The organism is Pseudomonas ogarae (assembly GCF_014268695.2).
Classification (GTDB): Bacteria; Pseudomonadota; Gammaproteobacteria; order Pseudomonadales; family Pseudomonadaceae; genus Aquipseudomonas; species Aquipseudomonas kilonensis.
On sequence record NZ_CP077086.1, the window covers coordinates 5247480 to 5361262 of the forward strand.

The following is a 113783-nucleotide window of genomic DNA, read 5'->3' on the forward strand; positions in this document are numbered from 1 at the left end:
TCAACGGCTACAACGGCGTGCAGTCGGGCATCGGTGGCTTCCTGCTCAAGCCCTGGAACGAACGCAGCCGCACCCAGATGGAAATCCTGCCAGAGGTCCAGGCCAAGCTGGAAAGCGTGCCTGGCTTGCAGATCTTCGGTTTCAACCTGCCCTCACTGCCGGGCACCGGCGAAGGCTTGCCATTTGCGTTCGTCATCAACTCGCCGAAGGATTATGCGACGCTGCTGGAGGTTGCCGACCGGGTCAAAAAGCGCGCATTGGAATCCGGCAAGTTCGCCTTCATGGACATTGACCTGGCGTTCGACAAGCCCGAAGTCGTGGTGGATATCGATCGCGCCAAGGCCGCCCAGATGGGCGTTTCGATGCAGGACCTGGGCGGCACCCTGGCGACACTGCTGGGTGAAGCCGAGATCAACCGGTTCACCCTCGAGGGACGCAGCTACAAGGTCATTGCCCAGGTCGAACGGCCCTTCCGGGACAACCCGGACTGGTTGAACAACTACTACGTGAAAAATGCCAAGGGTGAATCGCTACCGCTGTCGACCCTGATCAAGGTGAGCGACCGGGCGCGACCACGACAACTGAACCAGTTCCAGCAGCTCAATGCGGTAACCATTTCAGGCTTTCCCGTCGTGAGCATGGGCGAGGCCATCGAGACCGTCCGCCAGATCGCCCGGGAGGAAGCGCCAGTGGGGTTCGCCTTCGATTACGCCGGGGCTTCGCGCCAGTTCGTACAGGAAGGCAGCGCGTTGTGGGTGACCTTTGCCCTGGCTCTGGCAATCATCTTCCTGGTGTTGGCCGCACAGTTCGAAAGCTTCCGGGACCCGCTGGTGATCCTGGTGACCGTGCCGCTGTCCATTTGCGGAGCCTTGATCCCGCTGTTCCTCGGCTGGTCGAGCATGAACATCTATACCCAGGTGGGCCTGGTGACGCTGATTGGCCTGATCAGCAAGCACGGGATCCTGATTGTCGAGTTCGCCAACCAGTTGCGCAGGGAACAGAACCTGACACCGCGCGAAGCGGTGGAACAAGCCGCATCGATTCGTCTGCGGCCAGTGCTGATGACCACTGCTGCGATGGTGTTCGGCATGGTGCCACTCATCTTCGCCACAGGCGCCGGGGCGGTGAGCCGCTTCGACATCGGCATGGTGATCGCAACCGGGATGTCGATTGGCACCTTGTTCACGTTGTTCGTGCTGCCTTGCGTCTACACGCTGCTGGCCAAGCCGGACAAATCCTGAAGTGGACACCTGTGGCGAGGGGTACTGTGGGAGCAAGGCTTGCCCGCGATGAAGGCGATGCGGTCTTCCAGGAATCGAGGCGGCTGTTTCGCGAGCAAGCTTTGCTCCCACAATCCAACGAAGATAAATCCCCTCGCCACAATGGTTTTCTACAGTCAAAAAAATAAAGGCCTCATACAGGAGGCCTTTATTTTGGCTTCATGTCTCTCAACTTTGCGGCCTCATCCCCTGGGACAGGCTGAACATGAACAGCAACAGATCATCGTTCGGCTGGATAGCCTCGCTGGCCTTTGCCACGCGCGGTAAAGGACAATGCGCATCAGCATTCGAAGCACTGAGGATCTGCGAGCGCGGCTGTTCCCACACAGCCACCGCCATCGATGCAACTGCCAGGGCTCCTACTAAAAACAAACCTCTAGCAATTTCTAGTTTCATCGCTATAAACCTTTGATAGCGCTGCCAAACGCCGCCCCATAAAAGTAGACGAGTTTTTCCCAATCAACATCGCTGAACGACGAATGGCGCCGCAGCTGTTTCATGTCATGGGAGGCCGCACGCCGGGCAGTCAGGCGTTGACGACACTTTTCCAGGTCCAGCAGGGCCACTTCGACCTTGGCCGCTTCGCCCTCCCCCATCACACGTACAAAGACATGCTTGATGTAGAGGCAGCCATGCTGCCAACGACCTGTGTGCATGCGGGCCAGGTTCTGCGCCAATGCCTGGAGGATTCGATCATGCACCGCTTCGCCATGGCGCTCACGTCCGCCTTCGGCATACCAGTGCTCGATCTCCTCAAAGCCTTCCAGCGCATGGGTCACCAACAGTGCACGCCATTTGTGGACCGGGTCCCACTGAGCGCCACAAAAAAAGAGCTGGGGAACGCGGACACCCAGTCGGGTCAACGCCAACAGTGCGTCTTGTTCACGCAACACGGTCGGTCGACCGAATGGATGCAGCCAACTGCGATAAATGTGGCCGGTCTGACGCTTGGCATAAAGCAGCTCGCCGTCGGTGTTGTTGATCCGCTGCACACCGCTTTCACCGCCACGCCGCACGTTGGGTGCTTCTACCCACTCACCTTGCTGGTTCCAGAAATGTTCGAAGCTGCTATGGGAAATGCCAGCTGTCTCTAATGCCTGCACAGCCATGCCGTTACCTCTTGCGTAACACATAAACTCGCCACATGGCATAGAACGGTAGGAAATCCAGTCGTTCTTGAATGCGAAACCCAGCCTGTCGAAACTCCTCCTCTACTGTATCTGTCGGTAACACAAATCGATTCTGGTAGTCTTTCTGCCCACGGGCGCGTTCCAGACGCTTGCGTTTCCAGGCCTTGAAATTGCCATCGACCCACAACGAAACGATCACGCTATCGCGGCTGACACGCTCGAATTCCTTCAGAATCGCCAGTCGATACGCGGGTTCGCCGATGTGGTGCAGCAAGCGCATGCAGAAAATGCTGTCGACGGCGTTATCAGGCAAGGCGATGTCGAACGCAGAGGTGTGCAAGGGTCGTACCCGTTTTACGACCTCACTCGGCTGGGCCTCCAATGCGGTCTTGAGCATGGCCTCGGAGTTGTCCGCGCCGATGATGACCCTGTTCGGTTTTTCGGCCAACAAGGGCCAGAAGCGTCCGGCACCGCACGGTAGGTCCAACACCAGGCCAGGGTCACCGACTAGCGTCAATGCACGCCGGGCCAGTTGTCGGTCTCGCTGGTTGGAAAGACGGCGACTCAAGCCACTGCGATGCTTAAGAAAATATTGCTTGGCGTGCTGCTCGTCGTATTTTTCGGAAAAATCCAGCTTGATGGGCTTGGACATAAAGGGGGGCTCCATGACTGATCGGCCCCACCTTATGGAACGGAATGTCATGTCTTTGTGAAAATAAAGTCACGTAAATGCCCTATTGTTTACAAGACTTTTCCAAACATTCGCTTAGCCCTTTGGGTTCAATTCAACTTCGAAATGGCAACCGTTAGGCTCCATCGTACTGAGGCTCACCGTCCAGCCCTGGTTCTCGCAAATGCGCTGCACCAGGGACAACCCCAACCCCAATCCCTCGCCGCGTTTTTCGTTACCGCGCACGAACGGCTCGAACATCGCCTCGCGCTTCTCCTCGGGAATGCCTACGCCACTGTCCTCGACCACAAAGCCGGTGGCGGTCAGCGAAAGGCGGATGAACCCCTGATCGGTGTAGTGCAGGGCGTTGCGTAGCAAATTGCCCATCACGGCAGTCAGGAACGTGGCGTTATACAGGGTGTCGACGGTTTGCCCGGGTTCGAAGATCAGCGTCAGGCCTTTGGATTCGATGGGCACGCGCCACACGCCGAGGAGGTTCTCGGCCACCAGCCCCAGGGTCAGCCGAGGCGACATGCCGTTGTCTTCGCGTTCGGCCCTGGCGAGCATCAGGAAGGTCTGCACCAACTCGCGCATCTCTTCACTGGCTCGATTGATGCGCTCGACCTGGGTACGTCCGCGCGGGTCCAGTGCCGGATTTTCCAGCAACAACTCACAGGAGGTCGCCAGGACCATCAACGGTGTGCGCAACTCGTGGCTCACGTCGCTGGTAAACAAACGCTCGCGGGTCAAGGCCTGGCGCAAGCGCCCCAATGTGGCGTCGAATGCCACGGCCAGTTCACCCACTTCATCGGCCGCATAATCCGGGGCCAGCGGAGGAGCCAGACCCAGAAGCTGGTCGCGATGGCGCACTTGCCGGGCCAGGCGGACCACTGGCGCCATCACCCGGCGTGCCAGGACCCAGCCCAAAAATACCGCCAGTGCCAGGCTGAGCACAAAGCCCACCAACACTACGGCGAACAGTACCCGCTCACGCTCCTCGAAGTCACTCTGGTCCTGCAGCAACACGTAGTGCCGGCCATCAACGATCTCGACCATGGCGTGATAGGACAACTGCCCGCGAAACACCTCGTGGAAACCACGCTCCAGATGGCGCAGGTCCTTGGGCAACTCGAAGTCACCTGGGCCGCCGCTGAAATAAAACAATTGGTCGGGTTCCGGCCGGTGGTTCCAGTCCGAGACACTGTCCATCAACAGCAAGCGTTGCAGATCGCCGCCAAGCCCGGCGGAAATCAGTTTCTCTTCCACCAGATGGACCGTCGCCACGATGCCCATGGCGAATGCGCCAGCCACCAATGCGCTCATCAGCGCAAAGGCGATGATGATCCGTTGGGCAAGGCTTTGCTTAAACTCCATCACGGCCCTCGGCCAGGCGATAGCCGACGCCGTGTACGGTGTGCAGCAACGGTTTGTCGAACGGTTTGTCGATCACCTGGCGCAATTGATGGACGTGACTGCGCAGGCTGTCGCTGTCCGGGCAATCATCGCCCCACAACGCTTCTTCGAGGATTTCGCGGCGCAACACGTGAGGGCTTTTCTGCATCAATACCGCCAGCAGCTTGAGGCCTACGGGGTTGAGCTTGAGCAGTTTGCCTTCACGCGTCACTTCCAGGGTATCGAGGTCGTAGCTCAGATCGCCGACCTGCAAGGCTCGGCGGCCACCGCCCTGGGCCCGACGCATCACGGCTTCGATCCGCGCTGCCAGTTCTGACAGGGCAAACGGTTTGATCAGGTAGTCATCGGCCCCGGACTTGAAGCCCTGCAGACGATCGTCCAACTGATCCCGGGCGGTGAGCATGATCACCGGCGTATCGCGCCGGGCGTCTTCGCGCAGGCGCTGGCACAAGGTATAGCCGTCGATGCCCGGCAGCATGATGTCGAGTACGATCAGGTCGTAGTGTTCGGTCGCGGCCAGGTGCAATCCTGACAAACCGTCCTGGGCACAATCGACGGTATAGCCCTTGAGCTCCAGGTAATCGGCCAGGTTGGCCAGGATGTCGCGGTTGTCTTCGACCAATAGAATTCGCATGGGCACCTCTGCGTACACAGTTAACGGCCATCTTGGCCCGCGCAGCTTACGGCCAAGTTTGGCTGACGGCTAGGATTGTATCGGCTGTGGGAGCGGGCTTGCTCGCGATAGCGGTGGATCAGCCGCCATCAATGTTAGGTCTGCCGACGCTATCGCGAGCAAGCTCGCTCCCACAAAACTCCAATGAGCTCAGGAACAGGACTGTGTAGGCATTGACGAGTTTTTCACCCAACCTTCACACCGCCCCGACGCAGCGCAGACCAGACTGTGCGACACCGCTTCATGCCCTCCCCCCATCAAAGGTAATGCCATGGTCCCCGCCGCCATCCGCGCCGTTTCCAGGCCCCTGAATTTCTGGGTTGCCCTGGGCCTACCTGCCGTTGTCGCAGCCATTTTGGTGTTGCTGGAATTGACCACGCTGGACATGGACGTGGCCAAGCTGTTTTACGACCCGATGGCGGGTGAATTCATCGGCCGGCACAGCTTTTTCCTGGAAGACATCCTGCACGATCGAGCCAAAGAGGTGGTTATCGTGTTCTCCGTGCTGGCGGTCCTGGGATTCATCAGCTCGTTCTTCATCACCCGGCTCAAACCGTTCAAACGGGAATTGGGTTGCCTGGTGCTGTCCCTGGCACTGGCGACGTCCTTCGTCACACCGATGAAAGCGGTGACAGCGGTGCAATGCCCCTGGAGCGTGAAGGAGTTCGGCGGCAAGGAAACCTACAGTGAACTGCTCAGCCCGCGCCCGGCCACGGACAAACCCGGTCGATGCTGGCCCGGCGGTCACGCCGCCACCGGGTTCACGTTGTTTGCGCTGTTCTTCGTCCTGCGCGACCGCCGCCCGCGCCTGGCCCGCCAGGCCTTGGCACTCGCCTTCACGCTGGGCACGGTGTTTTCCCTGGGGCGGATGATGCAAGGGGCGCACTTTTTTTCCCACAATGTGTGGACAGCAGTGTTCTGTTGGCTGATTTGTCTGGGATGTTACTACTACATTCTGTACCGACCGGCCGCCATGACTGAGGGTATCGCTGTAACCAGTCCCGCCAATGCCTGAACTGCACCACATCCCAATGTGGGAGCAAGCTCGCTCCCACAGGGGGATTGGCGTCGTTCATAAATACAAGGCAATAAAAAACCCCGCTTGCTTTCGCAGGCGGGGTTTTTCGCTACAGGGGTAAGGCTGGCTTACATCATGCCGCCCATGCCACCCATGCCGCCCATGTCTGGCATACCGCCGCCAGCTGGAGCGTCTTCCTTGATTTCAGCGATCATCGCCTCGGTGGTGATCATCAGGCTGGCAATCGACGAAGCCGCTTGCAGAGCCGAACGAGTCACTTTGGCCGGGTCCAGGATACCCATTTCGATCATGTCGCCGTATTCGCCGGTAGCAGCGTTGTAACCGTAGTTACCCGAACCCTGCTTGACCTTATCGACCACAACGCTTGGCTCGTCGCCGGAGTTGGCAACGATCTGGCGCAGCGGTGCTTCTACAGCGCGACGCAGCAACTGGATGCCCACGTTCTGGTCATCGTTGTCGCCTTTGAGCTCGGAGATAGCCTGCAGAGCGCGAACCAGTGCCACGCCGCCGCCAGGTACCACGCCTTCTTCGACGGCTGCGCGGGTCGCGTGCAGGGCGTCTTCAACGCGGGCTTTCTTCTCTTTCATTTCAACTTCGGAACCGGCACCAACCTTGATCACTGCAACGCCGCCGGACAGCTTGGCCAGGCGCTCTTGCAGTTTTTCACGGTCGTAGTCGGACGAAGTGTCGGCCACTTGCTGACGGATCTGCAGAACGCGAGCCTGGATGTCAGTCTCAACGCCGGCACCGTCGATCACGGTGGTGTTTTCCTTGGACAGGATCACGCGCTTGGCGTTACCCAGGTGCTCCAGGGTGGTGCTTTCCAGGCTCAGGCCGATCTCTTCGGAGATAACGGTACCGCCGGTCAGTACGGCGATGTCCTGCAGCATGGCCTTGCGACGGTCGCCAAAGCCTGGAGCCTTGACGGCTGCGACTTTAACGATGCCACGCATGTTGTTCACGACCAGGGTCGCCAGGGCTTCGCCTTCAACGTCCTCAGCCACGATCAGCAGTGGGCGGCCGGCTTTGGCAACGGCTTCCAGCACTGGCAGCATTTCGCGGATGTTCGAGATCTTCTTGTCGACCAGCAGGATCAGCGGACCATCCAGCTCGGCAGTCATGGTCTCTGGCTTGTTGACGAAGTACGGGGACAGGTAGCCACGGTCGAACTGCATGCCTTCTACAACCGACAGTTCGTTTTCCAGGCCCGAGCCTTCTTCAACGGTGATCACGCCTTCTTTACCGACTTTTTCCATGGCTTCGGCAATGATGTCGCCGATGGAGTTGTCGGAGTTGGCGGAGATGGTGCCGACCTGAGCGATTGCCTTGGTGTCAGCGCATGGCTTGGACAGGGCTTTGAGCTCTTTGACAATGGCGATGGTCGCCTTGTCGATGCCGCGCTTGAGGTCCATCGGGTTCATGCCGGCAGCGACGGCTTTCAGGCCTTCGTTGACGATCGATTGAGCCAGGACGGTAGCGGTGGTGGTGCCATCGCCGGCGTCATCGTTGGCACGGGAGGCAACGTCTTTGACCAGTTGCGCGCCCATGTTTTCGAAGCGGTCTTTCAGCTCGATTTCTTTGGCTACGGAAACGCCGTCCTTGGTGATGGTCGGAGCGCCGAAGCTCTTCTCGATGATCACGTTACGGCCTTTCGGGCCCAGGGTCGCTTTTACTGCGTCAGCCAGGACGTTGACACCGGCGAGCATTTTCTTGCGGGCGGAATCGCCGAATTTAACTTCTTTAGCAGCCATGATCGATATTCCTTAAATACTTTGTAGTAACGGGAAAATGGGCGGGGGAATCAGCCTTCGAGAACAGCGAGGATTTCGTTCTCGCTCATTACCAGCAGGTCTTCGCCGTCGACTTTCACTGTGTTGCTGCCGGAGTAAGGGCCGAACACAACCTTGTCACCCACTTTCACGGCCAGCGCACGTACTTCACCGTTTTCCAGTGCCTTGCCTGGGCCTACAGCGAGAACTTCACCGTGGTTGGCTTTTTCAGCAGCCGAACCTGGCAGGACGATACCGCCAGCGGTTTTCTTCTCTTCTTCGCTGCGACGGATGACGACGCGGTCATGCAGAGGACGAAGCTTCATTGTCGATCTCTCCTAATTTTTGGTTTTCATCGGCCGGTGTAGTCCCGGCGGGTTTAACAAAGCCGGCGGAGCCGGGTGCGGTTCGTCAGTCGAACCGCGGAAGTCTGTCCGGTGTCACCACCGGAAACCTTGCGGTGACCGTTACATAAGGGCGCACAAGTGGATTACAAGGGTGGGAGCAGAATTTTTTTTACTTTGCGCAGCCAAAACGAACACGGCGCCCGAAGGCGCCGTGGAGCGGGTTTTACTTGGAATCCCGGTGTTCGAATTCACCTTCGATCACGTTGGGCTCGCGGCCCACAGGCTCGCGTGGCACCGGACCGCCACGGGGCTGGAGGTCATCGGCGAAGGCGCGCTGACGCATCGCCTGCTCTTCGGCGCGCTGGCGCATTTTATTGGCCAGCAACCGACGGGTGAACGGCAACAGCATGACCAGGCCCAGCACGTCGCTGATAAAGCCGGGCAGGATCAACAGGCCGCCACCCAGGGCCAGCATCAGGCCCTCGAGCATGGTCTGGGCGGGCAGTTCGCCACGGTTCAGGCTTTCACGGGCCCGCAACGCCGTGGCGAGGCCGGCAATGCGCAGCACGAACACGCCGAGCATCGAGCCGAGAATGACCAGCAGCAGCGCCGGGAAAAACCCGATCGCACCGCTGACCTTGACGAATACGAACAGCTCCAACACCGGGAACAGCAGAAAGAGCAACAAAAAAGGGCGCATCAAATGGTTCCTCAACGCAAGAATGCCTTGCTATGAAAACCTAAATGACGTCGCCCTTTCGTGAATTCAAGCGTCGACTTCCGCATTTTTTGGCCATTGCTCGGCGTGAGCCAGATAAACCAAGGCTTCGCGCACTTGTGTCGGCGTGTTGCAAGGCGTCGGAAACGCCAGCCAGTGCAGGCCCTGGCCAATGCGCAAGTGCATGCCCTCGCTGTCGATGCCCGCCAGTTGTGCCGGTTCGCTTTTCGGCAGGCCGGTCAATTCCACGTAATGGGCGATGGCCTTGGCGTGATCGGCATTCATGTGCTCGACCATGCTGGCTTCGGCTTTGCCGGCGAAGGGATTGGCCAGGGTGAGCTGGTCGATCCAGTGGATGGCGCCAAAGCCGCCGATGTAGCGATGGCGTACCGGCTCGAGCACCCAGAAATCGAAATCATGGGCCTTGTGGTAGTTCTGCGAGTCAGGGAAATAGCGGTAGTAACGCTCGGCGGCAGCCTCGATGGCGCCACTGTCTTCGAGTTTGCGGGCCTCGGCCAGGTAGGTCAGGCGCCCCACGGCCTGCACATCCTCGGCACCGCGCTCGCCCACCAGCATCGAACACTTGGGGTCTTTTTGCAGATTATGAGTGTGCTGGGCGATACGGCTGATCAGGATCAGTGGCCGGCCTTGTTCGTCCAGGCAATAAGGCACCACGGAGCCGAACGGAAAGCCGGGCATGGATTTGGAATGAGTGGCGAGCACTCCACGGTATTCCTTGAGCAGCAGTTCCCGGGCATGCTTGGCAGCTTCAACGCTCAATTTATGACTCCTTTTATGAAAACCGTCTAGAAAACGGTCAGGTGACTGGAGTAATGTTCCGGTACGCCTATAGGGCAGTTCTCGTGTGCAGCCGGGCTACACCGTCGCAAATCGAGAGACCTCCCAAAAGGTCCCCTCCACCGCTGCGCCATCTGGACATGAGCATGCAACTCACTGACAAAGTAATCATTATCACCGGCGGTTGCCAGGGCCTGGGCCGCTCCATGGCCGAGTATCTCGCGGGCAAAGGCGCGAAGCTCGCCCTGGTGGACCTCAACCAGGAAAAACTCGACCAGGCGGTTGCCGCGTGTGTAGCCAAGGGCGTCGAAGCCCGGGCGTACCTGTGCAACGTTGCCAATGAGGAGCAGGTCAGCGACATGGTCGCCCGGGTGGCCGAGGACTTCGGCGCGATCCACGGCCTGATCAACAACGCCGGGATCCTGCGTGACGGCCTGCTGCTCAAGGTCAAGGACGGCGAAATGACCAAGATGAGCCTGGCCCAGTGGCAGGCCGTGATCGACGTCAACCTCACCGGTGTATTCCTGTGCACCCGTGAAGTGGCAGCGAAAATGGTCGAGCTGAAGAACAGCGGCGCCATCATCAATATCTCGTCGATCTCCCGCGCCGGCAACGTCGGCCAGACCAACTACTCGGCCGCCAAGGCCGGTGTGGCTGCCGCCACTGTGACCTGGGCCAAGGAACTGGCGCGCTACGGCATACGTGTCGCCGGCATCGCACCGGGTTTCATCGAAACCGAGATGACCCTGGGCATGAAGCCCGAGGCCCTGGAAAAAATGACCTCGGGGATCCCGCTCAAGCGCATGGGCAAGCCTGAGGAGATTGCGCATTCGGCGGCGTATATCTTCGAGAACGACTATTACACCGGTCGGATCCTGGAGATGGATGGCGGGTTGCGGATCTAAACCCACCGCCTAACAAAATGTGGGAGCAAGCTATGCTCCTACAGGCTATGCTCCTACAGGCTATGCTCCTACAGGCTTGCTCCCCACATTAGATTGCATTTCAGCTGATCAATCGTCGCTGACAGTGATGTTCGGCATCGCCGGCATGGCCGCTTCCTGCAACACGATCCGCGCGCCCACATGGCGGGCCAGTTCCTGATAGACCATGGCGATCTGGCTGTCCGGTTCGGCGATGACCGTCGGCTTGCCGCCGTCGGCCTGTTCGCGGATCACCATCGACAGCGGCAGCGAAGCCAGCAATTCGACGCCGTACTGGGTCGCCAGTTTTTCCCCGCCACCTTCGCCGAACAGGTGCTCGGCATGTCCGCAATTGGAGCAGATGTGCACGGCCATGTTCTCCACCACACCCAGCACCGGGATGTTCACCTTGCGGAACATTTCCACACCCTTGCGTGCATCCAGCAGGGCCAGGTCTTGAGGCGTGGTGACGATCACCGCACCGGCCACCGGGACTTTCTGCGCCAGGGTCAGCTGGATATCGCCAGTGCCCGGTGGCATGTCGATCACCAGATAATCCAGGTCGCCCCAGGCGGTTTGCGTGACCAGTTGCAGCAAGGCACCGGAAACCATCGGCCCGCGCCAGACCATCGGTGTGTTGTCATCGGTCAGGAAGGCCATGGACATGACTTCCACGCCATGGGACTGGATCGGCACGAACCACTTCTGGTCCTTGACCTGCGGTCGGGTGCCCTCGGCAACACCGAACATGATGCCCTGGCTCGGACCGTAGATGTCTGCATCGAGGATCCCGACCTTCGCCCCTTCACGGGCCAGGGCCAGGGCCAGGTTGGCCGCGGTGGTGGACTTGCCCACGCCGCCCTTGCCCGAGGCCACGGCGATCACATTCTTGACGTTCGCCAGCCCCGGGACCTGCGCCTGGGCCTTGTGGGCGGCGATCACGCTGGTGATGTCGACTTTGGCGGCGCTCACCCCGTCCAGGGCCTCGATCGCCATTTGCAGCATCTGCGCCCAACCGTTTTTGAACAGGTCGGCGGCGTAGCCGATTTCCAGCTGGACGCTGACGCGATCGCCCTGGATGTCGATGGCGCGCACGCATCCGGCGCTGACCGGGTCCTGGTTCAGGTAGGGGTCGGTGTACTGGCGAAGGACGGCTTCCACCGCTGCGCGATTGACGGCGCTCATGGGCAACTCCGATAGCAAGACTTGAAAACAGGCCGCTATCCTACGCCGCGCATGCTTTTGTGGCGACCCGATTAAGGGCGACGAATGCTCTTGTGGCTAGGGAGCTTGCTCCCGCTGTGTGGGAGCAAGGCTTGCCCGCGATGCAGGCGATGCGGTCTTTCAGAAATCGAGGCGCCGGTTTCGCGAGCAAGCTTTGCTCCCACAATCCCCTCGCCGCAAGTTGTGCCAGGCTTAATCCTTGCGTCGCTCCCGGCAATGCATCCCGAAACAGCCCCGAAGGGTGAAAAAAAGCCGCTGGCGCTTTATAGTGGCCGACCTCCGTTTCATCAAGTAGCCGAGCCCCATGTCCGAGCCACGCAAGATCCTCGTCACCAGCGCCCTGCCCTATGCCAATGGTTCGATTCACCTCGGCCATATGCTGGAGTACATCCAGACCGATATGTGGGTGCGCTTCCAGAAGCATCGCGGCAACCAATGCATTTATGTCTGCGCCGACGACGCCCACGGTTCGGCCATCATGCTGCGCGCGGAAAAGGAAGGCATCACCCCGGAACAACTGATCGCCAACGTCCAGGCCGAACACAGCGCCGACTTTGCCGAGTTCCTGGTGGACTTCGACAACTTCCACTCCACTCACGCCGAAGAAAACCGTGAGCTGTCGAGCCAGATCTACCTGAAGCTGCGTGACGCCGGGCACATCGCCACCCGTTCGATCACCCAGTATTTCGACCCGGAAAAGAAAATGTTCCTGGCCGACCGCTTCATCAAGGGCACCTGCCCGAAATGTGGCACTGAAGACCAGTACGGCGATAACTGCGAAAAATGCGGCGCCACCTACGCACCGACCGACCTGAAAGACCCGAAATCGGCGATTTCCGGGGCGACGCCGGTGCTCAAGGACTCCCAGCATTTCTTCTTCAAGCTGCCGGACTTCCAGCAGATGCTGCAAGCCTGGACCCGCAGCGGCACCCTGCAGGACGCCGTCGCCAACAAGATCGCCGAATGGCTCGATGCCGGCCTGCAGCAGTGGGACATTTCCCGCGATGCGCCGTACTTCGGCTTCGAGATCCCCGACGAGCCCGGCAAGTATTTCTACGTGTGGCTGGACGCACCGATCGGCTACATGGCGAGTTTCAAGAACCTCTGCAACCGCACGCCGGAGCTGGACTTCGACGCGTTCTGGGGCAAGGACTCCACCGCCGAGCTGTATCACTTCATCGGCAAGGACATCGTCAACTTCCACGCGCTGTTCTGGCCGGCAATGCTTGAAGGCGCCGGTTTCCGCAAGCCGACGGGCATCAATGTCCACGGCTACCTGACCGTCAACGGCCAGAAAATGTCCAAGTCCCGCGGCACCTTCATCAAGGCCCGGACCTACCTGGACCACCTGTCCCCGGAATACCTGCGTTACTACTACGCGGCCAAGCTCGGCCGCGGCGTCGACGATCTGGACCTGAACCTCGAAGACTTCGTGCAGAAGGTCAACTCCGACCTGGTGGGCAAGGTCGTCAACATTGCCAGCCGTTGCGCCGGGTTCATCCACAAGGGCAACGCCGGGGTCCTGGTCGCCGGCAATGCCGCGCCGGAACTGACCGACGCCTTCCTGGCGGCCGCGCCAAGCATCGCCGAAGCCTACGAGTCCCGCGATTTTGCCCGTGCCATGCGCGAAATCATGGCCCTGGCCGACCGCGCCAATGCCTGGATCGCCGACAAGGCGCCCTGGTCGCTGGCCAAGCAGGAGGGCAAACAGGACGAAGTCCAGGCGATCTGCGCCCTGGGCATCAACCTGTTCCGCCAACTGGTGATTTTCCTCAAGCCGGTATTGCCGCTGCTGGCCGCCGATGCCGAGGCATTCCTCAACGTCGCGCCACTGACCTGGAACGATCACCAGACGCTACTGAGCAACCATCAGTTGAACGCGTTCAAGCCATTGATGACTCGTATCGACGCGACCAAGGTGCAAGCCATGACCGACGCCTCCAAGGAAGACCTGGCCGCCAGCCAGACCGACACCGGTGCGCCTGCCGGGAACGGCGAACTGGCCAAGGACCCACTGTCGCCGGAAATCGAATTCGACGCCTTTGCCGCCGTTGACCTGCGCGTGGCGCTGATCGTCAAGGCCGAGGCCGTCGAAGGCGCCGACAAGCTGCTGCGCCTGACCCTGGACATCGGCGACGAGCAACGCAACGTGTTCTCCGGCATCAAGAGTGCCTACCCGGACCCGGCCAAGCTTGAAGGCCGCTTGACGATGATGATCGCCAACCTCAAGCCGCGCAAAATGCGCTTTGGCATCTCCGAGGGCATGGTGATGGCGGCAGGCCCTGGCGGCGAGGAAATCTACCTGTTGAGCCCTGACAGCGGCGCCAAGCCGGGCCAGCGGATCAAGTAACGCGACCGCTTGCTGCACCGATCCCACAGTCGCCTTGCAGGTGGCTGTGGGATTTTCATATCTGGCCCACGCCCCCGGCGTGCCGGATAATGCCTAATCTTGTAACAGGCCCTTTGTCGCCAATACACCCATGACCGAAATCGTCCTCACGCTGTTCAGCGCTGCCCTGATCAACAACCTGGTGTTGCACTGGCCGCTGGGCGTCGATCCACTGCTGGCGGCCAACGGTAGAAGACAGGTACACGCCTTGGGCCTGGCGACGGCATGCCTGATGCTGATCGTCGGCACCCTGGGCCATCTGATCGATCATGGCCTGCTGTTGCCGACGAATCTGGTCTCGCTGCGCCTGTTGGTCTGGTTGTCCTTGAGCGTATTGCTGATCAAGCCCTTGCTGCGCCTGCTGGCACGCTGGCTGCCGGCAATGCCGTTCGAAGGGTTGTGGCCGCTGTTGCTGGGTAATGCCGGCATACTCGGGGTCACGCTGCTCAACGGCCAGGATGACCGAGGCCTGGGCCACGCCATCGCCCTGAGCATGGGTGCCGGGCTGGGGTTCTGGCTGGTGCTGAGCCTGTTCGATGATCTGCGCCAGCGCACCTTCAATAATGATATTCCCCTGCCCTTTCGGGGCCTGCCGATTCAGTTGATCAGCGCCGGACTGATGGCGGTGGCCTTTCTCGGATTGCGTGGGCTGGTCAAAACATGAGCCTGATTCAACGTATCGACGCCCTGCTGCCGCAGACCCAATGCGGCAAGTGCGGCCATCCCGGGTGCAAGCCCTACGCCGAAGGCATCGCCCAGGGCGAGCCGATCAACAAATGCCCGCCCGGGGGGCGCGAAACCATCGCTGCCCTGGCCGAGCTGATGAAAATACCGGTGCTGGAATTGGACACCAGCCGCGGCGTGGCCCCGGCACAAATCGCCTTTATCCGTGAAGCCGAATGCATCGGTTGCACCAAGTGCATCCAGGCCTGTCCGGTGGACGCGATTGTCGGCGCCGCCAAGCTGATGCACACCGTCCTCATCGACGAATGCACAGGCTGTGATCTGTGCGTGGCGCCCTGCCCGGTCGATTGCATCGAAATGCGTCCTCTGCCGACGGCGACCGTGCTGCCGATCGTCGGCGGCCTGGCCTTCAGCACCGAAGAACAACAGGCGCGAACCGCCAAGCGCAATCATGCCCGACGCCGCTTCGAACAACGCAATGCGCGCCTACGCCGCGAAGAAGAGCAGCGCCAGGCCGAACGCCTGGCTCGCACCCAACGGGCGGCCCAGGCTAAGACCCAGGAGCAGAGCCAGGACCCGGCACTCGATCCCGTACAAGCCGCACTGGAGCGCGTACGCGCGCAAAAAGCCGCCACCGCCGATGCCGCCTTGAAAAAAGCCAAGGTCGACCTGGCCATGAGCCGGGCGCAGTTGAACAAATCCTTGAAGGCGTTCGGCCACCCGCCAACCTTCGAGCAACAGTCGCAACTGATCGTGCTGCAACGTCAGTTCGAAGCGGCCGAACAGGCCCTGGCGCAACTGGAAAACACTGCACCACCGACCGCCCCAGCCCCGGCACCGGCACCGGCACAAAGCGCCGAGCTGAAGCGAGCCAAGATCCAATTGGCGATGCGCCGCGCCGAACTCAGCAAAGCCCGGGCAGCTAAGGCATCGGATGAACAACTGCAGGCATTGGAACAAGCCGTGAAGGATGCCGAACGCCAGGTGGACGCCCATGCCGCTTCCTGAGCCAGTGGACGAACGGCTGCGCCAAGCAATGACGCGGGTGTTGCTGGCGACACTGCCCGGCATGCTGGCGCTGCTGTGGTTCCAGGGCTGGGGCGTGGCGCTCAACCTGCTGTTGTCCGGCCTCGCTGCGCTGGCAGTCGAAGCGTTGGTGTTGCGTTTACGGCGCCGGCCACTCAAGCCCGAGCTCAACGATGGCAGCGCGCTGGTCAGCGCCACGCTGCTGGCCCTGGCCTTGCCAGCCTATTGCCCCTGGTGGCTGACCGTCACGGCGGTCGCCTGCGCCTTGCTGTTGGGCAAGCACCTGTGGGGCGGCGTCGGCAGCAACCCGTTCAACCCGGCGATGCTCGGATACGCCTTGGTACTGGTGGCGTTTCCGTCCCAGATGAGTCAATGGCCGGCGCTCCACGGCGTGGGGTTGTCCGAAGGCTTGCAACAGGTGTTCGGCACTCATCCGGCACCCGATGCCTGGGCCGGGGCGACCGCACTGGACAGCCTGCGAATCAACACGAGCCTGACCGTCGATGAACTGTTCGCCAACGATCCGGCGTTCGGGCGTTTCGGTGGCCGGGGTGCCGAATGGGTCAACCTGGCCTTCCTCGCGGGCGGTCTGTTTCTGCTGCAGCAACGGGTGTTCAGTTGGCATGCACCGGTGGGGATGCTGGTGAGCCTGTCCATCGTCAGCCTGCTGTGCTGGAACGGTTCGGGGTCCGACTCCCATGGCTCGCCGCTGTTTCATCTGTTCAGCGGCGCAACCATGCTCGGCGCGTTTTTTATCGCGACCGAACCGGTCTCGGGTGCCAAGGCGCCTCTCGCCCGTCTGCTGTTTGGCGCGGGCATGGGATTGCTGGTCTATCTGATACGCACCTGGGGTGGCTACCCGGACGGCGTGGCGTTCGCGGTGTTACTGATGAACCTCGGCGTGCCGGCACTGGACCGGTTTGCCGAAGCGCGACAACGGCGGCCACTGACATGAACAATCCCCTCGGCGTGGCAATCCTGACCTTGTTGATCGGCCTGGGTATCGGTGCCACTTACCTCACGCACCTCGGCACCGCCGGGCGTATCGAGGCCCAGCAGCAAGCGCTGGCGAACAGGGCCTTGCTCGAGGTACTGCCCACCGACCACTATGATAACCAGCCGTTGGCGCACCCCGTTGTCACAGCCTCAGCGCCCCTGCCCCATAGCACGCTGCTGGGTGGCTACCTGGCGACTCGCAGCGGCCAGCCCAGCGCCGTGCTGCTGCGTAGCCAGGCGCTGGGCTATGAAGGCAGCATCGAATTGCTGGTTGCCATCGATCCACAAGGCCGGTTGCTGGGCGTCAAAACCCTGCGCCAATCCGAGACACCCGGGTTGGGCGCGGCGATTGCCGACTGGCCGAACGCCTGGTTGCAGACCTTCACGGGTAAATCACGCCAGGCACCTGATGACAGCGGCTGGGCCTTGAAAAAGGACCAGGGCCAGTTCGATCAACTGGCAGGCGCGACAGTGACGTCCCGAGCGGTGCTCCAGGCTGTTCACGATGCGCTGCGTTACTTCGACGAGCACAAGGCTCAGTTGATGGGGGTGGCCGCGAATGAATAAACCATGGGGACTGACACACGGCCTGCTGCTCGTCCCGTTGATCGGCGCGAGCGATTCGCTGGTTGGCGCGCTGGGGTTATGGCTGGCCTGGGCCCTGGTTCTTTTCAGCCATGGCTTGGCAATGGGGCTTGTCCGGCAACGCCTGACAGCCTGTCAACGACTGCTCGCCTCCATCGTGCTGGCCGCGACCCTGGCCACCTGCACGGGCCTTGTCGTCCAGGCCTGGGCGCTGGAACTGTATCGACCGTTGAGCCTTTACGTTGGCTGGATCGCCCTGAGTTGCGTAGCGCTGGAGCAGGAAGGCTTCTTCGTTGAATCTCGCTGGCCCGAACGCCTCAGACTGGCCGGGCTGTTTGGCCTCTTGATGATCAGCCTGGGCGCCGTGCGTGGGCTGATCGGCAGCGGCCTGCCCCTGGCCCTGCTCGCCCCCGGCGGGTTCATTCTGCTCGGGCTGCTGCTGGCGGCCCGACAAGCCGGGATGGCCGCCAGACCCCATTCATCCGCTGAGGAAACGCCGCGCCCATGAACGCCGCAAAACGCCTGGAAATATTTCGTCGCTTTCACGAAGACAACCCGGAACCGAAAACCGAACTGGCCTATTCCTCGCCGTTCGAGCTGCTGATCTCGGTCATCTTGTCGGCTCAATCCACCGACGTCGGCGTCAACAAAGCCACGGCCAGACTGTACCCGGTGGCCAATACGCCGGAGGCGATCCATGCCCTGGGCGTCGAGGGGCTGTCCGAATACATCAAGACCATCGGGCTGTTCAACAGCAAGGCCAAAAACGTGATCGAGACCTGCCGCCTGCTGATCGAGCGCCACGGCAGTGAGGTCCCGCAGACTCGCGAAGCGCTGGAAGCCCTTCCGGGCGTCGGCCGCAAAACCGCCAACGTCGTGCTCAATACCGCGTTTCGGCAGTTGACCATGGCGGTCGACACCCACATTTTCCGGGTCAGCAACCGCACCGGACTGGCCCCCGGCAAAAACGTGGTGGAGGTCGAGAAGAAATTGATGAAGTTCGTCCCCAAGGAATTCCTGCTGGACTCCCATCACTGGCTCATCCTTCACGGACGCTACGTCTGCCTGGCGCGCAAGCCCCGCTGCGGCAGCTGCCGAATCGAAGATTTATGCGAATACAAGCACAAGACCTCCGACGATTGAGGCGCTATTGCTTTTATCGATCCATCGATTGAAAAAATCTTTTTTACCCGCCCGTGGTTTATCGATATAAGGAGCGCCAATGGCAGTCTTAGCCTGGAGTCGAACCCATGAGTGCTGGCAAAGAACAACTGGATGTGGAAGACGAATTCATCGCCGTTGAGTCCGACGACGTCGAACCTGTGGTCGTGGAAGTGGCGAAAACCAACCTGAGCAAGCGCCGCACCATTGATAACCTGCTGGAAGAGCGCCGTCTGCAGAAGCAATTGGCCGATTATGACTTTGACCTCTGACACGTAAAAGCCTCCCTTATGGAGGCTTTTTACTGAGTACGCGCAACCCGAAAACTCACACCAACCCATTGCGCTGCGCCAGTTCGATCAGGTCGACCAGCGAACGGGCATTGAGCTTCAATAACAGGCGCGTCTTGTAGGTACTGACGGTCTTGTTGCTCAAGAACATTCCATCGGCAATCTCCTTGTTGGTCTTTCCGCGTGCCAGTTGTTGCAAGACCATCATTTCCCGCCCCGACAATCGATCAACCATATCGGACTCACTGGCATTGCCCAGACTCGAACGCACCGTATGCAATGCCTGATTGGGAAAGTAACTGTAACCTGACAGTACTGCCTTGATTGCACTCAGTAATTCGGTAAGGTCCTGTTGCTTGCATACATACCCGGCCGCCCCCGTCTGCATGCAGCGCATTGAAAAATGTCCCGGTGCCTGGGAAGTCAGCACCAATACCTTCATCGGTGAAGGAATGGCCGTCAGGCGGGCAATGACTTCCAACCCGTCCAGCTTCGGAATACCGATATCGAGAATGACGATATCGGGCATAAGTTCGCGAGCAAGTTGTAACGCATCGACGCCATTATCGGTTTCGGCAAGGACTTCATAACCATGACGCTCCATCAGTAAACGTACAGCAAGACGAATGACGGGATGATCATCCACGATCAGCACTTTATTCATGGGCAAATCCAACTTCGCTGTTCGAATTTTTAGAGCACGCACAATAGCCTAGTCATTTCTACCTTGGCATGCTGCCCCCCCCTGAACGCTCGCACCGAGAGACAGAACCTACAAGCTATACAGAAAATTCCTACGAATCACCCAAGAAAAAATGTGTCATGAATTTTTTTACAGAGAAGGAATGACCTTTCTTAACAATCAGGTAACCCTATGAACAATGCGTTCTTTCACCGTCACGCCCATCCGTGGACAGCCCCTTGAAAAGCTCTTCACTCATAGAAAGTAACTGAATTATTTACTGTTAAAACTGCCTTTCACTCACTTAAGGCAGGAGAATTCATATATAAAACGCACTCAGGCGCCCGACATCCAACATGGGCAGCCATTGCGACTGTGCCTATATTTTATTCGGCATGGAACAAGCACTTTTCAAACCACTTACCGAGCACAAGTATTCCATGAGCATTAACCATGAACAAACCTTTGAAGACTATAACCAACCCCATGACCCTCATCGCCATATTTGCAACTTTGTCCGAAACTTCCGCAGCGATTTCGCTGCCATTTCTGGATGACCAGGACCGTGAATATTATCTGTGGTTCCTGATCAGCTTTCCTTTTTATCTATTGCTGCTTTTTTTCATAACGCTCAACTTCAATTATCGTTCCTTGTATTCACCTTCGGATTTTCGCAAGAACAAACACTTCATAAAAACCATGGATGATTCGCCCTGTCGACGCAAGCGACAGCTACGTCGGGCGGACGACGTCAAGGAGCTGCTGGTGATACGTCTTCATCGACGCAGGCGCGAACCAGACACCCTTTGTATCGTATGCAGCCAATCGAAACGCCCGATCGAAACCTGTCGATCAAGACATTTGAAGCAAGCCAGCATCGTCGTGTACGTCATCTACAGCAACGCAGGCCTGGCAACGCATGGGCAGGATGAATGAGCGACCGAGGGCAGCGCCGCAGCAAAGGCCACAAAAAAGAGGAGCAAAAAAAACGGCCTGCTCATGGCAGGCCGTTTTCATATCGCCAGGGTCAGAACAGCTTGCGACCCTTGTTCGCCGCGATGCGCATGCGCAGGGCGTTAAGCTTGATGAAGCCTGCCGCGTCAGCCTGGTTGTAGGCACCGCCGTCTTCTTCGAAGGTCGCGATGTTGGCATCGAACAACGACTCGTCGGACTTGCGCCCGGTGACGATCACGTTGCCCTTGTACAGCTTCAGGCGTACCACGCCATTCACGTGAGCCTGGGAGGCGTCGATCATCTGTTGCAGCATCAGACGCTCTGGGCTCCACCAGTAGCCGGTGTAGATCAGGCTGGCGTACTTGGGCATCAACTCGTCTTTGAGGTGAGCCACTTCGCGGTCCAGGGTGATCGACTCGATCGCCCGGTGGGCGCGCAGCATGATGGTGCCGCCCGGGGTTTCGTAGCAACCACGGGACTTCATGCCGACATAGCGGTTCTCGACGATGTCCAGACGACCGATGCCGTGTTCGCCACCGATGCGGTTCAGGGTCGCCAGCACGGTGGCCGGGCTCATCTCAACGCCGTCCAGTGCGACGATATCGCCGTTGCGATAGGTCAGTTCCAGGTATTGCGGGGTATCGGGAGCCTTCTCCGGGGAGACGGTCCAGCGCCACATGTCTTCTTCGTGCTCGGTCCAGGTGTCTTCCAGCACGCCGCCTTCATAGGAGATGTGCAGCAGGTTGGCATCCATCGAGTACGGGGATTTCTTCTTGCCGTGGCGCTCGATCGGAATCGCGTGCTTCTCGGCGTAGTCCATCAGTTTTTCACGGGACAGCAAGTCCCATTCGCGCCACGGGGCAATGACTTTCACGCCTGGCTTGAGAGCATAGGCACCCAGCTCGAAGCGCACCTGGTCGTTGCCTTTGCCGGTGGCGCCATGGGAAATGGCGTCGGCGCCGGTTTCGTTGGCGATTTCGATCAGGCGCTTGGCGATCAACGGACGGGCGATGGAGGTACCCAGCAGGTACTCGCCTTCGTAAACGGTGTTGGCGCGGAACATCGGGAACACGAAGTCGCGGACGAACTCTTCGCGCAGGTCATCGATGTAGATCTCTTTGACGCCCATGGCCTGAGCCTTGGCGCGTGCAGGCTCGACTTCTTCGCCCTGTCCCAGGTCAGCGGTGAAGGTCACCACTTCGCAGTTATAAGTGTCCTGCAGCCACTTGAGGATCACCGAAGTGTCCAGGCCGCCGGAATACGCCAGAACGACCTTGTTTACGTCCGCCATGCCATCACTCCACGGGTTGTACGGAAAGCCGTGAAGTCTAACGTCCAGCGCGGATAATTTACAGGGGCGCGACAGCTTATGACGACGAAGCGACAGATTATGTCGATTGCGCGACGATCCGGCGGGATCAGGAAGTGCGCGCAGCCGCCGTAGCAGGCACCGCCGCCTTGGCCGGGGCAACCGGCGCCGCCGTCTTGCCCGGCGCAGCAGCGGGCGCCACGGCAGGCGGCGCTGGTGTTGCCGCTGGTGTTGCCGCTGGTGTTGGCGGCTGTGGAGCCGGGGCCTGGGTGGCCGCGACCCGATCCAGTTTTACGACGACACGACGGTTCTTGGCCCGATTGGCTGCGTTGGTATTGGCGACCAGCGGATAACGCTCGCCGTGGAAGCGCACGGTGAACTGGGACTCCTGGAAACCGTTGGCCTTGAAGAAGTCCATGACGGCCAGCGCACGGCGGCGAGAAAGCTCACGGTTGGTCAGGCGGTTGCCACTGTTGTCGGAATGGCCATCAAGTTCGATATGATTGACGCTCGGGTCTGCCTTGATGAAGTCGAGCATGACCTGCAACTGGGCCTTGGCCCGAGCGTCCAGCTCAATCCCCTCGCCGGGGAAGCCGATCTGGGTTTGCTTGATCTGTTCGAAGTTCTTGGGCAACAGTTTCGCCACGCAGCCCTGGTAATCGTTGAACGCCTTGTTGAAGCGCACGGGCAGCAGCCGGACTTCAGAAACGCGCCCATCCTCGGTGTTGCGTCGAACCACGGGGCTGCGACCTTCCATCAATCCGCTGATCAGTCGGCCTGCCTGTACTTGGGAACTGTCGAACAGCACATCGCCGCTGCCGATCCTGACCGAGCCCAGGTTGATATCGCCCCGCCCCGGTTGCCACGGTGCAGCCGCCGCCAGCAAGGTGGCCGAACCGCCGCCCAGCATCGGGTTATAGCTCTTGAGGCGGAACGTGGCCTGCTCGCCCGCCCGGCGCACGAATTCACCGCTGCCGAAATCGGTGATCGGCTGGCTCAGCCGGCACTCGAACTTGTCGCCTTCGACCGTCCACTCAATGCTCTCCAGACGGGTCTGGAAAGTGAGCGCCATGGCGGGGAGGCTGGCAAACACACTGAGCAAGGCTAGATAACGCTGGCGCACGGGAGGCTCCACTGACTTTTATACAAAGATCGACGCATACCAGGGGTATGACGCCTGTCCGGGGCACTGCACGGATTCGTGGCACACCTGTAGGAGCTATCGGTAAGTTGCGGCAGAACTTGATAGCGGGTGCCTGAATCGGTCTTTTCCGGTAGCATTCCCACAGTTTGACCCGCCTGGAAGCCCCCCAATGTCCGACCGCCTGACCCTGCTGCGTCCCGACGACTGGCATATTCATCTTCGCGATGGTGCTGTGTTGACCCATACCGTCGCCGATGTCGCGCGCACCTTCGGGCGCGCAATCATCATGCCTAACCTGGTTCCGCCAGTGCGCAACGCCGCTGAGGCCGATGGCTATCGCCAGCGCATCCTCGCCGCACGCCCGGCTGGCAGCCGCTTCGAACCGCTGATGGTGCTGTACCTCACCGACCGCACCCAGCCCGAAGAGATCCGCGAGGCCAAGGCCAGCGGCTTCGTCCACGCCGCCAAGCTGTACCCGGCCGGCGCGACCACCAATTCCGATTCCGGCGTCACCAGCATCGACAAGATCTTCCCGGCGCTGGAGGCCATGGCCGAAGTCGGCATGCCGTTGTTGATCCATGGTGAAGTCACCCGGGGCGACGTCGACGTGTTCGACCGCGAGAAAATCTTCATCGACGAGCACATGCGCCGCGTCGTGGAGCGCTTCCCGACCCTCAAGGTGGTGTTCGAACACATCACCACCGGCGATGCCGTGCAGTTCGTCAACGAGGCCCCGGCCAACGTTGGCGCGACCATTACCGCCCATCACCTGCTGTACAACCGCAACCACATGCTGGTGGGCGGGATCCGGCCGCACTTCTATTGCCTGCCGATCCTCAAGCGCAATACCCACCAGGAAGCCTTGCTGGACGCCGCCACCAGCGGCAGCGCCAAGTTTTTCCTCGGCACCGACTCGGCCCCTCACGCCCAGCACGCCAAGGAAGCGGCCTGCGGTTGCGCCGGTTGCTACACCGCCTATGCCGCCATCGAGATGTACGCCGAGGCATTCGAACAGCGCAACGCGCTGGACAAACTCGAAGGCTTCGCCAGCCTGCATGGCCCACGTTTCTATGGCCTGCCGGTGAACACCGATCGTATTACCCTGGTCCGTGACGAATGGACCGCCCCCGCCAGCCTGCCTTTCGGCGACCTGGCTGTCATCCCGCTGCGCGCCGGTGAAAAACTGCGCTGGCGCCTGCTGGAGGAAAACGCGTGAGTGAAGATCATTTCGACGACGAACTGGACGGCAACGGTGGTTCGGGCGGCGCCCGTCACCCCATGGCTGCTCGGTTCCGTGGCTACCTGCCGGTCGTCGTCGACGTAGAAACCGGCGGTTTCAACTCCGCCACCGACGCCTTGCTGGAAATCGCCGCGACCACCATCGGCATGGACGAAAAAGGCTTTGTGTTCCCTGACCACACCTACTTCTTCCGTGTCGAACCGTTTGAAGGCGCCAACGTCGAAGCCGCAGCCCTGGAATTCACCGGGATCAAGCTCGATCACCCGTTGCGCATGGCAGTCAGCGAAGAAACGGCCCTGACCGACATCTTCCGTGGCGTGCGCAAGGCGCTCAAGGCCAACGGTTGCAAGCGAGCGATCCTGGTTGGCCACAACAGCAGCTTCGACCTGGGCTTCCTCAACGCCGCCGTCGCGCGCCTGGACATGAAGCGCAACCCGTTCCACCCGTTCTCCAGCTTCGACACCGCGACCCTGGCTGGCCTGGCGTACGGCCAGACCGTCCTGGCCAAAGCCTGCCAGGCGGCCGATATCGATTTCGATGGCCGTGAAGCCCACTCGGCCCGCTACGACACCGAAAAGACCGCCGAGCTGTTCTGCGGCATCGTCAACCGGTGGAAAGAGATGGGTGGCTGGCAGGACTTCAACGACTAAAGAGCAGAGCCATTGTGGCGGCGCCACTCTGTGGGAGCAAAGCTTGCTCGCGTCACAGGCGACTCGGTTTCTGGAAGACCGCATCGCCGCCATCGCGGGCAAGCCTTGCTCCCACAGATAAATCCCCTCGCCACAGGGCTTTGTGTTTCAGCCGACAAGTTTGAAACACCCATAAAAAAACCGGCCCATGATGGGCCGGTTTTTTTATGCCTGTGTGCGCTTACAGCTTGTCGCTGTGCTCGCCCAGGTAAGCAGCAACGCCTTCAGGCGAAGCGGTCATGCCCTTGTCGCCTTTTTTCCAGTTGGCCGGGCAGACTTCGCCGTGCTCTTCGTGGAACTGCAGCGCGTCGACCAGGCGGATCAGTTCTTCCATGTTACGGCCCAGCGGCAGGTCGTTGATGATCTGCGAACGGACAACGCCTTTGTCGTCGATCAGGAACGCGCCACGGAAGGCCACGCCGCCTTCGGACTCAACGTCATAGGCCTTGGCGATTTCGTGCTTCATGTCGGCAGCCATGGTGTATTTCACCTGACCGATACCGCCATTGTTGATCGGGGTGTTGCGCCAGGCGTTGTGGGTGAAGTGCGAGTCGATCGAAACAGCGACCACTTCAACGTTGCGCGCCTTGAAATCATCCATGCGGTGATCCAGTGCGATCAGCTCGGACGGGCAGACGAAGGTGAAGTCCAGTGGATAGAAGAACACCAGGCCGTATTTGCCTTTGATGGCCGAGGACAGGGTGAAGCTGTCGACGATTTCGCCGTTGCCGAGGACGGCTGGAACGGTGAAGTCTGGGGCTTGTTTGCCTACGAGTACGCTCATTGGATATCTCCTGATGTAATAGCGTGAAAACAAGGTCCGGGCCAGCCTGTCACCCTCAGGCGACAGCCCTGTGACACGAACCCGCTTGCAAGGGCCGATCATCATACACCGCGCATTTGGACTGTCTTCAACGGTTTTTCGGTGGCATCGAAAAATCGCCGTCCGGTTTCATGCCGCATCAGTCGTTCTGGATAAACCGTTCGTCAGCCCGGCAACGCTCTGGCGAAAGACCTTGTGAAACCACTTTGACAATCATTCTCGTTAACATTAAGATCCGTCCCAATTGAGTCACAACCAGCGACGGTTCTCACTTATGTATGTATGCCTCTGCACTGGCGTCACCGACGGGCAAATCCGCGAAGCGATCTACGAAGGTTGCTGCAGCTATCGCGAAGTCCGCCAGGCCACCGGCGTAGCCAGCCAATGCGGCAAATGTGCCTGCCTGGCCAAGGAAGTGGTTCGTGAAACCCTCGCCAAAGTGCAAACGGCACAGGCCTCGATTTCCTACCCGGTAGAATTTACCGCGGCGTAATAGACAGTTTTCAAGGAACCGGACTCAATGTCCGGTTTTTTTATGCCTGTAAATCAAATGCTTAGCGTCCAGACGCGGAACACAAACATTCTTATTCCGATTAATTTTCATTTATTATTCAATAACTTAGGTTTGACACTCGTAAATGCGCGGCTCAAACTCTGCCTTATACACAGCTATTACAGGGCAGGCCTCATCATGAAAGGCGACATTACAGTCATCCAGCATCTCAACAAGATCCTTGCCAATGAGCTGGTCGCGATCAACCAATACTTCCTGCATGCGCGCATGTACGAGGATTGGGGCCTGAACAAGCTGGGCAAGCACGAGTACCACGAATCCATCGACGAGATGAAGCACGCGGACAAGCTGATCAAGCGCATCCTGTTCCTCGAAGGCCTGCCGAACGTCCAGGACCTGGGCAAGCTGCACATTGGCGAACACACTCGCGAGATGCTTGAGTGCGACCTGCGTATCGAGCGCACCGGCCACACCGACCTGAAGGCCGCCATCGCCCATTGCGAAAGCGTTGGCGACTTCGGTAGCCGTGAACTGCTGGAAGATATTCTCGAATCCGAGGAAGAGCACATCGACTGGCTGGAAACCCAACTGGGCCTGATCGACAAAGTCGGTCTTGAGAACTACCTGCAATCGCAGATGGGTGAAGAGTAAGCTTCCCCGAAGCAAGCCACTAAAAAGCCCCGCCCTCTTTCGAGAGGCGGGGCTTTTATTGCCTGGGTTTCCAGGCCCACCTAAATCCACTGTGGGAGCGAGCTTGCTCGCGATAGCGGTAGGTCAGTCAGTATTTCTCACCTGATCCACCGCTATCGCGAGCAAGCTCGCTCCCACATGGTTTCATACATCCATGGATCAGGCTTCGGTCTTGTTCGCCGCCGCTTTTTCTACCGCTTCCTTGATCGTGGCCTGCAGAGAGCCGTCGGCGGCCATCTCGGTCATGATGTCGCTACCGCCGATCAGTTCACCACCTACCCATAGCTGTGGGAAGGTTGGCCAGTTGGCGTACTTGGGCAGGTTGGCGCGGATTTCCGGGTTCTGCAGGATGTCCACGTAGGCAAACTTCTCGCCACACGCCATCACCGCCTGAGCAGCCTTGGCCGAGAAACCGCACTGTGGCGCGTTCGGCGAGCCTTTCATGTAAAGCAGGATGGTGTTGTTGGCAATCTGGTCTTTAATCGTTTCGATGATATCCATGGAGCACCTCGGCTTAAAACTTTTGCGACTTAAGTTGTCGACACGGTGACGCATTGTAACGGAAAGCCGAACCTGCTCCAGAGACAATTTTACGCAGCCGCCACCTTCACCGGAACGCCGTTAAGCGCCGCGTTGCCGGACAACTCATCGAGCTGACAATCATCGGTCAGGTCGTTGGCGCTGGAGCCCGGCTGTTCGCTGGCAATGGTCATCTGCACGCCCGGCCGGGCATGGCCCCAGCCGTGGGGCAGGCTGACCACGCCTTTCATCATGTCCAGGCTGCCCAGCACCTCGACTTCGATGACGCCCACCCGCGAACTGACCGTCACGCGCTGCCCGTCCTCAAGGCCGCGACTGGCGAGGTCATCCGGGTGCATCAGCAACTGATGACGCGGCTTGCCCTTCACCAGTCGATGGAAGTTATGCATCCAGGAGTTGTTGCTGCGCACATGGCGGCGGCCAATCATCAGCAACTCGTCCGGTTTTGGCGCCTGCAACGCGGCAAAGCGCACAAGGTCGGCAAGAATCACCGCTGGTGCGGCCTGCACCCGTTGGTTTTCGGTTTTCAGGCGCGCAGCCAGGTTGGGCTTGAGTGCGCCGAGGTCGATGCCATGGGGATGGTCGAACAGGGTCGCCAGGGACAACTTGTGCGGCGAGGCGTCGCCATACGCCCCGCTGCGCAGGCCAAAATCGATCATTTGCGCGGGGGGCATGGTCGGCTTGAGCTCCTTGCCGGTCCGGGCAGCGAAGGCCTTGGCCAGGCCGACAAAGATTTCCCAATCATGCAGCGCCCCGTCGGGCTTGGGCAGGATCGCCCGGTTGAAACGGGTCACGTTGCGCACCGCGAACAGGTTGAACGTGGTGTCGTAATGATCGTTTTCCAGGGCCGAGGTCGAGGGCAGGATCAGGTCGGCATAACGCGTGGTTTCGTTGATGTACAAGTCGACGCTGACCATGAACTCCAGCCCGTCCAGGGCCTGCTCCAGTTGCCGCCCGTTGGGTGTGGACAGCACCGGGTTGCCGGCCACGGTGACCAGCGCACGAATCTGGCCTTCGCCCTCGGTGAGCATCTCCTCGGCCAGGGCCGACACCGGCAACTCCCCCGCATATTCGGGACGCCCGGACACCCGGCTCTGCCAACGGTTGAAATGCCCGCCCGAGGTAGTGGCCACCAGGTCCACTGCCGGCTCGGTGCACAGCGCCCCGCCCACGCGATCAAGATTGCCAGTGACCAGATTGATCACCTGGATCAGCCAATGGCACAGCGTGCCAAACGCCTGGGTCGACACCCCCATCCGCCCGTAACACACCGCTGACGGGGCGGCGGCGAAGTCCCGGGCCAACTGCCGGATCTGCGCTGCCGGCACCGCACAGAGCGGGCTCATGGCTTCAGCCGTGAAAGTGGCGACGGCCTCGCGCACCTCGTCCAGGCCGTCCACTGGCAGGTGGCTGTCACGGGTCAAACCTTCGCTGAACAATGTATTGAGCAAACCAAACAGCAGCGCGGCATCGCCGCCAGGGCGTACGAAGACATGCTGATTGGCAATGGCCGCCGTTTCGCTGCGGCGCGGATCGACCACCACCACTTTGCCGCCACGGGCCTGGATCGCCTTGAGGCGCTTTTCCACGTCCGGCACGGTCATGATGCTGCCGTTGGACGCCAGCGGGTTGCCGCCCAGGATCAGCATGAAGTCGGTGTGGTCGATGTCTGGAATCGGCAGCAGCAGGCCGTGACCGTACATCAGGTAGCTGGTCAGGTGATGGGGCAGTTGGTCCACCGAGGTCGCCGAGAAACGGCTGCGGGTTTTCAGCAGGCCCAGGAAATAGTTGCTATGGGTCATCAGCCCATAGTTATGCACGCTGGGGTTGCCCTGGTAGACCGCCACCGCGTTCTGGCCGTGGCGCGCCTGGATATCCGCCAGGCGCTCGGCCACCAACGCAAAGGCGTCGTCCCAGGCAATGGGTTGCCATTCGTTGCCAACACGCTGCATGGGCTGGCGCAGGCGATCCGGATCGTTCTGGATATCTTGCAGGGCCACCGCCTTGGGGCAGATGTGACCGCGGCTGAAGGTGTCCAGCGCATCGCCCTTGATAGAAGTGATCGCCAGGCCCTGGCCGTCGGTTTCGGTGGTTTCGAGGGTCAAGCCGCAGATGGCTTCACACAGATGGCACGCACGGTGGTGGAGAGTCTTGGTCATGGCCAGTCTCTGTTTTATTCGTGGCGGGCGTTTTCGGCCGCGGGAACAAAACTATGGCGCGTGATTCCCGGCAGCGCCAGCGACGTTCGTCCTGTGAATTGCCGGGCATCAGGCCCACCGATGACAGGGCGTCAAGGCTGGTCGGGAGGCGGCGCCAGCAGCTGGATTTCTTCGACGGTTTCCACCTGTTCCTGAGCGATGGGCACCCCCGTCAGCTCGCCGATCAGCCGCCAATGCTCATCGAGCCCGTTACTGATGGTGGCCATGCGATCGATCATCCGGCGGCCGGCGGCCTTGGTCACCTCGTCGTCGCTGCGCAGCAGCTCGAATGACATGGATGTCACCGAAGCCGTCAGGTGCGTCAGCGAGCGTGCAGTCAGCCCCAGCAGTTCCATCAATTGTTGCTCTTTCGAATCCATTTCGGGCTCCTGTGCCGCTGTGGCTCATTTATAACCCAGGCCTTTGCATTAGGAAATGTTTCACAACCACCAACAGACCGGCGCAAGGGCGGGATGCACGGCGTAAACCGACCATTCTCCATGGCACACCCGCCGCACTTGATTGCCAAGCCCAGCAACGCCAGTGTACAAATGGGTCGCTGCTGTCAGGAAACCGGCCACAAATATGCCATCGCAGTCTGGCGATGGTCTCGCTGAAATCCCCAAAAACCGTAGCCCTATTGGTAAGACGCGACATTTAATTATAAGATCGCGCCTTCCCCTATTTCGTCGCCCCGTGCGGCTTTTGCCGCAGGTCTCGCCCGTTTTTTGAATAAACAAGGCTTTGAGCATCTGCGGTCAGTTACAAAAAGGTAGTCAATCATGAGCGCAAGGCACTTTCTCTCCCTGATGGATCTCACGCCCGAAGAGTTGCTCGGCGTGATCCGTCGAGGCGTGGAGCTCAAGGACCTGCGTAACCGCGGCGTACTGTTCGAGCCCTTGAAAAACCGCGTGCTGGGAATGATCTTCGAGAAGTCATCGACCCGCACCCGCATCTCTTTCGAAGCCGGCATGATCCAACTGGGCGGCCAGGCGATCTTCCTGTCGCCCCGTGACACCCAACTGGGCCGTGGCGAACCGGTCAGCGACTGCGCCATCGTCATGTCGAGCATGCTCGACGCGATGATGATCCGTACCTTTGCCCACAGCACCCTGACCGAGTTCGCGGCCCATTCCCGCGTCCCCGTCATCAATGGCCTGTCCGATGACCTGCACCCCTGCCAGTTGCTGGCCGACATGCAGACGTTCCTCGAGCACCGTGGCTCGATCCAGGGCAAGACCGTGGCCTGGATCGGCGACGGCAACAACATGTGCAACAGCTATATAGAAGCGGCGATGCAATTCGACTTCCAACTGCGCATTGCCTGCCCCGAAGGTTTTGACCCCAATGCCGAGTTGCTGGCCAAGGCCGGGGAGCGGGTGACCATCGTCCGTGATCCGAAACAGGCCGTGGCCGGTGCACACCTGGTGAGCACCGACGTCTGGACCTCCATGGGCCAGGAAGAAGAAACCGCCAGGCGCCTCAAGCTGTTCGCGCCGCTTCAGGTCAACCGGGCCTTGCTCGACCTGGCGGATGCCGACGTGCTGTTCATGCACTGCCTGCCGGCCCACCGTGGCGAGGAGATCAGCTTCGATTTGCTCGATGACCCCCGTTCGGTGGCCTGGGACCAGGCAGAGAATCGACTTCACGCGCAAAAGGCCCTGCTCGAGTTCCTTGTCGAGCCGGCGTATCACCACGCATGAGCCACTCGCTGCTGCTGAATTTGCACAACCTGGCCTGCGGCTACCAAAACCAGCGGGTCGTGCAAAACCTCAACCTGCACCTCAATGCCGGCGATATCGGTTGCCTGCTCGGTTCGTCCGGGTGCGGCAAGACCACCACGTTGCGCGCCATCGCCGGCTTCGAACCGGTGCACGAGGGTGAAATCCAACTGGCAGGGGAAACCATTTCCCGCGCCGGTTTCACCCTCGCCCCGGAAAAACGCCGTATCGGTATGGTGTTCCAGGACTACGCCCTGTTCCCCCACCTGAGCGTGGCCGAGAACATTGCCTTTGGCATTCGCAAGCATCCGGACAAGGATCGCGTCGTCGAAGAGTTGCTGGAACTCGTCAACCTCAAGCACTTGGGCAAGCGTTTTCCCCATGAATTGTCCGGCGGCCAGCAACAGCGCGTGGCCCTGGCCCGAGCGCTGGCACCGGAACCACAACTGCTGTTGCTCGATGAGCCGTTCTCCAACCTCGATGGCGAGTTGCGACGCAAGCTCAGCCATGAAGTGCGGGATATTCTCAAGGCCCGCGGCACCAGCGCGATCCTGGTCACCCACGATCAGGAAGAAGCCTTCGCCGTAAGTGACCATGTCGGGGTATTCAAGGAAGGTCGACTGGAACAGTGGGACACGCCCTACAACCTGTACCACGAACCGCTGACGCCATTCGTCGCCAGCTTCATTGGCCAGGGCTATTTCATTCGCGGCCGGCTCGACAGCCCGGAATCGGTGCAGACCGAGTTGGGCACCTTGCGCGGCAACCGCGCCTACACCTGGCCCATCGGCGGAGCGGTGGATGTGTTGCTGCGCCCGGACGATATCGTCTACGCACCGGACAGCCCGCTCACCGCCAGCATTGTCGGCAAGACGTTCCTGGGCGCTTCAACCTTGTATCGCCTGCAATTGCCCACAGGCGCGCAACTGGAATCGATCTTCCCCAGCCACGCCGACCATCAGCTTGGGGACAGTGTCGGCATCCGCGTGGCGGCTGAACACCTGGTGCTGTTCCAGGCCTCGGGCAGCACCGCGGCGCACATCCCTCCGATGGACAGCGGTGTGCGGCGCTATAGCACCGCCAGCTAAGACCTGAAGAATGAAAACCTCTGTGGGAGCGAGCTTGCTCGCGATGGCATAGGCACATTCAGCATCGATGCAAGCTGAACCGCCGCTATCGCGAGCAAGCTCGCTCCCACAGTTGATCTCATTGGCTTGAGTGCAGAGTCAACCCAGCATCAACGTCCCACTGGCCACCAACGTCGCATTCCCGCCGATCTTCACCCGCTCCCCCTCCAACCGACAGAACAACGCGCCGCCCCGGGCCGAGCATTGGTAAGCCGTCAGGCCGTGCTTGCCCAAGCGCTTGGACCAATAGGGAATCAGGCTGCAGTGGGTCGATCCGGTCACCGGGTCTTCGTTGATGCCGATCGCCGGGGCAAAATAGCGTGAGACAAAATCATGCTTGCTCCCCGGCGCGGTGACGATAGCGCCGGGCCAAGGCAGTTTTGCCAGTGCCGCCATGTCCGGCTTGCAATCGAGCACCGCTTGCTCCGACTCCAGCACCACGAACAGCTCGTTGGAACTCAGCACATCCACCGCTTCGACGCCCAAGGCATTCTGGACGGCCAAGGACGCGCCCAACTCGGCAGGCACGACGGCCGGAAAATCCAGCCACAGCCGATCACCCTCGCGCGTAACGCTCAACGAACCGGATTTGCAGATGAAATCCAGTCGTTCGACGGTTTCGTGGTAGACCTCGAACAGTACATAAGCGCTGGCCAACGTGGCGTGCCCGCACAGCGGCACTTCGGTGGTGGGCGTAAACCAGCGGATATGCCAATGCTGACCTTCACGCACTAGAAACGCGGTTTCAGCCAGGTTATGTTCGGCGGCGATCTTCTGCATCAACTCATCGGCAAGCCAGCCGTCGAGCCGATAGACCATCGCCGGGTTACCGCCGAACGGCCGATCACTGAACGCATCGACCTGATGAAACGCAAGCTGCATGGCATTTCTCCTTTTTTATTGATGCGCCAGCATGCGGTGCAGCGGCACGGCTTATCCAGTGACAGATCAGCAGAATTTTCACCCTACAGCGTCGGATAAAAACACCGACCAGGCCTTACGCCCCTGTGGCGAGGGAGCTTGCTCCCGCTTGGCTGCGCAGCAGCCACCCAGCTATCAAGCCCGCCCAATATCGGCAAACGCCGCCCCGGTATGCTCCTTCAAAACCGAAGGCGCCAACTCGACCTCCAAGCCACGGCGTCCCGCACTGACAAACATACTGGCGAGCGGCTGTGCGGAATTGTCGATGAAAGTGCGCAAACGCTTCTTCTGCCCCAGCGGGCTGATCCCGCCAAGTAAATAACCGGTCGAACGCTGAGCGGCCGCCGGGTCGGCCATCTCGACCTTTTTCACCCCGGCGGCATGGGCCAGGCCCTTCAAGTCCAGGCTTCCGGCCACGGGCACCACCGCCACCAACAGTTCACCCTTTTCGCTGGCCGCCAACAACGTCTTGAACACCTGCGCCGGATCCAGCCCGAGCTTTTCCGCCGCTTCCAGGCCGTAGGACGCGGCCTTGGGATCGTGTTCATAACTGTGGATGCGATGTTCGGCGTGCACTTTCTTAAGCAGATCCAACGCGGGTGTCATGACTGCTCCTGACAAGGAAATGAAAAAAAGAGTGGCCGGATTCTAAGCCATCGCCAGCGAAAAGGCTTGGGAGGGCGTCGCGTGTTCCGGTGATCCGCCGCCAATGGAAGAGTCATTCACGCCACGAATAGTTGAAATGTGACCGACGGTTCACTTTCGACCTTTGACACCAGCGTTTCTTGTCTATATTTTTTCGAAACTGAAAGTCATATCGCAGGTCTCAAACAGCAACCCGAGATCAGGATGGGGATCCTGCCTCGGTGGAGATCGCGCAATCGAGCTTTATCGAAGGCGCAGCAAAACAACAAAAAACCGAGGTTTGAATGACAACTGCTTTACAACAGCCGTCCCTGTCCAGCCAATGCCTGGCTGAATTCCTGGGCACTGCCCTGCTGATTTTTTTTGGCACCGGGTGTGTCGCGGCGCTCAAGGTTGCGGGTGCCAGCTTCGGCTTGTGGGAAATCAGCATCATCTGGGGCGTCGGCGTCAGCATGGCGATCTATCTGAGCGCAGGCATTTCCGGCGCCCATCTCAACCCCGCCGTCAGCATTGCCCTGTGCATTTTCACTGACTTCGAAAAGCGCAAACTGCCTCTCTACATGCTTTCCCAGTTGGCCGGTGCTTTCTGCGGCGCCCTCCTGGTCTATACGCTGTACAGCAACCTATTCTTCGATTTCGAACAGTCCCGGCACATGATTCGCGGCACCGAAGCGAGCCTCGAATTGGCCTCGGTGTTTTCCACCTACCCGCACTCAGCGCTGTCCACCAGCCAGGCCTTCCTTGTGGAGGTGATCATCACGGCCATCCTGATGGGTGTGATCATGTCCCTGACCGATGACAACAATGGCTTGCCTCGCGGCCCACTGGCGCCACTGCTGATCGGCCTGCTGATTGCCGTGATCGGCAGTTCCATGGGGCCCCTGACAGGCTTTGCGATGAACCCGGCGCGGGACTTCGGTCCTAAGCTGATGACTTTCTTCGCCGGCTGGGGTGAAATTTCCCTCACGGGTGGACGCGACATCCCGTACTTCCTGGTTCCGATTTTTGCACCTATCGTGGGTGCCTGCCTCGGTGCTGCGGCCTATCGCGGGCTGATTGCCCGCCACCTGCCCAGCGCCATAACTGCTACAAAGGATGCAAAAACGGCCATTGACGGCAAGCCCAGAACATCCTGAAACAGTCGGCGCAGGCTCTTGCCCATCGAACCTGCGCCGTGGCTTCTTCCTTTTACGTCCCAAGGCAATCGACATGACCGATATCCAGAACAAGAACTACATCATTGCCCTCGACCAGGGTACGACCAGCTCGCGCGCGATCATCTTCGACCGTGACGCCAACGTGGTCTGCACCGCCCAGCGCGAATTCGCCCAGCATTACCCGCAGGCCGGCTGGGTCGAACATGACCCGATGGAAATCTTCGCCACCCAGAGCGCGGTCATGGTCGAAGCCCTCGCCCAGGCCGGCCTGCACCATGACCAGGTGGCCGCCATCGGCATCACCAACCAGCGTGAAACCACCGTGGTCTGGGACAAGACCACCGGCCGCCCGATCTACAACGCCATCGTCTGGCAATGCCGCCGCAGTACCGAAATCTGCCAGCAGCTCAAGCGCGATGGCCACGAGCAGTACATCAGCCAGACCACCGGTCTGGTCACCGACCCGTACTTTTCCGGCACCAAGCTCAAGTGGATCCTGGACAACGTCGAAGGCAGCCGCGAGCGTGCGCGCAACGGTGAGTTGCTGTTCGGCACCGTCGACAGCTGGCTGATCTGGAAATTCACCGGCGGCAAAGTCCACGTCACCGACTACACCAACGCCTCGCGCACCATGCTCTTCAACATTCACTCGCTGGAATGGGACGCGAAGATGCTCGACATCCTCGACATCCCCCGCGAAATGCTCCCGCAAGTGAAATCGTCCTCGGAAATCTATGGCCGCACCAAGAGCGGCATCGCCATCGGAGGCATCGCCGGCGACCAGCAGGCGGCCCTGTTCGGCCAGATGTGCGTGGAGCCGGGCCAGGCGAAAAACACCTACGGCACCGGCTGCTTCCTGCTGATGAACACCGGTAAAAAGGCCGTGAAATCCAATCACGGCATGCTCACCACCATCGCCTGCGGCCCGCGCGGCGAAGTCGCCTACGCCTTGGAAGGCGCGGTGTTCAATGGTGGTTCCACGGTCCAGTGGCTGCGCGATGAACTGAAGATCATCAACGACGCGCTGGATACCGAATACTTTGCCAACAAGGTCAAGGACAGCAACGGCGTGTACCTGGTGCCCGCCTTCACCGGCCTGGGCGCACCATACTGGGACCCCTATGCCCGCGGCGCGCTGTTTGGCCTGACCCGCGGTGTACGCGTCGATCACATCATTCGCGCAGCGCTGGAGTCGATTGCCTACCAGACCCGCGACGTACTCGACGCCATGCAGCAGGATTCGGGTGAACGCCTCAAGGCCCTGCGCGTCGACGGTGGCGCGGTGGCGAACAACTTCCTGATGCAGTTCCAGGCCGACATCCTGGGTACCCAGGTCGAGCGCCCGAAAATGCGTGAAACCACAGCCTTGGGCGCGGCGTACCTGGCCGGCCTGGCGTGCGGCTTCTGGGGCAGCCTGGAAGAACTGCGCGGCAAAGCAGTGATCGAGCGCGAATTCGAACCGCAACTGGAGGAGCAGGCGAAGGAAAAACTCTACGCCGGCTGGCAGAAGGCGGTCAGCCGCACCCGTGACTGGGAACCCCATGAAGACGCTGAATAAAGCCTGATAAGGTTCTGAAACTGGTCGGGAGTGGATTCCTGCGGCATCATGGGCAAATTTTGTACGGCAGCCCAAAGGAAGCCCCATGAATCTGCCTCCCCGCCAGCAGCAAATCCTCGAACTGGTCCGCGAACGCGGCTATGTCAGCATCGAGGAAATGGCGCAGCTATTCGTCGTCACCCCGCAAACCATTCGCCGCGATATCAACCAACTGGCGGAAGTGAACCTGCTGCGTCGCTACCACGGCGGCGCCGCCTACGACTCAAGCGTGGAAAACACCGCCTACGCCATGCGCGCCGATCAGATGCGCGACGAGAAGCAACGCATCGCCGAAGCCATCGCTGCTCAGATCCCCGATCATGCCTCGCTGTTCATCAACATCGGCACCACCACCGAATCCATCGCCCGGGCGCTGCTCAATCACAACCATCTGAAGGTCATCACCAATAACCTGCACGTGGCTTCGATCCTCAGCGCCAAGGACGACTTCGAAGTCCTGATCGCCGGCGGCAACGTACGGCGTGACGGCGGCGTGGTGGGTCAGGCCAGCGTCGATTTCATCAACCAGTTCAAGGTCGACTTCGCCCTGGTGGGTATCAGCGGGATCGATGAAGACGGCAGCCTGCTGGACTTCGACTACCAGGAAGTGCGGGTCTCCCAAGCCATCATCGCCAACGCCCGACAAGTGCTGCTGGCGGCGGACTCCAGCAAATTCGGGCGCAACGCCATGGTCCGCCTGGGGCCCATCAGCCTGATCGACTGCCTGGTGACCGACCAGCAACCGGTGCCGGCCCTGGCGCAATTGCTGAGCCAGCACAAGATTCGGCTGGAAGTGGTTTAAGGCCTTTCACAATACCCTGTTGGCAAGACTGCTGTGGGAGCAAGGCTTGCCCGCGATGAAGACGGCACGGTTTCTACAAAGAACGAGGCGCCTGCTTCGCGAGCAAGCTTTGCTCCCACAAATCCCTCTCGCCACAAAAGCGTGCCCCGGCACCTTCTCTCCTTCCTTCCATGTTCGAAAATTTTCCTTTCAGCTTCCCTTGATCAGTATTTTCAATCGAAGTTGACTGGCTGTTGCCGTCTTTATGGGCTAGTATTTTCGCAAATGAACATTTATGTTCGAATTCAAATATTTCGAAAAAGAGCCCGAGGCCAGCCGATGCCCACTTCTACCTTGCCTACGCCCCCTCTCGCCGAGGTTTACGACGTCGCCGTCATTGGTGGCGGTATCAACGGCGCGGGGATTGCCGCGGACGCTGCCGGTCGCGGTCTTTCGGTGTTCCTTTGCGAAAAGGACGACCTGGCCAGCCACACATCGTCGGCCAGCAGCAAGCTGATCCACGGTGGCTTGCGCTACCTCGAACATTATGAGTTTCGCCTGGTGCGCGAAGCGCTGGCCGAGCGCGAAGTGCTGCTGACCAAGGCCCCGCACATCGTCAAGCAAATGCGCTTCGTGCTGCCTCACCGCCCGCATCTGCGCCCGGCCTGGATGATCCGCGCCGGTCTATTCCTCTACGATCACCTGGGCAAACGTGAGCAGCTCGCCGGCTCGAAAAGCTTGAAATTCGGTGCCGACAGCGCATTGAAAAGCGAGATCACCAAAGGTTTCGAATATTCCGACTGCTGGGTCGACGATGCGCGGCTGGTGGTGCTCAACGCCATGGCCGCCCGAGAAAAAGGCGCGCATATCCACACCCGCACCCGTTGTGTGAACGCCCGCCGCAGCAAAGGCCTGTGGCACTTGCACCTGGAACGTGCCGACGGCAGCCTGTTTTCGATCCGTGCCAAGGCATTGGTCAACGCCGCCGGCCCGTGGGTGGCCAAGTTCATTCGCGATGACCTGAAGCTGGAATCGCCCTATGGCATTCGCCTGATCCAGGGCAGTCACCTGATCGTGCCGAAACTCTACGAAGGCGAGCATGCACACATTCTTCAAAACGAAGACCAGCGCATCGTGTTCACCATTCCGTACCTGAACCAGTTCACCCTGATCGGTACCACTGACCGCGAATACACCGGTGACCCGGCCAAAGTGGCGATCACCGAGGGCGAAACCGATTACCTGTTGAAGGTGGTCAATGCCCACTTCAAGAGGCAGATCAGCCGCGACGATATCCTGCACAGCTATTCCGGCGTGCGTCCGCTGTGCAATGACGAGTCCGACAACCCGTCGGCCGTGACTCGGGACTACACCCTGGCGTTGTCGGGCGGCGGTGAAGAAGCCCCCTTGCTGTCGGTGTTCGGCGGCAAGCTGACCACCTACCGCAAACTGGCCGAATCGGCGATGGCGCAACTGGCCCCGTACTTCACCCAGATGCGTCCGAGCTGGACCGCCGTAGAGGCCCTCCCCGGCGGCGAAAACATGACCACCCCGCAGGCACTGTGCTCGGCGATCCGCGACAAGTTCGACTGGCTGCCAACCGACATCGCCCGCCGCTGGGCCACCACCTACGGCAGCCGTACCTGGCGCATGCTCGAAGGCGTGCACAACCTGAGCGACCTGGGCGAGCACATCGGTGCGGGCCTCTATACCCGTGAAGTCGATTATCTGTGCAGCGACGAGTGGGCCGTCGATGCCCAGGACATCCTGTGGCGCCGCAGCAAGCTGGGTTTGTTTACCACCCCAGTCGAGCAGGAGAAACTGCAGCAGTACCTGGACAAGGTCGAGCACAACCGTCGCAAGATCGAAGCGGCCTGAACGATCACCCGCTGAACCCAAGGCCCCTGAATCCTGCGATTCAGGGGCTTTTTGCTATCTGGACTCCACCGACGCCCCCCTTGTGGGAGCGAGCTTGCTCGCGATGAGGCCAGCACATTCAACCTCTATGGGACTGACCCACCGCTATCGCGAGCAAGCTCGCTCCCGCAATGGATCGAGGCAGGCTCAAGGTATTCGGTTTTCCGAACAAGACCCACCAGTCAGTTCGGCTAACCGGATAAATCAGGTCGCATAAAACCCGAAACAAAACATTAACTTCTTTCAAAAACAATGACTTACCAATACTCGACTGGCCTGGCACGACTCATGCTCTACACTTCTCGAGACGAATGCCTGTACGCCAACACAACAGGAGCTGCCAGGCACTTCGAAGTACTCAGGGCCGACAAACCGGCCGAAATAAAAAAAACAATGTCGAGGAAACATCGATGCGTATCGTTCCCCATCTCCTGGGCGCAGCCATTGCTGCCGCTCTGATCAGCACTCCGGTTTTCGCAGCCGAACTGACCGGCACACTGAAAAAGATCAAAGAGTCCGGCGTTGTCACGCTGGGACATCGCGACGCTTCCATTCCGTTTTCCTACATCGCGGACGCTTCCGGCAAGCCGGTCGGCTACTCCCACGATATCCAGCTGAAAGTCGTCGAAGCGCTGAAAAAAGACCTGGACCTGCCCAACCTGCAGGTCAAGTACAACCTGGTCACCTCGCAAACCCGTATCCCACTGGTGCAAAACGGCACCGTGGACCTGGAGTGCGGCTCCACCACCAACAACGTCGAGCGTCAGCAGCAGGTTGACTTCTCCGTTGGCATCTTCGAGATCGGCACCAAGCTGCTGTCCAAGAAAGATTCCAAGTACAAGGATTTCGACGACCTCAAGGGCAAGAACGTCGTGACCACCGCCGGCACCACGTCCGAGCGCCTGCTCAAGTCGATGAACGCCGACAAGCAGATGGGCATGAACGTCATCTCCGCCAAAGACCACGGCGAATCCTTCCAGATGCTGGAATCGGGTCGCGCCGTTGCGTTCATGATGGACGACGCCCTGCTGGCTGGCGAAGCCGCCAAGGCCAAGAAAGCCGATGACTGGGCCGTGACCGGTACCCCACAGTCCTACGAAATCTACGGCTGCATGATGCGCAAGGGCGACGAGCCGTTCAAAAAGGCTGTCGATGACGCCATCAAGGCCACCTACGCTTCGGGCGAGATCAACAAGATCTACGAAAAATGGTTCATGCAGCCTATCCCGCCAAAAGGCCTGAACCTGAACTTCCCGATGAGCGAAGAGCTCAAGAAGTTGATCGCCACCCCGACCGACAAAGCGGCTGACGAAAAGAAATCCTGATTTCTGACTAACCTTATCCCCTGAAGGGGCCCGGCCCTTTCAGGGGATGGTCACTCCCTGCTGGCAAATCTGGAAACACTCGAACCGGTGGCTGTCGAGCCGATCGCGTGTGCCTGGCCTCCAAGCCGGGCGGGAACGGAGTTTCCCCAGGCGGGCATTTGTACATCGAACGATCTGAGGGGAGACCCTAATGAATTACAACTGGGACTGGGGCGTGTTCTTCAAGTCCACCGGCGTGGGCAGCGAGACTTATCTCGACTGGTACGTGGCCGGCCTGGGCTGGACTATCGCCATCGCCGTCGTAGCCTGGATCATCGCCCTGCTGCTGGGCTCGGTACTAGGCGTCATGCGTACCGTGCCGAACCGGCTGGTGTCGGGTATCGCCACGTGCTACGTGGAGCTTTTCCGTAACGTGCCGCTGCTGGTGCAGCTGTTCATCTGGTACTTCCTGGTGCCGGACCTGCTGCCCGCCGATATGCAGGAGTGGTACAAGCAGGACCTGAACCCGACCACCTCGGCCTACCTGAGCGTCGTCGTGTGCCTGGGCCTGTTCACCGCCGCCCGGGTCTGCGAACAGGTGCGTACCGGTATCCAGGCGCTGCCGCGCGGCCAGGAATCCGCCGCCCGTGCCATGGGCTTCAAGCTGCCGCAGATCTACTGGAACGTGCTGCTGCCCCAGGCCTACCGGATCATCATTCCGCCGCTTACCTCGGAATTCCTCAACGTCTTCAAGAACTCCTCCGTGGCGTCGCTGATCGGCCTGATGGAACTGCTCGCGCAGACCAAGCAGACCGCCGAGTTCTCCGCCAACCTGTTCGAAGCCTTTACCCTGGCGACGCTGATCTATTTCACCTTGAACATGAGCCTGATGCTGCTCATGCGCATGGTCGAGAAGAAAGTCGCGGTGCCCGGCCTGATCTCCGTGGGGGGTAAATAATGGAATTCGACTTCACTGGCATCATCCCGGCCATTCCCGGCTTGTGGAACGGCATGGTGATGACCCTCAAGCTGATGGCCCTGGGTGTCGTCGGCGGGATCATCCTGGGGACCATCCTGGCGCTGATGCGCCTGTCCCACAACAAGCTGGTGTCCAATATCGCTGGCGCCTACGTCAACTATTTCCGCTCGATTCCGCTGCTGCTGGTCATCACCTGGTTCTACCTGGCGGTGCCGTTCGTGCTGCGCTGGATCACCGGCGAAGACACGCCGATCGGCGCGTTCGGCTCCTGCGTCGTGGCGTTCATGATGTTCGAGGCGGCGTACTTCTGCGAAATCGTGCGGGCCGGCGTGCAGTCGATCCCCAAGGGCCAGATGGGCGCCGCCCAGGCACTGGGGATGAATTATGGCCAGGTCATGCGCCTGATCATCCTGCCCCAGGCGTTTCGCAAGATGACCCCGCTGCTGCTGCAACAAAGCATCATCCTGTTTCAGGACACCTCGCTGGTCTACACGGTCGGCCTGGTGGACTTCCTCAATGCTTCGCGGGCCAATGGCGACATCATCGGCCGCTCCAATGAGTTCCTGATCATCGCAGGTCTCGTGTACTTCACAATCAGCTTTGCCGCCTCGCTGCTGGTCAAGCGTCTGCAAAAAAGGTTCGCCGTATGATCTCTATCAAGAACATCAACAAGTGGTATGGGGACTTCCAGGTACTGACCAATTGCAGCACCGAGGTCAGCAAGGGGGAGGTTGTGGTGGTGTGCGGGCCGTCCGGTTCGGGCAAATCCACGCTGATCAAGTGCGTGAACGCCCTGGAACCGTTCCAGAAAGGCGACATCGTGGTCGATGGCACGTCCATCGCCGACCCGAAGACCAACCTGCCGAAGCTGCGTTCGCGCGTGGGCATGGTGTTCCAGCATTTCGAACTGTTCCCGCACCTGACCATCACCGAGAACCTGACCATCGCGCAGATCAAGGTGCTGGGCCGCAGCAAGGAAGAAGCCACCAAGAAAGGCCTGCAACTGCTTGAGCGGGTCGGTCTCTCGGCCCACGCCCACAAGCACCCGGGCCAGCTCTCCGGCGGCCAGCAGCAGCGCGTGGCGATTGCCCGTGCACTGGCGATGGACCCGGTGGTGATGCTGTTCGACGAACCAACCTCGGCCCTTGACCCGGAAATGGTCAACGAAGTGCTCGACGTGATGGTGCAACTGGCCCACGAAGGCATGACCATGATGTGCGTGACCCACGAAATGGGCTTCGCCCGCAAAGTGGCGAACCGGGTGATCTTCATGGACCAGGGCCAGATCATCGAAGACTGCGAGAAAGAAGAGTTCTTCGGCGACATCAGCGCCCGCTCCGAACGCGCGCAGCATTTCCTTGAGAAAATCCTGCAGCACTAAACAACACCGCTCCCCACTGTGGGAGCGAGCTTGCTCGCGATAGCGGACTGCCAGTCACCTGATTGTCGACTGATCAGCAGTCATCGCGAGCAAACTCGCTCCCACAAGGGAGATGTGTTGGCTTGTCGATTTGTGTTGTGGTTGACCCAAGGCTTCTGTGATGAAATGCGACCCCACCCTTTATCGCGCCGCGCCGCCATCACTCGCCGTGAAACCCCGCCTGATCCGCCATCTGTTCCTGCCGCCACTGGTCATCGCCCTGATGATCGGCCTGGGTTACCTCGGCTTCTGGATCAGCGAGCACTATGGCGTACGTGGCCTCGCCGAGAATGGCGAACGCCAGTTGGAGCTGCACGCCCGTGCGGTCGAAAGCGAGATCAGCAAGTACACCTACCTGCCCAGCCTGCTGGAACTTGAATCGAGTGTCTCGCAACTGCTCGACGACCCGACGCCCGAGCACCGCAGGACCGTCAACGAATACCTCGAAGGCCTGAACCGCCGCAGCCGCAGCCGGGCCATCTACGTGATGGACACAACCGGCCGGGTGATGGCCACCAGCAACTGGCGCGATGTCGACAGTTACCTGGGCGAAGACCTGTCCTTTCGCGCCTATTTCCAGAACGCCGTGCGCGGCCAGCCGGGGCGTTTCTACGGCATCGGCAGCACCAACGGCGAACCTGGCTACTACCTGGCCCATGGCCTGGAGCAACAAGGCAAGATCATTGGCGTCGCCGTGGTCAAGGTGCGCCTCGAAGCCCTGGAGGAACGCTGGCAGCGAGCGCGGTTGGAGGCGTTTGTCAGTGATGAGAACGGCATCATCATCCTGTCCAGCGACCCGGCGCGGCGGCTCAAGTCCGTTCGCCCCCTGAGCGACGACACCAAGGAACGCCTGGCCCGCAGCCTGCAGTACTACTGGTTCCCGCTCAATGAGCTGGTGCCCCTGGCCCGGGAACGCCTGGCCGAAGGCATGGAGAAACTGACGTTCCCGGCCAACAGCGAACTGGTGTCCGACGAGCGCGCCATCAGCTACTTGTCGCAGACCCGGCCCTTGAGCGATACACCGTGGAATTTCACCCTGCTGACCCCGCTTGAAGACCTGCGTCGCCAGGCGATCAACCAAGGCATCCTGGTGGCCGTGGCGTTCGCCCTGGTGGCGTTCCTGCTGATTGCCTGGAACGAACGGCGCAAGGTCATCGCCACCCGTCTCGCGGCCCGGGAAGCCTTGCAGCAAGCCAACAACCAGCTTGAGCGTCGGATTACCGAACGCACCACCGACCTGCGCGCCAGCAACGAACGACTCAAGGGCCAGATCCGCGAGCGGCGACAGGCCGAAGAGACCTTGCGCCGGGCCCAGGACGAATTGGTCCAGGCCGGTAAACTGGCGGCCATCGGCCAGATGTCCACCAGCATCGCCCACGAACTCAACCAACCGCTGGCGGCGCTGCGCACCTTGTCCGGCAACACCGTGCGCTTCCTGGAACGCGGCCAACTGGACATCGCCAGCACCAACCTCAAGACCATCAACGAATTGATCGACCGCATGGGCCGGATCACCGCCAGCCTGCGCTCCTTTGCCCGGCGCGGGGACGACCAGGGCCAGGCCAGCCTCGGCAAAGGCGTCGAGGCCGCGCTGCAACTGCTGGGCGCTCGTCTTGAAAGCTTGAACATCCAGATTCATTCCGGTTTCGACGACGTCCAGGTGCAAATTGACCAGACGCGCCTGGAGCAGATCCTGGTGAACCTGATCGGCAATGCCCTGGACGCCATGCAGACGCAACCCGAACCGCAGCTGTGGCTCGAAGGCCAGGCCGGCGATGGCAAATATCGCCTGCGTGTGCGAGATAACGGCCACGGTATTGACCCAGAAGCACGCAAGCATCTGTTCGAACCCTTCTTCACCACCAAACCCGGCGAGCAAGGCCTGGGCCTGGGCCTGACGCTTTCCGCCAGCCTGGCCGCCGCCACGGGCGGATACCTGGGCGTCGAACACCCGGTTGAGGGCAGTGGAACTACATTTGTCCTCAGTTTACCGCTGGTAAGCCTTTCACCTGTCGAGCCGCTATGAACCACGACCTGAGCGTACTGATCGTCGAAGACGACCCCCACGTCCTGCTGGGTTGCCAGCAGGCCTTGAGCCTGGAAGACATTCCCTGCATCGGCGTGGGCAGCGCCGAAGAGGCGCTGGAGCGTGTCGACGATAACTTTGCCGGCATCGTCATCAGTGACATTCGCCTGCCGGGCATCGACGGCCTGGAACTGCTGACCCGCCTCAAGGCACGGGACCGCAGCCTGCCGGTGGTGCTGATCACCGGCCACGGCGACATCTCCATGGCCGTCGGTGCCATGCAAAAAGGCGCCTATGACTTCATGGAGAAACCCTTCTCCCCTGAACGCCTGGTAGACGTCGCCCGCCGCGCCCTGGAGCAGCGCAGCCTCGCCCGGGAAGTGTCATCGCTGCGTCGGCAATTGGCCGAACGCGATTCCCTGGAAGGCCGGATCATTGGCCGCTCGCCCGCCATGCAGCACCTGCGCGCGCTGATCGCCAACGTCGCCGACACCTCGGCCAACGTGCTGATCGAAGGCGAAACCGGCACCGGCAAGGAACTGGTCGCCCGTTGCCTGCATGACTTCAGCCGACGCCACGACAAGCAGTTCGTCGCACTGAACTGCGGCGGCCTGCCGGAGAACCTGTTCGAAAGCGAGATTTTCGGCCACGAAGCCAATGCCTTTACCGGCGCCGGCAAACGCCGGATCGGCAAGATCGAACACGCCGACGGTGGCACGCTGTTTCTCGACGAAGTGGAAAGCATGCCCCTGCCCTTGCAGATCAAGTTGCTGCGCGTGCTGCAGGAACGCACCCTCGAACGCCTGGGTTCGAACCAGAGCGTGGCCGTGGATTGCCGGGTAATCGCCGCCACCAAGTCCGACCTGGACGAAATGGGCCGGGTCGGGCAGTTCCGCAGCGACCTGTATTACCGCCTCAACGTGGTAACCCTGGAACTGCCGCCACTGCGCGAGCGGCGCGAAGACATCCTGCAACTGTTCAAGCACTTTCTCCAGCAGTCGTCCCTGCGCTTTGACCGCACGGTGCCGGAGCTGGACAACCAGACCCTGTCGAACCTGATGAGCCACGACTGGCCGGGCAACGTGCGCGAACTGCGCAACGTCGCCGAGCGTTACGCCCTGGGCCTGCCGGCGTTCAAGCGCGCCGGTGCCAGCGGTGGTAGCCAGGGCCTGGCCTTTGCCGAAGCCGTGGAAGCCTTCGAGCGCAACCTGCTGGTGGACGCCCTGCAACGCAGCGGTGGCAACCTGACCCAGGCCAGCCTGGAACTGGGCATGGCCAAGACCACACTGTTCGACAAAGTCAAAAAATATGGCCTGAGCCATTAACTGGGCGGGAAACCTGTGGATCTGATTTTCAAGGCGGCGCTCGGTGCAGCCGTGGTGGTCATACTGGCGATGCTGGCCAAGACCAAGAACTATTACATCGCCGGGCTGGTGCCGCTGTTCCCGACCTTCGCCCTGATCGCCCATTACATCGTCGGCAAGGGCCGCTCGGTGGACGACCTGAAGACCACCATCGTGTTTGGGATGTGGTCGATCATTCCGTACTTCGTCTATCTGGCAACGCTGTACGTGATGGTCGACCGCATGCGCCTCGAAGCCTCATTGGCCGTGGCAGCCGTCGCCTGGCTGATGGCTGCCACGGTGCTGGTCAGCACTTGGGTACGGCTTCACGGCTGATCTCTGTGATCAATAACCGACGGTAAATCGCGTGCGCGAAAACTGCGGCGTTTCCACTTCATCGATCATCGCGATGGCGTAGTCGGCAAAGCTGATCCAGCTACGCCCGGCATCGTCGAACAGCAGGTGATTCTTGCCGAGGCGAAACTGCTCCGTGCGCTCGGTTTCGACGAATTCTGCCGAAGGCGAAAGGAAGGTCCAGTCCAGGTCTTGCTCCTGGCGCAGCACATCGAGGAACAATGCTCCGGCACTGGCTTCGGCCAGGTATTCCTCCGGGAAGCCCTCGCTGTCGATCACACGAGAGCCGTCCGGGAGCAGCAACGAGCCGGCCCCACCGACCACCAGCAAACGCTTGACCCCAGCGGCTTTCACCGGTGCGATGAGCTTGTCGGCCGGCACGCTGGCGAAATGAGCGGCACTGATCACCACGTCATGCCCGGCGATGGCCGCGGTCAACGCCTCGCTGTCCAATACATCCAATTGCTTGCTGAGCACCCCGGCCCTTTCACCAATTTTCGCGGTGTTGCGGGCAATGGCCGTCACGCTGTGACCACGGCGCAGGGCTTCTTCCAGCAATTGGCTGCCGGCGCGACCGGTGGCTCCGATGATTGCGATTTTGCTCATGGTGTTCTCCAGTGATTACACAAGATGCTATTGAAGCGGTTGCTTGAATATTTCCAAGTGACAGAGCCTTCGTGGCTTGAAATGAAGCCCTTGTGGCGAGGGAGCTTGCTCCCGCTCGGCTGCGCAGCAGTCGCAAAAATGCTCATGCGGTGTGCCAGATACAACTCATTGGCTGGTATTGGGGCCGCTGCGCAGCCCAGCGGGAGCAAGCTCCCTCGCCACAAAAAGCGCATCCGCTACCTTGGAATCAGGGTGGTCACCACTTCATCTCGCCCTTCGCCACCTTGGCACTCAGTTCCAGGGAACTGTCTTCACCCAGGTTCGGGTAGCGTTGCTTCATGGCGGCGATCAGCGCGGCGGAATCCTTGGCCTTGGCGGTTTCTTCATCGAAGGCCTTGATATAGCCGGCGGTGAATGTCACCGGGGCCAGGGACCGGGCGCTTTCACCCAGATAGTGGCCCGGGATCACGGTGTTCGGCTGCAGCTTTTCAATACCGGCAAGGGTCGCCAGCCAGTCCTTGTGGGACTGCGGCGTCTGGGTGTCGGCCATCCAGACATGAATGTTCTCGGCCACCACCACACCGCCAACCACGGCCTTGATCGATGGAATCCACACGAAGCTGCGGTCCGGTTGCGGGCCATCAAGGCCAACGATCTGCAAGCGCTGGCCTTCCAGGGTCAGGCTGTCGCCCTTGAGTACCTGGGGCACGATGGCTTTGGCCGGTGCATCGGTCTTCAGAATCGGCCCCCAATATTTCAGCTTGCCATCCATGGTGTGCTTGATGTGCTCGACAGTCGGTGCGGACGCCAGCACCTTGGCCTCAGGGAACGCGGCGGTGAGGGTTTCCAAACCAAAATAGTAGTCTGGATCGCCATGACTGATGTAGATCGTGGTCAATCGCTTGCCGCTGGCGCGGATTTTTTCCACCACCTGGGCGGCCTGGGCCTTGCCGAACTGGGCGTCTACCAGGATCGCCTCTTTTTCACCGCTGACTAAAACCGAAGTCACCGGAAAAACCGCCGCCGCACCGGGGTTGTAGACGTCCAGCGTCAGGTCGGTGGCCCAGGCCTGGGCGGTGAAGGCCAAGGCGGCGGTCGCCAGCAGCAGGCGCTTGAGTGGGATAAGTCCGGTCATGGTGTGCTCCGTTGTCCAAAAACCCGTCAGGGGAATGGGGACTGAGCTTAGTTACCTGACTCGTTACAAAAAATGCGATGCTGGAACATAGTTTGTTTCTGAAATCGGGCAAATCATGGATCGTCTACAAGCAATGCGGGTGTTCGTCACGGTGGTGGACCTGGGCAGCCAGTCGGCGGCGGCCGAGCATCTGGACCTGTCGCGGCCGGTGGTGTCGCGCTATTTGGCGGAGCTGGAGGACTGGGTCGGTGCCCGGCTGATGCACCGCACCACTCGCAAGCTGAGCCTGACGGCCGCAGGCACGGAGATCCTGCCGCGCTGCCGGCAGATGCTCGAGCTGTCCGGCGACATGCAAGCCGCCGTCAGCACCCCGGACGACGCGCCAAGGGGCATGCTGCGCATCAGCGCCAGCACCTCGTTCGGCCAGGCCCAACTGGCGAGCGCCATGGCCGAATACGTCAAGCGCTACCCAGGGGTGAGCGTCGACCTGCAAATGCTCGACCGCACCGTGAACCTGGTGGATGAGCGCATCGACCTGGCGATCCGCATGAGCAACGACCTGGACCCGAACCTGATTGCCCGTCGCCTCACGGTCTGCCGCTCGGTGATCTGCGCTTCGCCACAGTATCTGCGCGAGCACTCGACACCGCTGCGCGTGGAGGACCTGAGCCGGCACAACTGCCTGACCCACTCCTACGTCGGCAAGAGCCTGTGGCATTTCGAGCAGGACGGCGAGCAGGTCTCGGTGCCGGTGCAAGGTAATATCAGCGCCAACGAAGCCAGCACATTGCTTCAGGCCACGATAGCTGGCGCGGGCGTGGCCATGCTGCCCAGCTACCAGGCCGGCGCCCACCTCAAGAACGGCGAACTGATTCGCCTGCTGCCCCACGCCGAACCCCGCCGGATGAACATGTACGCGGTGTATGCCTCACGCAAACACATGCCGTCGGCACTGCGCAGCCTGCTGGATTTTTTGGTGCTGAGGTTTCCCGAGATGCCTGAGTGGGATGTGGGGCTCTAAACAGTAGTAGCCCCACCGAATTCCCCTTGTGGGAGCGAGCTTGCTCGCGAAGACGGTGTGTCAGCCAAATTAATGTCGACTGATACATCGCTATCGCGAGCAAGCTCGCTCCCACAATGGATCTCTGTACGGCCTCAAGCTTTGCGCCAGGATTTCACCAACAGCCCGCCCCAAGGCATACTGGCCACCCTCCGCACTCCAGAACCCAAAACCGCCCCATGCGTATCCACGTCAGTTTCATCGACCGCGTCGGCATCACCCAGGAAGTCCTGGCCTTGCTCGGTGGGCGCAATCTCAATCTGGATGCGGTGGAAATGGTGCCGCCCAACGTCTACATCGACGCCCCGACCCTCAGCCCGCAAGTGCTCGACGAGTTGCGCGAGGCGCTGTTCAACGTGCGCGGCGTGCAGGCAGTCACCGTGGTGGACATCCTGCCGGGCCAGCGTCGGCACTTGCAGCTCGACGCCTTGCTCGCCGCCATGACCGACCCGGTGCTGGCCCTGGACAGCGCCGGCAAGGTGTTGCTGGCCAACCCGGCGCTGATTGCCCTGTACGGGCGTGAACCGGCCGGGGAAAGCGTGGCCGAGCTGTTCGGTGACGAGGCCTTGCTGGACGCCTTGCTGGAGAACGGTTTCCGCTTGCCGCTGCGGGAAATCACCCTCAACGGCCAGACGTTGCTGCTGGACGCCACGCCCATCACCGACGCCGGCGCGCTGCTGACGCTGTATCAGCCGAACCGCATCGGCGAGCGCCTGTCGGCCCTGCATCACGATCACGCCGAAGGTTTCGACGCGCTGCTGGGCGAATCCCCGGCGATCCGCACCCTCAAGGCCCGGGCCCAGCGGGTCGCGGCGCTGGATGCGCCGCTGCTGATCCAGGGCGAAACCGGCACCGGCAAGGAACTGGTGGCCCGGGCGTGCCATGCCATCAGCGCCCGCCATGGCGCACCGTTCCTGGCCCTGAACTGTGCGGCATTGCCGGAGAACCTGGCAGAAAGCGAACTGTTCGGCTACGCCCCCGGCGCCTTCACCGGGGCGCAGCGGGGTGGCAAGCCAGGGCTGATGGAGCTGGCGAACCAGGGCACGGTATTCCTCGATGAAATCGGCGAGATGTCGCCGTACCTGCAAGCCAAGCTGCTGCGCTTCCTGAACGATGGCAGCTTCCGCCGAGTGGGCGGCGACCGGGAGATCAAGGTCAACGTGCGGATCCTCAGCGCCACCCACCGCAACCTGGAGAAAATGGTCAGCGAGGGCTCGTTCCGCGAAGACCTGTTCTATCGCCTGAACGTGCTCAATGTCGAAGTCCCGCCGCTGCGCGAACGCGGCCAGGACATCCTGCTGCTGGCGCGTTATTTCATGCAGCAGGCCTGCGCGCAGATCCAGCGCCCGGTCTGCCGCCTGGCCCCCGGCACTTACCCGGCCCTGCTGGGCAACCGCTGGCCCGGCAACGTGCGGCAATTGCAGAACGTGATCTTCCGCGCCGCGGCCATCTGCGAAAGCAGCCTGGTGGACATCGGCGACCTGGACATCGCCGGCACCTCCGTGGCGCGCCAGGGCGATGTGGAAGTCGAAAGCCTGGAACAGGCCGTGGAAAGCTTCGAGAAGCACCTGCTCGAAAGCCTCTACGTCAACTACCCCTCCACCCGCCAGCTCGCCAGCCGCCTGCAGACTTCCCACACCGCGATTGCCCATCGGTTGCGCAAGTACGGGATTTCCAACAAGCCATAAGCCCACCACATCCCCCTGTGGGAGCGAGCTTGCTCGCGATAGCGATGTATCAGTCAACCTATGGCTGACTGGGCTACCGTCATCGCGAGCAAGCTCGCTCCCACAAGGGTTCTGTGTTGTGGTCGAAATCGCGTTAAAAACGACCTCCACCTGTACTGAAAGCGCTACAGTGGAACGATATCGCTACAATCATCGCCAGCCTGCGCTGCGCAAGGCTTTGATCCCACAACGATTTTTTCCAGCCTACCCGCTGTAGCGATTTCGCTACAGCGCAGTCGATCCCAGTCTCGACAAAACCAGTCAAATCATTGATATATAAGCAATTATTAATATTGGCCGCATTCTTGCTATGGGTATTAGCATTCGGCCGGGCCAAGCCCCGCGCCTTTCTTCGCGTCCACCAGACGAATCTGGCCCCAGGAGTTTCCATGAGCGAGTTGCGTTTCACTGAAGATCACGAATGGCTGCGCACCGAAGCCGACGGCAGCGTTACTGTCGGTATTACTGCGTTTGCCCAGAACGCCTTGGGCGATGTGGTCTATGTTCAGTTACCGGAACTGCAAAGCTACGACAAGGGTGCCGAAGCCTCCACCGTGGAATCGGTGAAAGCCGCCAGCGGTGTCTACATGCCACTGGACGGTGAAGTGCTCGAAGTGAACCCGGCCCTGGAAAGCAATCCGGAACTGGTCAACGAAGATCCGTTGGGCGAAGGCTGGTTTTTCCGTTTCAACCCGGCCAACGCCGCCGAAGTGGACCAACTGCTGGACCAGGACGCCTACGACCGCCTGATCAAAGCCAACGCCGAAGCCTGAGGAGCGCCACATGACCGTTAATCTCGGCACCGCCAACGAATTCATCGCCCGCCACATCGGCCCGCGCTCCAGCGACGAGCAAGCCATGCTCGAGCGCCTGGGCTACAACTCCCTGGAAGCCCTGAGCGCCAGCGTCATCCCGGAAAGCATCAAGGGCACCAGCGTGCTGGACATGGGCGACGGCCAGAGCGAAGCCGACGCACTGGCCTCGATCAAGGCCATCGCCGCCAAGAACCAACTGTTCAAGACCTACATCGGCCAGGGCTACTACAACTGCCATACGCCGGCACCGATCCTGCGCAACCTGCTGGAAAACCCGGCCTGGTACACCGCCTACACCCCGTACCAGCCAGAAATTTCCCAGGGCCGTCTCGAAGCGCTGTTGAACTTCCAGACCTTGATCAGCGACCTTACCGGCCTGCCGATCGCCAACGCATCCTTGCTCGACGAAGCCACCGCCGCCGCCGAAGCCATGACCTTCTGCAAGCGCCTGAGCAAGAACAAGGGCAGCAACGCGTTCTTCGCCTCCGTCCACAGCCACCCGCAAACCCTCGACGTACTGCGCACCCGTGCCGAGCCCCTGGGCATCGATGTGGTGGTGGGCGATGAGCGCGAACTGAGCGACGTCAGCGGCTTCTTCGGCGCGCTGCTGCAATACCCGGCCAGCAACGGTGACCTGTTCGACTACCGCGAACTGACCGAACGCTTCCACGCCGCCAACGCCCTGGTGGCGGTAGCCGCGGACTTGCTGGCCCTGACCCTGTTGACCCCGCCAGGTGAATTCGGCGCCGACGTGGCCATCGGCAGCGCCCAGCGCTTCGGTGTGCCGCTGGGCTTCGGTGGCCCGCACGCGGCGTATTTCTCCACCAAGGACGCCTTCAAGCGCGACATGCCGGGCCGCCTGGTCGGCGTTTCCGTGGACCGTTTCGGCAAGCCGGCCCTGCGCCTGGCGATGCAGACCCGCGAGCAACACATCCGCCGCGAGAAAGCCACGAGCAACATCTGCACCGCCCAAGTGCTGCTGGCCAACATCGCCAGCATGTACGCCGTGTACCACGGTCCCAAGGGCCTGGTACAAATTGCCAATCGCATCCATCACCTGACCGCGATCCTCGCCAAGGGCCTGGGCGCGCTGGGCCTGAGCGTCGAGCAAGAGAGCTTCTTCGACACCCTGACCCTGCGCACCGGCGCGCAAACCGCGGCCCTGCACGACAAGGCCCGCGCACAGCGCATCAACCTGCGTGTGGTGGACGCGCAACGCCTGGGCCTGTCCCTGGACGAGACCACCAGCCAGACTGACGTCGAAGCCCTGTGGAACGTGTTGGCCGACGGCAAGGCACTGCCGGACTTCGCGGCACTGGCCGCCAGCGTGCAAAGCCGCATTCCGGCCGAGCTGGTGCGCCAATCGGCGATCCTCAGCCACCCAGTGTTCAACCGCTACCACTCCGAAACCGAGCTGATGCGCTACCTGCGCAAGCTCGCCGACAAGGACCTGGCCCTGGATCGCACCATGATCCCGCTGGGTTCCTGCACCATGAAGCTCAACGCCGCCAGCGAAATGATTCCGGTGACCTGGGCCGAGTTCGGCGCCCTGCACCCGTTCGCCCCGGCCGAACAGAGCGCTGGCTACCAGCAACTGACCGACGAGCTGGAGGCCATGCTCTGCGCCGCCACCGGCTATGACGCTGTGTCGCTGCAACCCAACGCCGGTTCCCAGGGCGAATACGCCGGCCTGCTGGCGATCCGTGCCTATCACCAGAGCCGTGGCGAAGACCGTCGCGACATCTGCCTGATCCCGTCCTCGGCCCACGGTACCAACCCGGCCACCGCCAACATGGCCGGCATGCGCGTGGTCGTGACTGCCTGCGATGCCCGCGGCAACGTCGACATCGAAGACCTGCGGGCCAAGGCCATCGAGCACCGCGAACACCTCGCCGCGCTGATGATCACCTACCCGTCCACCCACGGTGTGTTCGAAGAAGGCATCCGCGAAATCTGCGGCATCATTCATGACAACGGCGGCCAGGTGTACATCGACGGCGCCAACATGAACGCCATGGTCGGCCTCTGCGCCCCAGGCAAGTTCGGCGGCGACGTGTCGCACCTGAACCTGCACAAGACCTTCTGCATTCCCCACGGCGGTGGCGGCCCGGGCGTCGGCCCGATTGGCGTCAAGTCCCACCTGGCACCGTTCCTGCCGGGCCACGCCAACATGGAACGCAAGGAAGGCGCGGTGTGCGCGGCGCCGTTCGGCAGCGCGAGCATCTTGCCGATCACCTGGATGTACATCCGCATGATGGGCGGCGCCGGCCTCAAGCGCGCCTCGCAACTGGCGATCCTCAACGCCAACTACATCGCCCGTCGCCTGGAAGAGCACTATCCAGTGCTCTACTCCGGCAGCAACGGCCTGGTGGCCCACGAATGCATCCTCGACCTGCGTCCACTCAAGGACAGCAGCGGCATCAGCGTCGATGACGTGGCCAAGCGCCTGATCGACTTCGGTTTCCACGCGCCGACCATGTCGTTCCCGGTGGCCGGCACGCTGATGATCGAGCCGACCGAAAGCGAATCCAAGGAAGAACTGGACCGTTTCTGCGACGCCATGATCTGCATCCGCGAAGAAATTCGCGCGGTGGAAAACGGCAGTCTGGACAAGGACGACAACCCGCTGAAGAACGCCCCGCACACTGCGGCGGAAATCGTCGGCGAGTGGACCCACCCTTACAGCCGCGAACAGGCGGTGTACCCGGTGGCATCGTTGATCGAAGGCAAGTACTGGCCGCCCGTGGGCCGGGTCGACAACGTGTTCGGCGACCGCAACCTGGTCTGCGCCTGCCCGTCGATCGAAAGCTACGCTTGACCTGAACGGAGGGTGATCTTCCAGCCCTCCGAATCCCCTGTGGGAGCGAGCCTGCTCGCGATAGCGGCGTAACAGCCAATAGAGATGTTGCCTGACACTCCGCTATCGCGAGCAGGCTCGCTCCCACAAGGATCTATGCCAGACCTTAAATCGTCGATCTCATAAAAAGAAAACTGGAGAAACACCATGTCGTTAAGCGTGTTCGACCTGTTCAAGATCGGTATCGGTCCTTCCAGCTCCCATACCGTCGGCCCGATGCGTGCCGCTGCCCGTTTCGCCGAAGGGCTGCGTCGTGACGATCTGCTTGAAAGCATTACCAGCGTCAAGGTCGAGCTCTACGGCTCGCTCGGCGCCACCGGCAAGGGCCATGGCAGTGACAAGGCCGTGCTGCTGGGCCTGGAAGGCGAACACCCCGACACCGTGGACACCGAAACGGTGAACGCCCGGCTCCAGGAGATCCGCAGCAACGGTCGCCTGAACCTGCTCGGCGAACACGCCATCGAATTCAATGAAAAGCTGCACTTGGCGATGATCCGCAAGCCGTTGGCCTTTCACCCCAACGGCATGATCTTCCGCGCCTTCGATGCCGCCGGACTGCAAGTGCGCAGCCGCGAGTACTACTCGGTCGGTGGCGGCTTTGTCGTCGATGAAGACGCGGCTGGCGCCGACCGCATCGTCGAAGATGCCACACCCCTGACCTTCCCGTTCAAGAGTGCCAAGGACCTGCTGGGCCATTGCAGCACCTACGGCCTGTCCATCAGCCAGGTGATGCTGACCAACGAAAGCGCCTGGCGCCCCGAAGCCGAGACCCGCGCCGGCCTGCTGAAAATCTGGCAGGTGATGCAGGATTGCGTGGCGGCCGGCTGTCGCAACGAAGGGATTCTGCCAGGCGGGCTGAAGGTCAAGCGCCGGGCCGCGGCGTTGCACCGCCAGCTGTGCAAGAACCCCGAAGCCGCACTGCGCGACCCGCTGTCGGTGCTGGACTGGGTCAACCTGTACGCCTTGGCGGTCAACGAAGAAAACGCCTATGGCGGCCGCGTCGTCACCGCGCCTACCAACGGGGCGGCGGGCATCATCCCGGCCGTGCTGCATTACTACATGCGCTTTATCCCCGGGGCCAGCGAGGATGGCGTGGTGCGGTTCCTGCTGACCGCCGCCGCCATCGGCATCCTGTACAAGGAAAACGCCTCTATCTCCGGCGCCGAAGTCGGTTGCCAGGGTGAAGTGGGCGTGGCCTGTTCCATGGCCGCCGGCGCCCTCTGCGAAGTGCTCGGTGGCAGCGTGCAGCAAGTGGAAAACGCCGCCGAGATCGGCATGGAACACAACCTTGGCCTGACCTGCGACCCGATTGGCGGCCTGGTGCAGGTGCCATGCATCGAACGCAACGCCATGGGTTCGGTGAAGGCCATCAACGCGGTACGCATGGCCATGCGTGGCGACGGGCATCACTTCGTCTCCCTCGACAAAGTCATCCGCACCATGCGCCAGACCGGCGCCGACATGAAAAGCAAATACAAGGAGACCGCCCGCGGCGGTCTGGCGGTCAACATCATCGAATGCTGATGCGCTTGCCTCACTTCTACATTTTTTCCAGGAGCTGATATGTCCACCGAACAACTGCTGAAGACCCCGCTGCACGCGCTGCACCTCGAACTCGGCGCTCGCATGGTGCCGTTCGCCGGCTACGACATGCCAGTGCAGTACCCACTGGGGGTGATGAAGGAACACCAGCACACCCGTGATCAGGCCGGGCTGTTCGACGTGTCCCACATGGGCCAGATCCGCCTGACCGGCGCAGGCGCCGCCAAGGCCCTGGAAGCCCTGGTGCCGGTGGACATCATCGACCTGCCGGTGGGCATGCAGCGCTACGCCATGTTCACCAACGAGAACGGCGGCATCCTCGACGACCTGATGGTCGCCAACCTGGGCAATGACGAACTGTTCCTGGTGGTCAACGCGGCCTGCAAGGACCAGGACCTGGCCCACCTGCAGGCCCACATTGGCGCGCAGTGCAGCATTGAGCCACTGTTCGAAGCCCGCGCCCTGCTTGCCCTGCAAGGCCCGGCCGCGGTCACTGTGCTTGCACGCCTGGCGCCGGAGGTGGCGAAGATGACCTTCATGCAGTTCCAGCGCGTCACGCTGTTGGGCCTGGACTGTTTTGTCAGCCGTTCGGGCTACACCGGTGAAGACGGTTTCGAAATTTCGGTACCCGCCGCCGATGCGGAAAAACTGGCCCGCGCCCTGCTGGCTGAGCCGGAAGTCGCGGCTATCGGCCTCGGTGCCCGTGACTCCCTGCGCCTGGAAGCCGGCCTGTGCCTCTACGGCCACGACATGAACACCGAGACCACGCCGATCGAAGCCAGCCTGTTGTGGGCGATTTCCAAAGTACGTCGTGCCGACGGCGCTCGCGCTGGCGGTTTCCCCGGTGCTGAAACCGTGTTCGCCCAACAACAGGGCGGCGTGAAGCGCAAACGCGTCGGCCTGCTGCCCCAGGAACGCACACCGGTGCGCGAAGGCGCAGAGATCGTCAACGAAGCGGGCGAGATTATCGGGACGGTGTGCAGCGGCGGTTTCGGCCCGACCCTGGGCGGTCCGTTGGCGATGGGTTACCTGGACAGCGCCTATGTCGCACTGGATACGCCAGTCTGGGCCATCGTGCGTGGGAAAAAGGTGCCTTTACTTGTAAGCAAAATGCCATTCGTCCCACAGCGCTACTACCGCGGTTGATTGACTGTTTCTATAAGTAACGCGATTGCGTTATACGTGCACTAATGTGTAACGCAACCGCCATAAAAAGGTGCATATCTTTAGACTTATAACGGTCGCAAACAATTGAACTAGCCTATCGAATAAGCTCCGCCCGGTGGTGTATGTAAATGCTTGCAAGCTGAGCAATTACGGGCTTCCCCGGGGGGTTGTTTTTTCGTTCGTAGTTGGCGTAGAGTTTGGTCACTGTGTTTGCATGGGTCGCTTGGAATCGTGACCTGGGCAGTAGCTTATGAAGTTCGCTACATCCCGTTCGACGTCTCTTACTTTCCTGCAACCCAGCCCCAGTACTCTTTCATGCGAAAGAGGCTGTCATCAATTTTAGCGTCAAAGGAAATAAGAAAATGTCTCAACGTCAGAGCGGTACCGTCAAGTGGTTCAACGACGAGAAGGGTTTTGGTTTTATCACGCCTGAAAGCGGTCCGGACCTGTTCGTGCATTTCCGCGCCATCCAGGGCAACGGCTTCAAGAGCCTGAAAGAAGGCCAGAAAGTCACTTTCGTTGCTGTGCAAGGCCAGAAAGGCATGCAGGCTGACGAGGTTCAAGCCGAAGCCTAAGGCTTTCGCATACTAAAAAGCCCCTGATTGATATCAGGGGCTTTTTTATGGGCGTAAACCCGTAAAATGGCTTCTTTTTTCAGCCGAGGCCGTCATGCCGAAACACCTGCTCACCCCCCAGGGCGACTTTCCTCCCGCCGGCCTGGGCCGTCGCCTGGCAGCGATGTTTTATGACTTCTTGCTGTGCACGGCGCTGCTGATCGTCACCAGCGGCGCCTACAAGATGATCCAGATGGCGATCATCGGCGAAGAAAGAATGCGCGCCCTGACCGAAGCCGGCGCGCTGGACGGTGACCCGTTGCTGTCCACCGTGCTGCTGTTCGTGCTGTTCGGCTTCTTCGCCAAGTTCTGGACCCACAACGGCCAGACCCTGGGCATGCAGGTGTGGTGCATCCGTGTACAGAACGCCGATGGCACGGCCATCAGCCTGTGGCAGGCGCTGTTGCGGTTCGTGGTATCGATTGCGTCACTGCTGCTGGTGGGGCTGGGCTTCATCTGGGCGCTGTTCGACAAGCGCAAGCGCAGTTGGCATGACATCTACTCGGATACGCAGTTGGTGCGGATTCCCAAGAAGACCAAATAACGGTCATCGAACAAGACAGATTGAAATGCACTTGTGGCGAGGGGATTTATCCCCGCTGGGCCGCGAAGCGGCCCCATTTACTCATCCTGACACTCCGAGGTGTCAGGTTTTAGGGCTGCTGCGCAGCCAGCGGGGATAAATCCCCTCGCCACAGAAAAGCCCTGCGAACCTGAAGATCTTCTTCAGCTTCAGGCATTGCCCGCCAGCTTCATCCGCGCCGCCTGGGTAAAGTCCAGCATGCGCTTGAGCGGGCGAATCGCCTGGGGGATCAGCGCCGGGTCGACGAAGATCTCGTTGGCACCCTCCTGCAAGCTCTTGAGCGTGCGCTCCAGGGTATTCATCGCCATCCATGGGCAGTGTGCGCAACTGCGGCACGCCGCGCCGTTACCGGCGGTAGGGGCTTCGATGAAGACCTTGTCCGGGCACAGCTGCTGCATCTTGTAGAAAATGCCCCGGTCGGTGGCGACGATCAGCGTCTTGTTCGGCAGGGTCTGGGCGGCGGCGATCAATTGGCTGGTGGAGCCCACGGCATCCGCCAGTTCGATCACCGACGTCGGCGACTCCGGGTGCACCAGGATCGCGGCGTCCGGGTACAGTGCCTTCATGTCCTCCAACTGCTTGGATTTGAACTCTTCGTGGACGATACAGGCGCCGTCCCAGAGCAGCATGTCGGCGCCAGTCTTGCGCTGGATGTAAGTGCCCAGGTGCTTGTCCGGGCCCCAGATGATCGTCTCGCCGTTGTCCATCAGGCTCTCGACGATTTCCAGCGCACAACTGGACGTCACCACCCAGTCGGCCCGGGCCTTCACTGCCGCCGAGGTGTTGGCATACACCACCACGGTGCGCTCCGGATGCTGGTCGCAGAACGCCGAGAACTCGTCCACCGGGCAGCCCAGATCGAGGGAGCAGGTGGCTTCCAGGGTGGGCATCAGCACACGTTTTTCGGGGTTGAGGATCTTGGCGGTCTCGCCCATGAACTTGACCCCCGCCACCACCACGGTCTTGGCCGGGTGGGCATTGCCGAAGCGGGCCATTTCCAGGGAGTCGGACACGCAACCACCGGTCTCTTCGGCCAGGGCCTGGATGATCGGGTCGCAGTAGAAGTGCGCGACCAGCACCGCGTCCTGAGCCTTGAGCTCGGCGGCGATGGCGGCGCGGTACCAGGCCTCTTGCTCGGCGGTCAGCGGCTTGGGCTGCTTGGCGTCGAGGTGGGCCTGGACCAGAAGGCGTTCGGAAATTTGCGTCATGTTCGCAAGACCTGCAAGCGCGTTTAGCGCGAAAGTCGAGTATACACCCGGCTCCGGACCACTCGGGTACCGCCGGGAAAGTGGGTATCTATCAGGCACGGGACAGCGTGAAGCCGGCAAGGCTACAGAATATCCCGTCGATGCAAAAGATCATTCTGACCTGTGCCCGCCCCTGGAACCGGACGCGCGCCCCAGCGGGAGCAAGCTGACCGAAATGTAATCACCTGCCCGGCCGGCTTATGTCATCTTCTTTTCAAAGCGACGCCGGGGGATTGCCCCGTGTTCGCGGCGAATCGACTGACGGACTTCCATCGTATGCAAACAAAAACTTCCCGGCGAACCTTCGTAAAGGGCCTGACTGCCGGCGGCATCCTCGGCGGCCTGGGCTTGTGGCGCGCGCCTGTCTGGGCGGTCACCGGCCCGGGCCAGCCCAACGTCCTGAGCGGCACCGAGTTCGACCTGTTCATCGGCGAAAGCCCGGTCAACTTCACCGGCAACCCACGTACCGCCCAGACCATCAACGGCGGCATTCCCGGCCCGCTGCTGCGCTGGCGTGAAGGCGACACCGTGACCCTGCGGGTGCGCAATCGCTTGAAGGACACCACGTCCATCCACTGGCACGGCCTCCTGCTGCCGGCCAACATGGACGGTGTTCCGGGACTGAGCTTCAAGGGCATCGAACCCGACGGCATGTATGTCTATCAGTTCAAGGTCCGGCAAAACGGCACCTACTGGTACCACAGCCATTCCGGCTTCCAGGAACAATCCGGGGTCTACGGCCCTCTGGTGATCGACGCCAGGGAGCCGGAGCCCTTCCAGTACGAACGGGACTACGTGGTGATGCTCACCGACTGGACCGATGAAGACCCCGCCGACATCCTTCGCAAGCTCAAGAAACAGTCGGACTACTACAACTACAACAAACGCACCGTCGGCGACTTCATTGACGACGTGGGCAAGAACGGCTGGGCCAGCACCGTGGCCGATCGCAAGATGTGGGCCGAGATGAAGATGAATCCCACTGACCTGGCCGACGTCAGTGGCGCCACCTACACCTACCTCATGAACGGCCAGGCGCCGGACATGAACTGGACCGGCCTGTTCAAGCCTGGCGAACGTCTTCGCCTGCGCTTTATCAACGGCTCGGCCATGAGCTATTTCGACGTGCGTATTCCCGGCTTGAAGATGACGGTGGTGGCGTCCGACGGCCAACACGTCAAACCGGTGAGCGTCGACGAGTTCCGGATCGCCGTGGCCGAAACCTATGACGTCATCGTCGAACCGACCCAAGAGGTCTACACCCTGTTCGCCCAGTCCATGGACCGCACCGGCTACGCCCGCGGCACCCTCGCGGCCAGGGCCGGGCTGTCGGCACCAGTGCCGGCCCTGGACCCGCGGCCATTGGTGACCATGGACGACATGGGCATGGGCGGCATGGACCACGGCTCGATGCAGGGCATGGCGGGAATGGACGACAGTTCGATGCAAGGTATGGATCACAGCCAGATGCAGGGCATGGATCACAGCCAGATGCAGGGCATGGATCACAGCCAGATGCAGGGCATGGGCGACATGGCCGGTATGGATCACGGAGCCATGCAAGGCATGGACGGCATGCTCTCGCATCCCGACACCGAGAAAGACAACCCATTGGTGGACATGCAGGCCATGAGCGTCAAACCCAAGCTCGACGACCCGGGCATGGGGCTGCGCAACAACGGCCGCAAAGTGCTTACATACTCGGACCTGCGCAGCACCTTTCCCGACCCCGACGGCCGCGAGCCGGGCCGTACGATCGAGCTGCACCTGACCGGGCACATGGAGAAGTTCGCCTGGTCGTTCAACGGCGTGAAATTTTCCGACGCCGCGCCGCTGCTGCTCAAGTACGGCGAGCGACTGCGCATCGTGCTGATCAACGACACCATGATGACCCACCCCATCCACCTGCACGGCATGTGGAGCGACCTGGAGGACGAGAACGGCCAGTTCATGGTGCGCAAGCACACCATCGACGTGCCACCGGGCTCCAAGCGCAGCTACCGGGTCACCGCCGATGCCCTCGGGCGCTGGGCGTACCACTGTCATCTGCTGTTTCACATGGAGATGGGGATGTTCCGTGAAGTTCGGGTGCAGGAATGAGGAGCCGACCATGACCACTGTTTTTCAATACCCCATGGCACTCATTGCCAGCCTGACCCTCGGCGCCAGCACCTCGGCCTGGGCGGCGGGCAACGACATGCAAGGCATGGATCACAGCCAGATGCCCGGGATGGACCATAGCCAGATGCAAGGCATGGACTCGATGCAGAGCATGGAACCCATGCAATCAGCGCCGACCACCAGCCGCACACCGATCCCGGAACTGACCGCCGCCGACCGCGCCGCCGTCTACGAGGATCATGGCGGACACGCGGTGCATGACAGCGCCATCAATTCGTTTTTCCTCATCGACCAACTGGAATGGCAAGACGCCGATGATGGCAGCGCCCTGAGCTGGGACGCCTCCGGCTGGATCGGTGGCGACATCGACCGTTTGTGGCTGCGCTCCGAAGGCGAACGCCTCAACGGCAAGACCGAAGAGGCGGAACTTCAGGCCCTGTGGGGCCACGCCATCAGTCCTTGGTGGGACGTGGTGGCCGGCGTACGCCAGGACTTCAAGCCGGGCGATCCACAAACCTGGGCCGCTTTCGGCGTGCAAGGCATGGCGCTGTACAACTTCGAAGCCGAGGCCACCGCGTTCATCGGTGAAGGTGGCCAGAGCGCGGCGCGGCTGGAAGGTGACTACGACATCTTGCTGACCAATCGGTTGATCCTGCAGCCCACCGCCGAGGTCAACTTCTATGGCAAGAACGATCCCGCCCGTGGTGTTGGCTCAGGGCTGTCGGACACCGAACTCGGCGTGCGGCTGCGTTATGAAATACGCCGCGAATTCGCGCCCTACATTGGCTTCACCTGGAATCGGGTCTACGGCAACACCGCCGATTACACCCGGGAAGAAGGCGAAGACCGCAGCGAAGCGCGTCTGGTGCTGGGCGTGCGCATGTGGTTCTGAGCTGCTTACCTGCTTCACTAAAAACTAAAAACTAAAAACCAAGCTGTAGGAGTCCTTGCATGTCATTCATCAAAACCGCTGTTGTCGCCGTTGCCTTGTCCGCCGGCCTGCTGGTCAGTGGCCTGGCCCAGGCCCACCCGAAACTGCTGTCCTCTACACCCGCCGAAGGCGCCGAAGGTGCGGCACCGGCAAAGATCGAGCTGCACTTCTCCGAAAACCTGCTGACCAAGTTTTCCGGCGCCAAGCTGATGATGACCGCTATGCCCGGCATGGCGGCGCATTCACCCATGCCCATGCCAGCCAAGGTTTCCGGCAGCGAAGACCCGAAAACCATGGTTATCACGCCGAATGCGCCCCTCACCGCCGGCACCTATCAGGTCCAGTGGCGCGCGGTGTCGTCCGACACTCACCCAATCACCGGTAACGTCACGTTCAAGGTGAAGTGAGTTGATGAGCGACTCGATCAACATTGTGCTGCGCTTTGCCCTGTACCTGGATTTGATGCTGTTGTTCGGCCTGGCCGCGTTCGGCCTCTATAGCCTGCGAGGCCAGGAGCGGGTGTCGGGCGCGCAGTTGCCTTTCACGCCGCTGCTGCTGACCACGGCGGTGCTGGGCGGGTTGCTCTCCCTGGCCGCCATGGCGTGCATGGCCTGGGCCATGAGCGGCGTGGCGGACTGGGCCGAGCTGTGGCCGCATATTGAAATGATGGTACTGGAGACCGATGTCGGTATGACGTGGACGCTGCGCATGGCGGCGCTGCTGCTGGCCGGCTTCGCCGTGACGTTCAATACACGTTGGCCGACCGCCAGCCTGAGCCTGGCGATGCTGGGCGCGGCGGTGGCCTTGGCGACGCTGGCCTGGGCAGGGCACGGCGCCATGGACGAAGGCGCACGCCGGAACTGGCACTTCATCACCGACTTCCTGCACCTGTGGGCGGCGGGAGGCTGGGTCGGCGCCTTGGCCGCGTTCGCCCTGCTGCTTCGCCAGACCGCCCCCCAGTTGGCGGTACTGGCCCGGACGTTGACCGGGTTTGAAAGCGCCGGGGCGGTGATCGTGGTGGTCATCAGCGTGACGGGGGTGGTGAATTATCTGTTTATCGTCGGCCCAAACGTCGCAGGCTTGTTCGACAGTACCTATGGACAGTTGCTGGCGCTCAAACTCATCTTGTTCGCGGCCATGCTGGTGTTCGCCGCGCTGAACCGCTTTCACCTGAGCCCACTGCTGGAGCAGGCCCGACAGACCGGTGAGCACGGGGTCGCTGTGAATGCCCTGCGGCGCAGCATGGTCCTGGAGTTCACTGTAGCGGTGATCATCCTGGGATTGGTGGCGTGGCTGGGGACGCTGAGCCCGATGCCGGATTAAACCGTCCCTCTGTGGGAGCGAGCTTGCTCGCGATAGCGGTGGGTCAGCTTGTATTGATGTGAAGATATTGCTGCCATCGCGAGCAAGCTCGCTCCCACAAGGAATGGGCATTGAGCTCTCGGACAAGCGCCTGTAGCGCCATCGGATTTTTAAATACCTCTTTCCAATTTTCAATTTGCCCACAACGACTGGAGCCAGCCTAAATGCCCCTTTGTCCAGCAAAGGCGGCTCCATGGAAAACATTCGAACCTCAAGCACCCACGCCGTCTGGCTGATGGTCAGCATCGTCTTGGTCGCGCTGAACCTGCGGCCCTCAATGGCGGCAGTCGGGCCGTTGTTGTCGGCTATTCGCGGCGAGGTGCCCTTGAGTTTCAGTACCGCCTCGCTGTTGACCATGTTGCCCGTCATGGCGATGGGCCTGGCGATGTTCCTGGGCATGCGCATCGCCCTGCGCATCGGTGAACACCGCACCATCGTGCTGTCGCTGTTGATCATTGGTCTCGCCACGGCCTCGCGCTTGTACCTGGACAGCGCCGCCGGATTGATCGCCAGTGCGGTCGTGGCCGGGCTCGGGATTGCCTTGATCCAGGCGGTAATGCCGGCACTGATCAAATCGCGCTTCGCCGACAACGTCTCGCTGTTCATGGGCTTGTACGTCACCTCCATCATGGGCGGGGCGGCGCTTGCCGCATCGTTTTCACCCTTTGTCCTGACGCAGACCGGCAGTTGGCGCATCGGGATGGCGATCTGGGCACTGTTGGCGCTGGTCGCCCTGGGCTGCTGGTACGCCCAGCGCTCGAACGTCACGCCCTTGCCCGAAGCGGCGTCCCGACGTCACGAAGCGTTTTCCAGCAACGCCCGGGCCTGGCTCCTGGCGATTTTCTTTGGCCTGGGCACCGCCTCCTACACCTGCGTGCTGGCCTGGCTGGCGCCGTACTACGTGGAAAAGGGCTGGAGCGAACAGCACGCAGGCCTGCTGCTGGGGTTCCTCACCGCAATGGAAGTGCTATCTGGGCTGGTCACCCCGGCGATTGCCAACCGCAGCCGGGATAAACGCCTGGTTCTCACCGTCCTGCTGGCCCTGATCATCGGCGGCTTCTGCGGCCTGATCCTCAGCCCGGAACGCTTCAGCCTGCTATGGGCCTGCCTGCTGGGGCTGGGTATCGGCGGCCTGTTCCCCATGAGCCTGATCGTATCCCTCGACCACCTGGACAACCCACGCCGGGCCGGCGGCCTTACCGCGTTCGTGCAGGGTGTCGGCTATCTCATCGCCGGGCTCTCGCCATTGATTGCCGGGATGATCCGCGACCAATTGGGGAGTTTTCAGTGGGCCTGGTGGTCGCTCACGGCGGTCATGGCGTTGATGATGGTGATGGTATTGCGCCTGGACCCGAAACATTACGGACAGCACATCCGCTGAATTTCCAGTAGGAGGACTTGCCAGGTTGAAGATTTAGCGGGTGCGACTTGGCGTTACTATACCTGCCAGGATTTTTACCTCGTAAGGGAGCTACGCCTTGTCCGTCATACCTGACAGAACCTTCGCTGAAGTGCTCAAGCACACCGTCAAACGCATTCTTTCCTATTGGACCCAGATCACCGTCACGTTAGGCCTGCTCGCGACAGGGCTTGGGTTCATCACGCTGTATCTCTATACCCGCACGATTGGACGTATCGATCTGTTCATGCCGTCCATCGATGTGAAGTCTGCACTGCTGGTCTGGGTCGTGCTGGTCCTGCTGCTGATGCTGTCGTACTTGTTCATCCTGGGGGCAACAACGTGGATGTTCGGCTGCTCGGTTTCGCTTTTTTCAAACATGAAGGACCACCAACCGAAGATTGTTTTCTATCTGGTGTTCCCCACGGTTGTGGGATTTAGCGCGTTCATCTGGGCCACCTTCTTCCTGTCCACATTGAACGCCTGGACGATATTCGCGGCATTGCTCCTGATCGTCTTCGTTGCGTGCTTTCTCATGTACGCATTCACGCCGTTCAAAAGAATCATCAGGAAAAGCACACTTGTCCAAGCCAGGCTGGAGCGAGCCCGCTTGAAACGCCTGGCAGCCCATCAACAAATAAAGCGAAAAAAGCTGCAGCCGCATAAGCCTGCCCGCCCCCGGAAGGCCTGCCTGCAAAAATGGCTTACCCGTCTGCAGGCACTCAAGAACAAGACGACGCCAGCGTGGCTCTGGCTAAAAGAAAAATGGCAGCAGCTGCAGTCGTGGGTATGGGCCCGCAAAGAATTCTGGCTCGTCACCCTGCTCTCGATCTCCATATTCGTCACCGTGATCTTCGCCGCTTTTCCAATCCTGCTGACGATACGTTCATATATGGAGAGGGAAACGCCTGACACCGTCCCCTACGTGGCGGGCCTGTCCTGGCTGACACTCATCTTCACCCTGCTACCGGTCGTCATATTTTATTGTTTCAAGGGGGACATCTACAGACGGACCTTCAATGGCCTGATCGCAATGATCCTCGCCTTCTGCGCCTTCACATTGCTCTCGCCGGGCAGTTTGAGCCAGATCACCTACATCGCAGCAGGCGGCTTATCGGTTCGCCAACAAACGGCGGAGCGATACACCTTGCCCGAGGATATAAAGCTGCAAGACCTGAGCGCCACCCTGTGGAAAACACGTCAGGTTGCTGCGCAAAAAATAGAAGTCGAGGCGTTCCAGTTGTATTCCTTTGGGGACGTACTGTTGCTGTGCCCGAAAGACATGCTGTCGCTTGAACTCAAAGAACTGAAAAACTACTCGAAGTTCTGTGTGAGCACGCTCAATAGCAAGGTTGTGCGCAAGCCTCGGCTGCCGGTATTCGCCAGGAAACCACAGGACGAATGGTCCTGTCGGGTGCCCTCATGGCAGATCCACGCAGGACGTTGGCTCGCGTGGGAAGCGCTGGTTCCGGGAATTCATCGCTCCACGCTGGGCGAGAAAAAGAGCTGATGGCCCTGGCAGTCGTGAGCATGGCGACGGCTCCACGACAGGACTGCTGACTCCCTGCCCTTGGGCGGGGGGACACTTAATTTCAGGCAAAAAAAAATCCGGAAATCCTCACTTTCGTGGGCCTTCCAGACTTTTAAAACTGCAAAAAATGGTGGGTCGTGTGGGATTCGAACCTACGACCAATTGGTTAAAAGCCAACTGCTCTACCAACTGAGCTAACGACCCGCTGTGTGGTGGCGCGTATAATACTGATTTCTAAGGACTATTCAACACCTAATTTGAAATAAATCAAAAATAACGGGTTGGATCGCTCACACCTGCCGCCGCAAAGCCTTCTGCACGCAGGCGGCAGCTGTCGCACTTGCCACACGCGCGGCCCTGATCGTCGGCCTGATAGCAGGAAACAGTGAGCCCGTAGTCCACGCCAAGCTTCACGCCCGCCTTGACGATGTCGGCCTTGCTGAGATTCTGCAGCGGCGCCTGGATGCGGAAACCTTGACCCTCTACGCCGGCCTTGGTCGCCAGGTTCGCCATGCGCTCGAAGGCTTCGACGAACTCCGGGCGACAATCCGGATAACCGGAATAATCCACGGCATTGACGCCGATGAAAATGTCACGGGCGCCCAGCACTTCGGCCCAGCCCAATGCCAAGGACAAAAATACGGTGTTCCGCGCCGGCACATACGTCACCGGGATGCCTTCGCCAGGCGTCTCGGGTACATCGATGGAACTGTCGGTCAAGGCCGAGCCGCCGATGCCGTTGAGGTTCAGGCCGATCACTTTGTGTTCCACCACGCCCTGGTCCCGGGCAACTCGCTCGGCGGCGTGCAGTTCAGCGCGGTGGCGCTGGCCATAATCGAAACTCATGGTATAGCAGCGGTAACCCTCGGCACGGGCCATGGCCACGACGGTGGCTGAATCCAGGCCGCCGGACAACAGGATGACCGCACGTTTTTCTGCAATGTTCGAATGTTCAGTCATATCAGCGCCCCGGCTCGTCGTTCCAAAGATATTTATGCAGCTGCAGTTGCAGGCGCACCGGCAGATTATCCGCCACCACCCAGTCCGCCAGGTCCCGGGCGCTCAAATCGTGATGGCTCGGCGACAACAGTACTTCACCAGCCCGCTGGTCGAGTCCGTACTGGATCAGCTTGGACACGGCCCAGTCATAATCCTCCCGCGAACAGATCACGAACTTGACCTGATCGTTGGGCGTCAGCAGTTCGATATTCTCGTAACGGTTGCGGTGCGCTTCCTTGGAACCTGGAGTCTTCAGGTCCACGACGCGACTGACGCGCGGGTCGACGGCCGAGATGTCCAAGGCGCCGCTGGTTTCCAGCGAAACCTCGTAACCGGCATCACACAACTGCTTGAGCAAGGGGATGGCGTTGGGTTGTGCCAATGGCTCGCCGCCCGTGACGCAGACATAACGCGGACGATAACTGGCCACTTGCTCCAGGATATCGTCGAGGGTTCGTAAGGTGCCGCCGCTGAACGCGTAGGCACTGTCGCAGTATTGGCAACGCAACGGGCAACCGGTGAGGCGCACAAATACTGTGGGCAGCCCAGCCGTCCGCGTTTCACCCTGCAACGAGTAAAAAACTTCGGTGATTCTCAATGTGTCTTGCATAGTCGCCACGGGCGTAACAGCTAAACAGGCTGTCCGCCTCCGTCAGGCACTTCAAGGAACCCCGCCAACGCGCAGATCCCAAAAAGCGTGTTTCATAAAAAGGGCGTGAATTCTAACGAAAAAACCCGCGACAGGCGCGGGTTTCTTCAAGACAGGGTCAAACCGGCTTACATGCGTTGCAGATCACGTTGGGCCAACTGGGCCGCAGATGTGCCCGGGTACTGGGCCACCACCTGTTGCAGAATGCCTTTTACCTTGTCGGTGTGACCGAGGCGGCGCTCTACGTCAGCCAGTTTGTACAGCGAATCCGGCACTTTGGCATGCTTGGGATACAGCTGCGAAACCTTGGCGAACGCCTGGCCAGCGCCTTGCAGGTCGCCCTTGGCCAGGTTCACTTCGCCCAGCCAGTATTGGGCATTGCCCGAGTACTGGCTGTTTGGGTATTTGCGCAGGAAAGCGCCAAAGGCCTGGCTGGCCTTGTCGAAATCCTTGGCCTTGATCAGGTCGAAGGCAGCATCGTAATAGAGCTTTTCCTTCGCCGGATCAGCCGGCTCGCCACCGGCGGCAGGTGCTGCGGGAGCGGCTGCCCCCGCGCCTGCGGCTGCACCGGGGGCGTTCAAGTCGCCACCGGCTGGAGAATTCTCGGGAGTCGCGGCAGGTGCAACGCCGGATCCTATGCGCCGATCAAGATCCTGGTATCGCTCCAGGTTTTCCTGCTTCATGCGCGAAATATCATTCTGCAGAACTTCGATCACGCCTTGCTGGCGCGACAACTGATCCTGCATTTGCTGGAGCTGGTTGAACAGCTCGCCCTGTGCCGAGACAGGGGCCGAAACCCCTCCCCCGGCATAGGCGCCGTTCGTACCGTAACCTGCAGGCGGATAGCTGCTCCCGCTATTGTTATAGCCGGCATCGTTATCGACCACAGGAACCGCAGCCCACGCCGCAAGCGGCGCGAGGCTGAGAGCCAGAACAGTTACAGCACGACGGCACGTTCGCATGACGAATTACTTACGCAGTTCGACGCGACGGTTTTGAGCCCAGGACTGCTCGTCGTTGCCGGTAGCAACTGGACGCTCTTCGCCGTAGGAAACCAGTTCCAGCTGAGCTGGGGAAACACCTTGCAGTACCAGGTAGCGTTGAACGGCTTTCGCACGACGCTCGCCCAGTGCCATGTTGTACTCACGAGTACCACGTTCGTCGGTGTTGCCTTCCAGAACAACGCGAGCGCCGTTCGACTTCAGGTCTTTGGCGTGAACGTCCAGAGCGCGCATGGCTTCTGGCTTCAGGTCCGAGCTGTCGTATTCGAAGTAGAAGGTGGTGATTGCGCGCAGAGCAGCTTCTTCGCTCAGGGAGCCGTCAACTGCACCGGTGTTAGCGCCGTAACCAGCGTTTGGATCAACAGCGCCTTCACCGGCATTGTCGCCGCCTTTGGACGAGCAACCTACAGCTACAGCCATGGCCAGAGCCAGCGCAGCAAATTTACCAAACTTCAGCATTTCCATCGTGAAACTCCTAATGAACCCCAGTGTGTTAAGTAAAACGTATAGCGCCGCGTCAGTTCAGGTAAGGGGACCAGGACGGTTCTCTGACTTCGCCTTGAGCGGTAGGAAGCGGGAGCCTCACGCGTCCGTTAATGGACACGAGCATCAAGACTCCCCGGCCCTGCTGGCGGGTGGCGTAGATTACCATGGTGCCGTTGGGCGCAACAGTAGGTGACTCGTCCAGAGTGCTATCAGTGAGGATTTTTACGCTACCGCGCTGCAAATCCTGGGCCGCCACCTTGAAATTGGTGAAACCATCCTGGCGATGGATCATCACCAGGGTCTTTTCGTCCGCCGACAGTTTAGGGTTGGCGTTGTAGTTACCGACGAACGTCACGCGTTCGGCACCGCCACCACCGGCACTGGTCTTGTAGATCTGTGGCTTGCCGCCGCGGTCGGAGGTGAAGTAGATGGTCGAGCCATCCTTGCCCCAGAACGGTTCGGTGTTGATGCCCGGGCCGTTGGTGACGCGGGAGATCGAACGCGAAGCCAGGTTCATCACGTAGATGTCCGGGTTACCGTCCTTGGACAGCACGAACGCCAGGCGCGAACCGTCCGGCGACCAGGCTGGCGCGCCGTTCAGGCCTTCGAAGTTGGTGATCTGCTCACGACGACCGGTGTCGATGTGCTGCACGAAAATGCGCGGACGCTTCTGCTCGAACGAGACATAAGCGATGCGCTTGCCATCGGGAGCGAAGCGCGGCGACAGGATCGGCTCGCGCGATTGCAGCAGGGTCACGGCACGTGCGCCGTCATAGTCGGAACGCTGCAGGGTGTAGCGGGTGTTGTTCTCGGAGAAACGCTCAGCCGTCACGTAGAGCATGCGGGTAGAGAACGCGCCCTTGATGCCGGTGAGTTTTTCGAACGACTGGTCGGCGATGTAGTGCGCCATGTCACGCAGCTGATCGACGCTGCCCGACACGCTGCCGGTCAGCACTTGCTGCTCGGTGGCAACGTTGAACAGGGCGTACTGGACCTGCAGGCGACCGCCGGCCGGAACGATGCTGCCGACCATGATGTACTGGGCGCCCAGGGCCTTCCAGTCACGGTAGATGACTTCGCTGGCCTGGGTCGGCAGGCTGATCATGTTCTGCTTCGGAATCGGCGCGTAGTAACCCGAGTTGCGCAGGTCGTTACCGATGATTTCCGCCATGTCGTCCGGCAGGACGCTACCGCCCTGCCAGCCGAACGGTACGACGGCGATCGGGGTCGCCCGGTCGCTGCCGCTGGTGACCAGAATGTTCTTTTCCTCTGCTACCGCTATCCCTGCCAGGCAGCAGATAACGACCAGCATTGATCGAAGAAGGTTTCTCACAAGGCTAGATCCTCAGGTGTGAATGTCATCTTGAATGAACGATAGGGAGCAAAGTCGCTCGGTTTCATTCCTTGCATTTCCGTCAATCGCCCAATGTTCTTGACCGCTGCGACCGCCGAAGCGTCGAACGGACCGTCACCACTGGACTTGGCGACGCTGACCGAGGTAACCGTACCGTCGGGCAACATGCCGATTTGCAATACTACCGTCATGCCTTTGCGCGCCGAAGGTGGACGAGCCCAGCCTTCTGCCGCTCGGGCACGAATCAGATCATCGTAGCTGCCGGCGACTTCATCGCCCTGCTCATCGGCCAAGGCCTGCTGGCGCTCCGGCGTATCGGAAAGCAAATCTGCCAAGGCCTGGGCCTTTTTGTCTTCGGCGGATTTACGCGCTGCGTCCTGGGCCTTTTTCTTGGCGGCGTCGGCGGCGGCTTTCTTCTTCGCGTCTTCGGCGACTTTCTTTTTCGCCTCTTCAGCTTCAGCTTTCTTCTTGGCGTCCTCGGCCGCTTTTTTCTTCGCGTCCTCGACGATCTTTTTCTTCGCTTCTTCAGCGGCCGCTTTCTTGGCCTCTTCTTCAGCGGCTTTCTTGGCTTCTTCTTCGGCTTTCTTCTTGGCTATATCAGCCAATTGTTTCTCTTCTGCCTTTTTCGCCTCGGCGGTTTTCTTCGCTTCGTCGGCTTTCTTGGCTTCATCAGCCTTTTTTGCCTCGTCCGCTTTCTTCGCCTCATCGGCTTTCTTGGCTTCTTCGGCCTTTTGAGCCGCTTCCTCTTTCTTTTGTTCCGCGGCCTTTATCGCTTCCTGCTCGACCTTCTTCTGTTCCATCTGCTCGACTTCAGTCTGGCGCGCGGCGGATTTCTTCGCCTCACCGGCAAGCTTCTGGTTGGTCTGCGTGGTGGCCTGGCTTTTCGACTTGAGCTGGTACAAGGTCGCCTGCACGATCGGCTTGGCCGGCGGCAGCTCCGGGGTCATGGCAAAACTGACGAACAGCATGCCGAACACCAGCACATGCAGGCCGATGGCCAGGACACTGGGCCAGAAATAGCTTTCCGAGGCGGACGGCTCTCGCTGTTGCTGCATCAGGGGGCCTCGGTGATCAAGCCAACATTACCGACCCCGGCTTTCTGCAGGCCGCCCATGGCGCCCATCACGGCACCGTAGTCGACGGTCTTGTCACCGCGAATGAAGACCTGCGTGCGCTTGCCGGCATCGTTGCCGACACGAATGATCTTGGTCACTGCATCGGTCATCTGCGGCAAGGTCATGGCCCGGTCCTGCTGCTTCTCGGTGTCGACTTCACTGCCAAGGTTCCAGTAGTAGGTCTTGTCAGCCTTGATCGAAATAGTCAGTACCTGGGTGTTGTTGTCCTGCGGCAAGGCTTCGCTGGAAACCTTGGGCAGATCGACCTTCACGCCCTGATTGAGCATCGGCGCGGTCACCATGAAGATGACCAGCAGCACCAACATCACGTCGATGTAGGGCACCACGTTCATCTCGGCAACCGGCTTGCGCTTTTTTCGGGCTCGAGCGATTAAAGCCATTGGGAAATACCTGCTTATTCTTCGCTGGTGTGCACTTTGCGGTGCAGGATCGCCTGGAATTCATCGGCGAAGGTGTAGTAACGGCCGGTCAGCATTTCGCTGCGGGCGGCGAAGCGGTTGTAGGCGATAACGGCCGGGATGGCCGCGAACAGACCGATGGCGGTGGCGATCAGCGCCTCGGCAATGCCCGGGGCCACGGTGGCCAGGGTTGCTTGCTGGGCAGAAGCCAGGCCACGGAAGGAGTTCATGATCCCCCACACGGTACCGAACAGACCGATGTAAGGGCTGACCGAACCGACGGTGGCCAGGAACGACAGGCCTTGTTCGAGCTTTTCTTCCTCGCGGGAAATGGCCACGCGCATGGCACGGGCCACACCTTCCATCACCGCTTCAGGGTCGACGCCCGGTTGCTGGCGCAGGCGAGAGAACTCCTTGAAACCGGCACGGAAGATCTGCTCGACGCCTGAATCCGGGTCAGGGTTGCTGCCAGCCTGGCGATAGAGCTTGGACAGGTCGATACCGGACCAGAAGCGCTCCTCGAAGCTCTCCAGGGCACGACGACCGGCGCGCAGCATGTTGCTGCGCTGAAAGATCATGATCCATGAGGTCACCGATGCGGCTACCAGGGTCAGCATTACCAGTTGCACCACGACGCTGGCATTGCTGACCAGGCTCCACATGGAGGAATGGTCGACGACGTTAGCTTCCACGCTTTATCTCCTGCTCTGAGTGTGTACCCGCGCCGCTCACGCCGGCAAAGGCCGCACGTAGAGCTTCGGGAATGGCCCGGGGTTTCAAACTATGGGTGCGCACACAGGCCACCAAAAACTGCCCTTCACAGAGCAGCACGTTATCCGTAGCCCGCCTGACCTGCTGCTTGAAGCGCAGGCTGACACGGTTCAATTCGATGACATCGGCACTTACCACCAGTTCGTCGTCCAGTCGCGCCGGCGCGTGGTAGCGCGCTTCGCTGGAATGCACGACGAATAACAGGTCCTCCCCTGCCAGCGCGGATTGGGCAAAACCCAGTTCCCGCAGCCGTTCGGTTCGAGCCCGTTCCATAAACTTGAGGTAATTGACGTAGTAGACGATGCCGCCAGCATCGGTGTCCTCGTAATAAACGCGACAGCGATGTGCGAACGACTCCAGCCCGTTTTGCGCGCGCATACTCTAGTGCTTACTCCTCAGGTTGCCAATCGGCCAGGCAACTGTTTTTTCATTCTCGAACGCATTGACGCTCCAGGCGTCGTCTGGGACAGCACGAACTGGAAAAAAGTCGGCGTACCGAGTTCGGTCAATCGTCCACGGCATCGAGGAATTCGTCTACCACTGGCATCTCACCCATTCGTGTCGGGATGTTTAAGCCAAAATGCAGATAAGCATGGCGGGTCACCACGCGCCCGCGAGGGGTACGCATGATGTAGCCCTGCTGGATCAGGTACGGTTCCAGCACATCTTCAATGGTGTGGCGCTCTTCGCTGATGGCCGCGGCCAGGCTGTCCACGCCCACCGGGCCACCGTCGAACTTCTCGATCATGGTCAGCAGCAGGCGCCGGTCCTGGTGGTCGAAGCCACGCTCGTCGATGTCCAGCAGGTTCAACGCCAGGTCGGCAATCGGTTTGGTGATGTGGCCCTTGGCCCGGACTTCGGCAAAATCCCGGACCCGGCGCAGCAGGCGGTTGGCGATCCGCGGCGTGCCCCGGGCACGCCGGGCGATCTCATACGCACCGTCCGGGTCCAGCGGCAACCCGAGGATGCCCGCCGAGCGGCTGACAATCGTCGCCAGGTCGGCGTTGTTGTAGAACTCCAGGCGCTGGACGATACCGAAACGGTCCCGCAACGGGTTGGTCAGCATACCAGCGCGAGTGGTGGCGCCCACCAGTGTGAAGGGCGGCAGATCGAGCTTGATGGAGCGTGCCGCCGGGCCTTCGCCGATCATGATGTCGAGCTGGAAATCTTCCATGGCCGGGTACAGCACTTCCTCGACGATCGGCGACAGCCGATGGATTTCGTCGATGAACAGCACGTCATGGGGCTCAAGGTTGGTCAGCAGCGCCGCCAGGTCGCCCGGCCGCTCGAGGACCGGCCCCGACGTGCTCTTGATCGAGACGCCCATTTCCTGGGCAATGATGTTGGCCAGGGTGGTCTTGCCCAGGCCCGGCGGGCCGAAGATCAAGGTGTGGTCCAGCGACTCGCTGCGCCCACGAGCCGCCTGGATGAACAGCTCCATCTGCTCGCGCACAGTCGGTTGACCGATGTAGTCAGCCAGGCTGACAGGACGAATCGCGCGGTCCTGGATTTCCTCGCGGTCACGGGGCGCGCCCGTGGCGGCGATCAGACGGTCAGCTTCAATCACTTAAATCATTCCCTTCAGGGCACGACGAATCATATCTTCAGTGCTCAGGCCTTTTTCCTTGATAGCGGAAATCGCCTTGCTGGCTTCCTGCGGCTTGTAGCCCAGGGAGATCAGTGCGGTGACCGCATCGTTTTCGGCGCTGACCGCAGGCACCGGCGCGTCCGGCTGGTTCGGCACCAGGGCGAACATCGCCGGCACCGTCTCCCAGGCCTTGAAGCGGTCCTTGAGTTCGACCAGCAGGCGCTCGGCGGTTTTCTTGCCCACCCCCGGCACCTTGGTCAGGGCCGAGGTGTCCTGGGACTGCACGCAACGCACCAACTCATCGACTTCCAGGCTCGACATCAAGGCCAGGGCCAGTTTCGGGCCGACGCCATTGAGACGGATCAGTTCGCGGAAGAAGTCCCGCTCGCGCTTGCCGACGAAGCCATAGAGTAACTGCGCATCCTCGCGCACGACCAAATGGGTGTGCAGGGTCAGCGGCTCGCCGACCGACGGCAAGCGATACAGCGTGGTCATGGGCACTTCCAGCTCATAGCCCAGGCCGTTTACATCCAGAATCAGGTGCGGCGGCTGTTTTTCAGCCAGGGTGCCGCGCAAGCGTCCAATCACGGTTCAGATCCTTGGGTGTTGGCCAGCGCGCTGGCTGGCGAATATCAACACGAGCATAAAGGCCGGCAACACAGGCGCAACTGACTCGAGTTCATGAATGAAGCGCTGATGCTATCAGAGACGCAGGCGCCCGCCACGACTGCGTGCGGTCCCCAGGCCATGAGGCAACAGGCTGGAACGGGTGTGGGCATGGCAAATGGCGATGGCCAGGGCGTCGGAGGCATCGATCTGCGGCTTGCTGACCAGTTTCAACAGGTGCATCACCATCATTTGCACCTGCTCCTTGTTCGCCGCCCCTGTTCCGACGACCGCCTGCTTGACTTGCGTCGCGGTGTATTCGGCGATCTCCAGGTTTTCCTCGGCACCCGCCACGATTGCCGCGCCCCGGGCCTGCCCCAGCTTCAGGGCCGAATCGGCGTTGCGCGCCATGAAGACCCTTTCGATGCCCATGGTCACCGGGCCATAGGTCTGGATGACCTCGCGCACGCCGCGATAAACGATCTGCAAGCGCTCGTGCAGCTCACCCGCCCCGGTGCGGATGCAACCAGACGCGACGTACACGCAGCCGCGCCCGGTATCGCGAACCACACCGTAGCCGGTGATGCGCGAACCAGGGTCGATACCAAGGATTAAAGTCATAGCGCCTGCGGTTTGAAGGGGAGTTATCCAGACCTGTGGGAGCGAGCTTGCTCGCGATGGCGTTGGATCAGCAAGCACAGTGTTGACTGAAGTACCGCTATCGCGAGCAAGCTCGCTCCCACAGGTTGATCATTGGCAATCGTCAATAGTTGAACAGGCCTTCTCAGCCCAGCTGTTCAGCCACCGACTCCGGAATGTCGGCGTTAGAGTAGACGTTCTGCACGTCATCCAGGTCCTCAAGCATGTCGATCAGCTTGAGCACCTTCTCGGCGCCTTCCAGGTCCAGTTCGGCACTGGTGGTCGGTTGCATGACGATTTCCGCGTCGGCGGGCTTGAAACCGGCCGCCTCCAGGGCGTTGCGCACGGCATAGAAGCTGGCGAACGAAGTGAACACGTCGAACGAGCCGTCTTCGTGGCTGACCACGTCATCGGCGTCGGCCTCCAGGGCGGCTTCCGTCAGGGCATCTTCATCGAGGCCCGGCGCGAAGCTGATCTGGCCCTTGCGCTCGAACAGATAGGCCACGGAGCCGTCGGTACCCAGGTTGCCACCGCATTTGCTGAACGCGTGACGCACGGCTGCCGCAGTGCGGTTGCGGTTGTCGGTCATGCATTCGACCATCACCGCCACACCGCCCGGGCCATAACCTTCGTAGGTCAGCTCTTCAACGTTGTCGGCCTCGGTCGCACCGGCGCCACGGGCGATGGCCCGGTCGATGATGTCGCGACTCATGTTGGCACCCAGCGCCTTGTCCAGGGCCAGGCGCAAGCGCGGGTTGGAACCCGGATCGCCGCCGCCCTGGCGGGCCGCGACCGTCAGCTCACGGATCCACTTGGTGAAGATCTTGCCTCTCTTGGCATCCTGACGTTCTTTGCGGTGCTTGATGTTCGCCCACTTGGAATGACCTGCCATAACTCGCTCCGTTTCTCTTTGGAACATTGCCCGCCCTGCGCGTACGCAGTGGCCGGCAATCAGAAATATCGACCCCAATGAAAAGGCGCATCCGAAGATGCGCCCTCTCAGGTGCCAGCCTTACTCAGCCTTTGGCTGTTCACGCAGACGAATGTGCAACTCGCGCAATGCCTTGGCATCCACCACACCCGGCGCCTGGGTCATGACATCGGCCGCGCTCTGGGTTTTCGGGAATGCGATCACTTCACGGATCGACTGGGCGCCGGTCATCAGCATCACCAGGCGGTCCAGGCCGAAGGCCAGGCCACCGTGGGGCGGCGCACCGTACTTCAGGGCGTCGAGCAGGAAGCCGAACTTCTCTTCCTGCTCGGCTTCGTTGATGCCCAGCAGGCGGAACACGGCCTGTTGCATTTCCTTGCGATGGATACGGATCGAACCGCCACCCAGCTCGGTACCGTTCAGGACCATGTCGTAAGCGCGCGACAGAGCGGTGGCCGGGTTGGCCTCCAACTCTTGCGGCGAGCACTTCGGCGCGGTGAACGGGTGGTGCAGCGCGGAGAAGCTGCCGTCGTCGTTTTCTTCGAACATCGGGAAGTCAACGACCCACATTGGCGCCCATTCGCAAGTCAGCAGCTTCAGGTCGTGACCCAGCTTGATGCGCAGCGCTCCCAGGGCTTCGCTGACGATCTTGGCCTTGTCGGCACCGAAGAACACGATGTCGCCGTCAACCGCGCCCACGCGATCGAGGATCACATTGAGGTTGGCTTCAGGGATGTTTTTCACGATCGGCGATTGCAGGCCATCAACACCTGCAGCGCGCTCGTTGACCTTGATGTAGGCCAGGCCCTTGGCACCGTAGATACCGACGAACTTGGTGTAGTCGTCGATCTGCTTGCGCGGCATGCTGGCTCCGCCAGGAACGCGCAGGGCCGCGATACGGCATTTCGGGTCGTTGGCCGGGCCGCTGAACACCTTGAAATCCACTTCCTTGAGCTGGTCGGCCACGTCCACCAGCTCCAGCGGGTTACGCAGGTCTGGCTTGTCGGAACCGTAGCGGCGCATGGCCTCTTCGAAGGTCATGTGCGGGAACTCGCCGAATTCCAGGCCCAGCACTTCCTTGAACAGGTTGCGGATCATGCCTTCGGTCAGGCCCATGATGTCTTTTTCGTCGAGGAAACTGGTCTCGATGTCGATCTGAGTGAACTCAGGCTGACGGTCGGCACGCAGGTCTTCGTCACGGAAGCACTTGGCGATCTGGTAGTAGCGATCGAACCCGGCGACCATCAGCAGTTGCTTGAACAGCTGTGGCGATTGCGGCAAGGCGAAGAAGCTGCCGGGGTGGGTACGGCTCGGCACCAGGTAGTCGCGAGCGCCTTCCGGCGTGGCGCGGGTCAGGATCGGCGTCTCGACGTCGAGGAAGCCGTTCTCGTCCAGGTAACGACGGATGCTGGTGGTCATGCGCGAACGCAGGCGCAGCTTCTCGGCCATTTCCGGGCGACGCAGGTCGATGAAGCGGTAGCGCAGGCGGGTTTCTTCGCCCACGTCGGAGTATTCGTTGAGTGGGAACGGCGGGGTTTCCGATTCGTTGAGCACTTCCAGCTCGTAGCCCAGCACTTCGATCATGCCAGACGCCATGTTGGCGTTGCCGGCGCCAGCCGGGCGCAGGCGCACCTTGCCGGTGACCTTGACCACATATTCGCTGCGCACGCGGTCGGCGGCGGCGAAGGTTTCAGCGCGGTCCGGATCGAACACCACCTGGGCCAGGCCTTCACGATCACGGATATCGAGGAAAATCACCCCGCCATGGTCACGGCGACGATGGACCCATCCGCAAAGAGTAACTTCCTGACCTTCCAGGCTTTCGTTCAGTTGGCCGCAATAATGGCTGCGCATCATGGTAGTGGTTTCACTTCTCGTAATTCGAAATTCGGTTGGAGGACCTGCCCGTGCAAGCACTCGCGCGTGTTCAACTCAATCAGCTTTGTCGCCACCGGCCAAATTCTTCTTGGCGCCGGTCTTGAAGTCGGTTTCATACCAGCCTGTGCCGCCGAGGCGGAAACCAGGCATGGACAGCATCTTTTTCAGTTCCGGCGCCTGGCAGGCAGGGCAGTCGACCAGCGGTGCCGCGCTGATCTTTTGAATGGCTTCCATCTGATGACCACAGGAAGCACATTGATAGTCGTACATCGGCATGGGGTTGTCTCGGCGATCAGGTTACTCGCGCAAAGGCTGGGCTTTGCGGCAAAGAGCGGGATTATATCCATTAAATGCGGCCTGTGCAGCCGTAAGACCGCACAGTCATTGCCGACCATGTTGCTCATTCAAGGCTTGCGTGACTCATTGTGGCTAGGGAGCTTGCTCCCGCTTGAGTGCGAAGCGCTCACAAAGAGGGCTGCTGCGCAGCCCAGCGGGAGCAAGCTCCCTCGCCACGGATTGGGGGATGCACCGCATTGGCAGTCATTGACGGACTAGACCCCACAATGATCCATCCCGGCTTCCTTCAAACTGTGCACCACACAAACCACACGCACCAGTGCGCTGAAATTGCGCACCCCGCCATGGCGCAGGTGCACCTCCCTGTCCACATGGGACAGCAACGTACTGATGGAGCAGCTGTTGAGCTGGGCCATGTCGCCAAGGATATCCCAATAGACCTGCTCCAGCCGCAGGCAGGTGGCGAACCCGTTCAGACGAATGGATCGGGCCAGGGGACGCACCAACTGCATGTCGAACCCCCTGACGAACGGATCGACGCTGATGGACTGAAAGCGCCCATGCACACCCTCCCCCGGTTCTTTTCCTTGAATCATACCGTTGACACTCCTTTGCCATACGAACCTCTCAGTTGGAACACTCCATCTGTGGCTCTATGGAAGCTCAACGGCATCGCCAGTTCCAGACGACTTTATGACCGTGGACGTAGGACAAGCCAACAGCAGGCAGGCGACGAATTACGCCGTCCTACACGCCGCGCGCTGGGAATGCTGCCCACGCCATCACCTGCCCGGGGTTACTGGCCCTCCAGCAGCGCGCGCAGCATCCACGCGGTCTTTTCGTGAACTTGCATGCGCTGGGTCAGCAGGTCGGCGGTGGGCTCATCGCTGACCTTGTCCAATAAAGGAAAGATGCCACGGGCCGTACGCGTCACCGCTTCCTGGCCCTCGACCAGTTGCCGGATCATGTCCTCGGCACCCGGCACACCTTCCTCTTCCTTAATAGAAGACAGGCGCGCATACACCGAGTAAGCACCCGGGGCAGGGAAACCCAAGGCGCGGATTCGCTCGGCAATCAGGTCCACCGCCAGGGCCAGCTCGTTGTATTGCTCCTCGAACATCAGGTGCAGGGTCCGAAACATCGGCCCCGTGACGTTCCAGTGAAAATTGTGGGTCTTGAGATACAGCACATAGGTGTCCGACAGCAGGCGCGAAAGCCCGTCGACGATGGATTTGCGGTCTTCTTCACTGATACCGATATCAATTGCCATGTTGGTTGATCTCCTGACGGTGATGAATTCGACAACGCCCCCAACTCTAGTGGTTTTGGCGGCCTATGGCCTGCGACAGATCGCCAGCCCTCCTGAACCGACAAGCCGGGACAGCGGGCAGTTCCGCCCACCAGGGGAATTCAACGCCGCTTGCCCGGCGCCTTCAAGCACCGGCGGGGCTTTTCTGGCCGACGAACAGCGCGGTACGCGCCCGTAACGCGTTTGAGAAGGCCGGGGCTTTGCTGTTAAATAGGCAGTGTGTCGCTACGCCTATTTTTCCGGGCGTAACGCATAGGCTGATTCGGGTACGTGTCCAACGCCTCTCATTGTTTCGAAGCGAACCGTCCCCGACCCGCTCTTCCTTGTGATCTGTCTTAACCGTGAGCCAATCAAAATGTTGAAAATCGTCCACTTGCTAATGGGCGCAGCTGCCCTGCTGCTGTCCTTCATCCCTAGCCTGGGTTCCGAAGCCACACCTTACCTGCAACACCCCGATGCACTGTACCTGGCCTTTTTCGGCCTGCTCAACCTGACCCTTGCACCCGTCATCCCTTACTGGAACAAAGGTCCACGTCACCAACTGCAGAACCTGGTCAGTGCCCTGCTGGTGCTGGCCGTTGCCCTGCAAACCCTGGCCCTGCTGGCGCCTATGCCGGAAATCGGCGGTCAACCGGCCATTCTGTTCAGCCTGGGCGCAGCACTGCTCGCCGTGGCACTGCACCTGGCCGTCAGCTTCTACAAGAAGTCGTCGCCGGCCGCCGCTGCGCAGAACTACGACATGTCCAACCGCGATACCGGCACGGTGAAGTGGTTCAACACGTCCAAAGGGTTCGGCTTCATCTCCCGCGACTCCGGCGATGATATTTTCGTGCATTTCCGGGCCATTCGTGGCGAAGGCCATCGCGTCCTGGTGGAAGGCCAGCGTGTGGAGTTCTCCGTGATGAACCGCGATAAGGGCCTGCAGGCCGAAGATGTGATCGCCGCGCTGCCGCGCCGCTGATCCACGCGTAAAAAAACCGCGATGCAGCCTGGCTGCTCGCGGTTTTTTATTGCCCATCAATCGGGAATCGGGCAAGTCAGTAGTGAGGCGGCGGCGCCTCTTCTTCGAACGACTCGAACTGCCCGACCATCTCTTCCTGGCGCTTGAGCAACGCCGCCATCTGCAGCTGCAGACGCTCGACGACCCGCTGCTGCGCCACCAGCACATCGTTCAACGCCTGGATGGTGTCATCCTGAAACGCCAAGCGGCTTTCCAGATCGGTTACACGGTCTTCAAGGTTCATGGTTCAGCCCTCCAGAAACTTGAAATCATCGGTCAAGGCCACTCGCAACCGTTCACGAATAGCCGTGACCTGCCCTGCATTATAAGGCTGGGCCGGGTGCTTGCCCCAGACCGGCGCAGGCCAGGCGGCGTCATCCCGTTTGCGCACGATGACGTGCATGTGCAGTTGACTGACAACGTTACCCAAGGTTGCAACATTCATCTTGTCGGCTTCGAACGAATCCTTGAGGGTTTCGGCCAGCACCGTGGTTTCTTTCCACAGTTGCTGTTGATCAGCGTCATCCAACTGAAACAATTCGCTGATATCTTCCCGCCGCGGCACGAGGATGAACCACGGGTAATTGGCGTCGTTGGACAAGAGCAAACGGCACAACGGGAAATCGCCGATGGGCAATGTGTCTTGTTGCAGTCGTGGATCTAAGGCAAACACCGCGCGTACTCCTCGTTATCGATTCTGCCCGGCTCGGCGACCCGCAGGCCTGCGTCGGACACAGATGTGCAGCATACCCGCGAACGCCGGATCGATCACTGCGTAGCGCCCCGACGCCGCGTTTCTTCGATTTTTTTTCAACACACGGCATCAACCTGTGCCAGCTGACGCACCAACACGGCGCAAGCGGTGCGGCAAAGTCCTGAGAGGACCGCGCCAGGGCCCAGGCAAAGCTGCGAAGCTGTAAGATTTTCGTACAGACGGAAAATTTTTTGCACCAAAACAGCACAGTGCGTCTACGCTCAGTGCACAAAGCATCCGTGATTTACTCACTGATGGGGTGAACCGGTAACGCTTTTGATGGTCTCGCCACTTTTACGGGCGTCAATCACGAGAGCCGCACACGAGTCAACCCTATTTAAAACAAGGCCTTTGGAGCCCGGTTTCATGAGGTTTCACCGCGTCAACCGATGAAATGTGAAAAAAATGTAAACGAAATTCGGGTTTGAGCATGCTTGTTGCATTCATCCCCGCACTGTCCAAAGGACTCGCCGGAAGCGGGAATCTGCCGACATACAAATTAAAGTGGCAAGGCTGCCCACAGGAGCTTCAAGCGCGGTAATGACGGACTCTTTACACCGATGCCGGAAAAGAAAAAACAACATTAAGTTGTGGATACGGTTGCGTCGGATCAGCTGAAATGCGACATGGATCGAGCCATTGGCGACATGGTCGTAAAGAAGCTGAAAGGTTGAATGGGCAAGTATCGCCAAAGAATGTCGACGTGATATAAGTTTGCGCCGACACAAAAAGAAAGAGCCGCCCAGATAAAAAAACAGGTGGGACGGCAGTACTCTTCTAAAAACCAAAGGAGCAAATCACGATGCGCGTGATGAAGTGGAGCATGATCGCACTGGCTGTATCGGCCAGTACCTCGCAGTTCGCAATGGCCTCTTCCCAGGAAGAATCCAAGGGTTTTATTGAAGATCAGAGCTTGACTGTTCTGACCCGTGCGCTGTACATGAACCGTGATTTCAAGAACGAACTAAACACTCGTCAAAGTTATCGTGAAGAAGCCGGCGTTGGCGTCCGCGCCATCTACGAGTCGGGCTTCACCCAAGGTACCGTTGGTGTAGGCGCTGACGCCTTCGCATTCGGCTCCGCTCGTTTCGACGGTGGCACTGGTCGCGCTGGTAACGGCCTGTTCGCTCAGGACAGTGATGGCAACCTGGAAGAAACACAATCGAAGATTGGCGGCGCGGTTAAGTTCCGTCTGTCCGACACCGTTCTGAAATATGGCAACCAGTTCACTACCAGCCCGGTTTTCTCTACTGACGACAGCCGTCTGCTGCCAGAAGTTGCTACCGGTACGCTGATCACCAGTAAAGAAATCAAAGGCTTGGAGCTGAGCGCTGGTCATTTCAACGCCATCAGTTCGCAAACTGGCATGGGCGATGACGGCCTTGGCCTGAAATCCGCTGACATTGCCGGTGCAACCTACCAGTTCACCGACAATTTCGTAGCCGGCGTAGCGGCTTCCGACGTCGAAGATCACTACAAAAAGAAATACCTGAACCTGAACTACACGTTGCCGATCAACGAAGATCAGTCGCTGAACTTCGACTTCAACGGTTATGACAGCAAGGACCAAGGCCAGAAGCTCAGCGGCGACGTTGACAACCGTATCTGGTCCCTCGCAGCAGCCTATGCCATCGGCGCCCACAAGTTCACCCTGGCTCACCAGCGCTCCACCGGTGATACCGGCTATGCGTACGGTGTTGACGGCGGCGGTACCATTTTCCTCGCCAACTCCATCCAGTACTCCGACTTCAACGGTCAGGACGAGCGTTCCTGGCAGGCGCGCTACGACCTGAACATGAAAACTTACGGCGTTCCTGGCCTGAGCTTCATGACCCGTTATGTCACCGGTGATAACATTTCCACCGCTGATGGCGAAGCAAAAGAGCACGAATGGGACTTCGAAACCAAGTACGTTCTGCAAAGCGGTCCAGCCAAAGACCTGTCGTTCCGTGTTCGTAGCGCTTTCTACCGCACCAACACCTCTTACACCACCGCCAGTGGCAACCGAGACAACAATGACTTCCGCTTCATCGTCGAATACCCACTGAGCATCTTGTAATTCAGTGCTAGTTCGATAGCTGCACCCGCAATAAACAAAAACCGCTCACCTGATCCAGGTGAGCGGTTTTTTTATGTCCATCGCATGTCAGCTTTAACACAACTTGTTAAATAGCAAGCTAACTAAATATACGCCAAGTCATAGTCGAGTCGTTATTGCAAGGCCCCTTCCTGAACCACCCGAATCACTCGTTGCGGAAACGGAATATCAATGCCCTCCTCCTTCAAACGATCCCGCGCCTGTTCATTAAGCATGAACATGACATCCCAATAATCAGCCGTCTTGACCCATATCCGCAGTGACACCGTAATGGAGCTGTCGCCCAAGGTAGAGATCACTGCTTGCGGGGCCGGATCAGCCAGAACACGCTCATCCTTGGCCAGCGCCAGCAACACTTCCCGGGCCTTTTGCAGGTCGGCCTGGTAATCCACGCCGACATCAAACACCACCTTGCGAGTCGGCTGGCGGTTGGTGTTGGTGATGATGCCGTTCGACAGATTGCCGTTTGGCACGATCACGGTCTTGTTGTCACCGGTGCGAATCACGGTGTGGAAGATCTGGATGCTGTCGACCGTACCGGCCACACCCTGGGCTTCGATCCAGTCACCAATGCGGAATGGGCGGAACAGCAGGATCAGCACGCCACCGGCGAAGTTCGCCAGGCTGCCTTGCAAGGCCAGGCCAATGGCCAGGCCGGCGGCACCGATGGCGGCGACGAACGAAGTGGTTTCCACACCGATCATCGAAGCGACGCTGACGATCAGCAAAATCTTCAGGATGATGTTGGCCAGGGTACTGATAAACCCTTGCAGTGCCAGGTCGGCGTTACGCAAGGCCAGCAACGCACCCAGTTTCTGCGTCACTTTGTTGATCAACCACCAGCCGATGGCCAGGGTGATGACCGCCAGCAGCACGCGGCTGCCGTATTCCATGATCATGGGGATCCAGGTCTGGGAAGCCTTGACCAGGTTGTCCACTTCAGCATTTAAATCCATCTTTCTCTCCTATTCCTGTTGCACGCGGCATTGTGGCGAGGGAGCTTGCTCCCGCTGGGCTGCGTAGCGGCCCCTTCGATGGGTGCTGCGCCCCCAAGCGGGAGCAAGCTCCCTCGCCACAGTGTTTCCCTATAGCCGAAGGGATCAGTCGCGGAAATTGTTGAATTGCAGGGGCATGCCGAATTCCTTGCCGCGCAGTGCCGCAATGGCTTCCTGCAAGTCGTCACGCTTCTTGCCGGTGACCCGCACTTGCTCGCCCTGGATGGCGGCTTGCACCTTGAGCTTGGCGTCCTTGATATGAGCGACGATCTTCTTCGCCAGTTCCTTGTCGATGCCTTCCTTGAGCACGGCTTCCTGCTTCATCAGCTTGCCCGAGGCATAGGCGTCCTTGACCTCAAGGCACTGCACATCGATCTTGCGCTTGACCAGCGCCAGCTTGAGGATCTCGATCATCGCCTCGAGCTGGAAGTCGGCCTCGGCGGTCAGGTTCACGGTCAGGTCTTTTTCCTTGAACTCGAAACTGCCCTTGCCCTTGAGGTCATAACGACGGTCGAGTTCCTTGACGGCGTTTTCAACCGCGTTGGTGACTTCGTGCTTGTCCAGTTCGGATACCACGTCGAATGACGGCATGTAGTGTTCTCCAAATAAAAAGGCGCGCCAGTATCAACGGCGCGCGCTTGGCTTGTGGTTAAAATCGGGCTCATTATAACGGCTCTTTTCCTGTCGACACTGCGAGCCCTCAGATGCCTGCGCCAATCCGAGTAAAAAACTGATGTCCACTACCTGGCATGTCCTCGGGGCCGGCAGTCTCGGCACGTTGTGGGCCACGCGCCTGGCCCGGGCCGGGTTGCCGGTGCGGCTGGTGCTGCGCAACGAAGCCCGCTTGCAGGCCTACCGCAGCGCCGGCGGCCTGACGCTGGTGGAACAGGGCCAGGCGCAGTGTTACCCGATATCTGGCGAAACGGCGGACAGCCCGGAACCGATCAGGCGCCTGCTATTGGCCTGCAAAGCCTACGACGCGGAAGCGGCCGTGGCCTCGGTGGCCCATCGCCTGGACGCCGAATCGGAACTGATCCTGTTGCAGAACGGCCTCGGCAGCCAGGACGCAGTGGCCAATTGTGTGCCCCAGGCCCGCTGCATCAGCGCCTCCAGCACCGAAGGCGCGTTCCGCGACGGTGACTGGCGCGTGGTGTTCGCCGGCCACGGCTACACCTGGTTGGGCGACCCCGCGCACCCAGTGGCACCGTTCTGGCTGGACGACCTGAGCGCCGCCGGCATTCCCCACGAATGGAGCGCCGACATCCTCACCCGGCTCTGGCGCAAACTGGCGCTCAACTGTGCAATCAATCCGCTGACCGTACTGCACCACTGCAAGAATGGCGGCTTGCAGGAACACCGTTGCGAAGTGGCGACCCTGTGCGTGGAACTCACCGACCTGCTCGAGCGTTGCGGCCAGCCTGCGGCTGCCGAAGGCTTGCAGCCGGAAGTCGAACGGGTGATCCAGGCCACGGCCGCCAATTACTCCTCGATGTACCAGGATGTCGCCAATCGGCGCCGCACCGAAATCAGCTACTTGCTCGGTTACGCCTGCAAGGTCGCCCAACGCCACGAGCTGACCGTGCCGCACCTGGAGCAACTGCGCCAGCGACTGATTGCCCACTTGCACAACCTCGCATTGCCCAGCGACTGAGCAGCGGCTACGCTGGCCCTCGTGTTCCTTTTTAGCGACGAGTCTGATGCCATTGCGCCAGCGCCTTGAAAACCTCCCGGTCGGCCAGAAACTGCTGGCTGCCCTGTTGGTGTTGTTGACCACTGTCCTGCTGGTGGCCAACCTGACCTTTATCAGCGCCGCCTACTACATCTCCCAGGAAAGCATGGCGCCCCAGGCCCTGCAGACCATTGGCCGACTGGTGGCCAATCCGAGCCTGATCTCCGACGCCCTGCAATCGCCACAAAGTGCCCAGCGCTTGCTCGATGAGCTCAACAGCTACGCACCGCTGCGGGCGGCGGCGCTGTATGACGGCCAGGGCGAACGCCTGGCACAACTGCAACAGGGCGAAAAGCTCAAGCTGCCGGACCATTACCGCAACATGCAGGCCTGGCAGGCCGGTGAGTTTCGCAGCAACCAGGTCATTACCCTGCCCCGTCCCGGTACGGCGCCTGGCCATCTGTTGCTGGTGGCCAGCAGTGAATTGCCGACCGCGTTCTACACCGGCACCCTGACCGCCAGCCTCGGCATCCTGATTTTCAGCGTGTTGCTGTGGTTGATCATTGCCCAGCAGATCAAGCGCCTGATCACCCAGCCGATTCATCAGCTTGAAGAACTGTCACGCCAGGTCACCCGCGAAGAGAACTATGCCCTGCGTGCCGCACGCGGCAACCACGATGAGATCGGCAGCCTGGCCGAGGCGTTCAACACCATGCTGTCGCGGATCGAAGCCCGGGAACAACAACTCAAGCGCGCGCGGGACGACTCCCAGGCCGCCTACGACCAGGCCCAGGGCCTGGCGGAAGAAACCCGCCATACCAATCGCAAGCTGGAGCTGGAAGTCCAGGTGCGCAGCAAGATCGAGAAAAAGCTCACCGGCTTTCAGAATTACCTCAACAGCATCATCGACTCCATGCCCTCGGCGCTGATCGCCCTCGACGAGCAACTCTACGTCACCCAATGGAACCAGGAAGCCAGCGCCCTCTCCGGCACACGGCTGGACGAGGCGCTGAACCAGCCGATCTTCCTCGCTTTCGAACCACTCAAGCCGTACCTGCCCCAGCTCAAGCAGACCGTCGAGCAACATACGGTCGCCAAGATCGAACGCGTCACCTGGACCAAGGACGACGAAGCCCGCCACTACGCCCTCACGTTCTACCCACTGATGGGCGGTGCCGGGCGTGGCGTGGTCATCCGGATCGATGACATCACCCAGCGCCTGTCGCTGGAAGAAATGATGGTGCAATCGGAGAAAATGCTCTCGGTCGGCGGCCTCGCGGCGGGCATGGCCCATGAAATCAACAACCCCCTGGGCGCCATCCTGCACAACGTGCAGAACATCCGCCGACGCCTGTCGCCGGAATTGCCGAAGAACCTCGAACAGGCCGAACAATTGGGTATCCCGTTGGAGGAGGTCAATCGCTACCTCCAGGGTCGGGAGATCCCGCAGTTGCTCGACGGCATCCAGCAAGCCGGCGCCCGAGCGGCAAAAATCGTCACCCATATGCTCAGCTTCAGCCGGCTCAGCACGCGGCAGATGGCACCCTGCGACCTACCGGCGCTGATCGACCAGGCGGTAGAAATCGCCGGTAACGACTTCGACCTGGCGATCGGTTTCGACTTCAAGGGCCAAGCGATCATCCGCCAGTTCGACCCGAACCTGGGCCCGGTGCCCGGCACGGCCAACGAACTGGAACAGGTGCTGCTCAACCTGCTGAAAAACGCCGCCCAGGCGATCCATCAACGCCAGGACGACAGCGAACCGGGACGCATCATCCTGCGCACGCGGTTGAACCCGCCATGGGCGGAAATCCAGGTCGAGGACAACGGCATCGGCATGAGCGAGAACGTGCGCAAACGCACCTTCGAGCCATTTTTTACCACCAAGGAGATCGGCCAAGGCACAGGCCTTGGACTGTCGGTCTCGTACTTCATCATCACCAATAACCACAAGGGCCAGATGGAAGTGCAGTCGGCGCCGGGCCAAGGCACTTGCTTCACCTTGCGCCTGCCGCTGGCCGGCACGTCGATGGTGCCGCAGGAACACAAACAATTGGAGCGCTGAGCATGGGTTTTCGCCTGTCGAAGATTTACACCCGCACCGGCGACAAGGGTGAAACCGGGTTGGGCGATGGTCGCCGCGTGGCAAAGGACCACCCACGGGTCGAGGCCATCGGCGAAGTGGATACGCTGAACAGCCAGCTGGGCTTATTGCTGGCCGGGCTCGTCACTGAAACGGCCCAATACCCGGCACTGAAAGAGGTCAGCGCAGTACTGGGGCCTTGTCAGCATCGCTTGTTCGACCTCGGTGGTGAACTGGCGATGCCGGCCTACCAGGCCTTGAACGTGGCGGAAATCGAGCGGCTGGAAGCGGCGATCGACGTGTGGAACGAGGAATTGGGGCCCCTGGAAAACTTCATCCTGCCCGGTGGTTCGACGCTGATCGCCCAGGCCCATGTCTGCCGCAGCCTGGCCCGCAGCGCCGAGCGCCGTTGTCAGCAACTGAACGCGGTGGAACCGCTGGCCGGGCCGGGGCTGGCCTATATCAATCGGTTGTCGGATCTGCTGTTCGTGGCCGCGCGGGTCATTGCCCGGCGGCAAGGGGTGGCAGAGGTGCTTTGGGTGGCGGCGGCCAAGCCTGGGAATTGATCAGAGAGGTGTATTGCCTGTCAGGCCGCCTTCGCGAGCAAGCCCGCTCCCACAGGGGATCTGCGGCAGGCACACATTCTGTGCCTGGCAGAAATCTACTGTGGGAGCGGGCTTGCTCGCGAAGAGGCCAGCAGTCACACCACACCATCAAGCCTCAGGCCAAAACGCCCGAATCCCCGCCACACCCTGCGCCCCGGTCTCCCAGGCTTTTTGCCGCTCGCCGGGCCCGACCCCACCCAACAGATAGACCGGCCTGTTGAAGCCCTCGATCAACCGCGCCGCCTCTGCCCACCCCAACGGCTGTGCGTCAGGATGGGTCTGGGTCGGTTGCACCGGCGAAAGCGTGACGAAGTCCACATCCATTTGCTGCGCCAGGGAGAGTTCTTCGGCGTTATGGCAGGAGGCCGCCAGCCAGCGGTCCTTGCCGAACGGGCGACCGGCCGTGGCATGCTTGCGCAGTTGCGCGGCGGTAATGTGCCAACCGGCGGAGGGAAAATCCCCCAGCCATTCGAACGGCCCCTTGAGCATCAGTTGGGCCTTGCCGGCACACAACCCCACCGCATCCACCGCCAGATCGCGGTATTTCGGGTCGTAGCCACCGGGGGCACGCAGTTGGAGCAACTTGATCCCGCCGGCAATCGCCTTCTGCATACCGCGCAGCAAGGCCGGCGTCTCAAGGCCCTCCGGGGTAATCAGGTACTCACCCGGCAAACGGGCCGCCGCGACGATCGGCTGATTGGCCGCCGGAAACGCATAGTTCGTCAGGTCGCGGGCCGTCACCCAGGCCAACGGCTGCCCTTCGGCACCGTGGGGCTCGCCAGTGAAGACCGAGACTTCCCAGACATCCAGCAACACCTGTTTGTCCGGGTAGTCGTGACGCACCTTGATCAACGGCCGGGCGGCACCGACAACGATCCCCAGCTCCTCATGAAGTTCGCGGGCCAGGGCGGTTTCGACGGACTCATCGGCCTCGACCTTGCCACCGGGGAATTCCCACAGGCCACCCTGGTGCTGGGTGTCGGCCCGTCGGGCGATCAGGATTTTACCGGCGGCATCGCGAATGACCGCCGCCGCCACATGGACTCGTTTCACCGCGCAGTGTCCTCCAGGCCAGCCTGTTGCCACGCCTTGAACGCCGGCCATTGATAAAGGGTTTCGACGTAGGCCTCATCGACCTCCGACAGTTTCACCTGATAAGTGCGCAAGCGCACGGCAACAGGGGCAAAAAACACATCGACCAGGCTCACGCGGCCAAACAGGTAGGGACCGGTTTCGGTCGCCGCGGCACGGCATTCGGCCCACAGCGCCAGCATCCGCTGGATTTCCGCCTGCACGTCAGATGGCATCGGCGACAACGGCGCATCGTGCAGCAGGTCCATGGGCATGTGGCTGCGCAGGGCGAAAAAACCGCTGTGCATCTGTGCACAGGCCGAGCGTGCCTGGGCCCGGGCGGCCACATCCTTGGGCCAGAGATTGGCCTCGGGAAACTGTTCAGCCAGGTATTCGGCAATCGCCAGGGAATCGGCGATCACGCCGAACTCGGTCTTGAGCAACGGGACCTTGGCTGTGGCCGAATACTTGAGCAGCTTCTCGCGGGTATCGGGCTGGTCAAGCCTGACCAGCTCTTCGGTGTATTTCGCGCCGGTCAGCGCCAGGGCCAGCGCGCCGCGCAGGGACCAGGAGGAAATGCGTTGGTCGCCGATGATCAGGTGCAGGCTCATGTGGATTCCTTTCTTATGGTTCTGAGGTGTCTGTTCTGGCGCCATCACGAGCAAGCTCGCTCCCACAGTGGATTTGTGTTGAGACCACTATCGATGCCACTCAACAAATCCCTGTGGGAGCGAGCTTGCTCGCGATTGGAGCAACTCGGTCCCGAGCCTGTTAAGTCCGGTACTCAGCGTTGATCTTGACGTACTCGTGGGACAGGTCGGTGGTCCAGATGGTTTCGCTGCAATCACCCCGTCCCAGCTCGATACGGATGGTGATTTCTTCCTGTTGCATGACCGCCGCCCCCTGGGCTTCGGTGTAGGTCGCAGCACGAGCACCTTGGCTGGCGATGCAGACTTCACCGAGGAACACGTCGATCTTGCTCACGTCCAGCTCAGGTACACCGGCACGGCCCACAGCGGCAAGGATGCGACCCCAGTTCGGGTCGGAGGCGAACAGCGCGGTCTTGATCAGCGGCGAGTGGGCCACGGTGTAGCCGACATCCAGGCATTCCTGGTGATTGCCACCGCCGTTGACCAGCACGGTCACGAACTTGGTTGCGCCTTCGCCGTCACGCACGATGGCCTGGGCCACTTCCATGCACACCTCGAACACCGCCTGCTTGAGGGCGGCGAACAGCGCGCCGCTGGCCTCGGTAATCTCCGGCAGGTTGGCCTTGCCGGTGGCGATCAGCATGCAGCAGTCATTGGTGGACGTGTCGCCGTCGATGGTGATGCGGTTGAACGACTTGTTGGCACCGTCGAGCATCAGGTCTTGCAGCACCTGGCGCGAGACTTTGGCATCGGTGGCGATGTAGCCGAGCATGGTCGCCATGTTCGGACGGATCATGCCGGCGCCTTTGCTGATACCGGTGACGGTGATGGTCACGCCATCGTGCTCGAACTGGCGACTCGCGCCCTTGGGCAAAGTGTCAGTGGTCATGATGCCGGTGGCGGCCGCAGCCCAGTTGTTCTCCGACAGGTCATCAAGGGCGGCTTGCAGCGCGCCTTCGATCTTCTCGACCGGCAGCGGTTCGCCGATCACGCCGGTGGAATACGGCAGCACCTGGCTGGCGTCAACGCCGGTCAGTTCCGCCAGCTTGGCGCAGGTGCGCTCGGCGGCGGCCAAACCTGGCGTACCGGTGCCGGCGTTGGCGTTACCGGTGTTGGTCAGCAGGTAACGCACCGGCCCCTGCACGCGTTGCTTGGCCAGGATGACTGGAGCGGCACAGAAGGCGTTGAGGGTGAACACGCCAGCCACCGTCGAGCCTTCGGCGCAACGCATGACCACGACGTCCTTGCGCCCGGGGCGCTTGATGCCCGCCGAGGCAATACCGAGTTCAAAACCGGCAACCGGGTGCAACGTTGGCAACGGACCAAGACCAACAGCCATGAATGCGCTCCTAAATTAGATGTATATCGACGCCGGCTTCATCGAGACGGCGAATCAAATGGCAAAACGCCGCGACAGGGGCTGGCCTGTCGCGGCGCGGGTCGTTCAGCGTTGAAACGGGTTTATTGGATCTGCCCGTGGCAATGCTTGTATTTCTTGCCCGAACCGCAATAGCACAGTTCGTTACGGCCCAGCTTCTGCTCGTTGCGCACCGGTGCGGTCGCCAGGGCGACATCCACATCGACGCCCTCTTCGGCGACCACTTCCAGGCCTGGGGCTTGGGCGTGTTCGAACTGCATGCGTGCAGCCAGGGCTTCGGCTTCCTGACGCAGGCGAGCTTCTTCTTCGGCCGGGTCTTCGCGGCGAACCTGAACGTGGGACAGCACACGGATCGAGTCGCGCTTGATCGAATCGAGCAATTCGGAGAACAGCGTGAAGGACTCGCGCTTGTACTCCTGCTTCGGGTTCTTCTGGGCGTAACCACGCAAATGGATACCGTGACGCAGGTGGTCCATGGTCGACAGGTGGTCTTTCCACAGGTCGTCCAGTACTCGCAACACAATCTGCTTCTCGAAGGAGCGCAGCGCCTCGGCGCCCGCCTGGTCTTCCTTCTCGTTGTAGGCAGCGATCAGTTCGGCCAGCAGTTTCTCGCGCAGGGTTTCTTCGTACAGGTGATCGTCTTCGTCGAGCCATTGCTGGATCGGCAATGCCACGCCGAAGTCGCTCTGCAGCGCGGCTTCCAGACCGGCGACGTCCCACTGTTCCGGCAGCGACTGCGGCGGGATATGGGCGCTGACAGTGGCGTTGAGCACGTCCTGGCGGAAATCGGCGATGGTTTCGCCAATGTTGTCGGCGGCCAACAAACTGTTACGCATGTGATAGATCACTTTACGCTGTTCGTTGTTGACGTCGTCGAACTCCAGCAGTTGCTTGCGGATATCGAAGTTGCGGCCTTCGACCTTGCGCTGGGCTTTCTCGATGGCGTTGGTCACCATGCGGTGCTCGATCGCCTCGCCTGGCTGCATGCCCAGGGCCTTCATGAAGTTCTTCACCCGGTCAGAGGCGAAGATGCGCATCAGGCTGTCTTCCAGGGACAGGTAGAAACGGCTGGAACCGGCGTCGCCCTGGCGACCGGCACGGCCACGCAACTGGTTGTCGATACGACGCGATTCGTGACGCTCGGAAGCGATCACCTGCAGACCGCCGGACTCGAGTACCTGCTGGTGACGCTTCTGCCAGTCGGCCTTGATCTGCGCGATCTGCTCAGGCGTAGGGTTTTCCAGGCTGGCGACTTCCACTTCCCAGTTGCCGCCCAACAGGATGTCGGTACCACGACCGGCCATGTTGGTGGCGATGGTCAGCGCACCCGGGCGACCGGCCTGGGCGATGATCTCGGCTTCCTTCTCGTGGAACTTGGCGTTGAGGACCTTGTGCTCGATGCCTTCCTTGTTGAGCAGGGCGGACATGTGCTCGGAGGTCTCGATGGTGGCGGTACCCACCAGGATCGGACGGCCCTGGGCCATGCATTCCTTGATGTCGTTGATGATCGCCGCGTATTTCTCATCGGCGGTCAGGAACACCAGGTCGTTATAGTCTTTACGGGCCAGCGGCTTGTTCGGTGGAATCACCATCACTTGCAGGCCGTAGATCTGGTGGAATTCGAACGCTTCGGTGTCAGCGGTACCGGTCATGCCGGACAGCTTGTTGTACAGGCGGAAGTAGTTCTGGAAGGTGGTCGAGGCCAGGGTCTGGCTCTCGGCCTGGATGTTCAGGCCTTCCTTGGCTTCGATGGCCTGGTGCAGGCCTTCGGACAGGCGACGGCCCGGCATGGTACGACCGGTGTGTTCGTCCACCAGTACGACCTGGCCGTCCTGCACGATGTATTCAACGTTGCGATGGAACAGCTTGTGGGCACGCAGGCCGGCATAGACGTGGGTCAAAAGGCCCAGGTTATGGGCCGAGTACAGGCTCTCGCCTTCGGCCAACAAACCAATACGGGTGAGCATTTCCTCGACAAACTGGTGACCGGCTTCGTTGAGCTCGACCTGGCGGGTCTTTTCGTCAACGGTGTAGTGCCCGGCCTGGGTCACTTCGCCTTCGACTTCCTCGACATGCAACTTGAGCTGCGGGATCAGCTTGTTGATCTCGATGTACAGCTTGGAGCTGTCCTCGGCCTGACCGGAAATGATCAGCGGGGTACGGGCTTCGTCGATGAGGATGGAGTCGACTTCGTCGATCACGGCAAAGTTGAGTTCACGCTGGAATTTTTCTTCCATGCTGAACGCCATGTTGTCGCGCAGGTAGTCGAAACCGAATTCGTTGTTGGTGCCGTAGGTGATGTCGGCGGCGTAGGCGGCGCGCTTCTCTTCCGGCGGCTGGAACGGCGTGACGACGCCGACGCTCAGGCCGAGGAATTCGTAGAGCGGGCGCATCCAGTTGGCGTCGCGGCGCGCCAGGTAGTCGTTGACCGTCACCACGTGCACGCCCTTGCCGGACAGTGCGTTGAGGTAGACGCCCAGGGTCGCCACGAGGGTCTTGCCCTCACCGGTACGCATTTCGGCGATCTTGCCTTCGTGCAAGGTCATGCCGCCGATCAACTGGACGTCGAAGTGGCGCATGCCCATGACCCGCTTGCCTGCTTCACGGGCGACCGCAAAGGCTTCGGGCAGGAGTTGGTCAAGGGTTTCCCCCTTGGCGATGCGGTCCTTGAATTCGGCAGTCTTGGCGCGTAACTGATCGTCCGAAAGGGCCACCATTTGCTCTTCGAAGGCATTGACAGTCTGTACCGTCTTGAGCATGCGTTTGACTTCACGCTCGTTCTTGCTTCCAAAAAGTTTCTTTAACAAAGGCGCAAACATATCGGCAGGATCTTCCACACTAAAGGGATGGAGGGCGGCCCCGTGAGTCGCCCGTGCAGCCCTCATGGCCGCATGCGAACGAGCATTCTACCCGGAAACGATGGAGAGGAAAGTGGCGTTATTCCACGATGCTGGCACAGCGCTGTGACGGGGCTCGCTTAAAATAAGGGCTTTTGCGCGAACTTCAACCCACAAAACGCAGAAGTTACTCATTGATTGTGCAGCCAAAAGCCGCTGGGCGAGAGGGTCGAGGCGCATCCGGCGCTTTCTGCTACCATGGCGCCTCTGTCACTTGCGGTATTCATTCATGGCCTTTCGCCCTCTTCCAGCCAAGGCTCCCGCCGTTCTGCTGCGCGAAGCCAAGCCGCTGAAAGCCATCTTCGGCCACGCCAAACGCCTGGGTCACTTGCAACGCCTGCTGGACAGCCAGTTGCAACCGGCGGCGCGCGAGCATTGCCACGTGGCGTCCTGGCGCGAAGGCAGCCTGCTGCTGATCGTCACCGACGGCCACTGGGCCACACGCCTGCGCTACCAGCAAAAACGCCTGCTGCGCCAACTCCAGGCGTTCGAAGAATTCGCCAACCTGACGCGGATCCTGTTCAAGGTACAACCGCCCACCGTCCAGGTCGGCGTCAAGGGGCACACGCTGGATTTGTCCACCGACGCCGCCGCGACCATCCAGGCCACCGCCGATGGCATCAGCGATCCCAACCTGCGGGCGGCGCTGGAGCGGTTGGCGGCGCATGCGCGGCCCAAGGATTGAGATTTTCGGCGCCGGTTGGATAGCTATCGCGAGCAAGCTCGCTCCCACAGGGAATCTGCGGCGGGCACCTGTTTCGTGTACGACGCCAACCCAACCCCTTGTGGGAGCGAGCCTGCTCGCGATGGCGGCAGATCAGCCAGCCTATTCTTCGCCTGCTAAACCGTCTTCGCGAGCAAGCCCGCTCCCACAGTGGATCTGCGGCGGGCACACATTCTGTGTCTGGCAAAAATCTACTGTGGGAGCGGGCTTGCTCACGAAAGGGACGACTCGGTCCTGACTACCGGCGCTTGCTGCCCCCCAGCAACGACCCCATCAACCCACGCACCAATTGCCGGCCCAACTGATTGGCCGCCTGGCGCATCGCCGATTTAAGCGCCTGGCCGGCCGCGGTGCCGAGGAATTCCCCGGCTTTTTCGGTGAAGCTCGGTTCTTCCGTCGTCGGCTTGCCCGGCGCCTCTTCGGCCTGCGGTTCCAGCCCTTTGCGGCCCATCAGCACTTCATAGGCTGATTCACGATCAATGGGTTTGTCATAGCGTCCTTGCAACGGCGAACTAGCGATCAACCCGGCGCGTTCGGCCTCGCTCAGCGGCCCGATGCGCGATTGCGGTGGCGCCACCAGCACGCGCTGGACCACTTCCGGTGTGCCTTTTTCCTGCAAGGTGCCCACCAGGGCTTCACCGATGCCCAGTTCGGTCAGCACCGCCAGGGCATCGAATTGCGGGTTGGGCCGGAAACCGTCAGCCACCGCCCGCAAGGACTTCTGCTCCTTGGCAGTAAAGGCCCGCAACCCGTGCTGGATGCGCAAGCCCAACTGCGCCAGCACGTCATCCGGCAAGTCGCCCGGCGACTGGGTCACGAAATACACCCCGACGCCCTTGGAACGGATCAGCCGCACCACTTGCTCCAGGCGCTCCTGCAAAGCCTTGGGCGTATCGGCAAAGAGCAAGTGCGCCTCGTCGAAGAACAGCGCCAGCAGCGGTTTGTCCGCATCACCGCGCTCAGGCAACTGCTCGAACAGCTCGGCCAGCAGCCACAACAGGAACGTCGCGTAGACCTTCGGCGCTTCATGGACCAGGCGGCTGGCGTCGAGCAAGTGGATGCGGCCACGGCCATCGCTGGCCGGTTGCAGGATGTCTTCGAGCTGCAAGGCCGGCTCGCCGAACAACGCATCCGCACCCTGCTGTTCCAAGGTGGACAAGCGTCGCAGCAACGCCTGGCTGGAGCCAGTGGTCATCAGCGCCGCGTCGTCCCCCAGCAACTCGGGATTGTCCTTGAGATGGTTGAGCAGCGCTTTCAGGTCCTTGAGGTCCAGCAGTAACAAGCCTTCGCGGTCGGCCACCTTGAACGCGGCGTAGAGCGCCGACTGCTGGCTGTCCGTCAGTTCCAGCAGGCTGCCGATCAACAACGGACCCATTTCACTCAAGGTGGTGCGCAGTGGATGACCGGACTGGCCGTGGATATCCCACAAGGTCACCGGATAAGCCTGGGGCTTGTGGTTGAGCCAAGGCATGCCGGCGATACGCTCGGCGATCTTGCCCTGGGGGTTGCCGGCCGCGCCGAGGCCGCACAGGTCACCCTTGATGTCCGCCGCGAACACCGCCACCCCGGCATCGCTGAACATTTCGGCCAGGCGCTGCAAGGTGACGGTCTTGCCGGTACCGGTGGCGCCCGCCACCAGACCATGACGATTCGCCAGGCGCATGGCCTGGGCAATGGGCTGGCCGCCAAGGTCGGCGCCGATAATGAGTTGCGATGAGTCAGGCATGTGGTCACCCGTGGTGTTTGCGATATGACGCCATTTTGCACGCTTATATAAAAGCATGCCTGGCGCATTAAGCCCCTGGCGCCAGGAAATAATAGTCTGCAAACCCGGACCGCCCCTATCGCGAGCAAGCTCGCTCCTCATGGGATCTGTGCCCCCCCTGTGGGAGCGAGCTTGCTCGCGATGAGGCCCTGTCAAACCCAGCAATACTCCACTGACACCCCACCCCCACAACCCCAACCGAACATCTATTCTTACTAAAGGTCAACACAGGAGAACACTGACCGGAGGGATGCTCATCGTGCATATAGCGGACATCACCATGTTCTACGCCCCAGCCAGCGGAGGCGTGCGCACTTATCTGGATGCCAAGCACCGACGCCTGGGTGACCGGCCCGGAATTCGCCACAGCCTGCTGATTCCCGGCGCGCATTTGAGCGTGCATGACGGAATCTACAAGGTTCCAGCCCCAGCACTGCCATTCGGCAAGGGCTATCGCTTTCCCCTTCGCCTGGCCCCCTGGCGCAATGTCCTGCGCGATCTACAGCCCGATCTGATCGAAGTCGGCGACCCTTACCTCACGGCCTGGGCCGCATTGGATGCCCGTCGCCAGCTCGACGTGCCCGTCATCGGTTTCTATCACTCCGACCTGCCGCTGCTGGTCAGCAACCGCATGGGCAACTGGTTCACCCCCAACATCGAAGCTTATGTCAGCAAGTTGTACGGCAATTTCGACCGGGTCCTGGCGCCGAGCCAGGTCATGGCCGACAAACTGACCGGGTTGGGGGTCAAGAACGTCTTCGTGCAACCGTTGGGCGTCGACCTGCAAACCTTCAACCCGGCCGCCCGCGACCCGGAGTTGCGGGCCGAGCTGGGCATCGCCGAAGACGCGCGCCTGCTGATTTTCGCCGGGCGCGGCTCCAAGGAAAAAAACCTGCCGGTGCTGCTCAAGTGCATGAAACGCCTGGGCGAGCGCTACCACTTATTGTTGGTGGGCTCGTCGATGCCCGCCGTGGTGCCGGACAACGTCACGGTGGTCGATGAATTCTGCCCGGCGCCACAAGTCGCCCGGCTCATGGCCAGCGCCGATGCCCTGCTGCACGCTGGCGACCAGGAGACCTTCGGCCTGGTGATTCTCGAAGCCATGGCCAGCGGTATTCCGGTAGTAGCGGTGGCGGCCGGGGCCTTCACTGAAATCGTCGATGAAGACTGCGGCCTGCTGTGCACACCCAACAATCCACAGGCCATGGCCAATGCCGTGCGACAACTGTTTGCCGAAGGCTGCCAGCGCCGTGGCGTGCTGGCGCGCCAGCATGTGGAGCGGCATTACGCCTGGGATACCGTGGTCAACAGCTTGCTGGGGCACTACTACGCCGTGCTCGGCGAGCAGATGCCCCTGCTGGCCAATGGTTGAGACAAGGTCCGTGTCGATGAACCGCTCGTCCAGCGTGCTCCTGGTGCTGCATGACGTGGCACCGCAAACCTGGCCCGACTACCAGCCCTTCGTCGAAGCCGTTGACGCCCTCGGCCAGGTGCCGATGACCTGGTTGGTGGTGCCGGACTTTCATCGCAACAATGCCCTGGAGGCTCATCCCGGCTTTCGGCGCCTGCTCGACAGCCGGGTCGAGCGCGGCGACGAACTGGTGTTGCATGGCTACTACCATTGCGACGACGGCCCTGCCGCCCGTCACCCCAAGGATTGGTTCATGCGCCGGGTCTATACCCATGAGGGGGAGTTCTACAACCTGTCCGAGGCCACCGCCCTCGCCCGCCTGCGCGCCGGTATCGAAACCTTTGAACGCTACCACTGGCCACTGGAGGGTTTCGTCGCCCCGGCCTGGCTGATGAGCGAAGGCACGCGCCAGGCCTTGCGCCAGTTGCCGCTGAGCTACACCAGCGATACTCAACACCTTTATCGCTTGCCCGACTTCACCGCCATCGATGCGCCTGGGCTGGTCTGGAGTGCTCGCAGCGCCTGGCGCCGTGGCCTGTCGAAAGTCATCAGCGACCAACGCGAACAGCGCTGGCGCCAGGCCCCGGTGATTCGCCTGGGCCTGCACCCGGTGGACATGCGCCATACCTTTTCCCGGGACTATTGGCTGCGCACCCTCGAACGCCTGCTCAACGACGGTCGTGTGCCAATGACCAAAGTCGACTGGCTGGCGACCCAGGGGCTGCGGGTCAGCAGCGCCGCATGAAACGGCTGATCTGGCTGGGTGTCGCCCTGCTCACGGCGCTACTGGTGCCGCTGCTGGTCGGCGGCGGGGAAATGTGGTCGCGGGTGCAGCGCTTTCCGTTGTCGCTACTGCTGGCCATGCTCGGCATGATCGTGCTGTGCTGGTGCTTGAACTCCGTGCGCTTGCGCCTGCTGCTGGGGGAACACCGTGGGCGCATCGGCGGGCTGAAAAGCATCGGCGTGGTGATGTCCACCGAGTTCGCCATGTGCGCGACGCCCGGTGGCAGTGGCGGCCCGCTGACGCTGATGGCCCTGCTGGCGCGCAACGGCGTGCGCCCGGCCCATGGCAGCGCGGTGTTTGCCATGGATCAGTTGAGCGACTTGCTGTTCTTCCTCTGCGCCTTGGTGGGCATTCTGTTTTATGCGCTGTTCCAGAACCTCAGCCAGCGCATGGAGTGGATGCTGGCGTTAAGCGCGATTTCATTGTTTGGCGGGCTGTTCGGCTGCGTGCTGGTGGCCCGGTATCACCGCAGATTGATTCTGCTGGGCGCTCGACTACTGTGCCACCTGCGCGTAAAAGCCGTCACCCGTCGACGCTGGGGCCGCAAGATCCTGAGCTTTCTGGCGGCATTCACCGACACCTTGAAGTTGCCGCGACAGACACTGTTCCAGGTCTTCGGCCTGACCTGCCTGCATTGGGCACTGCGCTACAGCGTGTTGTACCTGGCGTTGAGGGGACTGGGGGCGGATCTGCAGTGGGCCTGGAGTTTCCTGATCCAGATGCTGTCCCTGAGTGCGGGACAGTTCAGCCTGCTGCCGGGCGGCGCCGGGGCGGCCGAATTGACGTCGGCGGCGCTGCTGGCACCCATGGTGGGCAAGTCCACCGCAGCGGCGGCGATCCTGATCTGGCGGGCGGTGACCTATTACTTTTATCTGGTGGCCGGCGGGCCGGTGTTCTTCCTGATGGTCGGGCGGCCGTTGCTCAAGAAACTGATCAGGCTCAGGCAGGCCTGACATATCACGGCTTCTGTTCGGGCTCGTCCTGGGGATGCAGTTGCTCCCACAATTGCGCGGCATCGGGAAACTCAGTGCCGTCCTCCGGGCCCAACGCATCTGGGTCATAGCGGCTGAGGCAGCCCTCACCCAGGGTCACCGGCGCCTTGGAGGTGGCTTTGTCCAATGGATCGGTCATGGCGAACCTCATGAAAAAAGGGCCTGGCGATCGCTCGTCCAGGCCCTTTGCAGTGTAGTCAGAACACCACGGTCTTGTTGCCGTGCACCAGCACGCGGTCTTCCAGGTGATAACGCAGGCCCCTGGCCAACACCATCTTCTCTACGTCACGGCCGAAACGCACCATGTCTTCGATGCTGTCGCTGTGGCTGACGCGCACCACGTCCTGCTCGATGATCGGGCCGGCATCCAGCTCTTCGGTCACGTAGTGACAGGTGGCGCCAATCAGCTTCACACCGCGCATCGACGCCTGGTGGTACGGCTTGGCACCGACGAACGATGGCAGGAAACTGTGGTGGATGTTGATGACCTTATGGGCGTATTCGCGGCACAAGGCCGGCGGCAGGATCTGCATGTAGCGGGCCAGCACCACCACCTCGGCATCGTGCTGCTTGACCAGCCGCGAGACTTCGGCGAACGCCGGCTGCTTGTCTTGCGCGTTGACGGGTACGTGGTAGTACGGGATGCCGTGCCATTCCACCATGCTGCGCAAGTCGTCATGGTTGGAAATCACACAGGCGATGTCGCAATCGAGCTCATCGCTGTGCCAACGGTGCAACAGGTCGGCCAGGCAGTGGGACTCACGACTGGCCATCAGCACCACGCGTTTTTTCTGCGCGGTGTCGGTGATACGCCAGTCCATCGAGAACTCTTCGGCAATGGGGGCGAACGCTTCACGAAAGGCTTCGATACCAAAGGGCAGCGAGTCGGCACGAATCTCGTGACGCATGAAAAACCAACCACTTTGATTGTCCGAGTGATGGCTTGCTTCGGTGATCCAGCCGTTATGGGACGCCAGAAAGTTACTGACTTTAGCAACGATGCCGACGCGGTCCGGGCAAGCAATCACCAGACGAAAAGTGCGCATTAGGGAAACTCCAGAACTTCGCAAAGGCGGCCATTCTAGCCATTGCGCGGCAAAACTGCAGTATCGATGACACGCCAAACCCTCGACGACGGCCTATCGCCGCGATCTGCGTGGTCTGGGGAAGCAGGCTATATGTGTGAAAAGATGTGAAGACACTGTCGCGGCATTTAACTGCAACAGGCGTTTTTGTGGCACAGCACTAATTAATTAAATAAAACACCGGTTAAATGTTTACTTGATGAAACTGTCTGATTACTATTGCCGCACTGTGTCCTTGTCACCCGCGTCCTACATAAGGTAGTCCACATGTCCTTGATCAATGAATACCGCGCCACAGAAGAAGCCATCAAAGAACTGCAAGCTCGCCTGAAAAACCTGTCCCAAGACGACAAACTGCAAACCGAGCTTGAATTCGAAGGCAAACTGCGCACTCTGATGGGCGAATACTCCAAGTCGCTGCGCGACATCATTGCCCTGCTGGATCCAGAAGCCAAGTCGAGCAAAGCACCACGTGGCGCCGTGAAAACTACCGGTACCAAACGCGCTCGCAAAGTTAAGCAATACAAGAACCCGCACAACGGCGAAGTCATCGAAACCAAAGGTGGCAACCACAAGACTCTGAAAGAGTGGAAAGCCAAGTGGGGCGGTGACGTGGTTGAAGGCTGGGCAACCCTGCTGGGCTAAGCCTCACCGGTTCGCACCGTTCTTAGCGAACAAAAAAACGCCAGCGATTGCTGGCGTTTTTTATGCCTGTCATCTTTTTACTTCATCACGGCTCAAGGCTTAAACGTTTACGCAATTGCTGGCTGTAGCTCTGCCACTCCCGGAGTACTTCTTGCTGCACTGGTGTAGACAGGTCCATCCACTCCCTCATCGCCGCATCAAAACTTTCCAAGGTATTAGGCGCCCCCCACTCCGGGGATGACAGCCGTTGTTGACAGAAAAGTCTCCAACGCGCCTGCTCTTCAGGATTCAACGTGTCTGGAAAGTTGCGCGCGCGATATCGGAACAATAGTTCCGGCAAACGCTCATCATCGAAAGGCCAGCGTTCTTGAGCCAATTGCGAGGGGTCAGCCAGGCGGACTTGTTCACATAAACGTCGATCGCGATCCCCCAGGAAGCCCGCGTATAACTGTTGCTCGGGATCCTCGCTGGCGGTGAAATCCTCGCGCCCATAAATGGCCTGAAGTTTATCTTGCCAAACTTTCTGTGCGTCAGTTAGCCGCAATGCCCGTTGCTGATAGCCCTCCATATCCAGTTCCAGTCGCTGCTGGTCCTCGGCACGCAGCACCGACAATGGCGCGATCACCGGGCATTTGTTGATATGGATAAGCTTGAGCGGCACCGGCAACTCACCTTCGAGCAATTCTTCACGGCGGGTATACAAACGCTGGCGCAGGCTTTCGGCATCGTCATCCAGCAGGCCCTGGGGGTCCAGGTGCAGGTCGCAGACGATCAGGGCGTTGCGGTTTTTCGGGTGCCAGGCCAGCGGCAAGACCACACCGATGTAGTTGCGCGCCGCCGAGAAGCGACCGGAAATATGCACCATAGGCTGCAACAGGCGGATCTGGTCCATCACCTTCTGTTTGCTGCGCAACTGGAACAGCCAGTCGTAGAGCCGGGGCTGCTGCTGACGGATCAGGCGGGCCAGGGCGATGGTCGCGCGCACGTCCGACAACGCATCGTGGGCCTGGCCATGGTCGATGCCATTGGCAGCGGTCAGGCGCTCGAGCTTGAGGGTCACCCGACCGTCCTCTTGCGGCCAGGTGATGCCTTGCGGGCGCAACGCATAGGCCGCGCGCACCAGATCGATGAGGTCCCAGCGACTGTTGCCGCCCTGCCATTCCCGCGCGTACGGGTCGAAGAAATTCCGATAGAGGCTGTAGCGGGTCATTTCATCGTCGAAGCGCAGGGTGTTGTAGCCGGCGCCACAGGTACCGGGCGCGGCCAGTTGCCCGTGGACACGGGTCATGAAATCGGCTTCGCTCAAGCCTTTTTCGGCCAGGCACGCCGGGGTGATGCCGGTAATCGCGCAGGCCGCCGGATGCGGCAGGATGTCATCGCTGGGCCGGCAATACAGGTTCACCGGTTCATCGATTTCATTGAGTTCGAAATCGGTACGGATACCCGCCACCTGCAAGGGCCGGTCGCAACGCGGGTTGATGCCGGTGGTTTCGTAGTCGTACCAGAAAATGGAAGTCACGGGCTGTTCCTGAACTGAAGACTGGCGAAGTCTAGGCGCTCGAACCCGCCTGCGACCAGCAGTCCTGTAACTTTTGAAGACCAATGCGCCGCTCCACCACCCACCCCATGTGGGAGCGAGCTCCCTCGCGATAGCGGTGCCTCAGCTTGCATTCATGTTGAATGGACTGCCGTCATCGCGAGCAGGCTCGCTCCCACAATTGATCTGCGGTGCCCACGAATCCTGTTGCAAACCATGAAATGACCTGCACAGTTGTATCGTTTGCCCGCACGAAGACTGCTAGCATCTGGGCCGAGATTGAACATTCGGTCTGGCCCATCACAGGTTGCCCATGCTCGAGACACCAGCACTGCAAAGGAACGCGACGCTGCCCGCGCCCCTGGACACGCGCTATCAGGTTGAAACGCCCGAAGGCATCGACCTGCCGCTGCGCCCGGCGGGATTGATGCCGCGTGCAATCGCCTTCGCCATCGACCTGGGCATACGCGGGCTGGTCCTGGGTTTTTTCTTCCTGGTCCTGGCGTTTTTCGGCGAACTGGGGATGGGCCTTGGGTCCATCCTGCTGTTTGTCGTCAGTTGGTGGTACATGGTGCTGTTCGAGGTGCTCAACCAGGGGCGCTCTCCCGGCAAGCAGATCATGGGGCTGCGCGTGGTGCAGGACGATGGCCGGCCCATCGGCTGGTCGGCGTCGTTGATCCGCAACCTGCTGCGTTTCGTCGACATGCTGCCCTTCGGCTACACCTTCGGGGCCATCAGTTGCCTGCAGCATCCGGCGTTCAAGCGCTTGGGCGATCTCGCGGCCGGCACGCTGGTGGTGTATCGCGAACAGCCGGTCAAACGCCCCGCCTTGCCGATGGCCCCGCCGATACGCACGCCTTTCACCCTGAGCCTGAATGAGCAACGCGCCGTGCTGGGCTTCGCCGAACGCCAGGCAGAACTGTCCCAGGCGCGGGTCAACGAACTGGCTGCCATCCTGGCCGCGCCACTGAACGTCCAGGTGCCAAACGCCGCGGCCGAACTCAATGGCGTCGCCCGCGGCCTGCTGGGGCCAACATGAAGCAAAGCCTGTTCGAAAGCCGTCACCAGGGGGAATGGGAGCACCTGACCCGGCAACTCGACCAACTGGAGCGCAGCCGCAGCGTACCCCAGAGCAGCGACTTCCCTGCCACCTACCGACGGCTTTGCCATCACCTGGCACTGGCCCAGGCCCGGGGCTACAGCAGCTTGCTGGTCGACACCCTGCAACAACTGGCACTGCGCGGTCACCAGCAACTCTACCGGGACCGCAGCCGGCCATCGGCCAATCTCTCGGCCTTCATCCTGGTCGGATTCCCCCGCCTGGTGCGTGAGCAATGGCGCTTCGTGCTGGCCGCCAGCCTGATGTTCCTGGGCAGCCTGGTGGGCATCGGCTTGCTGGTCTATCTGTTCCCGGAACTGGTCTACAGCGTGCTCGGCGCTGACGAAATCAGCCAGATCCGCAGCATGTATGACCCGGCATCCGGGCACCTGGGGCGCTCGGTCGAGCGGGCCGCCAGCGAGGACTGGGTCATGTTCGGTTACTACATCATGCACAACATCGGCATTGCCTTTCAGACCTTTGCCAGTGGCTTGATGTTTGGGCTTGGGAGCGCGTTTTTCCTGTTTTTCAATGGCCTGACCATTGGCGCGGTAGCCGGGCACCTGACCCAGATCGGCTCTGGGGGAACATTCTGGTCGTTCGTGATCGGCCACGGTGCCTTCGAACTCACCGCCATCGCCCTGGCCGGGGCCGCAGGCCTGCAACTGGGTTGGGCCTTGATCGCGCCGGGACGCCTGACCCGGGGCGAGGCCTTGCGGCTCGCGGCGGGCAAAAGCGTGCTGATGATCGGCGGCGTGATGCTGTTCCTGCTCATTGCCGCGTTCATCGAGGCCTACTGGTCTTCCAGCGCCGTGACGCCCGCCACCAAATACACCGTGGGCGCCTTGTTGTGGCTGTTGGTGATCAGCTATCTATCGCTTGCCGGACGGGTCCGCCATGCGCCTGAGTGACGCCACCGTCGTCATCCGCCCACGCACCACCTGGGAAGCCATGGATCTTGGCGTGTTGATGAGCCAGCAGCATCGACGCCTGCTGATGACCAGTTGGGCGATCATCACGTTGCCGGTGTACCTGTTGCTGACCCTGCTGCTGTGGGACTCACCGTCGCTGGTGGTGATGCTGTTCTGGTGGTTGAAGCCGGCCTTCGACCGTCTGCCGCTGTACATTCTGTCCAAGGCGCTGTTTGGCGAAACCCCCACCTTGCGGCAGGCGTTGCGCCAGTGGCCTGCGCTGCTCAAGCCGCAGTTGCTGGCCAGCCTGACCTGGCGTCGGCTGAGCCTGAGCCGCAGTTTCCTGATGCCGGTGGTGCAACTCGAGGGGCTTAGCGGTGAGGCCCGGGCGCAGCGCTTGCGGGTATTGCAGCAACGCAACCGCGGCGCGGCGCAATGGTTGACCATCATCGGCATGCACCTGGAAACCGCCTTGTGGTTCGGCCTGATGGCCCTGTTCTATCTGTTCGTGCCGCAACAAGTCGAACTGCAATGGGATTGGGAGATGCTGGTGTCAGCGGCCGAGCACGACTGGTTGTGGTTCGAACACCTGGTCAACTTCCTGTACCCGCTGCTGCTGATCTTATGGGAGCCGGTGTATGTCGCCTGTGGCTTCAGCCTCTACCTGAACCGGCGCACGATCCTCGAGGCGTGGGACATCGAGCTGGTGTTCCGACGCCTGCGCCAACGCCTGAGCGGCGTCGCCCCGGTGCTGATGCTGCTGGTGTTCATGCTGCTGCCGCTGGCGCCCCCGGCGTTTGCCGCCGAGGACAGCAGCGGCCCCGACAGTCCGCGACTGCTCAACCAGCCCCTCACCAGCGAAGCCTCCCGGGACAGCATCAAGGCAGTCCTCGACGCCCCGCCGTTCAAGAATCCCGAGACCGTCATCCGTTATCGTTTCGGCGAAGAAACGGCCGAATCCCCCGAGACCGAGACCGAGGCGAAATCGAACTGGCTCAAGACCCTGTTCAAATGGCTCGGCAGCCAACGCTTCGACATCGCCGCCGCACTGATCCAGGTGGTGCTGTGGGCCTGCCTGGTGGCGGCGATCGTCTGGCTGGCCTGGCGCTACCGCGAAAGACTCAAGGCCCTGGCCAATCGCCGACCGACGCAGCGCCTGCCGGTGGAACGCGCCGTACCTGCGCGCATGTTCGGCCTGGATATTCGCGAAGAAAGCCTGCCCGCCGACGTGGCGACCAGCGTCGAACAACTGTGGGCCACGCAACCCCGTGAAGCCCTGGGCCTGCTGTACCGGGCGCTGCTCAGCCGGTTGCATCATGACTTCAAGATCCCCTTGAAACCGGCCGACACCGAAGGCCAGGTGCTGGAACGCGTCGAACAGCTCAAGCAGGACAACCTGCTGGGCTTCAGCAAAAACCTCACCCTGCATTGGCAGAACATTGCCTATGGGCATCGCTCCCCACCGACACACCTGCAACAGGAACTGTGTGACGGCTGGCGCGAGCTGTTCGGTCCGGGGGCGTCTCGATGAGCCGGCACGCGGGGTGGCTGATCGGCGCCGTGCTGGCCGCCGTGGTGTGCGCATTCGGTCTCTACCTCTACACCAAGGCCGTGCCCTATGAGGAGGTCGTCGAGCACGGACCCTCCCCTGAAGCCCAGGCCAATCCTTACCTGGCCGCCGAGCTTTTCCTGCGCCAGAAGGGTATCAACGTCGAGCACGCCAACAGCCTGGATGTGCTGCCCACCCTGGAGCCTCGCCAGCACAGCCTGCTGTTGCTGGGCGAACGAACCCACATGACGCCACGGGACGTCGAGCAGTTGATGAACTGGACCCGGGCCGGCGGGCGCTTGCTTTTCGTCGCCGAAGCCTTGTGGGATGACAGCACCGGCAACAGCGGCGACCTGCTGCTCGACCGCGTGCGCCTGCGCCAATCCTTGAGCAAGGACCTCAAGGAGCCGGCGCCCAAACTGATCAAGGACCGTTACCCGGAACTGACCAAACTCTATCTGGAAGACGAAGAGGCGCCGGCGTATGTCGGCTTCGACACCGACTTCCACCTCGAGGACCCGCATGACCTGGCCCAGGCCTGGGCCAACAGCGCGCTGGCGACCCACATGATGCAATTGAACCTCGGCCTCGGCTCGATCACCGTGATCACCGACGCCGAGCTGTGGAAGAACGAGAACATCGACCAGTACGACAACGCCTGGCTGCTCTGGTACTTGAGCGTCGACACGGACGTCACGCTGCTGTTCAACACCGACCACGACAACCTGCTGACCCTGCTGCTGCGCTATTTTCCCCAGGCATTGGTGGCGCTGCTGGCCTTGATCGCCTTGTGGTTCTGGCGTTCGGCGGTGCGTCATGGCCCACTGCAACAACCCGCCTCCCGGGCGCGGCGCCAGTTGGAAGAGCATGTGCAGGCCGGCGCCGGTTTCCACCTGCGGCACAACGGCCAGGAGTACCTGTTGCATGCCCTGCAACAAGACGTGCTGCGCCGGGCACGTCATCTTCACCCAGGCTTCGAACAACTGGCCGTCGCCGAACAATGGCAGGTACTCGCCCGCCTGACCCGACAACCGACGCGGGCCATCAGCCAGGCCTTGAGCCCACGGCCGAAACAGCGCCTGTCCCGCGCCGAGTTCTGCCGCCAGGTCGCCCATTTGCAAACCCTTAGGAATGCCTTATGACTGAACAGAACGAACCTGTCGACGGCCAGGCCCACGCCGCCCAACAGCGCCAGCGCGCCAGTCAGTTGGCCCAGGCCATCCGCACCGAACTGCGTAAAGCGGTGGTCGGCCAGAGCGCGGTGATCGACGATGTGCTCACCGCGCTGATCGCCGGCGGGCACGTGCTGCTCGAAGGCGTTCCCGGGCTGGGCAAGACCTTGCTGGTGCGGGCCCTGGCCCGGTGTTTCAACGGCGAGTTCGCGCGCATCCAGTTCACCCCCGACCTGATGCCCAGCGACGTCACCGGGCACGCGGTGTACGACTTGCAGACCGAGCAGTTCAAGCTGCGCAAGGGCCCGGTATTCACCAACCTGCTGCTGGCCGACGAGATCAACCGCGCACCGGCCAAGACCCAGGCCGCGCTGCTTGAAGCCATGCAGGAACGCCAGGTCACCCTCGAAGGCCGCGCCCTGCCCATCAGCCAGCCGTTCATGGTCCTCGCCACCCAGAACCCTATCGAACAGGAAGGCACCTACCCGTTGCCGGAAGCCGAGCTCGACCGCTTCATGCTCAAGGTGCGCATGGACTACCCGGACGCCGACCAGGAGCTGGACATGGTGCGCCAGGTCAGCCGCTCGACCCGCGCCGACATGCTCGACGTGCAACCGCTGCGCATGGTGTTGCAGGCCAAGGACGTGCAAGCGCTGCAACGCATTGCCAGCGACCTGCCGATGGACGACCAGGTACTCGACTACGCCGTACGCCTGGCCCGTACCACCCGCAGCTGGCCGGGCTTGACCCTCGGCGCCGGCCCGCGCGCGTCGCTTGCGCTGGTACGTTGCGCCCGGGCCCGAGCGTTGTTGCGTGGCGGCGAGTTCGTCGTGCCGGATGACATCAAGGGCTGCGCCCTGGCCGTGCTGCGCCATCGCGTACGCCTGGCGCCGGAACTGGACATCGAAGGGCTGTCGGTGGACCAGGTGCTGGGGCAACTGCTCGATCAAGTGCCGGCGCCGCGGTTGTGATGAGGGCGTCTGTGCCAAGCGTGCTTTTTGTGCCAGGAGTATTCTTTGTGGCAGGCATGCTTTTTGTGGCGAGGGAGCTTGCTCCCGCTGGGCTGCGAAGCAGCCCCCAAGTTCTATCTGACACACCGCCAGGGGACGCTGCGCGTCCAGCGGGAGCAAGCTCCCTCGCCACAGGAAACCTCACCGCAGTAAATTTCTTTGCCAAGGCAAACATCCCCTGCAAGAGCACGCACCCATGAAACCCTCCCGCCTGCTGCTGACCTGGCTCGCCGTGCTGCTGGCCGTGAGTATCGTGCTCGGCGCGCTACGGGCCTTGGGCATGGCGGTGCCATCGGCGCTGCTGTCGATCAACTGGGGGTTGCTGTTGGCCTTGCTGGCCCTGGCGCTGCTCGACGCAGTGCGCGCCAGGCGCCTGCCCTCGCCGCGGGTACAACGGCAGATGCCGGGCAGCCTGGCCCTGGGTCGCTGGGGTGAAATCCGCTTGGACATCAGCCATGACTTTGCCCAACCGCTGCACGTGCAGCTCTTCGACCATGTACCCGATGGCCTGGACTTCGAAAACCTGCCGCTGTCGGTCGAGCTGCAACCCGGCCAGCGCAGCCAGGTCGGCTACCGCCTGCGCCCGCTCAAGCGCGGTCACTTCACCTTCGCCCGGTGCGAAACCAGCCTGCCAAGCCCGCTGGGCCTGTGGACCGACAGACGGCTGCTGGACGCGGTCGACCACACCCGCGTCTACCCGGATTTCGCCAGGCTCTACGACGGTCAACTGTTGGCGGTGGACAACTGGCTGAGCCAGCTCGGCATCCGCCAGCGACAACGGCGCGGCCAGGGCCAGGAATTCCATCAACTGCGCGAATTTCGCGAGGGCGACAGCCTGCGCCAGATCGACTGGAAGGCCACGGCCCGCCATCGCACGCCGATTGCCCGGGAATACGAAGACGAGCGCGACCAACAGATCATCTTCATGCTCGACTGCGGCCGGCGCATGCGCAGCCAGGACGGCGAGCTGTCGCACTTCGACCACGCCCTCAACGCCTGCCTGCTGCTCAGCTACACCGCGCTGCGCCAGGGCGATGCCGTGGGCCTGAACACCTTCGCCAGCGATCAGACCCGCTACCTCGCCCCGGTCAAAGGCACCGGCCAGCTCAACGTGTTGCTCAACACCGTGTACGACCTCGACAGCAGCCAACGCCCCGCCGACTACCAGGCGGCCGTCACCCAACTGCTCAGCCGACAAAAACGCCGGGCCCTGGTGGTGCTGGTGACCAACTTGCGGGATGAGGACGACGCGGATCTGCTCGCGGCCGTCAAACGGTTGGGCCAACAGCATCGGGTGCTGGTGGCCAGCCTGCGGGAAGATGCCCTCGACCGGTTGCGCCAGGCACCGGTGCAAACCTTGCCCGAGGCCTTGGCCTACTGCGGGACGGTGGACTATTTGAATGCCCGGGCCGAACTGCACAAGCAGTTGGCCGCCCACGGCGTCCCGGCCCTGGATTCGCGTCCTAGTGAATTAGGTGCGGACCTGGTGACCCAATACCTGGCCTGGAAAAAGGCCGGGACCGTCTAGGTCCTACAGCGAGCCAGCAAAGCTCCGGCTGACTACAGCGCCTTGCGCAACGGACTACAGATCCGCCAGAATCCGCCGGCTTGTGCGCTTTGGCCTTGCCCCGTAACTTGATTCGCGTCGCTGATATCCAGCGATCGGGTTTAGTCGCCCGGCGGTAAAAGTGATGTGCACAAGTTTCATCCAGTCGGGTTCCCAATCCCCGTACTTGATGGTGGCTGTGCGCAGGGCGCCCTCGGGCGCGCCGGGCTTCGCTTTTCCACCGGTCGACTAACCTGCGTCCAGCCGCCACCCTTCGTTTAGTCGCGAACCGGGTGGCAGCCCCATCATGGAAAAGTGAATATGATCAAGCCAACTCCAAATCCACCCCACGAAACCCTCGACCCCGAAAAGCTCGACGAAGCCGCTCAAAGAGCCCTCGACTACTACCTCAAGCCCAACCACG

110 protein-coding genes, 1 tRNA gene and 1 pseudogene (2 of these 112 cut by a window edge) are annotated in these 113783 nt (G+C 60.9%); 60 read left to right on the forward strand and 52 right to left on the reverse strand.

Annotation, left to right across the window (positions count from 1 at the left end; all coding sequences use genetic code 11):
• Nucleotides 1-1241, forward strand: the final stretch of a protein-coding gene (locus HU749_RS23065) for a multidrug efflux RND transporter permease subunit (protein WP_186650427.1). It extends 1786 nt beyond the left edge of the window; 1241 of the gene's 3027 nt are visible here — the last part of the coding sequence; the start codon falls outside the window, past its left edge; the stop codon is at nt 1239-1241.
• Nucleotides 1242-1448: 207 nt separating this feature from the next.
• On the opposite strand, the gene HU749_RS23070 is transcribed toward HU749_RS23065, so the two are convergent.
• The 5 genes from HU749_RS23070 to colR all read right to left on the reverse strand — a co-directional run bounded on the left by HU749_RS23070 (nt 1449) and on the right by colR (nt 5127).
• Nucleotides 1449-1676, reverse strand: coding sequence for a hypothetical protein (locus HU749_RS23070; RefSeq protein ID WP_024619196.1), 228 nt, complete (start codon nt 1674-1676; stop codon nt 1449-1451).
• Between the two features lie 2 nt (nt 1677-1678).
• The gene (locus HU749_RS23075) at nt 1679-2389 is read right to left on the reverse strand and encodes a lipopolysaccharide kinase InaA family protein (protein WP_186650457.1); all 711 of its coding nucleotides are present in this window, start codon (nt 2387-2389) and stop codon (nt 1679-1681) included.
• 4 nt (nt 2390-2393) lie between these two features.
• Complete coding sequence (locus HU749_RS23080; protein WP_079303503.1) at nt 2394-3062, reverse strand: class I SAM-dependent methyltransferase; 669 nt, start codon at nt 3060-3062, stop codon at nt 2394-2396.
• Between the two features lie 114 nt (nt 3063-3176).
• Nucleotides 3177-4454: a sensor histidine kinase gene (locus HU749_RS23085; RefSeq protein WP_186650424.1), complete on the reverse strand. Its 1278-nt coding sequence runs from the start codon at nt 4452-4454 to the stop codon at nt 3177-3179.
• Nucleotides 4444-5127: a two-component system response regulator ColR gene (colR, locus tag HU749_RS23090; protein ID WP_014339860.1), complete on the reverse strand. Its 684-nt coding sequence runs from the start codon at nt 5125-5127 to the stop codon at nt 4444-4446. Before colR ends, HU749_RS23085 begins: the two co-directional genes overlap by 11 nt.
• A gap of 310 nt (nt 5128-5437) precedes the next feature.
• On the opposite strand from colR, the gene HU749_RS23095 reads away from it, so the two are divergent.
• Nucleotides 5438-6181: a phosphatase PAP2 family protein gene (locus tag HU749_RS23095; RefSeq protein ID WP_186650421.1), complete on the forward strand. Its 744-nt coding sequence runs from the start codon at nt 5438-5440 to the stop codon at nt 6179-6181.
• Nucleotides 6182-6312: 131 nt separating this feature from the next.
• Here the strand turns inward: HU749_RS23095 and groL are convergent, their stop codons facing one another.
• The 4 genes from groL to HU749_RS23115 form a co-directional block, all read right to left on the reverse strand.
• Entirely contained in the window at nt 6313-7956 is a 1644-nt protein-coding gene (gene groL, locus HU749_RS23100) for a chaperonin GroEL (RefSeq protein ID WP_014339862.1), read from the reverse strand.
• Nucleotides 7957-8006: 50 nt separating this feature from the next.
• Entirely contained in the window at nt 8007-8300 is a 294-nt protein-coding gene (locus tag HU749_RS23105) for a co-chaperone GroES (protein ID WP_003204913.1), read from the reverse strand.
• Nucleotides 8301-8544: 244 nt separating this feature from the next.
• On the reverse strand, nt 8545-9021 hold the full coding sequence (locus HU749_RS23110; RefSeq protein ID WP_186650419.1) for an FxsA family protein: 477 nt from the start codon (nt 9019-9021) through the stop codon (nt 8545-8547).
• Nucleotides 9022-9087: 66 nt separating this feature from the next.
• Nucleotides 9088-9819 (reverse strand): HugZ family pyridoxamine 5'-phosphate oxidase, encoded by a 732-nt coding sequence (locus tag HU749_RS23115; protein ID WP_186650416.1) that lies wholly within the window; start codon nt 9817-9819, stop codon nt 9088-9090.
• Nucleotides 9820-9983: 164 nt separating this feature from the next.
• Here HU749_RS23115 and HU749_RS23120 point away from each other — a divergent pair, with 164 nt between their 5' ends.
• Complete coding sequence (locus tag HU749_RS23120; protein WP_003204919.1) at nt 9984-10742, forward strand: SDR family oxidoreductase; 759 nt, start codon at nt 9984-9986, stop codon at nt 10740-10742.
• A 108-nt stretch (nt 10743-10850) separates the two neighbouring features.
• Here the strand turns inward: HU749_RS23120 and apbC are convergent, their stop codons facing one another.
• On the reverse strand, nt 10851-11945 hold the full coding sequence (gene apbC, locus HU749_RS23125) for an iron-sulfur cluster carrier protein ApbC (RefSeq protein ID WP_014339866.1): 1095 nt from the start codon (nt 11943-11945) through the stop codon (nt 10851-10853).
• 343 nt (nt 11946-12288) lie between these two features.
• On the opposite strand from apbC, the gene metG reads away from it, so the two are divergent.
• The 8 genes from metG (at nt 12289) to HU749_RS23165 (ending at nt 19097) form a co-directional block, all read left to right on the forward strand.
• Nucleotides 12289-14334: a methionine--tRNA ligase gene (metG, locus tag HU749_RS23130; protein ID WP_046062593.1), complete on the forward strand. Its 2046-nt coding sequence runs from the start codon at nt 12289-12291 to the stop codon at nt 14332-14334.
• Between the two features lie 130 nt (nt 14335-14464).
• On the forward strand, nt 14465-15037 hold the full coding sequence (locus tag HU749_RS23135; RefSeq protein ID WP_079303507.1) for an Rnf-Nqr domain containing protein: 573 nt from the start codon (nt 14465-14467) through the stop codon (nt 15035-15037).
• Nucleotides 15034-16065: an electron transport complex subunit RsxB gene (rsxB, locus tag HU749_RS23140; protein WP_186650413.1), complete on the forward strand. Its 1032-nt coding sequence runs from the start codon at nt 15034-15036 to the stop codon at nt 16063-16065. Before HU749_RS23135 ends, rsxB begins: the two co-directional genes overlap by 4 nt.
• Entirely contained in the window at nt 16052-17038 is a 987-nt protein-coding gene (locus tag HU749_RS23145) for an RnfABCDGE type electron transport complex subunit D (protein WP_186650410.1), read from the forward strand. Before rsxB ends, HU749_RS23145 begins: the two co-directional genes overlap by 14 nt.
• The gene (locus HU749_RS23150; protein ID WP_095961847.1) at nt 17035-17646 is read left to right on the forward strand and encodes an RnfABCDGE type electron transport complex subunit G; all 612 of its coding nucleotides are present in this window, start codon (nt 17035-17037) and stop codon (nt 17644-17646) included. Before HU749_RS23145 ends, HU749_RS23150 begins: the two co-directional genes overlap by 4 nt.
• On the forward strand, nt 17639-18172 hold the full coding sequence (locus HU749_RS23155; RefSeq protein WP_186650407.1) for an Rnf-Nqr domain containing protein: 534 nt from the start codon (nt 17639-17641) through the stop codon (nt 18170-18172). The genes HU749_RS23150 and HU749_RS23155 overlap by 8 nt, the downstream gene beginning before the upstream one ends.
• Nucleotides 18169-18807 (forward strand): endonuclease III, encoded by a 639-nt coding sequence (gene nth / locus HU749_RS23160; protein WP_046062599.1) that lies wholly within the window; start codon nt 18169-18171, stop codon nt 18805-18807. The genes HU749_RS23155 and nth overlap by 4 nt, the downstream gene beginning before the upstream one ends.
• 107 nt (nt 18808-18914) lie before the next feature.
• On the forward strand, nt 18915-19097 hold the full coding sequence (locus HU749_RS23165) for a PA3496 family putative envelope integrity protein (protein ID WP_014339874.1): 183 nt from the start codon (nt 18915-18917) through the stop codon (nt 19095-19097).
• Between the two features lie 55 nt (nt 19098-19152).
• Here the strand turns inward: HU749_RS23165 and HU749_RS23170 are convergent, their stop codons facing one another.
• Nucleotides 19153-19779: a response regulator transcription factor gene (locus HU749_RS23170; protein ID WP_014339875.1), complete on the reverse strand. Its 627-nt coding sequence runs from the start codon at nt 19777-19779 to the stop codon at nt 19153-19155.
• A 471-nt stretch (nt 19780-20250) separates the two neighbouring features.
• Here HU749_RS23170 and HU749_RS29710 point away from each other — a divergent pair.
• Nucleotides 20251-20508 (forward strand): annotated as a pseudogene (locus HU749_RS29710) (hypothetical protein); the annotation flags it as partial.
• Between the two features lie 316 nt (nt 20509-20824).
• Here HU749_RS29710 and HU749_RS23180 read toward each other — a convergent pair.
• Nucleotides 20825-22042, reverse strand: coding sequence for an argininosuccinate synthase (locus HU749_RS23180; protein WP_003204943.1), 1218 nt, complete (start codon nt 22040-22042; stop codon nt 20825-20827).
• 127 nt (nt 22043-22169) lie between these two features.
• The gene (locus tag HU749_RS23185) at nt 22170-23183 is read right to left on the reverse strand and encodes a flagellar protein MotY (protein ID WP_186650403.1); all 1014 of its coding nucleotides are present in this window, start codon (nt 23181-23183) and stop codon (nt 22170-22172) included.
• Nucleotides 23184-23373: 190 nt separating this feature from the next.
• On the opposite strand from HU749_RS23185, the gene pyrC reads away from it, so the two are divergent.
• Together pyrC and rnt are read left to right on the forward strand one after the other, a co-directional pair.
• Nucleotides 23374-24420: a dihydroorotase gene (gene pyrC / locus HU749_RS23190; protein WP_003204946.1), complete on the forward strand. Its 1047-nt coding sequence runs from the start codon at nt 23374-23376 to the stop codon at nt 24418-24420.
• A complete protein-coding gene (gene rnt / locus HU749_RS23195) occupies nt 24417-25094 on the forward strand; it encodes a ribonuclease T (protein WP_046062602.1) in 678 nt (225 codons plus the stop codon). Before pyrC ends, rnt begins: the two co-directional genes overlap by 4 nt.
• A gap of 220 nt (nt 25095-25314) precedes the next feature.
• Here the strand turns inward: rnt and HU749_RS23200 are convergent, their stop codons facing one another.
• Nucleotides 25315-25917: a peroxiredoxin gene (locus tag HU749_RS23200; RefSeq protein WP_003204949.1), complete on the reverse strand. Its 603-nt coding sequence runs from the start codon at nt 25915-25917 to the stop codon at nt 25315-25317.
• 313 nt (nt 25918-26230) lie between these two features.
• Here HU749_RS23200 and HU749_RS23205 point away from each other — a divergent pair, with 313 nt between their 5' ends.
• Both HU749_RS23205 and bfr read left to right on the forward strand, forming a co-directional pair.
• Nucleotides 26231-26449 (forward strand): bacterioferritin-associated ferredoxin, encoded by a 219-nt coding sequence (locus HU749_RS23205; protein WP_014339879.1) that lies wholly within the window; start codon nt 26231-26233, stop codon nt 26447-26449.
• A gap of 198 nt (nt 26450-26647) precedes the next feature.
• Nucleotides 26648-27121, forward strand: coding sequence for a bacterioferritin (gene bfr / locus HU749_RS23210; RefSeq protein WP_003204954.1), 474 nt, complete (start codon nt 26648-26650; stop codon nt 27119-27121).
• A 198-nt stretch (nt 27122-27319) separates the two neighbouring features.
• Here the strand turns inward: bfr and grxD are convergent, their stop codons facing one another.
• The 3 genes from grxD to plzR form a co-directional block, all read right to left on the reverse strand.
• The gene (gene grxD / locus HU749_RS23215) at nt 27320-27661 is read right to left on the reverse strand and encodes a Grx4 family monothiol glutaredoxin (RefSeq protein ID WP_003204956.1); all 342 of its coding nucleotides are present in this window, start codon (nt 27659-27661) and stop codon (nt 27320-27322) included.
• Nucleotides 27662-27750: 89 nt separating this feature from the next.
• Nucleotides 27751-29859 carry a molybdopterin oxidoreductase family protein gene (locus HU749_RS23220; protein WP_095961848.1) on the reverse strand — a complete coding sequence of 703 codons (2109 nt, stop codon included), beginning with the start codon at nt 29857-29859 and terminating at the stop codon, nt 27751-27753.
• Nucleotides 29860-29990: 131 nt separating this feature from the next.
• Nucleotides 29991-30278 (reverse strand): PlzR type 4 pili assembly inhibitor, encoded by a 288-nt coding sequence (gene plzR, locus HU749_RS23225; protein WP_014339882.1) that lies wholly within the window; start codon nt 30276-30278, stop codon nt 29991-29993.
• 402 nt (nt 30279-30680) lie between these two features.
• On the opposite strand from plzR, the gene argF reads away from it, so the two are divergent.
• Both argF and HU749_RS23235 read left to right on the forward strand, forming a co-directional pair.
• On the forward strand, nt 30681-31601 hold the full coding sequence (gene argF / locus HU749_RS23230; protein WP_079303513.1) for an ornithine carbamoyltransferase: 921 nt from the start codon (nt 30681-30683) through the stop codon (nt 31599-31601).
• Entirely contained in the window at nt 31598-32707 is a 1110-nt protein-coding gene (locus tag HU749_RS23235) for an ABC transporter ATP-binding protein (protein WP_079303514.1), read from the forward strand. Before argF ends, HU749_RS23235 begins: the two co-directional genes overlap by 4 nt.
• A gap of 138 nt (nt 32708-32845) precedes the next feature.
• Here HU749_RS23235 and HU749_RS23240 read toward each other — a convergent pair whose 3' ends face one another.
• A complete protein-coding gene (locus tag HU749_RS23240; protein WP_046062606.1) occupies nt 32846-33628 on the reverse strand; it encodes a PhzF family phenazine biosynthesis protein in 783 nt (260 codons plus the stop codon).
• A 174-nt stretch (nt 33629-33802) separates the two neighbouring features.
• The gene (gene ybaK, locus HU749_RS23245; RefSeq protein WP_186650399.1) at nt 33803-34273 is read right to left on the reverse strand and encodes a Cys-tRNA(Pro) deacylase; all 471 of its coding nucleotides are present in this window, start codon (nt 34271-34273) and stop codon (nt 33803-33805) included.
• A 323-nt stretch (nt 34274-34596) separates the two neighbouring features.
• Between ybaK and HU749_RS23250 the strand changes: the two genes are divergently transcribed.
• The 11 genes from HU749_RS23250 (at nt 34597) to HU749_RS23300 (ending at nt 47172) form a co-directional block, all read left to right on the forward strand.
• On the forward strand, nt 34597-35448 hold the full coding sequence (locus tag HU749_RS23250) for an MIP/aquaporin family protein (RefSeq protein WP_046062607.1): 852 nt from the start codon (nt 34597-34599) through the stop codon (nt 35446-35448).
• A gap of 73 nt (nt 35449-35521) precedes the next feature.
• Entirely contained in the window at nt 35522-37027 is a 1506-nt protein-coding gene (glpK, locus tag HU749_RS23255) for a glycerol kinase GlpK (RefSeq protein ID WP_046062608.1), read from the forward strand.
• A gap of 85 nt (nt 37028-37112) precedes the next feature.
• Entirely contained in the window at nt 37113-37868 is a 756-nt protein-coding gene (locus HU749_RS23260) for a DeoR/GlpR family transcriptional regulator (protein ID WP_003204973.1), read from the forward strand.
• 318 nt (nt 37869-38186) lie between these two features.
• Nucleotides 38187-39725 carry a glycerol-3-phosphate dehydrogenase gene (gene glpD, locus HU749_RS23265; RefSeq protein WP_186650394.1) on the forward strand — a complete coding sequence of 513 codons (1539 nt, stop codon included), beginning with the start codon at nt 38187-38189 and terminating at the stop codon, nt 39723-39725.
• Between the two features lie 449 nt (nt 39726-40174).
• Nucleotides 40175-41089, forward strand: coding sequence for a glutamate/aspartate ABC transporter substrate-binding protein (locus HU749_RS23270; RefSeq protein ID WP_014339890.1), 915 nt, complete (start codon nt 40175-40177; stop codon nt 41087-41089).
• A gap of 190 nt (nt 41090-41279) precedes the next feature.
• Nucleotides 41280-42026 carry an amino acid ABC transporter permease gene (locus tag HU749_RS23275; RefSeq protein ID WP_014339891.1) on the forward strand — a complete coding sequence of 249 codons (747 nt, stop codon included), beginning with the start codon at nt 41280-41282 and terminating at the stop codon, nt 42024-42026.
• Nucleotides 42026-42697: an amino acid ABC transporter permease gene (locus HU749_RS23280; protein WP_014339892.1), complete on the forward strand. Its 672-nt coding sequence runs from the start codon at nt 42026-42028 to the stop codon at nt 42695-42697. Before HU749_RS23275 ends, HU749_RS23280 begins: the two co-directional genes overlap by 1 nt.
• Nucleotides 42694-43428 carry an amino acid ABC transporter ATP-binding protein gene (locus HU749_RS23285; RefSeq protein ID WP_014339893.1) on the forward strand — a complete coding sequence of 245 codons (735 nt, stop codon included), beginning with the start codon at nt 42694-42696 and terminating at the stop codon, nt 43426-43428. Before HU749_RS23280 ends, HU749_RS23285 begins: the two co-directional genes overlap by 4 nt.
• A 160-nt stretch (nt 43429-43588) precedes the next feature.
• A complete protein-coding gene (aauS, locus tag HU749_RS23290; protein WP_046062611.1) occupies nt 43589-45493 on the forward strand; it encodes a two-component sensor histidine kinase AauS in 1905 nt (634 codons plus the stop codon).
• Nucleotides 45490-46818 (forward strand): two-component response regulator AauR, encoded by a 1329-nt coding sequence (gene aauR / locus HU749_RS23295; RefSeq protein ID WP_095974142.1) that lies wholly within the window; start codon nt 45490-45492, stop codon nt 46816-46818. The genes aauS and aauR overlap by 4 nt, the downstream gene beginning before the upstream one ends.
• A gap of 24 nt (nt 46819-46842) precedes the next feature.
• Nucleotides 46843-47172, forward strand: coding sequence for a GlpM family protein (locus HU749_RS23300; protein ID WP_167310225.1), 330 nt, complete (start codon nt 46843-46845; stop codon nt 47170-47172).
• A 9-nt stretch (nt 47173-47181) separates the two neighbouring features.
• Here HU749_RS23300 and HU749_RS23305 read toward each other — a convergent pair whose 3' ends face one another.
• Both HU749_RS23305 and HU749_RS23310 read right to left on the reverse strand, forming a co-directional pair.
• On the reverse strand, nt 47182-47796 hold the full coding sequence (locus HU749_RS23305; protein WP_079303518.1) for an NAD(P)-dependent oxidoreductase: 615 nt from the start codon (nt 47794-47796) through the stop codon (nt 47182-47184).
• Between the two features lie 256 nt (nt 47797-48052).
• Entirely contained in the window at nt 48053-48931 is an 879-nt protein-coding gene (locus HU749_RS23310; protein ID WP_186650391.1) for an MBL fold metallo-hydrolase, read from the reverse strand.
• Nucleotides 48932-49046: 115 nt separating this feature from the next.
• Here HU749_RS23310 and HU749_RS23315 point away from each other — a divergent pair, with 115 nt between their 5' ends.
• From HU749_RS23315 to HU749_RS23350, 8 genes are all read left to right on the forward strand, one after another.
• Nucleotides 49047-49952 (forward strand): LysR family transcriptional regulator, encoded by a 906-nt coding sequence (locus HU749_RS23315; protein WP_186650389.1) that lies wholly within the window; start codon nt 49047-49049, stop codon nt 49950-49952.
• Nucleotides 49953-50170: 218 nt separating this feature from the next.
• A complete protein-coding gene (gcsR, locus tag HU749_RS23320; protein ID WP_014339900.1) occupies nt 50171-51679 on the forward strand; it encodes a transcriptional regulator GcsR in 1509 nt (502 codons plus the stop codon).
• 428 nt (nt 51680-52107) lie between these two features.
• The gene (gene gcvH / locus HU749_RS23325) at nt 52108-52491 is read left to right on the forward strand and encodes a glycine cleavage system protein GcvH (protein ID WP_014339901.1); all 384 of its coding nucleotides are present in this window, start codon (nt 52108-52110) and stop codon (nt 52489-52491) included.
• Nucleotides 52492-52501: 10 nt separating this feature from the next.
• A complete protein-coding gene (gene gcvP / locus HU749_RS23330) occupies nt 52502-55351 on the forward strand; it encodes an aminomethyl-transferring glycine dehydrogenase (protein ID WP_079303522.1) in 2850 nt (949 codons plus the stop codon).
• A gap of 186 nt (nt 55352-55537) precedes the next feature.
• Nucleotides 55538-56914 carry an L-serine ammonia-lyase gene (locus tag HU749_RS23335; RefSeq protein WP_095974146.1) on the forward strand — a complete coding sequence of 459 codons (1377 nt, stop codon included), beginning with the start codon at nt 55538-55540 and terminating at the stop codon, nt 56912-56914.
• A 39-nt stretch (nt 56915-56953) separates the two neighbouring features.
• Nucleotides 56954-58078, forward strand: coding sequence for a glycine cleavage system aminomethyltransferase GcvT (gene gcvT / locus HU749_RS23340; protein WP_186650387.1), 1125 nt, complete (start codon nt 56954-56956; stop codon nt 58076-58078).
• Between the two features lie 383 nt (nt 58079-58461).
• Nucleotides 58462-58674 carry a cold-shock protein gene (locus HU749_RS23345; RefSeq protein WP_003175786.1) on the forward strand — a complete coding sequence of 71 codons (213 nt, stop codon included), beginning with the start codon at nt 58462-58464 and terminating at the stop codon, nt 58672-58674.
• A gap of 94 nt (nt 58675-58768) precedes the next feature.
• A complete protein-coding gene (locus HU749_RS23350; protein ID WP_095961854.1) occupies nt 58769-59257 on the forward strand; it encodes an RDD family protein in 489 nt (162 codons plus the stop codon).
• Nucleotides 59258-59445: 188 nt separating this feature from the next.
• On the opposite strand, the gene nadA is transcribed toward HU749_RS23350, so the two are convergent.
• Complete coding sequence (gene nadA, locus HU749_RS23355; protein WP_003205010.1) at nt 59446-60504, reverse strand: quinolinate synthase NadA; 1059 nt, start codon at nt 60502-60504, stop codon at nt 59446-59448.
• A 315-nt stretch (nt 60505-60819) separates the two neighbouring features.
• Here nadA and HU749_RS23360 point away from each other — a divergent pair, with 315 nt between their 5' ends.
• The 6 genes from HU749_RS23360 to HU749_RS23385 all read left to right on the forward strand — a co-directional run bounded on the left by HU749_RS23360 (nt 60820) and on the right by HU749_RS23385 (nt 67866).
• A complete protein-coding gene (locus HU749_RS23360) occupies nt 60820-62643 on the forward strand; it encodes a copper resistance system multicopper oxidase (RefSeq protein ID WP_186650385.1) in 1824 nt (607 codons plus the stop codon).
• A gap of 10 nt (nt 62644-62653) precedes the next feature.
• Nucleotides 62654-63556, forward strand: coding sequence for a copper resistance protein B (locus tag HU749_RS23365; RefSeq protein ID WP_079303528.1), 903 nt, complete (start codon nt 62654-62656; stop codon nt 63554-63556).
• Nucleotides 63557-63615: 59 nt separating this feature from the next.
• On the forward strand, nt 63616-64002 hold the full coding sequence (gene copC / locus HU749_RS23370; RefSeq protein ID WP_046062622.1) for a copper homeostasis periplasmic binding protein CopC: 387 nt from the start codon (nt 63616-63618) through the stop codon (nt 64000-64002).
• 4 nt (nt 64003-64006) lie between these two features.
• A complete protein-coding gene (gene copD / locus HU749_RS23375) occupies nt 64007-64918 on the forward strand; it encodes a copper homeostasis membrane protein CopD (RefSeq protein WP_095974150.1) in 912 nt (303 codons plus the stop codon).
• A 232-nt stretch (nt 64919-65150) separates the two neighbouring features.
• Nucleotides 65151-66338 carry a cyanate transporter gene (locus HU749_RS23380; protein ID WP_186650383.1) on the forward strand — a complete coding sequence of 396 codons (1188 nt, stop codon included), beginning with the start codon at nt 65151-65153 and terminating at the stop codon, nt 66336-66338.
• Nucleotides 66339-66435: 97 nt separating this feature from the next.
• On the forward strand, nt 66436-67866 hold the full coding sequence (locus HU749_RS23385) for a hypothetical protein (RefSeq protein ID WP_186650382.1): 1431 nt from the start codon (nt 66436-66438) through the stop codon (nt 67864-67866).
• Nucleotides 67867-68015: 149 nt separating this feature from the next.
• Here HU749_RS23385 and HU749_RS23390 read toward each other — a convergent pair.
• From HU749_RS23390 to HU749_RS23475, 18 genes are all read right to left on the reverse strand, one after another.
• A tRNA-Lys gene (locus tag HU749_RS23390) sits at nt 68016-68091 on the reverse strand.
• Nucleotides 68092-68154: 63 nt separating this feature from the next.
• Nucleotides 68155-68829: a 7-cyano-7-deazaguanine synthase QueC gene (gene queC / locus HU749_RS23395; protein WP_172436014.1), complete on the reverse strand. Its 675-nt coding sequence runs from the start codon at nt 68827-68829 to the stop codon at nt 68155-68157.
• Between the two features lie 19 nt (nt 68830-68848).
• On the reverse strand, nt 68849-69496 hold the full coding sequence (queE, locus tag HU749_RS23400) for a 7-carboxy-7-deazaguanine synthase QueE (protein ID WP_003205025.1): 648 nt from the start codon (nt 69494-69496) through the stop codon (nt 68849-68851).
• Nucleotides 69497-69663: 167 nt separating this feature from the next.
• Nucleotides 69664-70497: a tol-pal system protein YbgF gene (ybgF, locus tag HU749_RS23405; RefSeq protein WP_014339914.1), complete on the reverse strand. Its 834-nt coding sequence runs from the start codon at nt 70495-70497 to the stop codon at nt 69664-69666.
• A 6-nt stretch (nt 70498-70503) separates the two neighbouring features.
• On the reverse strand, nt 70504-71001 hold the full coding sequence (gene pal, locus HU749_RS23410; protein ID WP_003205029.1) for a peptidoglycan-associated lipoprotein Pal: 498 nt from the start codon (nt 70999-71001) through the stop codon (nt 70504-70506).
• A gap of 52 nt (nt 71002-71053) precedes the next feature.
• Nucleotides 71054-72355: a Tol-Pal system beta propeller repeat protein TolB gene (gene tolB / locus HU749_RS23415; RefSeq protein ID WP_041476111.1), complete on the reverse strand. Its 1302-nt coding sequence runs from the start codon at nt 72353-72355 to the stop codon at nt 71054-71056.
• Nucleotides 72352-73431: a cell envelope integrity protein TolA gene (gene tolA, locus HU749_RS23420; protein WP_003205033.1), complete on the reverse strand. Its 1080-nt coding sequence runs from the start codon at nt 73429-73431 to the stop codon at nt 72352-72354. Before tolA ends, tolB begins: the two co-directional genes overlap by 4 nt.
• Complete coding sequence (gene tolR / locus HU749_RS23425; protein ID WP_161798348.1) at nt 73431-73883, reverse strand: protein TolR; 453 nt, start codon at nt 73881-73883, stop codon at nt 73431-73433. Before tolR ends, tolA begins: the two co-directional genes overlap by 1 nt.
• 23 nt (nt 73884-73906) lie before the next feature.
• Entirely contained in the window at nt 73907-74602 is a 696-nt protein-coding gene (tolQ, locus tag HU749_RS23430; RefSeq protein ID WP_014339916.1) for a protein TolQ, read from the reverse strand.
• Complete coding sequence (gene ybgC, locus HU749_RS23435; protein WP_003205037.1) at nt 74592-75059, reverse strand: tol-pal system-associated acyl-CoA thioesterase; 468 nt, start codon at nt 75057-75059, stop codon at nt 74592-74594. The genes tolQ and ybgC overlap by 11 nt, the downstream gene beginning before the upstream one ends.
• 127 nt (nt 75060-75186) lie before the next feature.
• Nucleotides 75187-76248, reverse strand: coding sequence for a Holliday junction branch migration DNA helicase RuvB (ruvB, locus tag HU749_RS23440; protein WP_003178599.1), 1062 nt, complete (start codon nt 76246-76248; stop codon nt 75187-75189).
• On the reverse strand, nt 76249-76857 hold the full coding sequence (gene ruvA / locus HU749_RS23445; RefSeq protein WP_014339918.1) for a Holliday junction branch migration protein RuvA: 609 nt from the start codon (nt 76855-76857) through the stop codon (nt 76249-76251).
• 114 nt (nt 76858-76971) lie between these two features.
• Nucleotides 76972-77496: a crossover junction endodeoxyribonuclease RuvC gene (gene ruvC / locus HU749_RS23450; RefSeq protein WP_014339919.1), complete on the reverse strand. Its 525-nt coding sequence runs from the start codon at nt 77494-77496 to the stop codon at nt 76972-76974.
• A gap of 163 nt (nt 77497-77659) precedes the next feature.
• Nucleotides 77660-78406 carry a YebC/PmpR family DNA-binding transcriptional regulator gene (locus HU749_RS23455; protein ID WP_018614256.1) on the reverse strand — a complete coding sequence of 249 codons (747 nt, stop codon included), beginning with the start codon at nt 78404-78406 and terminating at the stop codon, nt 77660-77662.
• A gap of 120 nt (nt 78407-78526) precedes the next feature.
• Nucleotides 78527-80302, reverse strand: a complete 1776-nt coding sequence (gene aspS / locus HU749_RS23460; protein ID WP_014339921.1) for an aspartate--tRNA ligase — start codon at nt 80300-80302, stop codon at nt 78527-78529.
• A gap of 75 nt (nt 80303-80377) precedes the next feature.
• Complete coding sequence (locus HU749_RS23465) at nt 80378-80599, reverse strand: FmdB family zinc ribbon protein (RefSeq protein ID WP_003178589.1); 222 nt, start codon at nt 80597-80599, stop codon at nt 80378-80380.
• Nucleotides 80600-80874: 275 nt separating this feature from the next.
• On the reverse strand, nt 80875-81216 hold the full coding sequence (locus HU749_RS23470; RefSeq protein ID WP_046062630.1) for a ribbon-helix-helix domain-containing protein: 342 nt from the start codon (nt 81214-81216) through the stop codon (nt 80875-80877).
• A gap of 200 nt (nt 81217-81416) precedes the next feature.
• A complete protein-coding gene (locus HU749_RS23475) occupies nt 81417-81890 on the reverse strand; it encodes a Dps family protein (protein ID WP_014339923.1) in 474 nt (157 codons plus the stop codon).
• A 394-nt stretch (nt 81891-82284) separates the two neighbouring features.
• Here HU749_RS23475 and HU749_RS29415 point away from each other — a divergent pair, with 394 nt between their 5' ends.
• Nucleotides 82285-82890 (forward strand): cold-shock protein, encoded by a 606-nt coding sequence (locus HU749_RS29415; protein ID WP_003205048.1) that lies wholly within the window; start codon nt 82285-82287, stop codon nt 82888-82890.
• A 76-nt stretch (nt 82891-82966) separates the two neighbouring features.
• Here the strand turns inward: HU749_RS29415 and HU749_RS23485 are convergent, their stop codons facing one another.
• Both HU749_RS23485 and HU749_RS23490 read right to left on the reverse strand, forming a co-directional pair.
• Nucleotides 82967-83173, reverse strand: coding sequence for a SlyX family protein (locus HU749_RS23485; protein ID WP_046062631.1), 207 nt, complete (start codon nt 83171-83173; stop codon nt 82967-82969).
• Nucleotides 83174-83176: 3 nt separating this feature from the next.
• Complete coding sequence (locus HU749_RS23490) at nt 83177-83602, reverse strand: HIT family protein (protein ID WP_186650380.1); 426 nt, start codon at nt 83600-83602, stop codon at nt 83177-83179.
• 883 nt (nt 83603-84485) lie between these two features.
• Between HU749_RS23490 and HU749_RS23495 the strand changes: the two genes are divergently transcribed.
• Nucleotides 84486-85742 carry an OprD family porin gene (locus HU749_RS23495; RefSeq protein WP_079303534.1) on the forward strand — a complete coding sequence of 419 codons (1257 nt, stop codon included), beginning with the start codon at nt 84486-84488 and terminating at the stop codon, nt 85740-85742.
• Between the two features lie 152 nt (nt 85743-85894).
• Here the strand turns inward: HU749_RS23495 and HU749_RS23500 are convergent, their stop codons facing one another.
• Nucleotides 85895-86737 (reverse strand): mechanosensitive ion channel family protein, encoded by an 843-nt coding sequence (locus HU749_RS23500; RefSeq protein WP_079303535.1) that lies wholly within the window; start codon nt 86735-86737, stop codon nt 85895-85897.
• A 144-nt stretch (nt 86738-86881) separates the two neighbouring features.
• A complete protein-coding gene (locus HU749_RS23505; protein WP_003205057.1) occupies nt 86882-87367 on the reverse strand; it encodes a YajQ family cyclic di-GMP-binding protein in 486 nt (161 codons plus the stop codon).
• A gap of 142 nt (nt 87368-87509) precedes the next feature.
• On the opposite strand from HU749_RS23505, the gene HU749_RS23510 reads away from it, so the two are divergent.
• The 3 genes from HU749_RS23510 to HU749_RS23520 are packed head-to-tail and all read left to right on the forward strand — an operon-like array spanning nt 87510 to nt 91094.
• The gene (locus HU749_RS23510) at nt 87510-88427 is read left to right on the forward strand and encodes a putative 2-dehydropantoate 2-reductase (protein WP_186650378.1); all 918 of its coding nucleotides are present in this window, start codon (nt 87510-87512) and stop codon (nt 88425-88427) included.
• A 46-nt stretch (nt 88428-88473) separates the two neighbouring features.
• A complete protein-coding gene (locus HU749_RS23515) occupies nt 88474-90510 on the forward strand; it encodes a sensor histidine kinase (RefSeq protein WP_014339930.1) in 2037 nt (678 codons plus the stop codon).
• A 2-nt stretch (nt 90511-90512) separates the two neighbouring features.
• Entirely contained in the window at nt 90513-91094 is a 582-nt protein-coding gene (locus HU749_RS23520; RefSeq protein ID WP_186650374.1) for a cob(I)yrinic acid a,c-diamide adenosyltransferase, read from the forward strand.
• Nucleotides 91095-91241: 147 nt separating this feature from the next.
• On the opposite strand, the gene HU749_RS23525 is transcribed toward HU749_RS23520, so the two are convergent.
• The 4 genes from HU749_RS23525 to secA all read right to left on the reverse strand — a co-directional run bounded on the left by HU749_RS23525 (nt 91242) and on the right by secA (nt 97051).
• Entirely contained in the window at nt 91242-92186 is a 945-nt protein-coding gene (locus HU749_RS23525; RefSeq protein WP_186650372.1) for a Nudix family hydrolase, read from the reverse strand.
• Nucleotides 92183-92815 (reverse strand): glutathione S-transferase family protein, encoded by a 633-nt coding sequence (locus HU749_RS23530; protein ID WP_186650370.1) that lies wholly within the window; start codon nt 92813-92815, stop codon nt 92183-92185. The genes HU749_RS23525 and HU749_RS23530 overlap by 4 nt, the downstream gene beginning before the upstream one ends.
• Before the next feature lie 160 nt (nt 92816-92975).
• Nucleotides 92976-94193 carry a bifunctional glutamate N-acetyltransferase/amino-acid acetyltransferase ArgJ gene (argJ, locus tag HU749_RS23535; RefSeq protein WP_186650368.1) on the reverse strand — a complete coding sequence of 406 codons (1218 nt, stop codon included), beginning with the start codon at nt 94191-94193 and terminating at the stop codon, nt 92976-92978.
• Between the two features lie 122 nt (nt 94194-94315).
• Entirely contained in the window at nt 94316-97051 is a 2736-nt protein-coding gene (gene secA, locus HU749_RS23540; protein WP_014339935.1) for a preprotein translocase subunit SecA, read from the reverse strand.
• A gap of 307 nt (nt 97052-97358) precedes the next feature.
• Here secA and HU749_RS23545 point away from each other — a divergent pair, with 307 nt between their 5' ends.
• Nucleotides 97359-97814, forward strand: a complete 456-nt coding sequence (locus tag HU749_RS23545) for a DUF721 domain-containing protein (protein ID WP_014339936.1) — start codon at nt 97359-97361, stop codon at nt 97812-97814.
• Nucleotides 97815-98091: 277 nt separating this feature from the next.
• On the opposite strand, the gene HU749_RS23550 is transcribed toward HU749_RS23545, so the two are convergent.
• Nucleotides 98092-99579, reverse strand: a complete 1488-nt coding sequence (locus tag HU749_RS23550) for a helicase HerA-like domain-containing protein (protein ID WP_186650366.1) — start codon at nt 99577-99579, stop codon at nt 98092-98094.
• 289 nt (nt 99580-99868) lie between these two features.
• Here HU749_RS23550 and gpgS point away from each other — a divergent pair, with 289 nt between their 5' ends.
• The 3 genes from gpgS to gpgF are packed head-to-tail and all read left to right on the forward strand — an operon-like array spanning nt 99869 to nt 102766.
• Nucleotides 99869-100990, forward strand: a complete 1122-nt coding sequence (gene gpgS / locus HU749_RS23555) for an N-acetylglucosaminyl phosphatidylglycerol synthase (protein WP_186650364.1) — start codon at nt 99869-99871, stop codon at nt 100988-100990.
• Between the two features lie 16 nt (nt 100991-101006).
• Complete coding sequence (gpgD, locus tag HU749_RS23560) at nt 101007-101774, forward strand: N-acetylglucosaminyl phosphatidylglycerol deacetylase (protein ID WP_186650362.1); 768 nt, start codon at nt 101007-101009, stop codon at nt 101772-101774.
• Nucleotides 101771-102766, forward strand: coding sequence for a glucosaminyl phosphatidylglycerol flippase (gene gpgF, locus HU749_RS23565; RefSeq protein ID WP_186650360.1), 996 nt, complete (start codon nt 101771-101773; stop codon nt 102764-102766). Before gpgD ends, gpgF begins: the two co-directional genes overlap by 4 nt.
• 4 nt (nt 102767-102770) lie before the next feature.
• Here the strand turns inward: gpgF and HU749_RS23570 are convergent, their stop codons facing one another.
• Together HU749_RS23570 and purU are read right to left on the reverse strand one after the other, a co-directional pair.
• Nucleotides 102771-102944, reverse strand: coding sequence for a hypothetical protein (locus HU749_RS23570; RefSeq protein WP_186650358.1), 174 nt, complete (start codon nt 102942-102944; stop codon nt 102771-102773).
• Nucleotides 102945-103002: 58 nt separating this feature from the next.
• Entirely contained in the window at nt 103003-103851 is an 849-nt protein-coding gene (gene purU / locus HU749_RS23575) for a formyltetrahydrofolate deformylase (RefSeq protein ID WP_018614294.1), read from the reverse strand.
• Between the two features lie 306 nt (nt 103852-104157).
• Between purU and mvaT the strand changes: the two genes are divergently transcribed.
• Nucleotides 104158-104535, forward strand: coding sequence for a histone-like nucleoid-structuring protein MvaT (mvaT, locus tag HU749_RS23580; protein WP_003205091.1), 378 nt, complete (start codon nt 104158-104160; stop codon nt 104533-104535).
• Between the two features lie 85 nt (nt 104536-104620).
• On the opposite strand, the gene sbcB is transcribed toward mvaT, so the two are convergent.
• A complete protein-coding gene (gene sbcB, locus HU749_RS23585; protein ID WP_186650355.1) occupies nt 104621-106054 on the reverse strand; it encodes an exodeoxyribonuclease I in 1434 nt (477 codons plus the stop codon).
• Between the two features lie 331 nt (nt 106055-106385).
• On the opposite strand from sbcB, the gene HU749_RS23590 reads away from it, so the two are divergent.
• The 7 genes from HU749_RS23590 to HU749_RS23620 form a co-directional block, all read left to right on the forward strand.
• A complete protein-coding gene (locus HU749_RS23590; RefSeq protein ID WP_046062643.1) occupies nt 106386-107111 on the forward strand; it encodes an RDD family protein in 726 nt (241 codons plus the stop codon).
• Nucleotides 107108-108082, forward strand: a complete 975-nt coding sequence (locus tag HU749_RS23595) for a stage II sporulation protein M (RefSeq protein ID WP_046062644.1) — start codon at nt 107108-107110, stop codon at nt 108080-108082. The genes HU749_RS23590 and HU749_RS23595 overlap by 4 nt, the downstream gene beginning before the upstream one ends.
• Nucleotides 108069-109613 carry a DUF4129 domain-containing protein gene (locus HU749_RS23600; protein WP_186650353.1) on the forward strand — a complete coding sequence of 515 codons (1545 nt, stop codon included), beginning with the start codon at nt 108069-108071 and terminating at the stop codon, nt 109611-109613. Before HU749_RS23595 ends, HU749_RS23600 begins: the two co-directional genes overlap by 14 nt.
• Nucleotides 109610-110773 carry a DUF4350 domain-containing protein gene (locus HU749_RS23605; RefSeq protein WP_186650351.1) on the forward strand — a complete coding sequence of 388 codons (1164 nt, stop codon included), beginning with the start codon at nt 109610-109612 and terminating at the stop codon, nt 110771-110773. The genes HU749_RS23600 and HU749_RS23605 overlap by 4 nt, the downstream gene beginning before the upstream one ends.
• Nucleotides 110770-111774 (forward strand): AAA family ATPase, encoded by a 1005-nt coding sequence (locus tag HU749_RS23610; RefSeq protein ID WP_079303545.1) that lies wholly within the window; start codon nt 110770-110772, stop codon nt 111772-111774. The genes HU749_RS23605 and HU749_RS23610 overlap by 4 nt, the downstream gene beginning before the upstream one ends.
• 235 nt (nt 111775-112009) lie before the next feature.
• Nucleotides 112010-113341, forward strand: coding sequence for a DUF58 domain-containing protein (locus HU749_RS23615; RefSeq protein WP_186650349.1), 1332 nt, complete (start codon nt 112010-112012; stop codon nt 113339-113341).
• Nucleotides 113342-113680: 339 nt separating this feature from the next.
• On the forward strand, nt 113681-113783 hold the 5' portion of the coding sequence (locus HU749_RS23620; protein WP_046062649.1) for a DUF6124 family protein. The gene runs 245 nt beyond the window's last position; the window shows 103 of its 348 coding nt (coding positions 1-103); its start codon is at nt 113681-113683; the stop codon falls past the right edge of the window.

Coding starts and splice junctions, on each gene's coding strand:
- glpK (WP_046062608.1), top strand. CDS start 35,522: ATGACCGATATCCAGAACAAGAACTACATCATTGCCCTCGACCAGGGT.
- HU749_RS23530 (WP_186650370.1), bottom strand. CDS start 92,815: ATGAGCCTGCACCTGATCATCGGCGACCAACGCATTTCCTCCTGGTCC.
- HU749_RS23465 (WP_003178589.1), bottom strand. CDS start 80,599: ATGCCGATGTACGACTATCAATGTGCTTCCTGTGGTCATCAGATGGAA.
- gcvH (WP_014339901.1), top strand. CDS start 52,108: ATGAGCGAGTTGCGTTTCACTGAAGATCACGAATGGCTGCGCACCGAA.
- apbC (WP_014339866.1), bottom strand. CDS start 11,945: ATGAGCGCCGTCAATCGCGCAGCGGTGGAAGCCGTCCTTCGCCAGTAC.
- HU749_RS23285 (WP_014339893.1), top strand. CDS start 42,694: ATGATCTCTATCAAGAACATCAACAAGTGGTATGGGGACTTCCAGGTA.
- HU749_RS23305 (WP_079303518.1), bottom strand. CDS start 47,796: ATGAGCAAAATCGCAATCATCGGAGCCACCGGTCGCGCCGGCAGCCAA.
- ybaK (WP_186650399.1), bottom strand. CDS start 34,273: ATGACACCCGCGTTGGATCTGCTTAAGAAAGTGCACGCCGAACATCGC.
- HU749_RS23105 (WP_003204913.1), bottom strand. CDS start 8,300: ATGAAGCTTCGTCCTCTGCATGACCGCGTCGTCATCCGTCGCAGCGAA.
- copD (WP_095974150.1), top strand. CDS start 64,007: ATGAGCGACTCGATCAACATTGTGCTGCGCTTTGCCCTGTACCTGGAT.
- HU749_RS23075 (WP_186650457.1), bottom strand. CDS start 2,389: ATGGCTGTGCAGGCATTAGAGACAGCTGGCATTTCCCATAGCAGCTTC.
- HU749_RS23180 (WP_003204943.1), bottom strand. CDS start 22,042: ATGGCGGACGTAAACAAGGTCGTTCTGGCGTATTCCGGCGGCCTGGAC.
- HU749_RS23595 (WP_046062644.1), top strand. CDS start 107,108: ATGAAGCAAAGCCTGTTCGAAAGCCGTCACCAGGGGGAATGGGAGCAC.
- aauS (WP_046062611.1), top strand. CDS start 43,589: ATGAAATGCGACCCCACCCTTTATCGCGCCGCGCCGCCATCACTCGCC.
- HU749_RS23145 (WP_186650410.1), top strand. CDS start 16,052: ATGCCGCTTCCTGAGCCAGTGGACGAACGGCTGCGCCAAGCAATGACG.
- HU749_RS23520 (WP_186650374.1), top strand. CDS start 90,513: ATGGGTTTTCGCCTGTCGAAGATTTACACCCGCACCGGCGACAAGGGT.
- HU749_RS23170 (WP_014339875.1), bottom strand. CDS start 19,779: ATGAATAAAGTGCTGATCGTGGATGATCATCCCGTCATTCGTCTTGCT.
- HU749_RS23545 (WP_014339936.1), top strand. CDS start 97,359: ATGGCCTTTCGCCCTCTTCCAGCCAAGGCTCCCGCCGTTCTGCTGCGC.
- gcsR (WP_014339900.1), top strand. CDS start 50,171: ATGCGTATCCACGTCAGTTTCATCGACCGCGTCGGCATCACCCAGGAA.
- HU749_RS23360 (WP_186650385.1), top strand. CDS start 60,820: ATGCAAACAAAAACTTCCCGGCGAACCTTCGTAAAGGGCCTGACTGCC.
- mvaT (WP_003205091.1), top strand. CDS start 104,158: ATGTCCTTGATCAATGAATACCGCGCCACAGAAGAAGCCATCAAAGAA.
- HU749_RS23610 (WP_079303545.1), top strand. CDS start 110,770: ATGACTGAACAGAACGAACCTGTCGACGGCCAGGCCCACGCCGCCCAA.
- HU749_RS23235 (WP_079303514.1), top strand. CDS start 31,598: ATGAGCCACTCGCTGCTGCTGAATTTGCACAACCTGGCCTGCGGCTAC.
- HU749_RS23600 (WP_186650353.1), top strand. CDS start 108,069: ATGCGCCTGAGTGACGCCACCGTCGTCATCCGCCCACGCACCACCTGG.
- HU749_RS23275 (WP_014339891.1), top strand. CDS start 41,280: ATGAATTACAACTGGGACTGGGGCGTGTTCTTCAAGTCCACCGGCGTG.
- HU749_RS29415 (WP_003205048.1), top strand. CDS start 82,285: ATGTTGAAAATCGTCCACTTGCTAATGGGCGCAGCTGCCCTGCTGCTG.
- purU (WP_018614294.1), bottom strand. CDS start 103,851: ATGCGCACTTTTCGTCTGGTGATTGCTTGCCCGGACCGCGTCGGCATC.
- HU749_RS23155 (WP_186650407.1), top strand. CDS start 17,639: ATGAATAAACCATGGGGACTGACACACGGCCTGCTGCTCGTCCCGTTG.
- HU749_RS23165 (WP_014339874.1), top strand. CDS start 18,915: ATGAGTGCTGGCAAAGAACAACTGGATGTGGAAGACGAATTCATCGCC.
- nth (WP_046062599.1), top strand. CDS start 18,169: ATGAACGCCGCAAAACGCCTGGAAATATTTCGTCGCTTTCACGAAGAC.
- argJ (WP_186650368.1), bottom strand. CDS start 94,193: ATGGCTGTTGGTCTTGGTCCGTTGCCAACGTTGCACCCGGTTGCCGGT.
- HU749_RS23485 (WP_046062631.1), bottom strand. CDS start 83,173: ATGAACCTTGAAGACCGTGTAACCGATCTGGAAAGCCGCTTGGCGTTT.
- HU749_RS23205 (WP_014339879.1), top strand. CDS start 26,231: ATGTATGTATGCCTCTGCACTGGCGTCACCGACGGGCAAATCCGCGAA.
- HU749_RS23110 (WP_186650419.1), bottom strand. CDS start 9,021: ATGCGCCCTTTTTTGTTGCTCTTTCTGCTGTTCCCGGTGTTGGAGCTG.
- bfr (WP_003204954.1), top strand. CDS start 26,648: ATGAAAGGCGACATTACAGTCATCCAGCATCTCAACAAGATCCTTGCC.
- HU749_RS23510 (WP_186650378.1), top strand. CDS start 87,510: ATGTCCACTACCTGGCATGTCCTCGGGGCCGGCAGTCTCGGCACGTTG.
- HU749_RS23310 (WP_186650391.1), bottom strand. CDS start 48,931: ATGACCGGACTTATCCCACTCAAGCGCCTGCTGCTGGCGACCGCCGCC.
- pal (WP_003205029.1), bottom strand. CDS start 71,001: ATGGAAATGCTGAAGTTTGGTAAATTTGCTGCGCTGGCTCTGGCCATG.
- gpgD (WP_186650362.1), top strand. CDS start 101,007: ATGAACCGCTCGTCCAGCGTGCTCCTGGTGCTGCATGACGTGGCACCG.
- aauR (WP_095974142.1), top strand. CDS start 45,490: ATGAACCACGACCTGAGCGTACTGATCGTCGAAGACGACCCCCACGTC.
- ybgC (WP_003205037.1), bottom strand. CDS start 75,059: ATGCGCGCGCAAAACGGGCTGGAGTCGTTCGCACATCGCTGTCGCGTT.
- gpgF (WP_186650360.1), top strand. CDS start 101,771: ATGAAACGGCTGATCTGGCTGGGTGTCGCCCTGCTCACGGCGCTACTG.
- HU749_RS23240 (WP_046062606.1), bottom strand. CDS start 33,628: ATGCAGCTTGCGTTTCATCAGGTCGATGCGTTCAGTGATCGGCCGTTC.
- HU749_RS23080 (WP_079303503.1), bottom strand. CDS start 3,062: ATGTCCAAGCCCATCAAGCTGGATTTTTCCGAAAAATACGACGAGCAG.
- HU749_RS23270 (WP_014339890.1), top strand. CDS start 40,175: ATGCGTATCGTTCCCCATCTCCTGGGCGCAGCCATTGCTGCCGCTCTG.
- rsxB (WP_186650413.1), top strand. CDS start 15,034: ATGAGCCTGATTCAACGTATCGACGCCCTGCTGCCGCAGACCCAATGC.
- glpD (WP_186650394.1), top strand. CDS start 38,187: ATGCCCACTTCTACCTTGCCTACGCCCCCTCTCGCCGAGGTTTACGAC.
- HU749_RS23250 (WP_046062607.1), top strand. CDS start 34,597: ATGACAACTGCTTTACAACAGCCGTCCCTGTCCAGCCAATGCCTGGCT.
- HU749_RS23590 (WP_046062643.1), top strand. CDS start 106,386: ATGCTCGAGACACCAGCACTGCAAAGGAACGCGACGCTGCCCGCGCCC.
- HU749_RS23335 (WP_095974146.1), top strand. CDS start 55,538: ATGTCGTTAAGCGTGTTCGACCTGTTCAAGATCGGTATCGGTCCTTCC.
- plzR (WP_014339882.1), bottom strand. CDS start 30,278: ATGGATTCGAAAGAGCAACAATTGATGGAACTGCTGGGGCTGACTGCA.
- nadA (WP_003205010.1), bottom strand. CDS start 60,504: ATGACGCAAATTTCCGAACGCCTTCTGGTCCAGGCCCACCTCGACGCC.
- aspS (WP_014339921.1), bottom strand. CDS start 80,302: ATGATGCGCAGCCATTATTGCGGCCAACTGAACGAAAGCCTGGAAGGT.
- colR (WP_014339860.1), bottom strand. CDS start 5,127: ATGCGAATTCTATTGGTCGAAGACAACCGCGACATCCTGGCCAACCTG.
- HU749_RS23085 (WP_186650424.1), bottom strand. CDS start 4,454: ATGGAGTTTAAGCAAAGCCTTGCCCAACGGATCATCATCGCCTTTGCG.
- HU749_RS23455 (WP_018614256.1), bottom strand. CDS start 78,406: ATGGCAGGTCATTCCAAGTGGGCGAACATCAAGCACCGCAAAGAACGT.
- HU749_RS23135 (WP_079303507.1), top strand. CDS start 14,465: ATGACCGAAATCGTCCTCACGCTGTTCAGCGCTGCCCTGATCAACAAC.
- HU749_RS23345 (WP_003175786.1), top strand. CDS start 58,462: ATGTCTCAACGTCAGAGCGGTACCGTCAAGTGGTTCAACGACGAGAAG.
- HU749_RS23470 (WP_046062630.1), bottom strand. CDS start 81,216: ATGATTCAAGGAAAAGAACCGGGGGAGGGTGTGCATGGGCGCTTTCAG.
- HU749_RS23280 (WP_014339892.1), top strand. CDS start 42,026: ATGGAATTCGACTTCACTGGCATCATCCCGGCCATTCCCGGCTTGTGG.
- HU749_RS23200 (WP_003204949.1), bottom strand. CDS start 25,917: ATGAGCGTACTCGTAGGCAAACAAGCCCCAGACTTCACCGTTCCAGCC.
- HU749_RS23365 (WP_079303528.1), top strand. CDS start 62,654: ATGACCACTGTTTTTCAATACCCCATGGCACTCATTGCCAGCCTGACC.
- ruvC (WP_014339919.1), bottom strand. CDS start 77,496: ATGACTTTAATCCTTGGTATCGACCCTGGTTCGCGCATCACCGGCTAC.
- groL (WP_014339862.1), bottom strand. CDS start 7,956: ATGGCTGCTAAAGAAGTTAAATTCGGCGATTCCGCCCGCAAGAAAATG.
- HU749_RS23380 (WP_186650383.1), top strand. CDS start 65,151: ATGGAAAACATTCGAACCTCAAGCACCCACGCCGTCTGGCTGATGGTC.
- HU749_RS23350 (WP_095961854.1), top strand. CDS start 58,769: ATGCCGAAACACCTGCTCACCCCCCAGGGCGACTTTCCTCCCGCCGGC.
- HU749_RS23495 (WP_079303534.1), top strand. CDS start 84,486: ATGCGCGTGATGAAGTGGAGCATGATCGCACTGGCTGTATCGGCCAGT.
- HU749_RS23070 (WP_024619196.1), bottom strand. CDS start 1,676: ATGAAACTAGAAATTGCTAGAGGTTTGTTTTTAGTAGGAGCCCTGGCA.
- HU749_RS23505 (WP_003205057.1), bottom strand. CDS start 87,367: ATGCCGTCATTCGACGTGGTATCCGAACTGGACAAGCACGAAGTCACC.
- argF (WP_079303513.1), top strand. CDS start 30,681: ATGAGCGCAAGGCACTTTCTCTCCCTGATGGATCTCACGCCCGAAGAG.
- gcvP (WP_079303522.1), top strand. CDS start 52,502: ATGACCGTTAATCTCGGCACCGCCAACGAATTCATCGCCCGCCACATC.
- HU749_RS23550 (WP_186650366.1), bottom strand. CDS start 99,579: ATGCCTGACTCATCGCAACTCATTATCGGCGCCGACCTTGGCGGCCAG.
- HU749_RS23515 (WP_014339930.1), top strand. CDS start 88,474: ATGCCATTGCGCCAGCGCCTTGAAAACCTCCCGGTCGGCCAGAAACTG.
- copC (WP_046062622.1), top strand. CDS start 63,616: ATGTCATTCATCAAAACCGCTGTTGTCGCCGTTGCCTTGTCCGCCGGC.
- HU749_RS23150 (WP_095961847.1), top strand. CDS start 17,035: ATGAACAATCCCCTCGGCGTGGCAATCCTGACCTTGTTGATCGGCCTG.
- HU749_RS23120 (WP_003204919.1), top strand. CDS start 9,984: ATGCAACTCACTGACAAAGTAATCATTATCACCGGCGGTTGCCAGGGC.
- metG (WP_046062593.1), top strand. CDS start 12,289: ATGTCCGAGCCACGCAAGATCCTCGTCACCAGCGCCCTGCCCTATGCC.
- pyrC (WP_003204946.1), top strand. CDS start 23,374: ATGTCCGACCGCCTGACCCTGCTGCGTCCCGACGACTGGCATATTCAT.
- tolA (WP_003205033.1), bottom strand. CDS start 73,431: ATGCAGCAACAGCGAGAGCCGTCCGCCTCGGAAAGCTATTTCTGGCCC.
- HU749_RS23475 (WP_014339923.1), bottom strand. CDS start 81,890: ATGGCAATTGATATCGGTATCAGTGAAGAAGACCGCAAATCCATCGTC.
- gcvT (WP_186650387.1), top strand. CDS start 56,954: ATGTCCACCGAACAACTGCTGAAGACCCCGCTGCACGCGCTGCACCTC.
- HU749_RS23615 (WP_186650349.1), top strand. CDS start 112,010: ATGAAACCCTCCCGCCTGCTGCTGACCTGGCTCGCCGTGCTGCTGGCC.
- queE (WP_003205025.1), bottom strand. CDS start 69,496: ATGCAAGACACATTGAGAATCACCGAAGTTTTTTACTCGTTGCAGGGT.
- HU749_RS23500 (WP_079303535.1), bottom strand. CDS start 86,737: ATGGATTTAAATGCTGAAGTGGACAACCTGGTCAAGGCTTCCCAGACC.
- grxD (WP_003204956.1), bottom strand. CDS start 27,661: ATGGATATCATCGAAACGATTAAAGACCAGATTGCCAACAACACCATC.
- ybgF (WP_014339914.1), bottom strand. CDS start 70,497: ATGCGAACGTGCCGTCGTGCTGTAACTGTTCTGGCTCTCAGCCTCGCG.
- secA (WP_014339935.1), bottom strand. CDS start 97,051: ATGTTTGCGCCTTTGTTAAAGAAACTTTTTGGAAGCAAGAACGAGCGT.
- HU749_RS23315 (WP_186650389.1), top strand. CDS start 49,047: ATGGATCGTCTACAAGCAATGCGGGTGTTCGTCACGGTGGTGGACCTG.
- HU749_RS23095 (WP_186650421.1), top strand. CDS start 5,438: ATGGTCCCCGCCGCCATCCGCGCCGTTTCCAGGCCCCTGAATTTCTGG.
- HU749_RS23605 (WP_186650351.1), top strand. CDS start 109,610: ATGAGCCGGCACGCGGGGTGGCTGATCGGCGCCGTGCTGGCCGCCGTG.
- HU749_RS23220 (WP_095961848.1), bottom strand. CDS start 29,859: ATGACCAAGACTCTCCACCACCGTGCGTGCCATCTGTGTGAAGCCATC.
- HU749_RS23570 (WP_186650358.1), bottom strand. CDS start 102,944: ATGACCGATCCATTGGACAAAGCCACCTCCAAGGCGCCGGTGACCCTG.
- HU749_RS23260 (WP_003204973.1), top strand. CDS start 37,113: ATGAATCTGCCTCCCCGCCAGCAGCAAATCCTCGAACTGGTCCGCGAA.
- gpgS (WP_186650364.1), top strand. CDS start 99,869: ATGCTCATCGTGCATATAGCGGACATCACCATGTTCTACGCCCCAGCC.